Raw genomic sequence first — 115,343 nt, 5'->3', positions numbered from 1 at the left:
ACCATGCGAACCAGACCCTCATCACAGCGTGGGCATGGCTCCGGTCAGGGCGAAATCGCTCAGCTTAATGCGGCGAGACGGTCTGATGACGTTAGCGATAGTTCTGGTGGTAATGAAGAACTCAATGCTGAAGTAACAACGAATGATCGCACTCAGAATTATGGCCCGCTGGAAGGCGAGTGCTGTACTCAGCCGGGAGAACAAATCTCTGGTACATACTTCTTCCCCGGAGCGGGCATGGACGGGGCCTATGTCAGGCCGATGGTCAAGGCCATGAGGGAAGCGGGTATTAACAGTGCGATGTATGTTGACCGAGACAAATGGTCAGGCGGAACGGCAATGGATGCGGCTGTTGGGTCAGTTCTGGGCCGGGATTATGACCCGCGCTTTCCCATGTTACTGCGCGTTGCCACAAACCCGACAGCCAGTCAGTTCAATTTAATAGGGTACTCCTACGGCTCAGTGGTGGCAGCGCAACTTGCCGCCAAATACGCGAGGCAGGGCACTGTTGTTGATCACCTTGTCCTGATTGGCAGCCCGATTAGCCAGTCTTTCCTGGGAATGCTGAGAGATATCACGGACATTCGCAAAGTGGTTGTTATTGATCTCGATGAACATGGAGACCCAATTTACGCCGGAATGAGCGTAATCGAGCTTTTCATGGAATTGCCGTTACTTGCGAGCCAGATGCCGGATTCAGAAGGGCATTTCTATTATGCTGAACCCTCTGAAGCTGGAAATGAACGACGGCGCAAGCTTGCCGAGGAGCTCTACCGGGTGGGAGTGAGGTAATGAATGCATTGATGCTACGCAAAGCTCTATATCCGGCGGCGTTGCTGCTGATTACGGCCGTGCAAGCGTGGATCTTTTATATTTTCAGCCGGTTCATTGTTGCCGGAGAGGGTGTTGGGGTTTACGCAGTATTTTTGTACCTGATTGTTTTGGTTGTCAGTGCATTGTTATGGGCTGCGTCATACTACTACCAGCGGGGCAGGGCAAAGGCTGTGGTGTTTTGGGGCATCGCTTTGGCGCTGATGCCTATAATATTGGTTCAGCCAGTATGGTGGTCTGCGCCGGTTATTGGGAATTAGACGGATTTGCCAACTGGACAACTACGCTGACACATAGGGGGGAGCACCACATAAGAGAGCCCCTATATGTGTTTTCTGTAAGTGCCTGACAGCCCAGCGAGACTAACGAGGCAGGCGTTCTCGCTCATGGGTTTAAGTTGGCCGCTGGCGCGGCCAAAAAAATGACTATTGCCTATTGATTCCGAGAAGGCTCATATGTGTTAGGAAATTTCATCCTTCACACCAAATATTTTCTTTAAGAAAAAAGTATCGAGCTTCTCATTCGATGGGTCATCAATTGCCGACTGAAACTCCTCATCATTTAGATACTTTATAACTAATTCTCTTGCAACCTTATCACAGTGCCCAGCTATTTCTTGTAGATCGGGAATGTCTTTTTTGGATAAAAAAGCGCCGTGAACGACTTTAGAACGCACCGCATACGATCGCTTACATTTATTATAGAATTCCAATCTTTCTAGCGGATCATCACGCAGATAGAAGGCTGCACGCTCTGCCATTTGATGGGTTAACTCAACGTTTGTAGTGCTTAGTAAAACTTCAAATAGAGAACAATAGTTTGCGATTTTCAACCCAAGGTCAGGTGTAGAACGTGCTTGTTGTAAGAAATTAAGTCCCAAACCAATTCTACCGACTTCCTTCCGCTGCATTGTATAAGTTGGCTCATCGGAGACTGCTATTCCTTTAAATTGCTCCCCAAATTCATCGCAGATTTTCTTTAAACGTTCAGAGTCCGCTGTAAATTCTTGCTTTTCCCCTCCACATGTCCAGTAATGATATGAAAGAGAGTTGCTATGTACGTGACCATTTCTTGATGATATGGCAAAGCCCAATTCAAAATTTACACTATTGTCCTCAACCACCCATAGAGAGCACAAAAAAGCCAGGCAATCGCGCATAAATTTAACGATATCTGCATGTGACTCGTCGATTCCTTTCGTAGCTTTCCTAGAATAGATTACTGGATTGCCATTAAATAAATAGCCTGTTTCCAGCGTACCTATCGCTAGAGCCTGCTCTGGCCGGATTCCGTTAACGAAATGAGAAGAGTTATTCGTTAGATAAAGATCACTACCTATTCGGATAGGGTCTTTAATCTTTTCCGGAATATTCATCCCAAGTAGAGCTGTAACGTATAAGTAATTCATAGATTAATCTTTGCCTAACGCCCGCAGCATGGGCAATTTTGGAGCGCAGCGGAAATTTTGTCCCTATGCCTGCGCTTGTTAGATGTGGTCGGGGTAAGTGCCATTTTTCCAGTCAAACTCTATTATATGATCTTGATGAAAAGTACCATTATTAGCCCAGTGGTTCTTCTCACTATACAAATAGTCAATAACGTAGTTTTCCCAAAAATCTTCGATTGTTTCTACATTATCTACAAGAGCATTAACTGCAAGGCCTGAAACTCTAAAATTCAACGCTTTCGTTAGATGATAAAACCAATCTACTTTATTAGGCTCTATTTCATCGGAACTTAAGTCACTTGAGCCATCATGCAAGATAGAACACCTGTAATGATACATCTCCTTAATAGACTTAACCCATGCCTTTGAGTTTTTATTTTTGTGTTGCTCAAAGAAGCCTTTTTTGAGGTCATCACCCATAATAATCTTAGAATCAGCTCCTCTAGGAGCTCCTACAATTAGCGAATAACGTCTGACTAGCGCACTTTCTTGGCACTCTCCCTGTGGCATCATTGCTTCTAGACCAATCCAATTAAACGCGAACTTGTGTGTAATATGGGATGAGAATTGTGACTCCCTCTCCCACTCAATGCACTTGTAGAGTGCTTCTCCCAGCTCTGACAGCTCATTTCTCAAAGAAGCCGCTAAAAGCCAATCCCAAAAATCATACTCTACTGCTTGAACGATTGCTGGACCTGAATGAGAAAAATTGCTCATGATGGGTGTGATAACACCATCGGCATATGTAATGCCAATAGCTCGCCCTTCTTTCCTATCCCAATTTAAGAACCTAGCCTTTGCAGAAAAGTATTTCCTATTAAAAAATGCTAGCGCCATATCGGCAATAATTAGAGCATTCCTAATTGCTTCATCGGAAATTTCTGTAACTGGAACCAAAAGTAATTTTGGGTCGTTTAGAGTAATCCTTTCTGAAGCTTCAAAACCAAAATCTTCAAAGGACCCTTTTAAGGCTTCTTTTATCCCTAGTAGCTTTGCGTCGACAAGATGACTTTCCCGAAGGATGTACATATCAGGCCCGGCACCAAGAGGGATTATCGGTGCCGAGATAACACCAGTTATTACCAATGCAATCCAATTTTTATGTTTCGATAGGTTAATCTCTTGCAACTTCAACTCTCCATGCTTAATTGCGAACTCGAACATCTAACGCCAACAGCACGCTCGGCTGCGAAATGGAGGCGAAGCCGCAATGGAGTAGACGTCGCTGTGACTGTGATTGTTAGCTCATTTAATTGTATCCAGCATCTCCATATTCATGTGTGCCCAAAACGAACGGTCGGTCAACCAGAAATTGCTCCATCGCTCAACCCCGAGCCTCTTATGGCCAGACTTGACGGCTTCTCGAAGTTTATCCGCACTATCGAAACCGGTGATTTGGATTAATTTTTGGAAGTCTCGATGCCGAGATGCTCTAAGGAAAAAGGGAAATGCTGCGCCACGACTACAGTAGTGAAGTGTCTGCGGGTACCAGCGGGCATCATCGCTGACAAAAGCCATCATCAAAACAAGAAGCTCAGCTTCCATAACCGTCGCAAACGGTAAATCGGTCCGATCCGACTGCCGTTTGATAAGTTCGGCAGCAGGCGCATGGAGTTTTTTACCTTCTGGAGCGAGAACCTGGAGTGTTTCTGAGTAACCATAAAACGTGTCAAATTTTGAAAAGAGCTCTCCGCTATGAGATTCCGTCTCTGGCAAAAGGTAGTGGCTAGTAAGGATAATATGAAGAGCACTAAAGTTATCAGTTTTAATCAATGCAGCGACGATATACAAAAACGTCTCGTAGACGAACACTCTGTGAGCTTCGTACCAAGAGTCGCTCCAAGAGCTCACCTCTTGCGGTCGAGACTTGAACTCAAGCAGTCGCTCAAGAAATTTAATTAGTGCTTCGCTGAACTCGTTCGAACAGTCTGTTTCCGATTCAAACAATACCCAGTCAACAACATGATCACGCACTAGCTTAAGCTTGCCACAGTCCTCGAGAACCTTATCACCAGTGATTTCTACCTCTGGTCTCGTTCTAATCCGCAGTGCGTCGGCGAATGAATAGCATGCATCAAGAAAGTCCTCACGATAATGCTTTATTCCAGGCTTGTTGTGAATTAACGCCTGTTTCAGCGTGGCAAATTTCGATACCGCAGGACTGGCAGGAGCGGATGCGCTAGCAGACAAATAAGTCGGCGCTTTGCCTAAAGCTGGCTTTTGATGCGCCGGCTTGCCGTATATCACACGAATTAGCTGCTCCCAATTATCATTCGCAGCTTCCGGGCTAGAAAAATCTATGAAAATTCGGGACTTGAAAAACGTCGGCAGAAAAGGCTCGCCTTCTTCGCTGAATTCGCAGGCGATAGGGATGAATTTCGATTGTTGAACTTTCGAATATATTTCTCGCGAAATGATCTGAGACTCTGTCCCAACACCCGCCCTACGAGCATCAGCTCGGGAGGCATATTCAGAATCACAGAAAACAAGCACGTGGGTTACGGATTTGTCTACAACCATTCTTTCCATGAAAGCATACATGTCGTCGCCTTCATTTAAATCCCACACATCGAGAATAACGTCAATTCCGTCACTGACCATCTGTTCAGCCCACTGACGAATGCGAGCTTGATGCCCAGGGGATGACCAGCTGTATGAGATAAATACTCTTGGGCTCAAAAGAACCTCCGTTTAATTGAGCTAACGCTTGCAGCATGCGCGCCCACGGAATGGAGCCGAAGGCGCAATGTAGTGGACGTCGCCGTGCTAGCCATCATATGTTTTGAGTTTATCATATGAGTATATTTTTCCTTTGTTGATGTATAGACCACGGATTATATTGCAACCGTATCTTTCACCTAGTTTGTCGCAAACCGATTCCACGTGCTGTCCACCACCTCCAGAAAAAACTAAACATGGCGTAAGATGCTTTCTTCCAAAATCAATACCTAAAGCACTTGGATCAAGCAGAAATTCGGGCTTAATCTCGTAGATAATTCCGGAGAAGCTAAAAAGAACCTCTGGAAATGGGTTCATATTCTTTACTTCGAAAAAAGTAATTAATTTTCCGCTTGGAATGTAGCTATGTGACCTATTATTTTTCTGCTTTTCGGTTGAGGTGCCGTCTTTTTTCGTAATAGATACATCAGCTGAAAAATATATGTGTGGATCATGGCTGGATTGAACTTTAATATTATGATGAATCTCAACACAATCAATAGTATTTCCAGATTTTATTTTCTCAGCAAGAAAATAAGAAAAGTTTTCATTTAGGCCGGAAGTTGACAGTTTGTATTTGAAAGTACCATCTCGCATGATATTTTTTGCTCGGATTGTGTACTTTTTTCGCCGATAAAACTTTACTGCATCGTTGTATACCGACATTTCAAAAAGGTCACTCATTCGTTTGGCATTTTGCTTAAAAAAACCACCATTTCGAGTAGTAAAGGAAGAAATCTCCTTAAGCAGTAGCGTTCTGTCTTTATAGGGTGACTTAGCCATATTCTTTAGAGCGCTCTATCCAAAATTCAACAAACTCAGAGATATTTGAGATGTGCAAGTGTTCAACGTGGATCTGAAATTCCTGTGTTATTGCAAAGAATTGACGCGTAACTTTTGAAGCTATCGAAATAAATTCACGATCGAGGTGTTGAGTTCCCATGCGTATACGACTTATGCCTGACTTCTTCGAGTCAGTATAAAAATTTGTAGCGCCGTGATAGGGGAGAATTACTAGCTGGTGAAATATCGAAAGTGCCGCCACATCGAGGATTAACTGCTTGCGCCAAGCCGCGCACCGTTGGAATTTCTCGTTCTGCTTTATGAATCTCTCCTTCTCAAAGAACGACACTCTCACAGGCTTTCCGACCTCTGCTCCAATCCCTCTTGTTAGTGCTTCGAGCATTTCATTAGCCACGGAATTCTCCCATGATGCCTAGACATTATGACTCCCCACTAGGGGGCTGCCCCCACCTCGTGGGTTAGCCTCAGCCAGAGCCATAATTTACCTGTCACCAGCGTAAAATTTGGGGGGCAGCACCATGAAAAAACATAGCACACTGTTCATTGGCCTGGATACGCACAAAGACTCCATCGCTGTGGCCTACGCCACAGATTCACGAACAGAACCGGTCACTTACCTGGGTGCCATCGGTACCCAGCACTACGCCATCCGCAAAATGGTGAGGCAGTTTGAATCCCGCAATCCCAAGTGTCAGCTTCAGTTCGTTTATGAAGCCGGCCCTTGCGGTTACTGGCTCTATCGGCTGTTGTCCAACTGGGGTTATCCCTGCTTTGTGGTGGCACCGTCGCTGATTCCGAAAAAGCCCGGGCAGCAAGTCAAAACCGACAAACGCGACTGCATGCAGCTGGCTCAGTTGCTGCGCAACGGCGATATCGATCCCATCTATGTGCCAGAGCCGGAAGATGAGGCCATCCGCGATCTCTCCCGGGCCCGGGAGACCGCCATGTGGGATCTCAAGAATGCCAAGAGCCAGCTCAAGGCGTTCCTGTTGAGGCACGATATCCGGTACACCGGCACCGCCAACTGGTCGGCCGCGCACATCCGCTGGCTCTCGGAACTGGTGATGCCCACCCCGGCACAGAACACGGTGTTCCGGGAAATGCTCTACACCATTGTGGAACGCCACAAGCGCCTGGAACGGCTCGACAACGAACTCACCTACCAGGTGCGCCGATGGCGCTTCTATCCCCTGGTCAAAGCGGTGCAGGCGCTCCGGGGCGTCCAGTTGCTGGTCGCCACCAGTGTGGTGGCCGAACTGGGCGATCTCCAGCGTTTCGATAACCCCAGGAAGCTGATGGCCTATGTCGGTCTGACACCGAGTGAACGCTTCAGTGGTCCCCGGCGACGAATCGGGCCACTGACCTGTGCCGGCAACAAACGGGCAAGGCGCATGCTGATCGAGGCCGCTCATGCCTATCGATACCCGGCAAAGACCTCACGAATCCTTCAGCAGCGACAGGAAGATCTGCCCAAGGCCATCGTGGAAAAGGCCTGGGATGCGCAAGTTCGGCTTTGTCGGCGGTATCGAACGTTAATGCAGCGCGGCAAACATCGGAACGTGGTGGTGGCCGCCATTGCCAGAGAACTGGTCGGCCACATCTGGGCCATTGCCCGGGAAGTGGTGATCGCCAAACCCGATCCAAGGTTGATGCTATGACAACGGTTATGGGACAGGACAGGCGCCCCAGGCCGCGGAGTGTGAAGCAACCCTCGACGCGAGTTAGGAAGCCTGGCTGAAGCCTCAGGCCAGACGCTCGTTCCTAGACGGAGGACCGGCTTCACGACGGAAAAGTAAGGTGGTGAGAACCCACGGATATCAGCGTCAAAACCGTCGACGATTACTGGCCTCAGCGTCTGTCCGGACCCGCCCTTTAACAGCGGGATCGTAGCTCTGAAAAATGGGCTTGGATGAGCTCATGCCTCTTGACGTGGGGAGTCATATCAACGAATGAGGTCATCACTCACACGCATAATCATCCTGGCCCGGGCAAAAGCGCCCAAAAAGAGGCCGAATGTAGAGCTGCAGTCTCAAACCGCTTCGGATTCAAATGGCGTTGCTTGACCGCAGGGGGAGTCCATGTAGTTTTTGTTCAGCGGCGCCCTGCCAAGGTCGTCCAGTGGAGGCCCGTCGGGGACGTAACGAAATGCAACTACTGGTTATACGTCTGGCTTCTGCTCTAAAACGGGGTTATCAGTGCCACTGGGTAATTCTTCCGTCCGAGCCTGAGTTTTCCAAACAATTTCTGCAACTTCTCTTATTCTGTCTACAATTGGCTTGGCATCTTTACCTAGCTTTCCAAGAACTACCCCAGCGTCGCCTACCAACCCCCAGAATCTATCAAGATCCGAGACACGTTTGTGCAACTCAGCCTGTAAGTTCTCTAGTCTTTTTAGAAGGCGCTGCCTATGTCCCTGCTCTAGATCCCCTACCTGAGAGATATGTGTTCTAATTTCATTTATAAGAAATTGAACGCGCTCAAGATCACCTTGAGTAAACTCATAAGCAAATGATGACTTAAGTGCGGTGTCATACCGTTTTTTAAAGAAGTTGATTTTGAGTTTTGTTGCTTCTCCTCGAAGAGCTTTTTCAACTTCCTCAAGATATGCCCTAAGAGCATTGCAATTCTCATGAATATTTATCGAGGGCTCAGGAAGCTCTATATCTAAATCTAAGTCGTTAGCTTTTATTACTAAATCCACGAATGTCGATGCATCCCACAATAACTCATGTTCTTGGTCAGTCCAATCTTGCCCATTATCTAGTTCGTCTTGCGCAGAGATTGCCATCTTGCAGGCCTCAACCAGACCTTCGATAGGTTTCTCTTCCACCTTTGCGATAAATTCCGGGTCGAAGAACATTTAACTTCCTCTTTTTGTATAACGCCGCTCAGCACGCGCGGTTACGGAATGGAGGCGAAGCCGCAATGCAGTAACCGTCGCCGTGGCTGGCATGGTTATGTTTAGTTGCGGCTGAGCTTCACTTGCTGGGAAGTGCAATCAACTGTAGAAACAGTCCCCATGAAGGCATTTAGCTTTACCCCACACTTTTCGATGTTTAGTCCATTGTTGCCATCGCTTGAGATGTTCGTCACATACGGACCTGCCGTGGTGCAACCTGACATCGAGGCAACCAAAAACAGTGTTACTGCAAACTTCTTCATACCTTCTCCTTACTCTACTTCGTGGGTAACTCGGAAACATAACACCTAAGCATTTAATGGTCGTGCGCAGCATGACCTTTAAATGCTTAGGTGTTGAACTAAACCGCTTCGCGGTAGCGAGCGGTTTAGTTCAACGCCCCCGCTAAAACGCGCGATTTTCAGCGTCGTTTTTGAGCGGCTTGTTAGAGGTTTTTGCACTTATGCAGATAAAGATTATGTAGCGAAACATACACATTGATAAGCCCCCAGACATGATCCACACATGCTTTGCTAAGCTCTCTATTAATAGCCCATTTGCGACCGCTGTGTATGAATTCGTTTCTAATGTTAGCCGCGTGTTGTACGAATTCATCTATCGCAACATAGTCAAGCACGACCGCTGCACTAGCCTTTTGGACAGCCTCTTTCCATTTGTCGCCAGTCAACGCGCGAAATAGCTTATCTTGTTTTTGGATGTGGGATTTATTGTCCGCAAGAAGCCTCTCCTGAACACCATCTGGAAGGTGTTGATTACTCATCAAGCGAGATATCAGATTTTCAAGCAAAGCTTCCCTTAGTGTGCAAAAAAATATTACGACGGATATATCGTGGGGCCCATCGCCTTCATATAGCTGGTCGTATCCAGCGCCACCTGGTGGACTGTGGTAGGACTCTTGAATCAAGTCAATGAGGATGTGAATGTTTATATGGAAATGCATCCTACCACCTGAACTCTTGTAACCGCATGCGGGGCATTCAAATCCTTTTCTCATCCGCTCTTTGTTACGGTCCAGCACACTGCACTCCTGACACTCTAGCCAGTCGGCAGTTAACATACTTAAAGGTTGTCCTCGAATTTCAGATAGCTCCATGAACTCGTATACCTCTAACAACGTACTTAACAGAACGCTTCATTATTCCAAAACATGACTTCAATATTATTGCGCGTCGTTATTACGCAGAAATATAGAATATACGTCTAAAAGTAGCCTAGATTTCAAGATGTTGCGAGCCGGATGCCTAGCTCAGCCGTAATATCGCCACGTAATAACGAAACGGTCAAACGATTACGGCGGCCCAAACAAAAAAGGCCCGAAGCTTTCACTCCAGGCCTTCTTCATCAATCACCGGTCAATCACCTCAACCGCACTTACTATCGCCACAAGACAGGCAAGTCGCACACCCGTCCATCACGATCACCGCCTTGGTGCTGCACTTGCCGCACATGGTGGCGTTGGCGGGGTAGTCGCTGGCCTTTTCGTCGTTGGTGGCCGTGGAGTGGCCGGCTTCGAATTCGGCGCGCTTTTCGGCGAGGATGCGCTTGGTGGTTTCGCTCATTTCCTCGTTTTCCAGCAGGCCGATGGCCTTCAGGTGTTTCTCGATCACGGCGCCGATTTCAGCCACCAGGGACGGCATGAATACGCCGCCTTTCTTGAAGTAGCCGCCGTTGGGGTCGTACACGCTGCGCAGCTCTTCCACCAGGAAGGTCACGTCGCCACCCTTGCGGAAGACCGCAGAGATAACACGGGTGAGGGCGATTACCCACTGGAAGTGTTCCATCGACTTGGAGTTGATGAACACTTCGTACGGCTGCCGGCTTTCGTGGTCGGTGTCTTCGTTGAGCAGGATGTCGTTGATGGTGATGTACATCGCGTGCTCGGCGATCGGCGGCTTGATCTTGTAGGTGGTGCCCAGCAGGAAGTCCGGCCGTTCGATGTATTCGTTCATCTCAACGGGCTTGGTTTCCGCGTGCACCGGCGCCTGGTGTTCGGTGGCTTCGGGGTCGGCTTTCTTTACGCGGTAGCCGACGATTTTGTTGCTGATTTTAACTGTCATGTTCGTTGTCCTGTGTCGGGTTCCCGGATCAATATTTACCGTAGGTGCCTTCTTTGAGGGCGTCGAAGAGGTTGGCGGCGTTGTGGATCTCGCCGTCGTACTCCACCTGTTCGTTGCCCTTCAGGGTCACCTTGCTGCCGTCGTCCAGTGTGAATTCATACAGAGTGTTTTCCAGGTCTTTCTCTTTCACCAGTACACCCTGGAACGCCTCGGGGTTGAAGCGGAAGGTGGTGCAACCCTTCAGGCCCTTGTCGTAGGCGTACATGTAGATGCCCTTGAAGTCCGGGTAGGCGAAGTCCGTGGGCACGTTGGCGGTCTTGGAGATGGAAGAGTCCACCCACTTCTGGGCCGCGGCCTGGATATCCACGTGCTGCGTCGGCGTGACGTCATCGGAGGTGGTGAAGTAGCTTGGCAGCTTCTTGTCTTCGTCCTCGGAGAACGGCATGGCGCCCTGGTTGACCAGGTGGCGGTAGGCCAGCAGTTCGAAGGAGAATACGTCGACTTTTTCCTTGGTCTTGCGGCCTTCGCGGATGATGTTCCGGGCGTAGTGGTGCGAGAAGCTCGGCTCAATGCCGTTACTGGCGTTGTTGGCCAGTGACAGGCTGATGGTGCCGGTCGGCGCGATGGAGGTGTGGTGCGTGAAGCGACCACCTTTCTCGGCCAGTTTCTCGATCAGCTCCGGTTCCACGCCGGCAATCTGCTGCATGTAGCTGCTGTACTTGGCGTGCAGCAGCTTGCCCTTGAGCTTGTCGCCCAGTTTGTAGCCGTCTTCGCTCAGCTGCGGGCACTTGGACAGCATTTTGGGGGTAATCTCGAACTCGTCGTCCATGATCGGCGCCGGGCCTTTCTCTTCGGCCAGGGCCAGGGACTGGCGCCAGCCTTCCACGGCCATCTCGCGCACCACTTCTTCGGTGAACTGTACGGACTCTTCAGAACCGTAGGGCATGCGCAGCATGGCGAGGGTGGAACCCAGGCCGAGGATGCCCATGCCGTGGCGGCGCTTGTAGGTGATTTCGTGGCGCTGTTCTTCCAGCGGCAGGCCGTTGATTTCCACCACGTTGTCCAGCATGCGGGTGAAGATGCCCACCACCTTGCGGTATTTCTCATAGTTGAAGCTGGCCTTGTCGGTGAACGGGTAGTCCACGAACTTGGTCAGGTTCACCGAGCCCAGCAGGCAGCTGCCGTACGGGGGCAGGGGCTGCTCGCCACAGGGGTTGGTGGCGCGGATGTCTTCGCAGAACCAGTTGTTGTTCATCTGGTTGACCTTGTCGATCAGGATGAAGCCGGGCTCTGCGTAGTCGTAGGTGCTGGTCATGATGGTGTCCCAGATGAACTGGGCTTTCAGTGTGCGGTAGATGCGGCACGCAACCTTGCCTTCATCATTGACCACGTAGCCTTCCAGAATGGGGAAGTCGCGGTACACGAACTGTTCCGGATCGTTCAGGTCCAGGCCTTCTTCTTCCACTTCTTTCTCGGTGACCGGGAAGGACAGGTGCCAGTCGTCACCGTTGCGGACGGCTTCGATGAAGTCTTCGGTGATCAGCAGCGACAGGTTGAACTGGCGCAGGCGGCCGTCTTCACGCTTGGCCTGGATGAAGTCGATGATGTCCGGGTGGTGAACGTCGAAGGTGGCCATCTGTGCGCCACGGCGGCCACCGGCGGAAGACACGGTGAAGCACATGCGGTCGAAGATATCCATGAACGACAGCGGGCCAGACGTCGTTGCGCCGGCGCCGGCCACGTAGGCGCCACGGGGGCGCAGGGTGGAGAATTCGTAGCCGATGCCGCAGCCGGCTTTCAGGGTCAGGCCGGCTTCGTGGTTCTTTTCCAGGATGTCGTTCATGGAATCCTGAACAGAGCCAGACACGGTACAGTTAATGGTGGAGGTGGCCGGTTTGTGGGCCTCGGCGCCGGCGTTGGAGGTAATACGCCCCGCCGGGATCGCGCCGTGCTGAAGGGCCCAGATGAAGTCCTTCATGTGTTTGGCGCGGTTGGCCTTGGCTTCCACCTGGGAAAGGGCAGTCGCTACGCGTTCGTAGGTAGCGTTGATGTCCTTATCGACGGGTTCGCCGGTTTTGGTCTTGAGCTGATACTTGCTGCTCCAGATGTCGAGCGAAGCTTCCTGCATTGGAATTGTTGTTATCACTGCCTGTGCTTTAGCGTTCATTGCCACCCTCAATCTTCCAGTATGTCTTAATAAATGGCTGTCGGTGACCCCGAATACAACCATACCCCAGTTGGAACGTGCTGATTTTTACGGGCCAGGGTGTGTGTCCTGGCCGGATTGCGCTCTTTTTGAACAAAACCACTATATGTGGTGTTGACCTCGCCGGTCTTTTTGCCGTTTTCCGGGGAAGGGCCATGCCTGTAGCTGGCGGCCGTGGCGACCCTGGCGGCTTATTTGGGCGATGGTCAGAAAATATCCATGCGACCCTATATATGGGCGTCTTTCGAATGAGTATAACAGGATATAGTGGTCTGTGAATAAGAAGACAACTATCGCTTGTGGGTCTCAGGCAAAGAAAATCAATGGAAAAGGGCTTGAATCCGGGGAATTGCCCGGAAAATCGCCAGGTTGGACGTTTGGCCTACAAAGCACAACATGTTGTGGTTAAAAAATGGCCGAAAAAAAGGCGGGACCCTGTCCCGCCTTTTTGTGGTTCCGGGGTTGAGTCTGTCAGTCCAGCAACAGGCTGTCGTCGTCGATTTCCAGCCCCCGTTGCTTTTCGAACAGTCCCAGCAGGTCTTTGACCTCCAGACCTTTGCGCTTCTCACCTTCGATATCAAACACCACTTCGCCCTGGTGAAGCATCACGGTGCGGTCACCGACCTCCAGCGCCTGCTTCATGCTGTGGGTGACCATCAGGGCGGTGAGTTTCTGCTCCTCGATGATCTGGGTGGTGAGCTCCAGCACAAACGCGGCGGTTTTGGGGTCCAGCGCGGCGGTGTGCTCGTCCAGCAGCAGGATGGCGGAGGGCGTCAGGCTGGCCATCAGCAGGCTGACGGCCTGGCGCTGACCACCGGAAAGCAGGCCCATCTTGTCGCCCAGGCGGTTTTCCAGCCCGAGCTTGAGTGAAGACAGGCTGTTGCGGAACTGCTCCATGTACTCTTTCTTCACCGCGGCGGTCAGCCCACGGCGCTGGCCACGCTTGATGGCCAGGGCCAGGTTTTCCTCAATGCTCAGCCCTTCGCAGGTGCCGGCCAGCGGGTCCTGGAACACCCGGGCAACGCTGCCCGCGCGTTTGTGGGTGGGCAGTTTGGTGACGTCCTGGTTGTCGACAATGATCTTGCCGCTGTCCACCATCACTTCGCCGGCGAGGGCGTTGAGGAAGGTGGATTTGCCGGCGCCGTTACTGCCGATCACGGTGACAAACTCACCCTGGTTGACGGTCAGGCTCATGCCCCGCAGTGCGGGGTTTTCCAGGGGCGTGCCCTTGCCAAACGTCAGTCTGAGATCCGTTGCGCTAATCATGCTGTACCTCTCAGGCTTTTTTGCGGGTGAAGCGGGCGGCAACCGAGGTGCGCACACCGGGCAATACGATGGCCAGGGTGACCAGTACCGCCGTGATCAGGTTGAGATCCTGCGACTGCAAGCCGAGGAACTCCGCGTTCAGGGCGAAGGCGATGGCCAGCCGGTAGATGATGGCGCCCACCACACAGGCAATCAGAGCCTTGATCACTGTGTTGGGGGTAATCACCGCTTCGCCGCCAATCAGCGACGCCAGGCCGATCACAATCACGCCCACACCCATGGTGACGTCCGCTGCGCCCTGGCTCTGGGCGAAGAGCGCGCCCGCCAGGCCAACGAGGCCGTTGGACAGGGCAACACCGAGAATGATCATGCCGCCGGTGGCAATGCCCTGGGCCCGGGCCATGCGGGCGTTAGCGCCGGTGGCACGCATGGCCAGGCCGGTTTCGGATTTCATGAAACGCCACAGCAGGATCAGGGATACGAATACCACGATCACGAACAGCAGCACCGGCACCTGGTGGTAGGCCAGCCCCAGGTCGTACCAGGGCGTGAGCACGGTTTCCTCGGTCAACAGCGCCACGTTGGGGCGGCCCATGATGCGCAGGTTCACGGAATAGAGCGCAATCATGGTGAGGATGGACGCCAGCAGGTTAAGGATATTCAGCTTGACGTTGAGCAGGGCGGTGACCGCACCGGCGGCCATGCCGGCCAGTATGGCGGCGCCGGTGGCGATCCAGGGATTCCAGCCGGCAAGAATCAGCATGGCGGCGACGGCCGCCCCGAGGGGGAAACTGCCGTCGACGGTCAGGTCCGGAAAATCCAGGACCCGGAAAGAGAGGTAGATACCGAAGGCGACCAGACCGTAGATCAGACCGGTCTCGATAGCGCCGTATAGAGCAATGTCACTGAGCATGGGTAATATTCGCTGTAAAAGAATACGGGCGGGCCCTTGTGAGGCCCGCCCGTATTGAGTCAGGTGTTACTTATCGCTTTTGACGATTTCCTGGGCATCGTTCAGCACATCTTCGGACAGGGTAATGCCCATGCGCTCGGCTGCTGCGGGATTCACGAACAGGTTCAGCGTGTCAACGGATTCAACCGGCATTTCTCCCGGGTTGGCGCCGTTCAGCACCCGCGCGACCATGCTGCCGGCCTGGCGGCCGTGGTCGTAGTAGTCGAAGCCGAGGGCTGCAACGGCGCCACGGCTGACGGTGGCGGTGTCCGCTGCGAAAACCGGGATCTTGGCGCGCTCACCTACGGATACAACCGCTTCAGCGGCGCTGACTACGGTGTTGTCGGTGGTCAGGTAGATGGCATCGGCCTTGCCCACCAGGGAGCGGGCCGCGCCCAGCACTTCAGAGGTTTTGGTGGCGGCGGCCTTGGCCAGTGTCAGCCCGCGGGCTTCCAGGCGCTCTTCCAGCAGTTCCACCAGGGCGACGGCGTTGGCTTCACCGGGGTTATAAACGGTGCCGATGGTCTTGGCGTCTGGAACCAGGCGTTCCAGCAGGTCAATGTGGTGTTCAATCGGCAGCATGTCGGTAACGCCGCTGATGTTGGCGCCCGGGGCTTCCAGGCTCTTCACCAGTTTGGCGCCTACCGGATCGGTGACGGCGGCGAACACCACGGGGATGTTGCGGGCGGCAGCGGCCATGGTCTGCGCTGAAGGCGTGGCGATGGCAACGATGACATCGGGACCTTCGCCCACGAATTTGCGGGCAATCTGAGAGGCGATGGCGGCATTGCCCTGGGCGCTCTCATGCATGACCTCAAGGTTATCGCCTTCGGTGAATCCCTGTTCGGCCAGTTCATCCCTGACCCCCTGGTAAACCGCATCCAGGGCCGGATGTTCCACAATCTGGGTGACGGCAACCACCCGTGGTTCGTCGCCTTGTGCCAGTCCCGCTGCGGCCAGCAGGGTTGCACCAATCAGGGTTCGCAGAGTCTTCTTGGCCATAAGCCCTTTCTCCCGAGAGTGTTGAGCGGTGATTCATGGTTTTAAAGGTGCGGAAGTTTACCACACGGAAACAGATAGCGGGGTAGGGGAAGTTACCTGATTCGTATCAAAGCGTTGCAGAAAATCGGTAAAAACATGATAAATGCAATAACTTTATCGCCATCACGTTTTGACGAGAGGAGGTGTGTTGCAATACGCTACGAAAGTCTTATAAGCCCGCAAAGAGGCCGGCTCTCACGCGACACACGCAGTTCCCAATAACTCAAATAACTGTAAGCAAGGAAAGGTCCATGGACACAACAAACAAACTCCCCCTGGATATGGTGTATTACTGGGAAAAGGCCAAGGCCGATTCCCTGTACATGACACAGCCAATGGGCGATGGACAGGTGGTTGAATACACCTGGAAACGTGCCGTTGATGAAGCCCGCCGCATGGCGTCTTACCTGAAGTCCCTCAACCTGCCTGAGAAGAGCAGGGTGGGCATTATTTCCAAGAACTGCGCGCACTGGATCATGTCCGACTGGGCGATCTGGATGGCGGGCCACATTTCCGTACCGCTGTACCCGACCCTGAATGCCGACACCGTCAGTTATATCCTGGATCACAGTGAATGCGAGGTGGTGTTCATTGGCAAGCTGGATGACTGGGACATGATGAAGCCGGGCGTGCCCGAAAGCGTCCGTTGCGTGTCTTACCCGCTGAGCCCGCCCAACGATTTCGAAACCTGGGATGACCTGGTCGCCAAGTTCCCGCCGATGGAAGAAAACACCACCCGCGACGCGGACGAGCTGGCCACCATTGTTTACACCTCCGGCAGCACCGGTCGTCCGAAGGGCGTTATGCTGAGTTTCCGCAACATGGCCTATGCGGCTGCAGGCGGTACCGAAGTGTTGGGCGTGGGCCCGGACGAGCGCATGCTCTCCTACCTGCCGCTGGCTCACGTATTCGAGCGCACGTTTGTGGAGCTGGGGTCGCTGTATTCCGGTTTCCAGTTGTTCTTCGCAGAATCCCTGGACACGTTTGTGCAGGATCTGCAGCGCGCGCAGCCGACCCTGTTCCTGTCCGTGCCGCGCCTGTGGGTGAAGTTCCAGCACGGCGTGTTGCAGAAGCTGCCCAAGCAGAAGCTTGATAAACTGCTTAAGATTCCTCTTGTAAGCGGCTTGATTAAAAAGAAAGTTCTTAAGGGGCTTGGTCTGGACAAGGTGAAGCTGGCCGGCAGTGGTTCCGCGCCGCTGTCCCACGATGTGCTGGACTGGTACCGCAACCTGGGGCTTGAGTTGCTGGAAGGCTATGGCATGTCCGAGAACTTTGCCTATTCCCACATGAACAAGCCGGGACGCTCCCGCACCGGTTATGTGGGCGAGGCGCTGCCCGGGGTGGAAGTGAAGATCAGCGATCAGGGCGAGGTGCTGGTGAAGAGCCCGGCCACCATGATGGGGTACTACAAGGATGAGGAGAAAACCCGCGAAACCTTCACCGAAGACGGTTTCCTCAAGACCGGTGACAAGGGTGAGATCGATGAGATGGGCCGCCTCAAGCTGACTGGCCGCATCAAGGAAATCTTCAAGACCAGCAAGGGCAAGTACATTGCTCCGGCGCCGATTGAAAACCGCCTGATGTCCCACGATGCCATTGAGATGGTGTGTGTCTCCGGCGCCAACCAGACCCAGCCACACGCGCTGGTGATGCTGGGCGAGGAAACCCGCCCGAAACTGGCGGACGAGGCTTTCCGCAAGGAACTGGAAGACAGCTTCAAGGACCTGATTCAGGAAGTGAACAAGACCGTTGACCCCCACGAGCAACTGGCGTTCATTACCGTGGTCAGTGATGAGTGGTCCATCGAGAACAGCTTCCTGACGCCAACGCTGAAACTGAAGCGCAACGTGGTGGAAGATGCCTACGAGGAGAAAGTGGACAGCTGGTACGCTCAGCGCCAGCCGGTTATCTGGCAGTAATAGCTGCCGTTAACGTGCGGGGCAACCCGCCGATGGCCACAGGGAAGCCCGGATTCGTCCGGGCTTCTTTCATTCTGGTGACAAAAAGCCTACATAAGTCGCATAGGGCAAGCGTGGACAAGGGAATAAACTGAGGGTAATCAAGGAGGGGCTATGACTCAGTTAGAGCGTTTCCAGAAACGCATTCATGAATCCATTCCGCTGACCCGTGCGCTTGGCCTGGAAGTGCTTTCCTATGACGGCCATGCCCTGTTGGTGAGTGCGCCGCTGGAACCCAATCACAATCACCAGGGCACCGGTTTTGGTGGCAGCGTTTACTCGGTAGCGGTCACGGCCGCCTGGGGGCTGATCGAGCTGGCCATTGCCGATATGGGGCTGCGGGGCAACGTGATGGTCCAGAGCGGCAGCATGGATTATCTGACCCCGGTGGAGGGAGATTTCTACGCCCTGTGCCGGCTTCCCGCCGGAGAGATACCGGATCGCTTCAGGAAAAGCCTTGCCCGCCATGGCAAAGGGCGCCTGGCGTTGCACGCGGATGTGTACTGCGGTGAGCCGACGAACGATCCCAAGGGCGCACCGGTAGCTACCTTTCAGGGCCGTTTCGTGGTCCAGGATGCCGGTTCCAGGCCGATGCTCTGACCCTCTCTGATCCCGGGTCGGCGGCGCATCAGGCGATGCTGCGGCTGGCCGAGATGGATCGACTCATCAGGATGATCGGAATAATACCCGCCAGAACAATTATCAACGCCGGTAACGCGCTGTGGGCGAGCCGTTCATCGGAGGCAAACTGGTACACGTAGGTGGCCAGGGTGTCGAAGTTGAACGGTCGCAGGATCAGCGTTGCGGGCAACTCCTTCATGCAGTCCACGAACACCACCAGCGCGGCGGTAATCAGCGTGCCCCGAAGCATGGGCAGGTGGACGCGCACCAGGGTGCTGCCGGGGGTATGCCCCATGGAGCGGGATGCCATGTCCATGCTTGGGGTGATTTTCTGCAGGGCGCTTTCCACGCTGCCGGCTGACACCGCCAGGAAGCGCACCGTATAGGCGAACACCAGGGCAAAGGCCGAGCCGCTTAATAGCAGGCCGGTGCTGATGTCGAAGGTGTCCCGCATCACGCTGTCCAGCCAGTTGTCGAAGCCTGCCAGGGGGATGATCACACCGACCGCCAGTACCGCGCCGGGCATGGCATAGCCGAGGCTGGAGAGGCGCATCATGATCTGCATGCCCCGGGTGTCGTGCAGCCGCCGGCTGTAGGCGAGGGTAACGCCGATCAGCAGGGTGGTCAGCGCTGCGGTTCCGGACAGGAACAGGCTGTTCAGGGTGTTGCGGATAAATTCGGAGTTCCAGCTTTCGTCAAAGTATTCCCAGGCGTACTGGCCCAGGGTAATGGCCGGAATCGCAAAGCCCAGAATAACCGGCGCGGCGCACACAGCGATGCAGATCAGTTGCCGGGGCCGGGACAGGGTAAAGCGGCGGATCGGATCCCGGTTGTCGCGCGCCGCGAACTGTTGTTGCCGGCGGCGGGAGTAGCGTTCGAGGGTGACCAGGATCACCATGAAGATCAGCATGGTGCTGGCAATCTGCGCGGCGCCGCCGAGGTTGCCCAGGTTCATCCAGGTGTCGAACAGGCCGGCGGTCAGGGTCTGCACGGCGAAGAAATCAACGGTGCCGAAATCGTTGAGGGTTTCCATCAGCACCAGGGACAGGCCCACGGCGATGGCGGGGCGGGCGATGGGCAGAACCACCCGGAAAAACGTACTGATGGCCGAATGCCCCAGGCTGCGGCTGACGGCAAACAGTGAAGGCGACTGCTCCAGGAAGGCGGCGCGGGCCAGCAGATACACATAAGGGTACAGCACCAGCCCGATCATCAGGGTGGCGCCCTCCAGGCTGCGGATTTCCGGGAACCAGTAATCCCTGGCGCTCTCCCAGCCAAAGATCTCCCGTAATGCTTTCTGGACCGGCCCGGCGTAGTCAAGCAGGCTGGTGTACACATAGGCAATGACGTAGGCGGGAACCGCGAAGGGCAGCAGCATGGCCCACTCGAAGAAACGGCGGCCGGGAAATTCGCACATGGTGACAGCCCAGGCGGTTGCCAGTCCGATCACCAGTGTAATAATCGCCACTCCGGCCATCAGTTTGAAGGTGGTGACCAGGTAACGGGGCAGGGTGGTGTCCAGCAGGTGGGGCCAGATGTTTTCATCGGGGAACAGGGCCAGGAAAAGAACCGATACAACCGGGAGTGCGACGATCGCCGTGGTAAGGGCAGCGGATATGAGCCACCGCTTGGAGGTACGTTTCGCCAGCAGGGGTTGACCTAGCCCGGTTTCACCGCTGGTACCTGCCTCGGTCATGTCGTTCCTTTAGTGCTCCTGAAAAGAGCCACGATTCTAGTCACCTACGGCTGTGCCTGCAATGACTGGTGTGACCCGACCACGGGGTTTTTGGCCCTCGCAGACAAAAAAGGGTGGGCCAGGCCCACCCTTTTCAGACAGACATCGGCTTACAGGTTGTCGTAATCAACCCGATCAACCAGTTTGACGGCTGCATTGCGGTTGTTGGCAATTTCCTGCAGCGACAGCTGGTCAGGATTGATTTCACCCCATTCTGCCACCTGGCCGGAAGGGCTGACGTCCGGGTTTGCCGGGTATTCGGTGTTCGCTTCCGCGTAGATGCGCTGGGCTTCCTCGGTGGAGAGGAATTCCATCAACCGAACGGCGTTGTCGCGGTTGGGCGCGCTCTTGGTGAGCTGGATACCGCTGATGTTGACGTGGGTACCACGGCCGTCGGCATTGGGGAATACCAGGCGAACGGCTTCGGCAGCCGGGCGCTGGTTCTCGTCGTTCAGCATGTTGCCGTAGTAGTAGCTGTTACCAATGGCCAGGTCACATACGCCTTCGGCGATGGCCTTGATCTGGTCACGGTCGCCGCCCTGGGGCTTGCGGGCCAGGTTGTCTTTCACGCCTTCCAGCCACTTCTCGGTTTCTTCTTCACCGTGGTGGGCGATCATGGAGGAGATCAGCGCGATGTTGTACGGGTGCTTGCCGCTGCGGGTGCAGATGCGGTTGTCCCACTTGTCATCCGCCAGTTCTTCGTAGGTGGTGATTTCACCTTCTTCAACCCGGTCCTTTGAGGCAAAGATCAAGCGGCCGCGGGTGGTCAGGGCAAACCACTTGCCATCCGGGTGACGCAGGTTTTCCGGGATGTTGTTGGCCAGGGTTTCGTTTTCCAGGCTGGCGACCAGATCACGCTCGACCAGGTCGTTGATGCGTGAGATATCAACGGTCATCACCACGTCGGCCGGGCTGTTGCGGCCTTCACGCTCCAGGCGTTCGGCCAGGCCTTTCTTGGCGAAGATCACGTTGGACTTGATGCCGGTTTCTTCCTCGAATGCGTTGAGCAGGGGCTCCAGAAGGTAAGCCTGACGGTAGGAATAGATGTTCACTTCGCCTTCCGCGGAAGCGCTTAGGGGCATGACCGAGAGGGCCATGGTTGCAGCAGCAGCCAGTTTCATTCGCATGGTGTGACGTCCTTTCTCAAGCAGGTTTGAGCCGTCGTTAACTTGTTATGATGACGGCATTAAAAACAACAACCATTCTCATTTGTGTTAGCGGTTGTGTCAAGTTGACTATTGCAATTTTTATGATGAATGGTGATATGCTTCGGAGGAATAGAAAAAACCATGCAAAATCGGTGGATAAGCAGTCTATGGTTGACAAGGATCGGAGAGAGTTCGGGCGCACCGCGATGAGTGCAAAGGTGAAAGTACGCCATGAGTTGTTGGGGGAATTTGTGTTCTCCACCCGGGATATCTCCGACGGCGGCATTTTCATCGTGGTTGAGGGTGAGTCATTTGATGCTGCCATCGGCGACAAGGTGGAAGTGCAGGTGCAAGGCCTGCCGGTTCCCGCGCCGGTGCTGGAAATGGAAGTGGTTCGCCGGAGCAATGACGGTTTCGGTTTGCAATTTGCGGATCAATAAACGGTTTCCCCTGCCTGGCTGTGGATAATGGCGGTTTCTGAACACCCATTTCCAGCCGTGATTCCGACGCCATGAAAAACCATCGCTTTTGTCTGCTGCTTTCGTGCCTGCTGTGTTTGCCGCTCGTGCTTGGCGGTTGCGCTTCCTACTACAGCCATTACGGCCTGTTTCCCGCCGAAAACTCCGAAGGTGATCCGCGCCAGATCATGCTGAACTGGCAGACCGCTGACTATCCGGACTGGTGGTTCGTGGCGGACAAGTCCACGCCTATCACTGTGACGACCCAGTGCAGCACCCGCAGCTGGCGATTGGCGGATGACTCCCACGCAGAGGCCGGTGAATGCGCCGATGGTATCCGTGCCTGCGGTCAGGCCGGTCTTGATCGGGTGGCGGCAAGTGGCGAGCCGGCGGACGACGAAACCCTGTGCCTGTCGGTGAACGCCGGTGAGGCGGAGGCGAAGGTGGTGGATATTGGTGCTTCCCTGGAGCTGCTGGTGTCCTGCCGGCCGGCTGTCACCCGCCGCGGTGAAGGCGACGATCAGGAAGGCGTTGATTACCTGCGAGCGTCACCGGTGCCGTATATTGTCCACATCCGCACATCGCCACGGGGCGCGCTGAATGGGCGCCCGCCGGTCATGGATGATTCGGTTTGTGACGCAGATTGACACTTTTGTACCAGAAGTGTGAGTTCCGTCACGTTGCTACATTTTGTTTCTCCGTGATAGCAAGCGTTACCTCCTGTTGCTTTTGGGTTACTTTGGACTACAAAAATGTAATGGAATCTGGCGTTGGTGGCGTCAGAATAGTGAGTATCGATTATTTTGATTCAAGGGGTGCGCGTCGTGGGCGTTCGTCAAAGGAAAATCGCCGTACAAGACTTAGAAGTCGGCATGTTTGTGTCCGAACTGGACCGGCCGTGGCACCAGACACCGTTTCCGATCCAGGGCTTTCCTATCCGCTCCCAGGATGACATCCGGTCGGTAGGATCCCACTGCAAGTGGGTTGTCATCGACATCGCTGAACTGCGCGAAAAGGTGAATCTCGGAAAACCGGCGGGGCCGGTGTTTGGAAAGCGTGCAAGAAATCTTGGTGGCAACCGTGAAGTGATTCAGTTGCCGCCGTTGCAGATCAAGGAGCCGGTCGAGTACGAGACCACCGCTACCCTGAAGAAAGAGCTCAAGGTTTCAGGGAGGGTGCTCGCCGATGTCGAGACCGCACTGAGCCGGGTGTTTGGCTCGGTTCAGCGGGAGGAAACGCCGGATTTGAGAGAGGTGGCAGGCGTCACCCGCAAGATGGTCTCCAGTGTGGTTCGTAATCCGGATGCTCTGCTGTGGCTCAGCCGTACCCGTGAACACGATGACTATATCTACCGGCATGCCATGAACACAGCGGTATGGGCGCTGGTGTGTGGTCGCCATCTTGGCCTGAATGAAGGGCTGCTTAACCATCTGGGCCTGGGTTGCCTGTTGTCCCAGGTGGGCAAGACCGAACTGCCTGTGGAGCTGCTGAAGAAAGAGGGCCGGCTGGATGCCGATGAATTCGCCCGCTACCGGAGTTATGTCGGGCGCGGCGTCGCGATGCTGGATGGGACCGGCGTGTCCCGTGCGGTGGTCAGCGTAGTGCAGGGGCATCGGGAGCGCCACAATGGCTCGGGCTTCCCGGAAGGTGTCCGCGGGGATCGCATCCCGTTACTGGCGAAGATCGGTGGCCTTGCCGAGTTTTTTGAAACCCTGATTGGCCCCCGGGAAACCTCCGAACCGATGACGCCGGCCAAGGCGGTGAACCTGCTGTATGACATGCGCAACATCGAGTTTCAGGAAGATCTGGTTGAGAAATTTATCCAGGCGGTCGGAATCTATCCCACCGGAAGCCTGGTTCAGCTTAATAATGGCCAGCGTGGCATTGTGGTGTCCCATTCCGCGGAACGTCGCCTGTGGCCTCGTGTCATGGTGATGACGGACCAGAACCAGCAACCGTTGCAGTCCGCGAAGATCATCGATCTGGCGAGTTTCAACGAGGACAAGGGCCCCGGCGAGACCCTGTCCATTGCCGAGTGCCTGCCCCATGGCACGGAAGGGCTCAATCCGGAGCACTTTGATGTCACCGGTACGGAATCCCGCTGGAACCTGTCGCGACTGGTCGGTTCCTGATCCGATCTGAAGCCCCCGGGTGAGTCAGTCGATGATCACCCTGAGGCTTTTCCTGATCCAGCGATAGCTGTTTGCGGGGCGGAAATTGATGATGATTTCCGATTCGCCTCCGCTGTCTCCCGCGATAAAGTAATCCACCGTTGCCGATTGCCAGCTGAATGAATGAACCACCACATCCTGGTCACGGGTGCTCATGGCTTCGATGGCTGCCAGATCCGGTTCCCCGTTGATGCGGCGGATTCCCGCTTCCTTGATGTCGGTCTCACTGGCGGGGTGGTTGGCGGTTTCTCTGCCCAGGTAGTAGCGGTTACCGATGACGGTGGTGATGGCATCCAGTTCGCGGGTCAGGTAGTCCTGTGCGGCCTCGGCGTCAAAGTCCTCCAGGCTGCGGACGGATTCAAGAATGCGGTCACGCCTGCTTTTCAGGTCTTCCTGGTACTCCTGGTCGGGGTCCCGCAGGTCTTCATCCTCGGGGCGGGGCATGGCGTTATCAATCTCGGCCTGGGTGGGCGGGGCCTGACAGTGCTCGTCATCCGCCGGGTAGAAGCAGATGGCGGCCAGTAACTGGTTGGCTGGTGACGGGGTGGCGCCACGTTCGGTGAACTCGCTTTCGCTGACGGTGAAGTCAATGGGCGCGGTCAGGTCGGGCAGTGCCCGGTTCAGTTGCCTGACGACCCGGTCGCGGATTTCAATGCCTTCGCCTTCCCCAATGGTTTCATCCCAGTTCAGTGCCAGCAGGAAACGGGTGAGGTTGAGCAGTGTGGTGTCGGTCAGCAACTGTTGCTCGGTGATCTGGTGAGAGCGCAGGCCTTCATCGTCAAGGCCTGGGCTGTTGAGTCTCTCGCGGATGTCAGCGAGGAATTCCAGCGGGGTCGTGAATTCGGCGGCGGGCACTTCTTTGGCCAGGGTGAGGTCGCCAACGGCAAAGGTCAGGCGTTCCCCGGGGTAGTAACGGAACTGGCCGCTGTCATCGGTTGTCTCGCTGCGGCTGGCGCTGGTGTAGTGCAGGCCGCTGATGCCGTTGTAGGTGAGTGAGCCGGTCCGGGTGTCATCACCGCCGCCTCCGCTGTCGCCGCCGAGGCAGCCGGACAATGAGAGCACTGCCATCAGTGGCAGGGATAATCGAAGAAGCTGAACGGATCTCATGGTCTTGCGTACATTCCCTGGTCCTGGGGCCTGCGGTGCAAACGCGACGGGTTTTGCCGGGCCTTTTGTAAATTGTTGTAACCGGCATTATAGGGACGGGCGCGTGGGGATATCGGGAATCCTGTCGCAGTTTGGTGTTTTACCCGGGCGGTGGGTTTCCATGGCGGCGACTTGAAAATTCCGTTGGCGCCACAACTTAAAAGACTTCTGGTTTTACGCATCACACTCTTGGCCGGGCACGCTGACCCGACACGCCACTATTCTGGGTAGTTTATGACCAACGCACTGGAGATCGAGGGGCTGACCAAAACCTACGGTGATGGTTTTCATGCTCTCAAGGGGATCGACATGAACGTCAGGCAGGGGGATTTCTTCGCCCTGCTGGGCCCGAACGGGGCCGGGAAATCGACCACGCTGGGTATCGTGTGCTCCCTGGTGAACAAGACCGGGGGCAAGGTGAGGGTGTTTGGTTACGACATCGATACCCACCTGTCCGATGCCAAGCTGAACCTTGGGGTGGTGCCCCAGGAGTTCAACTTCAATCAGTTCGAAAAGGTGTTCGACATCGTCACTACCCAGGCGGGCTATTACGGCATCCCGCTGAAGAAGGCCAGGGTGTCGGCCGAGAAGTACCTGCGCCAACTGGGGCTTTGGGACAAGAAGGATACCCCGGCGCGGATGCTGTCCGGGGGCATGAAACGCCGGCTGATGATTGCCCGTGCGCTGGTGCACGAGCCCAAGTTGCTGATTCTGGACGAGCCGACAGCGGGCGTTGATATCGAACTGCGCCGGTCCATGTGGACCTTCCTGGAGGAAATGAACCGCCAGGGCACCACGATTATCCTGACCACCCATTACCTGGAAGAGGCCGAGGCGCTGTGCCGCAACATTGCGATCATCGATCATGGGCGGATTCTGAAGCACACCAGCAAGCGTGAGCTGCTGCAGCAGTTGCATGTGGAAACCTTCGTGCTGGATACCGAAACCGCACTTGAGGGCGCGCCAGCGCTGGACGGCTTTCCGTGCCGCCTGAGTGATGAGGGCGCGCTGGAAGTGGAGGTCCAGAAGGGCCAGGGCCTGAACCAGGTCTTTGTGCAACTGGAGCAGCGGGGGATCAAGGTGGTCAGCATGCGGACCAAGGCCAACCGCCTGGAGGAGCTGTTCATCCGGATGGTGGAAGAGAACGCCCGGGAAGTCGAGGGAGGTGACGCATGAAAATCCAGGCAATGGTTACGGCATTCAACACCATCGTGATCCGGGAGATTCGCCGTTTCACCAGGATCTGGCCCCAGACCCTGTTACCACCGGCGGTTACCATGACGCTGTACTTCATCATTTTCGGTAACCTGATTGGTTCCCGGATCGGTGATATGGGGGGCTTTGATTATATGTCCTTCATTGTGCCGGGGCTGATCATGATGGCGGTGATCACCAGTTCCTACGCCAATGTGGTGTCGTCGTTCTTTTCGATGAAGTTCCAGCGCAGCATCGAGGAACTGCTGGTTTCGCCGGTGCCCAACTGGATCATCCTCGCCGGCTATGTCTGCGGCGGTATGGCCCGGGGGCTGGGGATCGGGCTGATCGTGACGCTGCTGTCGCTGGCGTTTACACGGCTGGAGATCCATAGCCTGCCGATGGTGGTGATTACGGTGTTCCTGACTTCGGCGCTGTTTGCCCTGGGCGGGTTTATCAATGCCATGCTGGCCACCAAGTTTGATGATATTTCCATCGTGCCCACGTTCGTGCTCACGCCGCTGACCTATCTGGGCGGGGTGTTCTATAGCATCAGTATGCTGCCGGATTTCTGGCAGGCTGTGTCCATGGTGAATCCGATTCTGTACATGGTGAATGCTTTCCGGTTTGGTATTCTGGGCGTATCGGATGTGAATCCCTTTGTGGCACTGGGTATGATTCTGGTGTTTATTACACTGCTGACGGCTATCTCGCTGCGGATGCTCAAGCGTGGCAAAGGCATTCGCCACTAAGTTTCAGGACCGTTTTAACAGGACACACCATGGCCCTTAACGATGCCCCCCTGGGCAAATCCAGTGAATACCCGGACCGCTACAATCCGGATCTGCTTTTCCCCGTGCCGCGGGAGGAAAACCGGCGCCGCATTGGCTTGTCGGATGGCCGCTGGCCGTGGTTCGGGGAAGATCTCTGGCAGGCCTGGGAGGTGTCCTGGTTGCGTGCTGATGGTGTGCCGGCCGTGGCCTGGGCGGAAATCCGTTTCCCGGCTGCTTCGCCCAACATTATCGAATCCAAGTCTCTGAAGCTGTACCTGAACTCCCTGAACCAGGCGGTGTTTTCGTCGCCTGAACAGGTCGCGGATGTGATCACCCGGGATCTGTCCAGCGGCAGTGGCGCGGCGGTGCAGGTGACCATGCGCAGCGTGGATGAGGGCGCCATGGCGGAAGGCCGCCCGCAAGGCTATGAACTGATTGACGGCGGCACGGTTGACGATGTGACCTACGAATACGCGCCGGAATCCCTGTCGGCGTCTGGCGAGGTGGTATCGGAAAGCCTGTGCTCGCATCTGCTGAAAAGCAACTGCCCCGTGACTGGCCAGCCGGACTGGGGCACGGTGATGATCCGTTACACCGGGCCGAAACTGGATCGCCGGGGATTGCTTCGCTACATCGTCAGCTTTCGCCAGAAGCAGGATTTCCATGAGCACTGCGTGGAAACCCTGTTTACCGACATTATGGCGAGGTGCAAACCGGAAGCGTTGATGGTGTGTGCCCGTTATACCCGCAGGGGCGGGTTGGATATCAATCCCTGGCGCAGCACCGATCCGGACGACGGTCCCGGGGCCCGGCTGATTCGCCAGTAAAACTCAGAAGGGGGAGGGGGTCAGCGAATTTCCTCTTCCTGCCGCAAGCGGTCGGCGGCATCTTCCAGGGCGTTCAGGATGGCCTGACGTTCCCTTTCGGTGATCTTGTCGGAATCCAGGTACATGGCAAACCCGCTGTGTTCGTGTTCCAGGAAGCTGCGGTTCGGGCCCATGTCACGGCGGAAGTCCACCACTTCATAAATGGGTACCGGCTTGCCAAAGCCTTTCACCGTAATCTCACCCTTGTCCCGGCACATGATGCGGTCCTTGATCAGTGAGAAGGTTTCATAGGACACCAGTATTTCACCGGGATCGGCCAGGGATTCCAGCCGGCTGGCCAGGTTCACTTCCTTGCCGATGATGGTGTAATCCATGCGGTTTTCCGCGCCGAAGTTCCCGACCGTGGTATAGCCGGTGCTGATGCCCATGCGGATTTCCAGCGGAGTCTTGATGCCCTGGCTACGCCACTTCTGGCGCATGATCTTCATGTGCTTGCGCATCTCGATTGCCATGGACACACAGGCAAAGGCGTCTTCCCTCTGGCCCCGGCTGGTGGGGTCACCGAAGAACACCATAATGGAGTCACCAACGAACTTGTCGATGGTGCCGCCGTATTTCAGCGCCACTTCGGACATGCCGTTGAAGTAGTGGTTGAGCAGTTCAGTCAGTGCTTCCGGCTCCATTTCCTCGGACAGCTCGGTAAAGCCCTTGATGTCAGAGAAGAAAACGGCGAGTTTCTTGCGCTGGGTTTCCAGGCGCACGTCCCGCTCACCAGTGAAAATTGACTGCCAGACCTGGGGAGACAGGTACTTGGACAACTTATGGGAGAGGGCGATGGACTGTTCCCGCTGGTTCTGGATCTGGCTCTTGGCCATCATCAGCGCCCGGGCCTGCTGGTGGGAATAGAAAGCCGTGACGCAGATATACAGGCCGGTTGCGAGCAGCGACAGAATGCTGGTCAGCAGGGGCGCCTGAAGACTCTCCGCCGGCCCGAAAATGGCGAGCCCCACCGACAGGGATGCCGCCATGAACACGGAGCCGAACACCCACTGGCGGAAGCCGCCGACAATCAGGCAGCTGAACATCAGCATCATCATGACCGACACGGATGGTATGGCCGTTGCTCCGATAGCACCCACAAAGCCGCCGCCAATCACGCAATCGACCATCAGCATTTTCTGGCGGATACGAGAGGAATGTCTGAGGAAGGTGCGGCGGGTCAGAAGGTGCGCCAGGTGAGGCCAGATCAGCGCCCCGGCGATCATCCAGAGCATCCAGTCGGGAAATGCGCCCTGGAAAACACCCGCGGCGATAATGGCGGCCGCGGCGGTGAACCCAAGGATGCGCCCGTTGTAATCCGGCATCGGCGGAATGGCGATGGGATCAATCTGCGCGTCCACGGCAGTGGACTTGCTGGCGCTGGCGCTGGCATTGCGCAGATCCACGGGGGCGCTCATCATATCAGAAGCGTATCCGTCCGATGAGGATGTCGCGGAACATCACCCAGTCCCCCATCAGGCTGTACAATGGGTATTTGAAGGTCGCCGGGCGGTTTTTCTCGAAGAAGAAATGTCCGACCCAGGCAAATCCGTAACCGATCACGGGCAGCAACAGCAGCCAGACCAGTTTGGCGGTTACAATGGCGTAAAGGGCAACGATGATAACAAGAAGGCTGCCGACAAAATGGAGCCTGCGACAGGTCAAGTCGCTGTGCTCTTCCAGATAGTACGGATAGAACTCAGAAAAATTGCGAAAAGCGCTTTGCTCACTCATGGTTTCGCTACCGGCTCATTTATAGTTTTTCGAAAGTCGGACTACGACGAAAGGTTAACAGTTATACAGAAAAGCCACAATTCAGTTCGGGCCTTTCCGAATCTGTCCACAGGGGAAAGTCATTGCCGCTTCTCCTGCCATCTCGTCCGGCAAGACCTCCGAATTTGCCGCCTGACCCTCTCCAGCCCGCTGTATTCATAGCCTCCCGAAAACTGGCATCGACGTTGCTTTGTCTACTGCAAAGAGGTGAACCGGCAAACCAATGCAGGGCCGGGCACAAGGTTCTGGAGGCAATATGGCAATTTCCTTTGATAAAGCACTGGGTATTCACCAGCACGCCCTGGAAGCCAGGGTTCAGCGTGGTGAGGTATTGGCGAACAACCTCGCGAATGCCGATACCCCAGGCTACAAGGCCAGGGACGTTGATTTCCGCGCGATGATGGAAAAGGCACAGCAGAGTGTCAGCGGATTCAACATGGAGCGGACTCACGACGCCCACATGGATACGACGCCCGGTGGCCAGGACAACGAGCTGCTCTACCGCGTGCCGCACCAGCCTTCCGTGGATGGCAACACGGTGGATACCCAGCAGGAGCAGAGCCGGTTCATGAGAAATGCCATGGACTACCAGGCGAGCTTCCAGTTTCTGGACGGCAAATTCTCGGGGCTGAAGAAAGCCCTTTCAGGTCAGTAATCGGGCGCAGCCACTAGCTGAGGAGCATCAACATGTCCCTGGGTAACATATTTGATATCGCCGGTTCCGGCATGACTGCGCAGTCACTGCGGTTGAACACCACTGCATCCAATATTGCCAACGCGGAAACCGCCAGTTCCAGCACCGAAGGCACGTACAGGGCACGCAAGCCCGTGTTTGCCGCGATCCAGCAGTCCATGCTGAACCCGGACCAGAAAGATCTGGCGTTCGGGAGCGACGAAGGACCCGGCGCCGGGGTTCGTGTGGACGGCATTGTCGAGAGTGATGCGGAACTGCAGATGCGATACGAACCGAATCACCCCGCTGCCAATGAGGACGGCTACGTGTTCTACCCCAACGTCAACGTGGTTGAGGAAATGGCAGACATGATGTCCTCATCCCGCAGCTACCAGATGAACGTGGACATTATGAACACGGCGAAATCCATGATGCAGCGCATTCTTACACTTGGGCAGCAGTAACCGGGCGAGGACCGACCGATGAGCGCAATTAACCCGACGAATGTCTCTGATGTACTGGGCGATTTTCGTCATCAGCAGGGCGGTGCCGGCAACGGTACGAACGAACTCGGCAAAAACGAGTTCATGGAGCTGATGATTGCCCAGCTGAAGAACCAAAATCCGCTTGAACCCCAGGATAACGGCGAATTTATTTCCCAGCTTGCCCAGTTCAGTTCCCTTGAAGAAATGCAGGGCGTGTCCCGGAGTGTGGATGAACTGAGCAGCCAGTTCCGCTCCACCCAGGCGCTGCAGGCGTCGGCGATGGTGGGGCGGACCGTTCTGGCGCCATCGCAAATTGGCATACTTGGTAGCGAAGGCGAGATCACCGGCACCATCCAGGTTCCGGCATCCACCGGCGGGTTGCGTCTGTCCATTGAAAGTCAGAACGGTGAACGGGTACGGCAGATTGACCTGGGCGCCAGTGAGGCCGGCGTTGCTTCCTTCCAGTGGGATGGCAAGGACGGCAACGGCAATGCCTTGCCACCCGGCCCCTACCGCATTGTGGCTGAGGGTTCCTACCCCAGCGGAACCGAACAACTGGCCACCATGGTCAGCGCCAATGTGGACAGCGTTTCTCTCGGTCAGGGCGGTAAAGTCACACTGAATCTGGCCGGCATGGGCTCCATTGCCCTGTCGGACGTAGAACAAATCAATTGATACCGGTGCGAAACCACGAGGTGAATTATGGCTTTTAATACAGGGCTTAGCGGTTTGAGGGCAGCGTCCGTTGATCTGGACGTCACCGGTAATAACATTGCCAATGCCAGTACCGTTGGCTTCAAAAGCAGCAGCGCACAGTTTGGCGACCTTTATGCCAGCGGTTTCCTGAGTTCCGGCAACAACCCGGTGGGCGATGGTGTGCGGGTGCAGGACGTGAAGCAGTCTTTCGGTCAGGGCAACATCAGCTTTACCGACAACGGACTGGATATGGCGATCAACGGTGATGGCTTCTTTGTCCTGAATAACGGTGGAGAAGTTCGCTATTCCCGTGCGGGTCAGTTTGGCATCGACAAAGACGGATTTATTACCAATAACCAGAACATGCGTGTGCAGGGCTTCACCGCTGATGGCGACGGTAATCTGTCTGGCATTCGTGGGGATCTGCAGGTGGAGACGGACAACCTGGCGCCGAGGCGGACCACCAATCTGAGCACTGATCTCAATCTGGATTCCAGGGAAAGTGTGCTGGAAAACCGCATACGTGATCTGGGTGAAGACCTGAACGTGGCAGACCTGGATGGTGATGCTTTCCAGGTCGAGTATTCCGACGGTACCACGTCGCAGCTCATCTCCATTGGTACGGATCAGCCCGCAAATGAGGTGGCCGAGCTTCTGGGTTCACAAAAAGGCGTTAACGCCTCCGCTAGGACAAAGTTTGACCTGTCCGAACAGTTTGATATGACTCAGCTAGCCAGTGATTTGTCCGATCCGGACTTTGAGCTGACCATATCCCTGAACGGAAGCGACAACGTGACTTTCCGTGGCAGTGATGGCATTACCGATCTTGATTCGCTGGCTGCCGCCATCAATGACTCGGAGTTGAACACTCTGCAGGCGCAGGTTTCCGGCAGCGGTGATGATATTTCCATTACCGACAGTCGCGGGTTCACTGTCGATATGTCCTACACGACCGGCGCAGCAGGCAATCAGTCATTTGCCGCTCCCGAGCGTGGCAATCTGTTTGTGACCACTGAGCGCGAGGTGGCCGGCATACTGACTGATCCCGCCGGAACCGGCACGTTTGAGGCCGCGTATACAGCAGGCGAGACCCGGATCACCAATGAGTTCAATCCGCTGGACCAGCGCACATACAACCACGCTACATCCACCACGATCTACGACAGCCTGGGCAACTCCCACGAATTGACCCAGTTCTTCGTGAAGGAGCCTTCGCCGGGTGATGGAGTTGGTCAAAGTGAATGGTCGATCTACATGCAGATTGACGGTGAAATGGTTGCGGGTACCGATGAGACACCCTATACAGCCAGGTTCAACCAGGATGGTGATCTGCAATCGATCAATGGCGACCCGAATGGTGAAGTGGTTATTGATGACTGGGTGCCGAAAGACGCAAATGGCCTGCCCAATGGTGCGGATGGTCCTCCTGCTCCCGGGGAGGAAGTGGTCACACCGATTCCTGATCCGCCCACCACTTCTGCGTTTGTGGTGGACCTGAGCAACACCACCCAGTATGGCAGTGCCTTTGGGGTAAATGATCAGAATCAGAACGGTTATACCACGGGCCGTTTATCCGGTCTGGATGTGTCCGATCAGGGTGTGCTGTTTGCCCGATACACCAATGGCCAGTCTCAGGCGTTGGGGCAGGTAGCCCTGGCGGCGTTCAATAACACCGATGGGCTCTCGCCGGTAGGGGAGACAACCTGGGTGGAAACCTTCGAGTCCGGTCAGCCGATCATCGGCGCCCCGGATACCGGAACCCTGGGCTCCATCAAGGCCAGTTCGGTAGAGGATTCCAACGTGGACCTGTCTGCGGAACTGGTGAACCTGATCATTGCCCAGCGCAATTACCAGGCGAACGCGAAGACCATTGAAACCTCCGATGCGGTCACCCAGACCATCATCAACCTGAGATAATCCGCAAAACGCAATTCTGGCATAACTCCTGCAGGAAGACTGGTAACAGTCAAAATTCCGGCAGGAGTTTTCCCATGGATAAAGCCCTCTATATCGGGATGTCTGGCGCCAAGCAAAACATGCTGGCCCAGCGTGCCCACGCCAATAACCTGGCTAACGTCAGTACCACAGGGTTCAAGAAAGACTTCGCCCAGGCTCGTAGCATGCCGGTGTTTGGTGAGCATCACCCGACCCGCGCCTACGCCATGACCGAGCGGCCGGGGACGGATCTGTCCGCCGGGGCGCTGATGGAAACCGGCCGCAAGCTGGATGTTGCCGTTGAAGGCGACGGCTGGCTGGCGGTTCAGAACCAGCGCGGTGAGGAAGTTTTTACCCGGTCCGGCAGTCTGCAGATTGATGTCAACGGCCTGGTTCGTAACGCCAGCGGTGACATGGTTATGGGCAACGGTGGCCCGGTCGCTTTGCCGCCTTTCGATAACGTTCAGATCGGCGCCGACGGCACCGTTTCCATCGTTCCTGTTGGCGGTCCGCCGGATCAGCTGGTGGAAGTGGATCGCCTGAAGTTGGTCAACCCGCCGCCCGGCGCCCTGGAGAAAGGTGATGACGGTTACATGCGTCGCAAGCCGGACCAGGCTCTGGATGGCCCCGAGCCGCCGGATGGAAATATGCGCGTGGCCTCCGGATTTCTGGAAAGCTCCAACGTGAATGCCGTTGAGGAAATGATTGCCAACCTGCAGCTGTCGCGGCAGTACGAGATGCAGGTGAAGGTTATGACCACCGCGAATGAAAATTCCGAGGCTTCGGCACGCCTGTTGCAGAACCTCTGATAAACCTTGGGCACAGTCGTCGGATGGACAGAAAAGCGGCAAAACATAGCCGCCTGACAGAGTCCACCGGCAAGGAGAAAAAACATGCATCCAGCACTTTGGGTCAGTAAAACCGGGTTAAGCGCGATGGACACCAAGATGTCCACCATTTCCAACAACCTGGCTAACGTTAACACCACCGGTTTCAAGCGGGACCGCGCGGTGTTCCAAGACCTTCTGTATCAGGTGAACCGGCAGCCCGGCGGTATGAGCACCGAAAATTCCGAGCTGCCATCCGGCCTTCAGCTGGGCACCGGTGTGCGTGTTGTCGGCACGACCAAACAGTTTTCCCAGGGCAACCTTGAGGTGACCGAGCAACCGCTGGATATGGCGGTTAACGGTCGTGGTTTCATGCAGATTCTGCTCCCGGACGGGCAGGTTGCCTACACCCGTGACGGCCAGTTCCAGCTCAACTCGGACGGGGATATCGTGAACCCGGACGGCTATACGCTGGAGCCCAACATCAACGTGCCGGAGAACGCGACCAACATCACCATTGGCAAGGACGGCACCGTCACTGCCGTAGTGGATGACCAGGCAGCGCCGATCAACCTGGGGGAAATCACCCTGGTGGACTTCATTAACCCCCAGGGGTTGCAGGCTATTGGTAACAACCTATACAAGGCCACCAACGCCAGCGGTGACCCCGCTGAAGGCGAGCCAGGCATTGGCGGGCTCGGTACGGTCGAGCAGGGCATGATTGAATCTTCCAACGTGGAAGTGGTTGAAGAGCTGGTGAGCATGATCACGACCCAGCGTGCCTATGAGATGAATTCCAAGGTGGTGTCGGCCACCGACCAGATGCTGCAGTTTATTACGAACAATATCGGCTGATCCGATCGTGGTTCGTAGAGGGGACAGACAATGAAACGCATCGCGATAACAGATAGCACAACCTCCATCGGCACTCTGGCGCTGGTGGGCGTGTTGATCGTGTTGCAGGGATGCACCGCCATGAGTCGACAGAGGGCGGTTCCGGATGATCCGGCGTATGCACCGGTGCGGGCTGAGGCAATGATGCAGCGCGATCCGGAATCCGGAGCCATTTTCCAGACCCAGCGTAACCACAACCTATACGGTGATACGGTGGCGCTGAATGTGGGGGATGTCCTGACAGTGCAACTTGAGGAGTCCACCCGGGCCAGCAAGAATGCGGAAACCAGCATTACCAAGGACCAGGATATTTCCCTGCCGGAACCTGGAATTCTGGGGCTGAACAACCTGAATGTGGCGACCAATATCAATCAGGAGCGGGACTTTGAAGGCCAGGCCGAGGCGGACCAGAGCAATAGCCTGGCGGGTAGTATCACCGTGACGGTCACGGAAGTGTTGCCCAACGGTGTATTGCACATTCGCGGCGAGAAGTGGCTGTCCCTGACCAATGGCGATGAGTACATCCGCCTCACCGGTCTGGTTCGCCCCCAGGATATCGCGCCGGACAACACCGTTGCCTCCAACCGTATTGCCGATGCCCGCTTTGCCTATGGTGGCACGGGGGATTTTGACCAAGCGAATCAAATGGGCTGGCTGTCCCGCTTCTTTAACAGTGAGTGGTGGCCGTTATGAGGATGATCCGCTTCTGGATTGTTGTTCTGGCATTGTCTGTGGTGGCGTCACCTGTGCTGGCGGACCGCCTGAAGGATCTGGCCAGGATCAAGGGTGTACGTAACAACCAGCTGGTCGGGTACGGGCTGGTGGTTGGTCTGGATGGCACCGGTGACAAAGCGCCATTCACCAACCAGACGTTCCGCAACATGATGAACCAGTTTGGCATTACCTTGCCGGAAGGGGTTAACCCGAACCTGGCCAATGTGGCAGCGGTGACCGTCAGTGCCACTTTGCCGCCTTTTGCCAAGCCCGGGCAGGAGCTGGATATTACGGTGTCCTCTATCGGTAATGCGGACAGCCTCCGGGGCGGAACCCTGTTGATGACGCCACTGAAAGGCGCGGACGACCAGATCTACGCCATGGCCCAGGGCAGTCTTGTGGTAGGTGGTTTTGGCGCTCAGGGGCAGGATGGTTCCCGGATTACGGTGAACGTTCCGTCGGTTGGGCGGATTCCCAATGGCGCCACCATTGAGCGGGAAGTGCTTTCCCCCTTCAGCAAGGGTGACACGATTACTTTTAACCTGCTGCGCGCTGACTTCACAACAGCGCGCCGTGTGGTAGAGGCCATTAACAACACGCTCGGCCCGGACATGGCTTACGCCCACGACGCCACGTCAGTGTCAGTGAAGGCACCGAGGGATGCGGATCAGCGGGTGAGCTTCCTGTCGATTCTGGAGAACATCGAAGTGGATCCGGCTGAGGCTGCCGCCAAGGTGGTCATCAACAGCCGCACTGGCACCATCGTGGTGGGCCAGAACGTCAAGGTCAGTCCGGCAGCGGTCACCCATGGCAATCTCACGGTGACCATTGAAGAGAACCCGGAAGTGGTGCAACCAAATCCCTTTGCCGGTGGCGAAACCGCCGTCGAGCCCAATACCCAGATTGCCGTCACCGAGGACCCGGCCCGGATGTTCCAGTTCGGCCCGGCGGTGACTCTGAACGAGATCGTCCAGGCGGTGAACCAGGTCGGTGCGGCGCCCGGTGATGTAATGGCGGTTCTTGAAGCACTCAAACAGGCTGGCGCGCTGCGCGCCGAGCTGATTGTGATTTAGGTGGCGTGATGCAGGACTCCAGCATTCAACAGGCCCGGATCTACACCGATTTCAGCGGCCTCAATGAATTGAAATCCCAGGCCAGGACGGACAAGAAAGCCGCCCTGGAAGAGGTCGCCCGTCAGTTCGAGAGTCTGTTTATTGGCGAGATGATGAAGTCCATGCGCAAGGCCGGGGACGTGTTCTCCGAAGGCAATTACCTGAACAGCAACGAGTCCGAGCATTATCGTGACATGTTCGATAACCAGCTCAGTCTGTCCCTCGCGGGGCAGCGGGGCGGCACCGGCCTGGCCGAGGCGCTGGTTCGCCAGCTCAGTCGTCAGATTCCGGGCATGAGCGAGGAGGGGCAAAAGCTCTCCGGCCACAAGGCCACGCTTGCGGATTACGATCGCAGCGTTCCGGTTCCTTCCAGGGCATTGCCGGAGCAGGTGAGGGAAGTGAACCGGATCGCGCCGGCGGAGCCAGCGGAACAAGCCGCCGCCCCGGCCACCGACGATCTGGCGCCCTTGCCACGGAACTTCGGCAGCCCGGAGGAGTTTGTCCGTGAGCTGCTGCCGGTTGCGGAGCGCGTTGCCAGGGAAAGCGGTATTGACCCGCGCGTCATGATTGCGCAGGCGGCGCTGGAAACCGGGTGGGGCAAACACATGATTGAAGGTGAGGGCGCATCGCCCAGTCACAACCTGTTTGGTATCAAGGCGGACCATCGCTGGCAGGGAGATTCCGTCAACATTGCCACCACGGAATTCCGTGAGGGCGTACCCATGAGCGAGCGGGCGTCGTTCCGTGCATACCCGGATTATGAAGCGAGCTTCCGGGACTATGTCGAGTTTCTGGAATCCAACCCCCGTTACCGGGATGTTCTTGCTTCCGCTGATCAGCCAGAGGTATTCGCCCAGAAGCTGCAGGATGCCGGTTACGCCACCGATCCGGAATACGGCGCCAAGATCCGCCGGATAATGAACGGTGATTCCCTGATGACACTGTCCATGGATAACGCGGAGTCCATGGGCAACACAGAGGCTGAGGAGTAACGGTTATGGCGGGACTGATTAATATTGGTCTGACGGGCATCCTTGGCCATCAGGCGGCGCTGAACACCACGGGCAATAACATTACCAATGCCAACACGCCCGGTTACAGTCGCCAGGAAGTGCAGTTCGAGACCCAGCCGGGGCAGCGCACGGGCGCTGGAACCATTGGCAGTGGCGTCAGCATCTCGAATATCCGGCGGCTCGCCAATGAGTACCTGGTTCAACAGGTTCGCGAAGACACCACCCTCAACGGTGAGCAGCAAGCGTTGAACTCCGAGTTGTCGCGTCTCGATAACCTCCTCGGCGGAGAGACAACCGGGCTCAGTGATACCCTGAACAATTTCTTCGCGAGTCTGCAAAACGCGGCGGAAGATCCCGCCTCACTGCCGCAACGCCAGCTGGTGCTGAGTGAGGCGCAACAGTTGGTTAACCGCTTCCAGGCCCTGAACCAGGAGTTCATCCAGCAGCGGGAGTCGGTAAAGACGCAGATGCAGCAAGGGGTGAAAGACGCCAACACCCTGTTGAAAAGCATTGCCGAGCTGAATCTGGCCATTTCTGAATCACCCGGGCTGGCCGAGGGCAAGATGCCCAATGAACTCCTGGACAAGCGGGATGAAGCGCTCAGGAAATTGTCGGATCTTGTGGGCATCAAGGTGACGCAGGCTGAGGGCAGTCAGGTGAACGTATCCCTGAACAACGGCCTCGCTCTGGTTGTGGGCAGCAACGCTGCCGAGTTCGGCACCCGTGAGAGTGTTGAGGATCCAACATCGCTGGAGTTTACCCTCAGGAATGGCGGAAGAACCCTGGCAGTGGATGAACAGATCAATGGCGGTAAGCTTGGTGGTTTACGACGGTTCGAAGCGGAGGCGCTGAAGCCTGCCTTCGACGAGCTCGGGCGCGTTGCCATTGCGCTCTCTGACACCATGAATCATCAGCATGAAATCGGGCTGGATCTGGAAGGCGAGCTGGGAGGGCAGTTCTTTACCGACATTAACAACATTGCGGCCCAGCGCGGCCGGGTGGTTGCCAATGCCAACAACCAGGCCCCCAACGATGCCCAACTGGCGGTGGAGATTACTGATAGCTCAGTACTGGAATCGGGTAGCTGGTCTCTTCAGTTCAGTGGCGATGGCCGCAGCTATGAACTGATTGACAGTGCAACCGGTAAAACGGTGAACCAGGGCCGGTTGCCGGACCCGGCTAATTCCGAGATTTCCATGCCCGGATTCAATATCCGTATTGAGGGCGGCACCTTTAATGCCGGGGATAAGTACCTGATTCAGCCGACCCGGAACGCTGCAGCCAATATCGGTCTGGAAGTGGAGCGGGAAGAGGATCTGGCGTTTGCCAGCCCGGTCCGTGCAGAGTCGGACCTGGGCAACAGCGGGACTGCCCAGATCAACCAGGGCAAAATGCTGGATGTCCGCAACCCGTTTACCAATGCCCTGTTGCCGGGCTTCCGGACCGAGGGCGAGCTGACAAACGGCCCGTTGGAAGTCCAGTTTGATGACGATGGCGCCGGGAACCTGGTGTACAGCGTGTTCGACAACAACGGCGATGCGATCATTGCCGATAAGCCCTATCAGGACGGGATTTCCAACAAGCTGTTCAGTGAAGACCCCAGTGACGGCGCGGAGTACCAGGGCTTTCAGTTTGAGATTTCAGGGAATCCGGAGGTGGGTGACGTTTTCACCATCGGTTTCAACGAGAACGGCGTGTCCGATAACCGCAATGCCGAATTCCTGGCAGCACTGGGAACGGCCAATACCATGAACAATGGCACCCAGAACTTTACCGAAGGCTATGCCGGCGTCGTGGAGGCGGTTGGCGTAAAAACCCGTCAGAGCCAGTTGGACAAGGATGCCAGCCAGACGTTGCTGGAACAGTCCACCAATCAGCGGGAATCGGTATCGGGCGTCAACCTTGATGAGGAAGCCGGAAAGCTTATCCAGTATCAGGCAGCCTATAACGCCTCGGCCCAGGTCATGAGTGTGGCTCAGGATTTGTTTACGACACTGTTGCAGAGTTTCCGGTAACAGGGGGGAGGTGACATGATCAGAATTTCATCGCAACAGGTATTTTCGGGGGGCATCAATCGCCTCCAGGAGCTCAACGTTGGCCTGAACAAAACCTCTGAGCAGGTATCCACCGGCAAGCGTGTTAACCGTCCTTCTGATGACCCCGTGGCCGCTGCGCGCATTCTCAAGCTCAATCAGGAGCTGGCTCGTGTGGAAACCTATCAGCGCAATGCCACGCTGGCGGACAATCGCCTTAAGCAGGAAGAAAGCGCCCTCGAGAGCTCCATCGATGTCATCCAGCGAGTGAGGGAGCTGACGGTGCAGGCCGGTAACGGCTCGTTGAGCCAGAACGACCGTCAGTCCATTGCGTCGGAATTGAAGGAGCGCCTGGGGCAGCTGGCCAACATCACAAACACCAAGGATGCCTCTGGCGAGTATATTTTCAGTGGCTTTCAGGGGGATCAGGAGGCGTTCACAAAGAACGTGTCCGGTGACTGGGTCTATCGTGGTGATGAAGGCCAGCGTGTGCTGGAAATTGATGACGGGGTGACCGTCCCGATCAGCGACCACGGCAAGGGGATCTTTGTCGATGTGGCGGCGGCAGAACCCACCTTCTTTGCTGAGGCTTCGTCCACCAACGAATCCGGGGCGCGGATCAGCTCCGGCATGGTGGCGGATCGCGATGCATTTGACCTGGTGTATCCGGATGATATTTCCGTCTCGGTTGTTGATGACGGTGCGGGTGGACTGGAAGTACAAGCCTTCAACCGGCGTACCGACGCTCCACTGGCCGTTACGCCTCCGGCGTACGACAATGGCGGAAGCTTTGAGGTTGCCGGGGCCCGGGTAGAGATCTACGATGCCGCCGATGGCGACGAGTTCACCCTGAAAACAGCCCAGAAACAGTCCGTGTTCACTTCCGTTGAAAAGTTGATCTACGGCCTGGAAAACGTCGACAAGTCGGCTCCTGGTGGCCAGGACACCTATGATGACCTGATCGCCAATTCCCTGATCAATCTGGACAATGCCCAGGAAAGTATCATCAAGAAGCAGACCGAGCTGGGTGGGCGAATGAATGCGGTGGAATCCACCCAGTCGTTCCTTGAGGATTCTTCTGTATACAGCAATGAAATCCGCTCCCAGCTCCAGGACGTGGACTACGCGGAAGCGATCAGTAACCTGAGTTTCCAGAGCTTCGTACTGCAGGCCGCCCAGCAGTCGTTTGCCCAGGTTTCACAATTGTCACTGTTCGATCGTCTGTAAAAAAGCCCGCCGGAACCAAGGATTTACTCAGAGAATCCCAAAGTCCGGCACTTGTTATTGCTTTCAGATTCAACCTCAGTATAATCCCCAGCACTCTCCGATGGCGGCGTGGTGAAATTGGTAGACACGACGGATTCAAAATCCGTTGGGGTAAAACCCGTGGCGGTTCGAGTCCGCCCGCCGCTACCACTTACAAGCCGCACTATGCGGTGTCGTGAACAGTCCATCCAATGAACGTCTCCGATTTTCACTTTGATCTGCCGGATGAACTTATCGCCCGGTATCCGCTCAAAGAGCGAAGTGCGTCCCGGTTGCTCAGCCTTGATGGCTTGTCCGGCGAAACCAGGCATCTTCGTTTCACCGATTTGCCAGACTTGCTCCAGCCGGGTGACCTGCTGGTGTTCAACGATACGCGAGTGATTCCCGCACGCCTGTTTGGCCAGAAAGAAACTGGCGGTCAGGTGGAAGTGTTGGTTGAGCGTGTGCTCGGGGAGCGCGAGATCCTGGCTCACGTAAGGGCCTCCAAGGCGCTGAAGGAAGGCCAGAAGGTGCTGCTGGAAGACGGTACGGCGTTGCGGATGACCGGTCGGGATGAGGCTCTGTTTCATCTGTTCTGTGACAGCGACGAAGCCATTCTGGACGTGCTCGACCGCATTGGGCACATGCCATTGCCTCCCTATGTGGATCGCCCCGATGAGTCCTCGGACCGTGAGCGTTACCAGACCGTGTACGCACGGGAAGCGGGAGCTGTGGCGGCGCCAACGGCCGGCCTGCATTTCGATGAGCCGTTGCTGGCAACGCTGAAAGAGCGGGGCGTGGATGTGGCCTGGGTGACCCTTCATGTAGGGGCAGGTACCTTCCAGCCCGTGCGGGTGGAGCGAATCGAAGACCATATCATGCACAGCGAAGTGGCCCATGTTCCGGAAGCAACTGTCGATGCGGTGAAACGTACCCGCGCCCGCGGTGGCCGGGTGGTTGCGGTGGGGACCACGTCCGTGCGCTCGCTGGAATCCGCCACCCGTGGCGGTGTACTGCGGCCTTTCCGTGGTGAAACCGATATCTTCATTCATCCTGGTTATCGTTTCCAGGCGGTTGATGCCATGGTTACCAACTTCCATTTGCCGGAGTCCACGCTGATTATGCTGGTCAGTGCGTTTGCCGGGTATAACAATGTGATGTCTGCGTACGCCGACGCGGTACGGGAGAAGTACCGCTTCTTCAGCTATGGCGATGCCATGTTTATAACGGGCCAGGAGCCCAGCCTGGGTATGTTGAAAGGGCATGCCGGGGAAACCAGTCAGGAAAGCGGAGTGAAATCGTGAGCCAGTCCTGCTTCATGTCGTTTGAAAAACTCGGTGAAGACGGCCGTGCCCGCCGGGGCCGACTGACATTCCCACGCGGAACCGTTGAGACGCCGGCGTTCATGCCGGTGGGAACCTACGGTACCGTCAAGGGAATGTTGCCACGGGATATCAAGGAGATCGGGGCCGAGATTATTCTGGGCAATACCTTTCACCTGATGCACAGGCCGGGTACCGAGGTGGTTAAAGCCCATGGAGATCTCCATGACTTCACCCAGTGGCACGGCCCGATCCTGACCGATTCCGGCGGGTTCCAGGTCTTCAGTCTGGGTGAAATGCGCAAGATTACCGAAGAGGGCGTGACCTTCCGCTCGCCGGTTGATGGTTCACCGGTCAAGCTCAGCCCCGAGATTGCCATGCAGGTTCAGCGTGACCTGGGCTCGGATATCGTCATGATCTTCGACGAGTGCACGCCTTACCCCGCCACGGAAAAAGAGGCGAGGGAGTCCATGGAAATGTCACTGCGCTGGGCTGAGCGGAGCAAACAGGCCCACGAGGGCAATCCGGCCGCGCTGTTTGGCATTGTTCAGGGCGGTATGTACGAATCCCTGCGGGATCGTTCCCTGGACGGGCTGACGGGCATTGGTTTTGACGGCTATGCCATCGGCGGCCTGTCGGTAGGCGAGCCCAAAGAGGATATGATTCGCATACTGGATTACTTGCCGCCGCGTATGCCGGAGGACAAACCCCGCTATCTGATGGGGGTGGGGCGCCCGGAAGACATTGTTGAGGCTGTTCGCCGCGGTGTGGACATGTTTGACTGTGTCATGCCGACCCGGAACGCCCGTAATGGCTACCTGTTTACTTCCACCGGTATCGTTAAAATCCGTAACGCGAAGAACCGTCACGATACCGGGCCTCTGGACGAGCGGTGTGACTGTTACACCTGCCAGAATTTTTCGAGAAGTTATCTGCATCATCTCGATAAGTGTGGAGAAATGCTCGGATCCCAGCTGAACACAATCCACAACCTGCGGTTCTACCAGAACCTGATGGCTGGATTGCGTGGCGCAATTGAAGCAGGTACATTGTCGGACTTTATCAGCGACTTCTACGCCCGCCGGGGTGAGACTGTTCCGCCGCTGGCGGACTTACGACCCTCATTAAAGCAGGCCGAATTTACTTTGAACAATTATCTGAAACAACGGAGACATTGAATGAAATCGATCAAGCTGCTTATCGCCGCACTCATTGCCGTTATGCCTTCACTGGCGTTGGCACAGGATCCCGGCGCCCAGGGTATGGGAGTTATGGGGCAGGTTATCTTTTTTGCCGGCTTCATCCTGATTTTCTACTTCCTGATCTGGCGTCCGCAGTCCAAGCGTGCGAAAGAGCACAAGGCGCTGATGTCAGGCCTGAACAAGGGTGATGAAGTGGTTACCTCCGGCGGCGTTGCTGGTCGTATCACCAAGGTTACTGATGATTTCCTCGTCGTTGAAGTAGCTGACAACGTTGAAATCAAGGTTCAGAAAGTCGCGGTTGCCGCTGCTTTGCCCAAAGGTACCCTGAAAGACATCTGAACCGGCGCTTCGCCAGACTGAATTAGGGAGCCTCTGAGCACTCCTAAGCCAAGCTGACATTTCAGAGCCGGCCCCTGGGCCGGCTAAAAGGGAACCCATGCTTAACAAGTACCCGCTCTGGAAAAACCTGATTATCCTGATCGCCCTGGTGATCGGTTTTATCTACGCATTACCCAACCTGTTTCCTGATGATCACGCCGTTCAGATTACCGGTGCAAGGAGCAGTACCGAAGTCAATCAGAGTACGCTTGACCGTGCTGTTGATGCACTGGAATCCGAAGGCATTGAGATCAAAGGCAGCGATCTTCAGGATCGCAACGGGTTAATCCGGGTACTCAACGGGGATGACCAGCTCAAGGCGCGTCCGGTGGTACAGAATGCCCTTGGTGATGATTACCTGGTTGCGCTGAACATGGCGCCGTCCACCCCGGACTGGTTGCGCAGCCTGGGGGCAGGCCCGATGAAGCTCGGCCTGGACCTTCGCGGTGGCGTTCACTTCCTGCTGGAAGTGGATATGGAAACCGCGGTTGAGCAGCGCCTTGAAGCTTTGGCGGGGCAGATCAAGGGTGATCTCCGGGAAGAGCGTATTCGTTACCGTGGTGGCGACCTTGATGATCGGGAAATCGTCCTGAGCTTCCGTGACGAATCGTCCCGCACTGAAGCATTTGGACTGATTCGTGATCAGTACAACCAGTTCCTGCTGGACGAACAGAGAGAAGGCGATGAATTCCGGATCGTCCTGTCTCTGTCCGAGCAGGAAGTGAAGTCGATTCAGGATTATGCACTGGAGCAGAACCTGACGACCATCCGTAACCGTGTGAACGAGTTGGGTGTGGCCGAGCCTCTGGTACAGCGCCAGGGCGCTGATCGCATTATTGTTGAGTTACCCGGGGTTCAGGATACGGCCCAGGCCAAGCGTGTTCTCGGGGCAACCGCCAATCTGGAATTCCGCCTGGAAGCGAGGCCGGATGCGCCGCGCTCAGCAACCGAAACCTTCGGGTTCCGGGATGAACCGCAACGCAGCGCCCGGCTTGAACGGGACATCATCGTCACTGGCGAAAACGTTTCCAATGCCCAGCAGGCCTTCGATGAGAATGGTCAGCCACAGGTCAACATCACCATGGATTCGGTGGGCGGTGACCTGATGAACCGCGCCACCCGCAATGCGATCCAGCGTCGCATGGCGGTGCTGTTCATTGAATACCGCACCGAGACCGAACAGAAGGTGGTTGACGGTGAAATCCAGACCGAAGAAAACCGCGTTGTTGAACGGGGCATCATCAGTCTGGCGACGATCCAGTCCGCCCTGGGCAGCAGCTTCCGGATTACCGGCCTGGATTCCATTCCCGAGGCATCGGAGCTGGCCCTGTTGCTGCGTGCCGGCTCCCTTGCCGCGCCGATGTATTTTGTTCAGGAACGGACCATCGGCCCCAGTCTCGGTCAGAAGAATATCGATGCTGGCATGATGTCGGTCGCTCTGGGCTTTGCCCTGGTGCTGATCTACATGGCGTTCTATTACCGCGGATTTGGCATGATCGCCAATGTGGCGCTGACGCTGAACCTGATGATGCTGATTGCCTGCATGTCCATCCTCTCGGCCACACTGACCCTGCCGGGTATCGCCGGTATCGTGCTGACGGTCGGCATGGCGGTTGATGCCAATGTGCTGATCTTCGAGCGAATACGGGAAGAGCTTAAAACCGGCGTGCCGCCGCAATCCGCGATCAATGCCGGCTACTCGCGGGCGTTTGTTTCGATTGTGGATGCCAACATCACCACATTGCTGGTGGCCGTTATCCTGTTCGCCATGGGTTCCGGCCCGGTGAAAGGGTTCGCGGTAACTCTGTGCCTGGGCATTCTCACGTCGATGTTCTCGGGGCTTATGGTTAGCCGCAGCATCGTGAATTTCGTATACGGTGGTCGCAAGATTCAGAAGCTGTCGATCGGGGGGAAGCTGGCTAATGTCTGATACACAGAAGCAGCCAATTGATTTCATGGGGATACGGAAGATAGCCTCCGTATTCTCCATTGCACTGATTATTATCTCCGTCGCTCTGCTGGCCACCCGCGGACTGAACCTGGGAATGGACTTCACCGGCGGCACGTCGGTGGAGCTGGAATATCAGCAAGCGCCGGTGTTGTCCGATATCCGGGGTGAGTTGGAGCAGGCCGGGTACAGCAACTTTGTGGTGCAGAACTTTGGCTCCGACACCACGGTTCTGATCCGCATGCGCGAATCCGGCAACGATGAGCTGGCACGGCAAGTGATGGGGGCTCTGACCAGCGGTGGCGCTGAACTGGAGCTGGTGAGCTCCGAGTTCGTGGGCTCCCAGGTGGGTGAGGAACTGAAGGAAGACAGCGGCCTGGGGCTGTTGATTGCCTTGGCCGTGGTGCTGATCTACGTCGGCATGCGCTTCCAGTTCAAGTTTGGGATCGCCTCCGTGCTGCCTCTGGCGCACGATGTAATCATAGTGCTGGGGGTGTTTGCCCTGTTCCAGTGGACGTTTGACCTGTCGGTGCTGGCTGCGTTGCTGGCGGTGATTGGTTACTCGCTGAACGATACCATTGTGGTAGCGGACCGTATCCGGGAAAACTTCCGCAAGCTGAGGGAGGGGGATTCGTGGTTCATTATTAACGAGTCCATTCACCAGACCATCAGCCGTACCATCAATACGTCCGGTACCACGTTGGTGGTGTTGCTGGCCCTGTACTTCTTTGGTGGCGAAGCCATCAATAACTTTGCCATCGCGCTGATGATTGGTGTGGTGGTCGGTACCTATTCCTCGATTTACGTGTCTGCCAACATGCTGATGGTGTTGAACGTATCCCGCGAGGATCTGATGGTGCCGGCGAAGGAAGGTCTTGTCAGTGAAGAAGAGGAAGAGCAGCCGCCGGAGTGGCTCAACCGGATGTAACGGCCTGTCGGATTACGGCTCCTCCCACAAAAAAGCCGCAGCCCTTACGGGTTGCGGCTTTTTTGTTGCAGCTGAAACTCCGCCGGAGATTAGCGGGGCAGGCGTCCACGAAATGGGTGGAGAACTTTCAGCACTTCCCGGAACAGCTTGGGGTTGGCGACAACCAGTTGGCGGGCGTTGCCGGTGGACGGGTTGCCGGAGAAGTCGCCGGTGAGGGCGCCGGACTCCATGGCGAGGGTGACGCCGATGTCGAGATCCGCCGCTTCAGGCTTGAAGATAATGGCTGCATCCAGGTAACCGGCGGACACCCGTGCAATGTCCAGGGCAACGCACCCGGAAGTGCGGAACATACCGGATTCCCTGGCGATGACGGAGGCCATTTCACCCCAGAGCAGGGGATCATCACCTGTACGCGCCTGGTCCAGCAGGTTGCTGCTAATGGCAGACTGCTGGGTATGTTTGATCTCGCTCGTGCGGACGCGACGGCTGTTCAGTGCGGCGCCGTGGCCCCGGCTGGCGGAGTACTCTTCGCCGGTGATCGGGTTGACCAGCAGCAGGTTTTCCGCCCGGTTGTTCTTCTTCTGGATCAGCGCCAGGGCGAAGTCCGGAATGCCGCGCAGGAAATTGTCACGGCCAAGGAGCGGGAAAATGTGCCAGCTCTTGTCGCTGCCATTGGCGTCGGATTCGCCCATGGGTGCAATGGTGTGGTCTTTATAGGCTTTTTCGAGCTGTTCCGTGAAATTGTCGTAGATGGACGTTTCAACACGGTCCAGTTGGCCCAGGCGGTCGGATTCGTCCTTGCCGTTGGGTTCCTGGCGCTCGAAATGTGCTTTCAGATAGTCAGACCCCTGACGCGCTACGCGCAGGGCCATTTTAATTGCTGGTTGCATCTGAGTGTTCATTATCCGGGTGTGTGAAGGTCGCGTATGATAGCAAAAGAAAGGGCTGCTTGTATGTTTTTTGCCTCAGCAATGTCACGGATCACGCTCTGTTTCGGGATGTTCGGAGAGGCAAGGTCGGGTAGGAATCTGCTATGATTATCGCCCCTAAATCATTGACAGAGACTATGGCCCATGCATAAACCGGCGCTTCCCCTGGAAGGCACTGATACGTTTCAGGACCAGATCCGCATTGTCCTGGTGGAAACTTCCCATTCGGGGAATATCGGGGCAGTGGCGCGTGCCATGAAAAATATGGGGCTGGGTAATCTGTGTCTGGTTAATCCGGCATCGTTTCCCGACGAGACATCTTACGCCCGATCATCCGGCGCATCGGATGTGCTGGATAACGCCATGGTGGTGTCTTCACTGGACGAGGCGATATCCGATTGTGTGCTGGTGATGGGCACCAGTGCCAGGGGACGCAAGGTGCCCTGGCCGGTCATTGCTCCGCCTGACGCGGCGGTCAAGGCTGCGGAGCATACGTCCGCCGGGCCGGTGGCCCTGGTGTTTGGTCGCGAGAATCACGGGCTCAGCAACGATGAGTTGCAGCGTTGTCACTACCATATTCATATTCCCTCCAATCCGGAATACAGCTCTCTGAACCTGGCCATGGCCGTTCAGGTTGTCTGCTATGAAATGCGCATGCATTACCTGCGTGGACTTGAAGGAGGCGAGGGCAGCCCATACCTTAAACCCATGACCGCTCCCGGTGATGCGGGCTGGGATGTCCCTCCCGCACCGGTGAATGATGTGGAGGGCTTTTTCGGGCACCTTGAGCAGGTGCTTGTGGATATTGATTTCCACCGCCGGGAAAATCCGCGTCAATTGATGACCCGTTTGCGCCGCCTGTTCCAGAGAGCAAGAATGGATCAGATGGAAATCAATATCCTCAGGGGGGTTCTGACTGCAGTGCAGAAATCGGCAGTCAAAGAGTCCCCGGAAATGGCTTCAGAGGCCGATAAAGCCGCCACTGGGCAGGAAGAAGATCATGTTTGAACGATTAAGGGAAGATATTGCCAGCGTGTTCCACCGCGATCCCGCTGCCAGAAATACTTTCGAGGTGCTGACCAATTATCCGGGCTTGCATGCTTTGCTGTTGCACCGGTTTTGCCATTGGTTATGGAATTTGGGCCTGAAATGGCTGGCTCGCACCATCTCTACCATTGCCCGCTGGCTGACCGGTATTGAAATACACCCGGGAGCGACCATTGGCCGCCGCTTTTTTATCGATCACGGCATGGGCGTGGTAATCGGCGAAACGACCATTATCGGTGACGACGTCACCCTGTATCAGGGCGTGACCCTGGGCGGAACCAGCTGGAATAAGGGCAAACGTCACCCCACCATCGGTAATGGCGTGGTGGTGGGCGCTGGCGCCAAGATTCTGGGGCCATTCGAAGTCGGGGAAGGGGCCAAGGTAGGGTCCAATTCCGTGGTTACCAAGGCCGTTCCGGCTGGGGCGACCGTTGTCGGCATTCCTGGTCGGGTTATTGTGAAGCGTAAGCCCGCCGAAGATGACGATGTGCGCCGCAAGGAGATGGAAGAGCGCATGGGCTTCGATGCCTATGGTGTGACTGAAGAGATGCCGGACCCCGTGGCGCGGGCAGTGCGCAGTCTGCTGGATCACATGCATGTCGTTGATGACCGCATCGAGAACATGTGCAAGGCGCTTAAGAAGGTGAACAGCGAGTACCAGAATGGTGAATTGCCGCCACTGCAGGACGAGGATTTTGACTGTGTCCGGGACGATCAGCCCCAGGACAAGTGAATACTTGACTGTTTTGGTAGGTCAATTCATACTCGGCGCTGTGAATTCTGATTCATTCCCTTGTCGGGGCTGAGACTATGAAACTGACCACCAAAGGCCGCTATGCCGTTACGGCGATGCTGGATCTGGCTCTTCATGGGGGTCAGGGGCCGGTCAGTCTTGCGGACATTTCAGCCCGGCAGGAAATCTCCCTCTCCTATCTGGAGCAGCTGTTTTCCCGTCTGCGCAGGCACCAGTTGGTGGTCAGCATCCGTGGTCCGGGTGGCGGCTACCGCCTGAGCCGTGATGCCGCTACTGTATTCATCGCCGAAGTGGTGGATGCGGTCAATGAATCCCTGGATACCACGCGCTGTGGTAACAAGGGTGACTGCCAGAACGGCGAAAAATGCCTGACTCACCACCTGTGGTCGGATCTGAGTGATCAGATCCATCAGTTTCTCAGTGAGATCAGTCTTGCCGATCTGATGAAAAAGCGGGAAATCCAGATGGTGGCGGACCGACAGGATCGCCGCCAGTCGGATGCTGACTCCCAGACGATCAACACCGAGCGCCTGACTGAGCAGACGCCGGCCTGAACCAAGTAACTCTCGATACCATTATGAAAAAGCCCGTCTATCTGGATTACGCGGCGACGACGCCCGTTGATCCCCTTGTTGCTGAAGAAATGGTCAGGTACCTGACCCTGGATGGCGTCTTCGGAAATCCGGCGTCACGCTCACACGCCTATGGCTGGCAGGCAGAAGCGGCAGTCGAGAGCGCGCGCAAGAATGTGGCGGGCCTGATCCACGCCGACCCGAGGGAGATTGTGTGGACTTCCGGGGCGACCGAATCCGACAATTTGGCGATCAAGGGCGCGGTGGCCGGGAAATCCGGCGCCCATGTGATCACCTCGATGATTGAACACAAGGCCGTCCTCGACACCTGCAAATGGCTTGAGAGTCAGGGTGTGGATGTGACGTGGCTGAAGCCGCAACCGGATGGTCGCATTGCGCCGGACCAGGTGGAGGAAGCTCTCAGGCCGGAGACGGTGCTGGTCAGCCTGATGATGGTGAACAATGAGCTTGGCTGCATCACCGATATCGGCGCCATCGGTGGCCTTTTGCGTGAGCGGGGCGTTCTGTTTCACGTGGATGCTGCTCAGGCGGCCGGAAAGATGCCGGTGGATGTAACGGCGACGCCGGTGGATCTGTTGTCGCTGTCCGGTCATAAGGTCTACGGTCCGAAAGGTGTGGGTGCCCTGTACGTCCGCCGTTCGCCGGATGTGAAAATCGAGGCTCAGATTCATGGCGGCGGCCATGAAAGGGGGATGCGTTCCGGTACCTTGCCGACCCATCAGATTGTTGGGATGGGCAGTGCGTTTGCCCGGGCGCAAGAGTTGCTTGATGACGATATGGCCCGGCTGGAAGCGTTGCGTACCCGGTTTCTGGATGGCCTGTCTTCGCTGGATGGGGTGTCATTCAACGGCAGCGCCGAGGCAAGGGTGCCGGGCATTATCAATCTGTCGTTCGCCGGCGTTGACGCAGAATCCCTGATGCTGGGCTTGCGGGAACTGGCGGTTTCGTCCGGCTCGGCCTGTGCATCGGCGACCATCGAGCCGTCGTTTGTGCTCCGTGGTATCGGTCTTGGCGATGAGGAGGCCCACCGGGCCCTGCGATTCTCACTCGGGCGGTTTACCTCCGAAGAGGAGGTGGACTTTGCGACGTCACAAATCATTGAAGTTGTTGGGCGTCTCCGCTCCGTGCGGTAGGCAGTAGCCTCCGGACTGCGTATAATCCCAACCCTGAATTTTTAACCTGAACCATACTGGAGAAATGACATGGCAAACGAGCGCACGCTCTCGATTATCAAGCCCGACGCAGTTGCAAAGAATGTGATCGGTGAAATCTACACCCGTTTTGAGAAAGCCGGTCTCAACATCGTTGCCGCCAAAATGATGCACCTGACCCAGGAGCAGGCGGAAGGCTTCTACGCCGAGCACAAAGAACGTCCTTTCTTCAACGACCTGGTTGCTTTCATGACTTCCGGTCCGGCTGTGGTTCAGGTTCTGGAAGGCGAAGGGGCCATCCTGAAGAATCGTGACCTGATGGGCGCGACCAACCCGAAAGAAGCTGAAGCCGGCACTATCCGCGCCGATTTCGCGTCTTCTATCGACGCTAATGCCGTACACGGTTCCGACTCTGCCGCTTCCGCAGAGCGTGAGATCGCGTACTTTTTCAATGACAGTGAAATCTGCCCGCGCGGTTGATTTTGCTGCCGAAGCGGGAGACGTTCTCCCGCTTCGGATTGGTTATTTGATCGAGGTTATGAAATGACAGCGGCCGCTGAGAAAACCAACCTGCTGGGGATGCCGAAAGCCAAGATGGAGGCTTTCTTTGAGACCCTGGGAGAGAAGCGTTTCCGCGCCACCCAGGTGTTGCAGTGGATTCACCAGCGTGGCGCTGATGACTTCGATCAAATGACCAATATGAGCAAGGTCCTGCGGGAAAAGCTCAAGGAAGTCGCCGAAATTCGCGGGCCTGAGGTGGTTTACGACGAAACCTCCAAAGACGGTACCCGCAAATGGGTCATGCGCATGGACAACGGCAACAGCGTTGAAACGGTGCTGATTCCCGATGGCGAGCGTGGCACTCTGTGCGTCTCTTCCCAGATTGGTTGCAGCCTGGACTGTACCTTTTGCTCGACTGGCAAGCGTGGCTTCAACCGCAATCTGACGGCTGCCGAAATCATCGGCCAGGTATGGGTGGCCCGGAAAGCCTTCATGCCATTCGAGCCGGGCCCGGATCGCCCCATCACCAACGTGGTGATGATGGGCATGGGGGAGCCTCTGCTGAACTTCGACAACGTTGTCGACGCCATGAACCTGATGATGGAAGACCTGGCTTACGGCATATCAAAGCGTCGGGTGACCGTCAGCACCTCCGGTGTGGTGCCTGCCATTGATCGTCTTGGCGAAGTTACAGATGTTTCACTGGCCATTTCGCTCCATGCCCCTAATGATGAGCTGCGTAACCAATTGGTGCCATTAAATAAAAAGTACCCGATCGCGGAATTACTGGCAGCGACAAAGCGGTATCTGGCCCGGTTACCGGACAAGCGCAAAGCCACCATCGAGTACACGGTGATCGAAGGAGTGAATGATCAGCCTGAGCACGCCCGTGAACTTGCGAAGATTCTTCGCGGTCTGCCCTGCAAGATCAACCTCATTCCTTTCAACCCGTTTCCGGAGAGTGACTTCCGTCGCCCGAAAATATCGGCGACCCGGCGCTTTCAGAACATCCTGAACGAGGCGGGCTATATCTCGACCGTGCGTACCACCCGGGGAGATGATATTGACGCTGCGTGCGGGCAGCTTGTGGGGCAGGTTGAAGACCGTACCAAGCGCAGTCAGCGGTACATTGCGGTTCAACAGGTCAATCCCTGAATCCTGCAGGCACTGAAACCTATTAATAACGTGAGGAATTGATAACCGTGGCATTTAGTCCAGTGAACCGTGTCCGAACCCTGTTGACCGTTATGCTGGTGATGTTTTTTGTCTCAGGTTGCGTCACCGTTTCCGACAGCCGCTTTGCCCGGGAAGAGGATCGCGATAAAGCGGTTCGCAACTATGTTCAGCTTGCCACGGCGTATATTGGCCAGGGCAATCTGGACCGTGCACGGAAACATCTCGAGCGGGCCCTCGAACTTTCTCCCGATAATGCCGGCGCACTGTCTGCGATGGGGTTGCTGCACAACACCGATGGTGAGCCCCGACTGGCTGAGGAATCCTTCCGCAAGGCGCTGTCCAGTGACAGCGACTACACCCGTGGGCGCGTTTACTATGGTGCGTTTCTGTATGGTGAGCGGCGTTTCGACGAAGCTCGGGACCAGTTCCTCGCTGCGTCAAAGGATACCAAGTACGATGATCGCGCCTCGGTATTCTTTAATCTGGGTATGAGTGAGGAGCGCCTGGATAACAACGAGGCTGCGATCAATGCTTACAACCGCTCCGTGGAGCTGTCCAGGGGCGATGCGAAATCCCTGCTGGCATTGTCTCGTACCCTGGTCAAGGACGGGAACTACCCGGCTGCGTCCCGTTATTACGACCGCCTGAGCAGGCTTATGCAGCAGAACCCCAGGTATCGGCATTCTCCGGAGAGTCTGATTACCGGTATCCGGATTGCCCGCCATTTTAATGAGCAGAACCGGGCATCCAGTCTTGCTCTTCAGTTGAAGAATAATTTTCCGGAGTCAGTCGAATACCAACAATACAAGGTGCTGATTTCTAATGAGTAATGAAGAAAGCGCTCAACAGCCTGTTGGTGAATCCGCAGGCAGCCTGCTAAGGCAGGGCAGGGAAAAGAAAGGGCTGAGTGTATCGGATGTTGCCGACGCGCAACATCTACGCCCCGCCGTTATCCAGGCCATAGAGGACGGCGATTACCAGCAGATTGACAGCGAATTGTTTCTCAAGGGCTACGTCAGGGCCTATGCGAAACAGGTCGGCCTTGAAGCGGACTCAGTGGTTGCCGTTCTTGACAGGGAACTGGAACCTCTGCGCCTGAAAAAGGCAGAAGCCCTGGAAGCCAATCCCCTGGTGGATATTGAGCGCCGCAGGCGGCAGAAGCGGCGATTTGCAAAGGTACTTATTCTTTTGGTGGCTGTTCTGGTGGCCGCCTATCTGGTACTGCGCTTTATTGATGATGGCACCAGCGAGACCGAAGCGCCCCCGGAGCAGGAACAGCAACAGGATTCGGAGCAGGACGCGGGTTCGCTTCAGGAACCTGAACCGGAACCCGCTGTCGATGACAGTGAAGCCCGGGTCAGGACGGAGGACGATGTGGCTGCAGAGGATACGGTGGCAACACCGGCGTCCACGGTCGGAGAAACCACCGACGAAGCATTCGTTACCGCCGATGAGCCAGAGGCCGCCGAGACGGAAATTCCGGTTGCGGGCCCCGCCGGGGGTGATTCAGGTGAGGACCTGGATGAATCCCGTATTCCTGTGGTCACCAGCACCACGGAGCCTGCATTGACCGAAAGTGCGCCGGCAGAGGATGCCTCTGATACGGGGCGTCTTCAGATTTCGTTTTCCAGCGATTGCTGGATTGAAGTGACCGATTCCGCCGGGGCAAGGCTGGTAAGCTCCCTTCAGCGGGAAGGTGATCGTGTCGACGTCACCGGTCAGATGCCACTGAATGTGGTCATCGGTGCAGTGGATGCAGTGGCTGACATCAGCTTTCAGGGCGAACCGGTGGATATGTCTGAATACCGGGTTGTGAACAACCGTGCCCAGTTCACCCTGGAAATCTGATCATTCTGAACACACTTATTTTGGTTAGCATGAGATGAAACAGGAATCTCCGATTAAAAGACGGCAATCCCGCCAGATCATGGTGGGTAATGTGCCGGTTGGCGGTGATGCTCCCATTGCGGTTCAGAGCATGACTAACACCAACACTTGTGACGTGGATGCCACCGTCGGGCAGATCCAGGCATTACAGGATGCCGGCGCGGATATTGTCCGGGTTTCCGTGCCCAGCATGGAGGCGGCTGAAGCGTTCGGTCAGATTCGCTCGCGGGTGTCCCTGCCGCTGGTGGCGGATATTCACTTTGATCACAAAATTGCCCTCCGGGTGGCCGAACTCGGGGTTGATTGCCTACGGATAAATCCCGGCAATATCGGTCGTGAGGACCGTGTGAGTGCGGTTATCAGTGCGGCAAAGGACCGGAATATCCCGATTCGTATCGGCGTCAATGCCGGTTCCCTGGAAAAGGAACTGCAGCGCAAGTACGGCGAACCGACGCCGGATGCGCTGGTGGAATCCGCCATGCGTCATATCGACATCCTGGACCGCCACGATTTTCAGGATTTCAAGGTAAGCCTCAAGGCATCCGAAGTGTTCATGACGGTGGCGGCGTATCGCAAGATCGCTTCCCAGATTGAGCAGCCATTGCACCTGGGTATTACGGAAGCCGGCGGCTTCCGCTCCGGCACGGTAAAATCATCCATCGGCCTGGGCATGCTGTTGATGGACGGCATTGGCGATACCATTCGTGTATCCCTGGCAGCGGATCCTGTTCAGGAAATCAAGGTGGGCTTTGATATTCTCAAAAGTCTGCGACTGCGCAGCCGTGGTATTAACTTCATTGCGTGCCCGAGCTGTTCCCGCCAGAATTTCGACGTCATCCAGACCATGAATGATCTGGAAGTGCGGCTGGAGGATGTGAACACTTCCATGGACGTGGCCATCATCGGTTGCATCGTGAATGGACCCGGTGAAGCAAAAGTGGCGGACATCGGATTGACGGGCGGCAGCCCCAAGAACCTGTTCTACATGGATGGCAAGCCAAACCAGAAGCTGGATAACTCGACCCTGACGGAAGACCTTGAGCGGCTGATCCGTGAAGAGGTGGCTCGTCGCAAGGAACAGGAAGACGCAATTATTGCCCGGTCCGGTGAGTAACCGGCGATCGCCCCATTAAATGATTCAGGATTAAGGGTTTAACTTGGCTAAGATTCAGGCAATTCGCGGGATGAACGATATCCTGCCGGATCAGACCCCCGTTTGGCAGTTTGTTGAAGGCAAGGTTCGTGAGGTTCTTTCCGGGTATGGCTACCAGGAAATCCGTATGCCCATCGTTGAGCAGACGGACCTTTTCAAACGCTCCATCGGAGAAGTGACCGACATCGTTGAAAAGGAAATGTACACCTTCGATGATCGCAATGGCGACAGCCTGACCCTTCGCCCCGAGGGCACGGCGGGTTGCGTGCGGGCGGCGGAAGAGCACGGCCTGCTGTTCAACCAGACCCGCCGGCTCTGGTACACCGGTCCGATGTTTCGCCATGAGCGCCCCCAGAAAGGCCGTTACCGCCAGTTCCACCAGATTGGCGTGGAATGCTTCGGCATGAGCGGGCCGGATATTGATGCCGAGCTGCTGATACTGACGGCGCGTCTGTGGAAGGAGCTGGGACTGGATGCCCACACCCGCCTGGAGATCAATTCCATTGGTACCTCCGAAGCCCGCCGGGCGTATCGTGAGGCACTGGTTGGCTATCTCTCGGGATACCATGACCGGCTCGATGCTGACAGCCAGCGTCGTCTTGAAAGCAATCCGTTGCGGATTCTGGACAGTAAGAGCCAGGAGACCCAACAGATCCTGCAGGATGCCCCGAAGCTTGATGACTATCTCGATGAGGATTCCCTGGAGCACTTCCGTCGCCTGCGTGAACTGCTTGACGCCGCGGGCATCGATTACACCGTAAACCCGCGCCTGGTTCGTGGCCTGGATTACTACGGCAAGACGGTCTTCGAATGGATTACCGATAGCCTGGGCGCCCAGGGTACGGTGTGTGCCGGTGGCCGCTACGATGGCCTGGTTGAGCAACTGGGTGGCAAGCCAACGGTTGCCGTCGGTTTTGCGATGGGGCTGGAGCGTCTGATCCTGCTGCTGGAAACCCTGGAGCTGATCCCGGATTACGTGAATGCCAATGCCGATGTCTATGTGACCGCGATGGGGGATCAGGCTGTCCCCGCAGCGCTGGGGTTGTCTGAAACCCTGAGGGCGGCTCTGCCCGGCAGGGTTGTCGTGACCCACTGCGGCGGCGGCAGCTTCAAAAGCCAGATGAAGAAAGCCGACCGTAGCGGCGCACGTTACGCGGTTATTCTCGGTGACAATGAAATTGAAAGCGGTACCGTTGGCCTGAAGCCTCTTCGCTCCGATGAGGAGCAACAGACGCTGGGGCAAAGCGAACTTGCCGATACACTGGATAAATTGCTGGGTGCCTGATTGGCACACCCGGACAAACTGATAAAAAGCTGACTACAGGAGTCATCATGGCCGAAATGCGTACCGAGGAAGAACAGGTTCAGGCGATCAAGGACTGGTGGAAGAAGAACGGCAGTTCGCTTCTGATCGGTATCGGTGCAGCGCTGGCGATCGTATTCGGCTGGCAGACCTGGCAGAACCATCAGATGCAGCAGCGAACCGAAGCAGCTAACCAGTTTGCCAACCTGCTGAATGCATACAGCGACCAGTCTGATGAGCAAAGTGATGAAACGGTAGCCTTTGTTGCCAATAACCTTCAGGAAGAGTTTTCCGACAGTGCCTACGCTATTTACGGCATGCTCATTCTCGCTCGTCAGCAGTTGATGGACGAAGGGGATGTCGCCGCTGCGATTGAGTCCCTGGAATGGGCCAAGGGGCAGGTGGAAGAAGACAGCGCGCTGTCATTCGTTATTCGCAACCGTCTGGCGCGGGCTCAGTTTTCAGCAGAGCAGTATGACGAAGCGTTGAGCACACTCGACGGCGCCGGCGACAACGAGACCTTTGCCGCGATTTTTTCCGAGCTCCGTGGCGATATCCTGCTGGCCCAGGGCGACCGTGAAGGTGCCCGTGAAGCCTACCTGGCGGCCAGGGAGCAATCCCGGCAGGGCCGCAGTGGCATTCTGGAACTGAAGCTGTCGGATCTTGGCGTACAGGAGGGTGCCTGATGCCCTGGTTGTCTGACGGGCCATCATTCGTTCGTTTTAGCGCTATTGCTCTGATAGCGGCACTGTTTGTCGGGTGCAGCACCAAAGAGCCTTTTGAGGAACCCGCGCCGGTGCCCGACATTGAAGGCACTGTGGAGTTGGACCGTGTGTGGACCATGCAGGTGGGTGATGGTCATGATGACCAGTTCCTTTACCTGACGCCGCTGAATACCGGTGATCTTCTGTACGCCGCCTCTGCGGATGGCGAGATGTACGCCGTTGAGGCCGAAAACGGCAAGGTTGCCTGGTACAAGGATCTGGAAGAACAGATCTTTGCCGGCGTTGGTGGTGACCGCGAACAGCTTTACCTGGTGACCCGCGATGCCAGTCTGATGGCTCTCTCCCGGGAAGACGGGGAGGTACTCTGGGAATCCGCGCTTCCGAATGAGATCCTGGCCACGCCACAATCCAATGGTAATATCGTGGTTGTGCAGACCACGGATGGCAAGGTGCTGGCGTTTGATGCCTCTTCCGGGGAGAAGCGCTGGCAGTACGACAGCGTGGTTCCGGTATTGTCCATGCGGGCGGCCGCTCCGCCGCTTGTGGGGGGAGAACTGGTGCTGGCCGGCTTTGCCAATGGCAAACTGATGGCGCTGTCTGCGGATAACGGGCAGCCAACCTGGCAATACGAGGTTGGCCAACCCCAGGGCCGTACCGAACTGGAGCGCCTGGTGGATGTAACCAGCCAACCGCTGATCCTGGAAAATGCTGCTCTGGTTGTTGGCTATCAGGGTAAACTGGCGCTGGTGAACCTGCGCAACGGTGACGAAATCTGGAGTCGGGAGGCATCAAGCCTGCATTCCCCCATGGTCGGTGCCGGCAATATCTACGTGTCTTCGGCAAACGGGGATATCATTGCCTATCGAGGGTCAGACCGTCGCGAACTGTGGACCCAGGACCGGTTGTCCTGGCGCCAGACCACGCAGCCGGTTGTGTACGACGATTACCTGCTTGTTGGCGACTTTGAGGGGTACATCCATATGATGTCCCTGGAAGACGGTTCCCTGCAGGGCCAGCTGGAATTCGACAGTGACGGACTGCGTGTACCGGCACAACGGCTTCGTAACGGTAACCTGCTGGTGTTTGGAAACAGCGGCAAGATGACCGTTTTTGAACTCAAGGAACGTGATTAAGCGCGTCCTTCCCCGGGCCTATAAGGGCCCGGTCAATCTTTTGTAGCGAAACTATATGATCCCTGTAATTGCCCTTGTCGGCCGCCCCAACGTCGGAAAATCGACTCTATTCAACCAGATGACGCGGTCTCGGGATGCACTGGTTGCGGATTTCCCCGGGCTGACCCGTGATCGGAAATACGGTGAGGGCACTTATGAAGACCAGCGCTTCATCGTTATCGATACGGGTGGTCTGACGGGTGATGAGGAAGGCCTTGATGCGGAAATGGCGCGTCAGTCCCTTCAGGCGGTCGAAGAGGCGGACATTGTACTGTTCCTGGTGGATGGTCGTTCCGGCCTGACCAGTGGCGATGAACTGATTGCCAATCAGCTCCGAAAGTCCGGGAAACAGGCTCATCTGGTCGTCAATAAAACCGACGGTCAGGATCCGGACATCGCCGCCGCTGATTTCTACAGTCTCGGGTTCGAGTCCACGTTTCTGATCGCCGCGTCCCACAATCGTGGTATTCGATCCTTACTGGAATGCCTGCTTCCGTCGGAAGATGAGCGCGAAGAGCAGGATCGTGCCGAGCGTTATCCCGGCATTCGTATTGGTGTGGTCGGTCGTCCGAACGTAGGGAAGTCGACCCTGGTCAACCGCATGCTGGGGGAGGACCGTGTCGTGGTGTTCGACATGCCGGGCACCACGCGGGACAGTGTCTATGTACCCTATGAGCGTCAGGGCAGTCAGTACACGCTGATCGACACGGCGGGGGTTCGCCGTCGTAAGAATGTCCGTGAAGTGGTCGAGAAGTTTTCCATCATCAAGACCCTGCAGGCCATTGATGACGCCCATGTGGTGATTCTGGTGATTGATGCCCGGGAAGGTCTGGTGGATCAGGACCTTCATCTGATCGGCTTTGTGCTGGATGCGGGGCGATCACTGGTGATCGCAGTCAACAAATGGGATGGCATGGACCCGGAAGAGCGCGCACGCGTGAAGGAACAGGTTCGTCGCCGTCTGGATTTCCTGGATTACGCGGATAAGCATTATATCTCGGCGCTGCACGGTTCCGGTGTTGGTGTGATGTACGAGTCCGTGCAGGCCTGCTACGAATCGGCGATGGCCAAGTGGCCCACCAACCGGCTTACCGCCATCCTTCAGGATGCCGTTGCACAGCATCAGCCGCCGATGGTGCAGGGCCGGCGCATCAAATTGCGATACGCACACCAGGGCGGCTCAAACCCGCCGGTCATCGTGGTACACGGTAACCAGACGGATGCGCTTCCTGGCTCCTACAAGCGGTACCTGGAAAATACCTTCCGCAAGGTTCTGAATGTAACCGGCTCTCCGATCCGCTTTGAGTTCCGCTCCAGTGAGAACCCGTTCGCCGGCAAGGTCGATCGGCTGACGCCGCGCCAGCGGGTCAAGAAAGATAATGACCTCAAGGCTGGCCGGCGTCCGAAGAAACAGCGGATGAAGAGCAAGAAGCGATAAACACTTGCGGGGCGGTCAGACCAGCCCCGCGTTTTCGACTTGCTTCGCCTGAACCGCGGTGATGGCGATGGTAAAGACGATATCCTCCACCAGCGCGCCCCGCGACAGGTCGTTGACCGGCTTTCTCAGACCCTGGAGCATGGGTCCGATACTCACCACGTTTGCACTGCGCTGCACCGCCTTGTAGGTGGTATTGCCAGTATTGAGATCCGGAAAGATAAAGACCGTGGCACGTCCTGCCACTTCGCTGTCCGGCGCCTTGCTTTTACCCACGCTTTCAATGGCGGCGGCATCATATTGCAGAGGGCCGTCGATCAGCAGGTCCGGGCGACGTTCCCGGGCGATACGCGTGGCTTCCCGCACCTTCTCCACATCCTGACCGCTGCCGGACTCGCCGGTGCTGTAACTGATCATCGCTACTACCGGCTCTATGCCGAACGCTTCCGCCGACTGGGCGCTCTGGATGGCGATATCCGCAAGTTCCTCGGCGTTCGGATCGGGGTTGATGGCACAGTCTCCGTAGACCACCACCTGCTGGGGCAGCAGCATGAAGAAGACGGACGACACGACCTTGGCTGCGTCGTGGGTCTTGATCAGCTGAAGGGCAGGGCGCACGGTGTTGGCGGTGGTATGAACCGCGCCTGACACCAGTCCGTCGGCTTCGTCCATGGCCACCATCATGGTGCCGAGCACCACGTTGTCTTCCAGCATGGCTTCGGCCATATCGGGCGCCAGGCCCTTGTGTTTCCGCAGGCTTACCATGGGTTGAATGTAGTCGCCCCGCACTTTGGCGGGATCGATGATCTCCATGTCGTCCGGCAGGTCCAGCCCCTGGGATTTCGCGACGTTCCCGATTTCGGCAGGGTCGCCAATCAGGGCGCAGTGCGCCAGGCCCCGCTGGTGACAGATGATGGCAGCCTGGACCGTACGGGGTTCATTGCCTTCCGGCAGGACAATGCGTTTTGCCGCGGCTCTTGCTCGCTCGGACAGCAGGTAGCGGAAGGCCGGCGGTGAGAGTCGGCTTTGGCGCTGGACTTTCAGGTGTTGCTGAAGCCAGTCGGTATCCACCTGGGTCGCGACGGCTTCCATGGCGTTTTCGACCCGCTCGGGGTCGTCAATCGGAATGGCTCCCGACAGGTTGGCCAGGCGATGGGCGGTTTCATAGGTGTTGGTTTCTGCGCGCAGTACTGGCAGCCCCGTGTCCAGCGCTCTCCGGCACAGGTCGACCACCCGCTCGTCGGGCATCAGGTCACCGGTCAGCATCAGGCCGGCCAGGGGAACACCGTTAAGCGCCGCCACCGCTGTGGCTACAATGATGTCCTCCCGGTCCCCGGGGGTGACCATCAGGGTGCCGGGCCTCAGGGTGTCCACCATGTTTCTGATGGTGCGTGCACAAACCGAGACCTTCTGAACCCTGCGAGCGTGCATGTGACCCTCGTGCAGCACGGTTACCTGCATTTCCCTGGCGATATCCGACACCCGAACGGCCAGCAGTTCCGGTTGCCAGGGTATACTTGCCAGCAGCCGGAAACGGCCCTCTGCGAATACCTTGCAGTCGGTCTGGAAATTGATGTGGGCATTGGATGTCGCGGAGTTGACCCGTGGCGTAAACTCCGACTTTTCGGGTTCGCCCACCTTGTTCAGTACGATGCCAATCACGTCGGGATCGGAAGGGCTGGCAAACAACCGTGATGAGAAATCCAGCTCTTCGTCCAGTTCTTTGGCCGTGGCATTCTTCGGTGTGCTGACCAGTACGACTTCCGATCCGAGGTTTCGCGCCAACTCCACGTTGAGGCGGGCGATGTAGGCTTCGCTGCGGTCCGGCACCAGGCCTTCAATGATGACCACATCAACGGTTTTCGCCACTTTCTGGTACTCGCCAACGATGGTTTCCATCAGCAGGTCGGATTTGCCCTTGTTCAGCAATTGCTGCGCTTCCTTCAGGCTCATCGGGGGCGGTGGCTCGAGTGCGCTGCGGGCGCGAACGAAGGCGACGGAGGCGTCCTTGCCATCATTATGCTGGGATTCGCCCTGGTGAACCGACTGGCTGAAAGGCTTGTAGAATCCGACACTGACTCCGACCCGCTCCAGAGCCCTGAGCAGCCCCAGGCAGACGGACGTCAGGCCGGAATCCATAGACGTTGGTGCGATAAACAGGTTTTTGGCCATAGAAGTATCCTTACAGGTGTTGCATGTTCAGCTTTGGCGTTAAGGGTGACTGGCGTCCAGGGCTTCCCGGGCAATGACCAGCTCTTCGTTGGTGGGGATGACCATCACCCGGAATCGACTGTCGGCCTGGTCAATTCGGCCGCCGGTATGCTTTCCGTGCTGCCGGTTGGATGACGGGTCAAGGGAGAAGCCAGTCAACCGGAGGTGACCGAGGGTCTTTTCCCGGACAAGCGCGCTGTTTTCGCCAATGCCGCCAGTGAACACCAGGGCATCAAGCTGAGTCAGGGATGCCATCATGGCGCCGATATAGCGGGCCAGACGGAAACAGAATACCTCAATGGCCAGGGCTGAAGGCTCGTGACCGTCTTCGGCCTGCTCGCTGAGGGATCTCATGTCGTTGGTTTTCCCGGACAGTCCGAGCAACCCGCTGTCGTTGTTGAGAATCCGGTGTACTTCTTCCGCGTTGATTCCCTTGCCCTTGAGGAAATCGAACAGCCCGGGATCAATATCGCCGCTGCGGGTGCCCATCACCAGGCCTTCCAGGGGCGTAAGGCCCATGCTGGTATCCACGCTGACCCCGTCACGGATGGCCGTTATGCTGCAGCCGTTGCCGAGGTGGGCGGAGATGACAGATATCTGGTCAGGAGCCTTCTCCAGCAGGCGGGCCGTCTCGTTCGCCATGAACTGGTGGCTGGTGCCATGGAAGCCGTAGCGGCGAACGCCCCAATCCTGGTAAAACCGATAGGGTAACGCATAGAGATAGGCGTGCTTCGGTAGCGTCTGATGGAAGGCAGTGTCAAAGACCGCTACCTGAGGTACCTCCGGGAACAGATCCCTGGTCGCTTCTATGCCGGTGAGATTGACCGGATTGTGCAGCGGTGCGAGGCTGGCGCAGTCCTCAATGGCCTGAAGGACATCGTCGGTTATCAGCGCCGCCTGGCGAAAGGTTTCTCCCCCGTGGACCACCCGATGGCCAATGGCCACCGGCGCGGCGGTGAGCAGGCCCTGATCTCTGAATGCCGTTACCACCGCACGTAGGGCGTCACGGTGGTTGCAGCCGCTTTGTAGCGGGATGTCCATTGACGGCGAAGGCATGCTGGCGAAAGCATCTTCTTTCCCGAGCCTCTCGGCGAGCGCGGAGGCGAGCTTGTTGAAGCTGGTGTCAAACAGGGCCGCTTTCAGGGACGAGCTGCCACAATTGATAACGAGTAGGGTGTCTTCCATGGATGAATCCGTTCAGTTGAATGTCAGGGCTGGACACGATGATTGGTACGTAACCACTTTTCAAATTCTTCCTCTGGCATCGGCCGGCTGTAGAAGTACCCCTGGGAGTAGTCGCATCCTTCCTGTTGCAGGAAGTGGGTCTGTGCTTCGTCTTCAACGCCTTCGGCAATGACTGTCAGGCCCAGGCTGTGGGCCATGTTGATAATGGCTTTGACCAGCGAGGCGTCGTCCTGTTCGGTCATGACATCCTGAACGAACGACTTGTCGATTTTAAGGGTATCGAACGGGTAACTCTTCAGGTAACTCAACGCCGAATAGCCGGTGCCAAAATCGTCCACGGAAAGCCGTATGCCTGCGGTGTCGAGCTGTCTCAGGATATCCGCGGTTTCGATGGTGTTATCGAGAATCAGTCGCTCGGTGATTTCAAGTTCCAGTGTACTGGCTTCCAGGCCGCTGGTCTCCAACGCCTTCATGACGGCGGCGGTGAAGCCCTGGTCCCGGAACTGGCGGGGGGACACGTTCACCGAGACACCCACTTTGGTGCCAGTGATTTCACGCCATTTCATTGCCTGTTGGCAAGCCTCCTGAAGCACCCACTCACCGATGGGGGTGATCAAGCCAGTCTCTTCCGCCAGGGGGATGAAGCGGTCCGGCATGACCATGCCCATACTGGGATTGTTCCAGCGAATCAGCGCCTCGGCGGAGCACAGTGCGCCGGTGTCGGTACGGACAATAGGCTGGAAATAGAGTTCGAATTCGTTCTGCTCCAGCGCCCGGCGCATTCTCGATTCCATTTGCAGCCGTTCATGGGAGACTTCCTTCATTTCCGGTGCAAAGTGGGCATAGGAGCTCTTGCCCATGTGTTTGGCCTGGTACATGGCGGCATCGGCATGCTGCAGCAGGGTTCCGCTGTTGTCGGAGTCGGTCGGGAAGATGGCGATGCCGATGCTGGTGGTGACGAACACTTCCTGATTGTTGAGCAAGTACGGCGGCTTGAAAGTTTTCAGGATTCGTTCGGCGACCTGGGAGGTTGCCTTGGCGCCGGTTAGCCCCGGCAGGATCACCAGGAACTCATCACCACCAAGGCGTGCAACGGTGCTGGTGCCACGAAGACAGCTTGATACCCTGCGTGCTGCTTCGATCAGCAGGTTATCACCGGCATCGTGCCCCAGGGTGTCATTGATGTGCTTGAAGTTGTCCAGGTCGAGGAACATCACGCCGACCAGGGAGTTTTCCCGCCTGGCTTGTGCCAGGGCGAGTTTCAGGCGATCCAGCGCCAGCATCCGGTTTGGCAGTCCGGTGAGAATGTCATAGTTGGCCTGCCGGAGCAGTTGTTGCTCGTACCGTTTGCGAATGCTGATATCTTCGCCGAGGATCAGGTAACCGGTTGCCTGGCCGTCGGAATTCTTGATGGGGGTGACAATCAATTGCTCCCAGAATCGCTCCCCGTTACGGCGTACGCTGTTGACCTCGCCCTGCCAGACGCCCACCCGCTGGACTTGCAGGCGAATGGATTGCCACAGGTGCTTGGTTTCACGGTGCTCCATGGCGTTTTCGGACAGTGCGCCCGGGTGTTTGCCAATAATCGCGTTGGCGCTGTAGCCGGTTAGTTGGGTGAACTTCTGGTTGGCGAATTCTATCCGCCATTGGCGGTCGCAGATCAGGACCGAAGACGGGCTCTGTTCAATGGCTTTGGAAAATTTCCGAATTTCCGCCGCATCCCGTTCCTGGCGGGCGACATCGTCATTCAGCCGGTCCCGCATCTGGTTGATGGCATCGGTGACCTGGGCCAGCTCATCCTGTCGGTTCAATGGGGAGTCTGGTCGGTCCAGCTTCAGCGGTTTGGCCAGGTTGGTCAGGGAGATCTGCCGGGCATAGTTGGCCATGGTGGATAAGTGGCGGGCCACGAAGTGCTGAAAAATCAAAATGATCAGAATGGATACCAGGAATGTCTTGAAAAACTCGGTGACCAGGATCATGCCCGCTTTTCGCTTCATTTCCTCGTAAACCCGGTCCAGGTCTGCCGTAACGGTCAGTTCGCCGAGCTTGAATATCTCGTCGCCATGGTGAATGAGATCGAAGCTGTGGGATTTGGTCTGTGCGTCACGGGCGACCTGGCCCATCACCAGTTCCGAGTCGGGCTCGATGCGAAGCCGCAGGTGCGCGATGTCGGGAAGGCTGAGTATTCCTTCCATCTGGGTCTGGAGTAGCTTCTGGTCCAGTGCCCACAGGCTTCGGGCAAGGCTGGAGGCGTAACCGGTTTCCACCACACGCATGCGGTTGTCAATCTGGCGAAGGTCTTTGTGGTAATCGGAATAAAGCTGTATGGCGGATGCGATAAGGGTGAAAACGGAACTGAACAGCAGTATCCAGGCAAGTAACCGGAAAGACAGGGGAGATCCCGTTCGGAAGCGTCGCACACGCGTCGACAGTTTTTGCATGTCGTTACTTCAGCCACCCTGACCAGTTATTCGTGAAATGGACAGTTCGTTACCTTCAGGACTATAGCAGCAGTTTCTTTCAAGTGCTTCGCAAATAAAGAAAAAACGGAAGAATTGTGGTTGGGTTCCGGCTTTCGGAATGAATAAAGGGAGTTCGCTGTTTGATGCAGGTCAATACCGCTGCCGGGCGTTCGGCGTAATCTGGGACTGGTTAAATGAAATCGCCGATGGAGGTCGGATTATGTATGTGGACGCGGTAGTGATGGCTGGAATTGTGACCGTCTTTCTGATGGTGCTGTTTTTTGTCGGTGTTGGGATCTTCGTGATGAAGGATTCCAGGGACCATAAGGAAAGGAGGCACGGGGAAGAATCTCACCAGCCTGGGAAGGTGGTGTAGTGTCAGAAAAAATGGCGTCCCCTAGGGGGTTCGAACCCCTGTTGCCGCCGTGAAAGGGCGGAGTCCTAGGCCACTAGACGAAGGGGACGCATCGTTCTTACTGACTTGCCTCGTCGAGGTGGCGCGTATATTAAGTAAGGCTTTATTCGCTGTCAAACAGTTTTTTGAAAAAAATTCGATTGTTAGCGAACGCAGCTTTCCAGTGCCGATGTCAGGTCTGGGTAGGTAAACCGGAAATCCTGCTGTAACAGGCGTTGCGGAACGGCCTGCTGGCCTGTCAGTAAAAGTCGTGACATTTCGCCGAGTGCGACCTTTAACACTGGCGCCGGCGCCGGAAAGATCGCGGGCCTGTTGAGAACGCTGGCCAGGCAGCGGGTGAACTCACGGTTAGTGACCGGGTTTGGACTGACCACATTGTAGGGGCCAGTGGCATTCTCGGATTCCAGCATGAAGATCAGCGCTGAAACGACATCGTCGCGGTGAACCCAGGGCATGTACTGGTTGCCACTGCCCAGGCGTCCGCCAAGGCCAAGGCGGAAGGGTAACAGCATGCGCTGGAGGAACCCGCCATCCGGGCCGGCGACAACGCCGGTTCGTGACAGGCACACCCGAATCCCATCACTCTTGAGCTGGTTTGCTTCCGCTTCCCAGTCCCTGCAGAGTCGATGGGTGAATTCGTCGTTGGGGGCTGTGTCTTCAGTGACCCGGGCGGAGTCCTGATTACCGTAGAACCCAACTGCAGATCCCGATACCAGCACCTTTGGCCGGGCACTCCAGGTTCTGATCACCGACACCAGTTGGCGGGTGAGGGCAATACGGCTGTCCCTGAGCTGCTGTTTGCGCTGGTTGTTCCAGCGTTTGTCGGCAATGCCTTCCCCGGCGAGATTAATCACGCCGTCGAATCCCGGGTGGTCCACCAGCAGGTCAAGATCCGACACCGCCTCGACCCGGCCACAGGCTGCAAGGACGTCCGCTTCACTCTGGCGGCTGAGCACTGTCAGGCTGTAGCCTTTGGCAATCAGTTTCGGGCATAGCACCTGGCCGATGAATCCGGTGCCTCCGGTTATTAGAATCCGATGGTTCATTTGAACGTCCCCTCTGGCCAGTCCGTGCTTTCCGGGTGATGCTATTGTGCCAGTTCCTGCTCAACAACGTCGCGAATGGCTGCGCCAAGCAGGGGATTCTCCCCGATGGGCGGTGCAAGGTCGATGGAGATGCCATGAGCTTCCTCAAGCGAGCGGATCATGGCTGGTACATCCTTGCGAAGATGTCTTCCGGCAGCCAGGAACAGCGGCACCACGGTAAAGGTTCGGACGCCTTCTTCGACACCTTGCTCGACGATAAGCTCCAGGGATGGCGTGGCCAGTTCCATATAGGCGATCCGCGAGCCCGCTACCGAGTTGACGGTGGGCGCGGCCAGTTGTTCGAATGTCTCGCACCAACGCTTGTCGCTGCTGCCGTGGGCGAGAAGAATAATACGGTGTCCTTCGGGCATGATCTCTCCTGTTAAGAATGCTGGCCTGCATCTTATGAATTGTAGCAGGATAGGTGATGTTCCGACCCTTTGGCCTGACCATAACTGACGGTGTAGCCCTTTATGTTCGATTGGAAAGACATTCTGGATTTCTGGTTTGGTGAACTTGATGAAGACGGGCTGCCGGACAGCTTTCATCGCAACCGCTGGTTTCGCTCGGACCGCAGGTTTGACCAGGAAATTCGTTACCGATTTTTATCCCTTGTGCTGTTCGCATCCGAGAGCGGCCTTGTCCACTGGCGTAAGCAGGCGGGCGGTGCGTTGGCGGAGATTGTGTTGCTGGACCAGTTTTCGCGGAACATCTACCGGGGAAACGCCCTGGCATTCGAGCATGACAAGGTGGCCAGAGCACTGACCCGTCAGGCCATGGATCATGGTCAGGACATGATGCTGCCCGCCGTGCAGCGGGCTTTCCTGTACATGCCCCTGCAGCATTCCGAGCGCCTGGAAGACCAGAACCTGTCGGTGGAATGCTATGAGCAGCTGGCGGCCTCCGCCGATGGCATTCTGGGGGATTTCATGGGGAGCTTTGTTGAGGCAGCCCATGATCATCGCGATATTATCTGTAAATTCGGCCGCTTTCCCCACCGCAATGCAGTACTGAAACGCTCCTCCACGCCCGAAGAAGTAACCTACCTGGAGCAGGGGCGCCGCTTCGGTCAGTAACCGCAGATACTGTCGTCAATGGGGGCGGAGTGTAAAAGTGCCGATTCCGTCAACGTTTGTCCCGCCTGTTTTCGTCATGATTTACAAAAAGTAACAATAACTCCGGGTGATGCCCGGCCATGCGACCGGTTCCTCGCCGGCCGTCAGGATGACGAAGCAGGATGGCAACCATGGGACGCGCGCAGGCATTGAATCTATGGCATTCAAAGGAGCTTCCCGAGGATCGCTCCTTCCGGGAATCCATTCACTACAGCGGCCGCAAAACCGTCAGGGCCAAAAGCGAAAATCGACGTGTACAGATTCTCGAGGCCACGTTGCGTATCGCTGCCAGGGACGGCCTGCGGGGAATCAAGCATCGCGCTGTTGCACGCGAAGCGAAAGTGCCCCTGGCCGCAACAACCTACTACTTCCGCGACATCAATGAGCTGATCAGCGATTCGTTCATGCTGTTTGCGGAAAAAGCCCGGGAAGACCTCGGCAGATTCTATGACACCATTAACCTGGTGCTGGACAATGTTCCGCCAGACAGTCTCCATCGCGGAGGTAGCGGGCGTCGTGAATTGGCGTCAAGGTTGACCGCTATTACCGCAGCTTACCTTACCGAACAGTTTTCCGATCGTCGTGAGCAGGTGCTGGCCGAGCAGGTGTTCCTGATGGAATCGTTGCGGGATGAGCGGCTTGCGGATCTGGCGCGCAGTTACCGCAGCGCCTGGGTGGCGGGCCTGGAGCAGATTCTTCAAAGGCTGGATTCACCGACTCCGGCAAGGGACGCATCGCTACTGGTTAATGTGGTGCTTGGCCTTGGCTACGATACCCTGTTGAACCGGAGAGTGGCTGAACAGGAAGTGCTTGAGGCGTCGGTGCATAGGGTCGTGTGCCTGATATTGGCGGTCCATTAGCTGATAGTGCTTCTCTGTGGTGTTTTGTATAAATATTGTACATTATGACGGACATCCCGATTTTCCCTGTTAGAATGCCCGACACTTGGGCTCAGGCGCGGGTTTTTACCCGCTTTGCTATTTGTTGAGCTGATCTGACAGGGTTTATCGAATGCTGAAAAATCGAAGGGCGGGCCGTTTCGGTCTGGTGCTGGCTACGGTGCTGTTTCTCCCCGCGCAGGGTGCTGCGGCATCTTTTGACAATTCCCTCCTGACACGACTCTCCAGTGTTGCTCCGAAACTGAGTGCGGAGGTTTTGCAGCGGGCATTGCAGGCTTCTTCATGCGCGGTGTCGAACGGTGTTGAAATGCCGGAGCGGCTTGCGGTGATCGATTTCTCACTGCCGTCGAGTGAAGAGCGCCTCTGGATTTTTGATCTGGCCAGCGGAGAACTCCTGCTCAAGGATCTGGTTGCCCATGGCAAGAATTCGGGAAGTCTGGAGTCCACGGCTTTCTCCAATATTGAAGGGAGTCACCAGTCCAGTATTGGCCTGTTCAAGGCCAGTGAATCCTATCGCGGAAAGCATGGATACTCCTTGCGGCTGGACGGGCTGGAGCCCGGCATCAATGATCTGGCGCGACAGCGCGCCATCGTGATCCATGGCGCGGACTATGTGAATGACAACTGGGTCCGTGATTACGGCCGGATCGGGCGTAGCCATGGTTGTCCCGCCGTGGATCAGCAGGTGATTCAGAAGGTAGTGGACAACCTGAAGGGCGGGCAACTGGTATTCAAGTATTACCCGGATCAGAACTGGCTGCAGTCGTCGGGGTATCTGAATTGCGAAAGCGGCCAGATTGCGAGCACTTCAGGGCAGGGGCAGGATAATACCTGATCAGTCCGCGCGGGCAGGGCCAAAAAACTTGCCAAAAAGTGGTTGACGCCCGCGAACGAATCCGTAGAATACGCCTCCGTTGTCGGCATCAAGCCAGCAACTACAAGCGGGAATAGCTCAGTTGGTAGAGCACAACCTTGCCAAGGTTGGGGTCGCGAGTTCGAATCTCGTTTCCCGCTCCAGATTCCGGAAACCCGGCCCTTAAAACGGCCGGGTTTCTTCGTTTTCAGGCACTGCGTTTCAACGTTTCCCGGCTTAACTCGGTTATACTCTTCGCCCAATCTTTCAGTATTTATGGCTGCGGGAGGCATTGTGCGAATCCATTCCCTGTATATCTATCCGGTCAAGTCCCTTGCCGGTATTCCGGTCAGTTCTTTTGATATGGACGACTTCGGCCCAGCGAACGATCGTCGCTGGATGATTGTTGATTCCGAACGGCGATTCGTGACACAGCGTGACTACCCGATGCTGGCGCGGATACATACATCGCTTGAAGGGGATTGTGTTAGGGTGAGCATCCCGGGTGAGGGCGAGTACCTGCTGCAGGCTGGTGAGGACGAGGCCCGGGTGCTGGTGTGGCGCGACTGGGTGAAGGCGGTTTACGGGGCGCCAGAAGTCTCAGATGCGTTAAGCCGTTTCTGTGGCGAGGATTTCCGTTTTGTCTACATGCCGGATGCCTCTTTTCGCAGGGTTGATGCCGGGCGAGTAACCGAGGAGCGAAGAGTAAGCTTCGCCGATGGTTTTCCGTTCCTGATCACTAATCTCGCTTCGCTGAGTGAGCTGAACGGCCGGCTCGACAAACCGGTGGAGATGCGTCGGTTCCGACCTAATATCGTGGTCGAGGGGGGAGAGCCCTGGAGCGAGGACGATTGGCGTCAGTTGCTGATCGGCGAGCAGGCATTCAGTGTGGTCAAGCCCTGTTCCCGGTGTGTCATGACGACCGTCGACCCGGATGCCGGCACGAAAGCAGCGGACCTTCAGCCTTTGCGAACCCTCGGGCGATATCGCCGCACCGCCGACGGCGTCATTTTCGGCATGAATGCAATTCACGAGTCGCCTGGCACCATCCGTGTCGGCGACCCGGTCATCAACAGAAATACGGAGTAATAACACGGTGCCATTGTTAACGCTGGACGCCATTTCCCTGGCTTTTGGTATGCAGCCGCTGCTGGATCATGCCTCGCTGAACATCGAAGCGGGGGAGCGGGTGTGTCTGCTTGGCCGCAACGGTGAAGGCAAATCCACGCTGCTGAGGATCGTCAGCGGTGAGATAACCCCCGAAAGCGGCGTTCTGCGGCTGGATGAAGGGGCGACGCTGGCAGTGTTGCCCCAGAATCTGCCCGCCGAGGATAGCCGCACAGCCTACGAGGTGGTTGCCAGCGCGTTTCCGGAGACCGGTGAGCTGCTGGCTCGTTTCCATACCCTTTCGCAATTGGCGGATGAGGCGAGCCTGGATCAAATGATGAAGGTTCAGGAGCGACTGGAAGCCCTGGACGGGTGGCGCCTGGATCAGAAGGTCAACGCGATTCTTGAGCAGTACAGCATTGACCCTGAGCAGACTCTGAACACCCTCTCCGGGGGCTGGCAGCGGCGGGTGCTGTTGGCGAAAGCGCTGGTGGCCGAACCGGATATCCTGTTGCTGGATGAGCCGACCAACCATCTGGATGTGCCGGCCATCGCCTGGCTTGAGGATGCTCTGACGCAGTTTCGGGGCGCCATCCTGTTCGTCAGCCACGACCGGGCATTCATTCGCAAGATGGCGACCCGGATCGTCGAGCTGGATCGAGGGAAACTGATCAGTTTCGCGGCGACGTATGACAAGTACCTGGAGCTGAAAGAGAAAGCGCTGGAAGATGAGGAGCGGCAAAATGCTCTGTTCGACAAGCGCCTGAAGCAGGAAGAAGCCTGGATCAGGCAGGGGATCAAAGCCCGGCGAACCCGCAACATGGGGCGGGTCAGGGCTCTGAAGGCCATGCGTGAGGAGCACCGTCAGCGTCGCGTTCGTGGCGGCACGGCCAGCTTTGTGGTGGAAGACGCGGCCCGATCAGGCAAGCTGGTTGTGGAAGCGAAGGAGGCCGGATTCCATTACCCGGACGGCAGCCCGGTGATCAACGGCATGGATCTGACAGTGCTCCGTGGCGACAAGATTGGTCTGGTGGGCGAAAACGGTACCGGCAAAACCACCCTGGTGAGGCTCATGCTTGGAGACCTGAAGCCGACGGAGGGCTCAATCCGGCTGGGGACGAATCTGGAAGTGGCGTACTTTGACCAGCTCCGGGGGGAGCTGGATCTGGAGCGCAACGCCCTCGACAATCTTTCGGAAGGGCGGGAGTTCATTGAGATCAATGGTCAGAGCAAGCACGTTCTGGGCTACCTGCAGGAGTTCCTGTTCAGTCCTCAGCGGGCCCGCTCACCAGTCAGCGTATTTTCCGGCGGAGAGCGGGCGCGTCTGTTACTCGCCAAGCTGTTTAGTAAGCCGGCCAACATCCTGGTGCTCGATGAGCCCACCAACGACCTGGATGTAGAAACCCTGGAGCTGCTCGAGGCCCAGTTGGTGGAGTTCAAGGGTACTGTGCTGGTTATCAGCCACGACCGGGAGTTTCTGGACAACGTGGTCACGGATACCATTTTCCTGGATGGCTCTGGCGCTGTACGGGAATACGTGGGTGGTTACAGTGACTGGCGCCGGCAGGGTGGTTTTTTCCCGGCAGAGCGCAAGAGCGCTCCGGAAAAGCCGGTTAAGCCAACGGAGCCGTCCCGACAAAATGTCACAGATGTGGCGGAATCCACAAAATCAAAACCCGCTAAATTAAGTTACAAGCTTAAGCTTGAGCTTGAGGAATTACCGGGCAAAATTGAATCATTGGAGGCAGATGTTGCTGCACTCCGAAAGCAAATCTCGGATCCGGAATTTTATTCAGGCCCACCGACCGAAGTCTCGGCTACGCTGGCGGAGTTGTCGGACAAGGAAGCCCGGCTGGAACAGGTAATCGAGCGGTGGATGGAGTTGGAAGAACAGGCCAGTCAATGAACGTTAATTATAATTTCAGGTTTCAGGATGGGCGGCAGGTTGAGTTCAAGGTGACCAGCCAGCCTGCGGAGGTCGTTTCACCTTTGCCATCCTGGGCTCGCCTTGAGCATTGCCAATGCTCAAACTGTCCGCTGAAACCGGCGGAGTCCCCCCATTGTCCCGCAGCGACGGAGATCCTTCCGGTCGTCAACGCCTTCCAGGCAGAAGAGGCGTACCAGAAGGTCGAGGTGACGGTCACCGATGAGCGTCGTACCTACTCCAAGTCCACCTCCCTGGAGGAAGCCCTGCGCTCCCTGCTCGGACTGAAGATGGCGACCAGCGGTTGCCCGGTACTCGGAGAGCTCAAAACCATGGCGGTCCACCACCTGCCGTTCGCCAACACCGATGAATTCATCATGAGAAGCGTGTCCCATTACCTGCTTCAGCAATACTTTGCCAAGCGCAACCATCAGGAGCCCGATTGGGAGCTGAAAGGTCTGGTGGAGCGGAACCAGCGGCTACAACTGGTTAACCAGGCGTTGTGGCAAAGGATTCATTCAGTGTGTAAGGGTGACAGCAACCTGAAAGCGCTGTTGAATTTCTTCTCTATGGCCTCAAGTGTCAGCTTCTCCCTCGAGAGCCAGTTGCGTAAGCTGGAGAGCAAAATGGAAGGCGGGGCCTGAGTCCGGCGGATGTGCCGGGCGGCCTGGCTTGAACCAGCGCCTGCCCGGTAAAGGTAAGGAAGGGGATCAGCGAATCCTGACAGCCAGGACGTCACACTCCGTGCCATGAAGCACACCATTGGCGGTTGAGCCCAGTAACAGCTGAAAACCCTTGCGACCGTGGCTGCCAACAATGACGAGGTCCACATCCTGCTCCTTGGCCAGTCGGTGTATTTCCGACTCCGGTCTGCCTACAGTAATCACCTGGTTGTCGGTCGTTACGCCGTATTGATTGCCATAGGCTGCCAGTTGCTCCCTGGCTGCTTTGTCCAGTTGATCCTGCAATTCCGTCAAATCCATCGGGATATCGCCCCCATAGGCGTAGCCCACGGGTTCCACCACATGTACCAATAACAGTTCGGCGCCATGTGCCTTGCTGATTTCCTGGGCCTTATTGAGGACCTGGGGAGCTTCCTCGGTGAGATCGATGGCGACCAGCATTTTCTGATAGGTTGACATTATATTACTCCTTGACGAACCGAGACTCTTAAAGCCTTGTCATGCATTGAGGATAGTCGAAAAAGTCCTTTCCGGAACTGACAGGCATCAAAAAAAAGCAGGGAATGGCGGACCCGGATAGCGGCAAGCACAGGGCCCGATGTGGCGTCAGGCGTTTTGCTGAAGCAGTTCGATGGTGGTATCCAGGCCGCGAAGAATGCCCTTGGAGTAACGATCAATTACGAATGAGACGTTGTTGTCGTTGTAGTTGATGTAGGAGCCGCGAATGAACTGCCATTTCGAGGACACATCGTCCAGGGCGGCTTTCAGTTCGCCCTGACTGTTTCCCTGATTGATTTTCTCCAGCAGGGTATCGAATCTGCGGGCTTGCTCATCAAGGGTCAATTCAGTCGATGACCCCTGGAATGTCTGCGCCACCGTGGAATGGGTCCTGGCTGAGTACTTGGCCATCATCTGCGCGAGGGTGATGGCTGCGGATCGTGCGGCTTCGACGCGGTTATCGGTGGACGTCTGGCTGCTTTCGCTGGAGACCTTATAGAGCTCGGTGGCCATCTTGCTCATGGTCAGGGCCTGGTTGGCCATGTCAGACACCAGTCGCAGATCGGGGTAGCCGGTGTTGCGCACGTCGTTAATGTTGTCGCGCATAAGGCTCTTGAACGTATCGAATTCCTGGTTGAGGTTCTCGACTTCCTCACTGCTTAGCACGCCCGCGTTACTTTCAGCGAGATTGTTCATGGAAGAATTGGCGCTGTTGATACTGCCGACAATCTCGTTGAGGGTGTCGGTATTGCCGTCGGTGCTGAAGCGGTAGTAAGCATCCAGGGCGAGGTAGTTGCTTACCCGGAATGTGTGCAGGTCGGAAAGAAACCCCTCTGCGGTTTCCGCTCGTGCGGTGAAAGAGGTAAGGGCAAGCAGGATAAGAGCTGCAACGAGTGAGCGTACCCGAAGGCGAGCGTCGGTCATCGGATAGTTCTCCGTACGTGTGTTTTATTATTGTGGACTAAAGTCTCGGTCCGAAGGTAAAGTAACTCAGCCAGCCGATCAAGCGGTTTTGCAGCCTGTAACGCGGGTAAATGTAAAGAACTGCCAAATTTGTGTGACGAAGTTCCGGTTTCTTGTTCAGGCCTGGATGTACCGCACAGAAAACAATAAATCCGCATTATCAATTTCCCGGTGCCTTCGCCGATTTTGAAGACTTTTGCACCGATTCTTCCAGAAACAAATTGACAAACGAGCTGTTTTTTTTCATCGTGTGCCCTCACGATTCAAACGACTGTATGAATTTTGGATCGGTTTATCGGGCAGTGACCGAAATCTCGCTGCATCCGCAGGCGCTTGCCAGCTTCTGATGACTTGGCCCGACGCCTGCAAGCAGTTCCAAACACAGACTGGAGATCAGTTGATGATTTACGAAGGTAAAGCCATCACGGTTAAAGAGATCGAAGGCGGGATCGCTCAGTTGAACTTTGACTTGCAGGGCGAGTCTGTCAACAAGTTCAACCGTCTCACCATCGAAGAACTGGGCGCCGCAACTGAAGCACTCAAATCCCAGAAGAACCTGAAGGGTCTGGTCGTAACCAGCTCCAAGGACAGTTTTATTGTCGGTGCTGATATCACCGAATTTACCGAGCTGTTTGCCGGTACAGAAGAAGACCTCATCGCCAACAACCTGAAGGCCAATGAAGTTTTCAACGCTATTGAAGACCTGCCGTTCCCGACGGTTACCGCCATCAACGGTATTGCACTGGGCGGTGGTTTCGAGATGTGTCTGGCGACCGACTACCGTGTTATGGCTCCGAAGGCCAAGGTAGGTCTGCCAGAGGTCAAGCTGGGCATCTTCCCGGGCTTTGGCGGCACCGTACGCCTGTCCCGTCTGGTGGGCGTGGATAACGCCATCGAATGGATCAGCGGTGGCACCGAAAATCGCGCTGATGCCGCTATGAAAGTAGGCGCTGTTGATGCGGTTGTTGAAGCCGACAAGCTGGTAGACGCGGCTGTTGCCATTATCGAGCAGTGCAACGAAGGCAAGCTGGACAACGAAGCGCGTCGCGAAGAGAAGAAGGGCAAGATCAAGCTCAACGCCATGGAAAGCATGATGGCGTTCGAGATTTCCAAGGCGTTCGTGGCTGGCAAGGCTGGCAAGAACTACCCGGCGCCGGTTGAAGCCATCAAGGTGATGCAGAAGCACGCTGGTATGACCCGCGATAAGGCCATCGAAGTGGAAGCCAAAGGCTTTGCCAAGATGGCCAAGACCAACGTTGCGGCTTGTCTGGTTGGGCTGTTCCTGAACGATCAGGCGCTCAAGAAGAAATCCAGTGCCTGGGAGAAAGAAGCCAACGATGTGAAGCTGGCGGCTGTGCTTGGCGCCGGTATCATGGGTGGTGGTGTGGCTTACCAGTCTGCACTGAAGGGCACACCGATCATCATGAAGGACATTGCTCAGGAGGGTATCTCCCTGGGGCTGAAGGAAGCCAAGAAGCTTCTGTCCAAGCGTGTTGATAAGGGCAAAATGGACGCCGGCAAAATGGCCGACGTGCTCAACAGCATTACTCCGACCCTGAACTACGGTGATTTCAAGAACGTAGACCTGGTTGTTGAAGCCGTTGTTGAAAACCCGAAGGTGAAAGACGCAGTGCTGCGTGAGACCGAGGAGATGGTTCGTGACGACGCCATCCTGACCTCCAACACCTCTACGATTTCCATCGACCTTCTGGCCAAGAACCTGAAGCGTCCGGAGAACTTCTGTGGCATGCACTTCTTCAACCCGGTGCATATGATGCCGCTGGTTGAGGTTATCCGTGGCTCGAAGACCAGCGACCGCGCTATCGCGACCACCGTTGCTTACGCCAAGGCGATGGGCAAGACCCCGATTGTGGTCAACGATTGCCCGGGCTTCCTGGTTAACCGTGTACTGTTCCCGTATTTCGGCGGCTTCGCTGGTCTGCTGCGTGACGGCGCGGACTTCCAGAAAGTCGACAAAGTGATGGAAAAGTTCGGCTGGCCGATGGGCCCCGCATACCTGCTGGACGTTGTTGGCATGGACACTGCCAAGCACGCCGACGAGGTGATGGCGGAAGGCTTCCCGGATCGCATGAAGTCTGACTTCAAGTCCGGCGTGGAAGTGATGTTCGAGAACAACCGTTACGGACAGAAGAACGACAAAGGCTTCTACAAGTACGAACTGGACCGCAAGGGCAAGCAGAAGAAAATTGTCGACGAAGACGTCTACAAACTGCTTGAGCCGGTTGTTCAGGGTAAGAACGAGTTCAGCGACGAAGACATCATCGCCCGTATGATGATTCCTCTGTGCCTTGAAACCGTTCGCTGTCTGGAAGATGGCATTGTCGAGGATCCGGCAGATGCTGATATGGGTCTTATCTTCGGTATCGGCTTCCCGCCGTTCCGCGGTGGCGCCCTGCGCTATATCGACGACATGGGTGTAGACAAGTTCGTCGAACTGGCAGACAAGTTTGCAGATCTTGGTCCCCTGTACCATCCGACCGAGAAGCTGCGTGAAATGGCCAAGACTGGCGAAAAGTTCTTTGGCTAACCCTGAACGAGATTTCCGAACGGAGAAAGATCTATGAGCCTTAATCCGAGAGACGTTGTCGTCGTCGATTGCGTGCGGACTCCGATGGGGCGTGCCAAAAACGGCTGCTTCCGTAACGTGCGTGCCGAGACCTTGTCTGCCGCGCTGATCGAAGCACTGTTTGAGCGCAACCCGAAGCTCGACGCAAAAGAAGTTGAAGACGTGATTTGGGGCTGTGTTAACCAGACCAAAGAACAGGGCTTCAACGTGGCGCGTCAGATTTCACTGCTGACCCGCATCCCGCACGAATCCGCGGCACAGACCGTCAACCGTCTGTGCGGGTCCGCCATGAGCGCGATCCACACCGCCGCCCAGGCGATCCAGACCGGCAACGGTGATGTATTCGTGGTTGGTGGTGTTGAGCACATGGGGCACGTACCCATGACCGCCGGTTTTGATCATAACCCGGCTGCTTCCAAGTATTCCGCCAAGGCGTCCAACATGATGGGCCTGACCGCGGAAATGCTGGCGAAGATGCACGGCATTACCCGTGAGCAACAGGATGAGTTTGGCGCGCGTTCTCACCGCCTGGCCCACGAAGCGACTCTGGAAGGCCGCTTCAAGAACGAAATCGTGCCCATTGAAGGTCACGATGAGAACGGCTTCAAGGTACTGATCGAGAACGACGAAACCATTCGTCCCGAGACCACTGCTGAGTCGCTGGGCCAGCTGAAGCCGGCGTTCGATCCGAAGAACGGTACTGTGACAGCGGGTACCTCTTCACAGCTGACCGACGGCGCGGCAGCCATGGTGATGATGTCTGCGGAGCGTGCTGAAGCTCTGGGCCTGAAGCCAATTGCCAGGGTTCGCGGCATGGCGGTTGCCGGCTGTGATCCCGCAATTATGGGTTACGGACCGGTTCCGGCCACCAAGAAGGCTCTGAAGCGTGCAGGCCTGAAAGTCGAGGATATCGACTTCTGGGAACTGAACGAAGCCTTTGCGGGTCAGTCCCTGCCGGTTCTGAAAGACCTGAAGCTGCTGGGCGTGATGGAAGAGAAAGTGAACCTGAACGGCGGCGCGATTGCCCTGGGCCATCCGCTGGGCTGCTCCGGTGCACGTATCTCCACAACCCTGCTGAACGTTATGCAGGCCAAGGGCGGTAAGCTTGGTGTATCCACCATGTGTATCGGCCTGGGTCAGGGCATTGCGACAGTATGGGAGCGTCTCTGATTCGATAGGCCGAATCGGTAGCGCTGTCCTGAAGGCCCGGCAATTGCCGGGCCTTCCTGATTGTGCTTCCTTTAAAAAAGCAGGGCGGAAACTAAAGAATGGGTTGTCTAGCTTTTCTTGACCCTGTAAAACAATGCACCTATACAATGTGGCGGCTATTGAGTGTTTTCTAGCCGACTGATTTTACAGCGAGTTTACGGTTTGCTGATTTTTTAACCGATTATCGCCAAGGATACAGATCTCCGATATGGGTAAAAGTCTCGTTATTGTCGAGTCGCCAGCGAAAGCGAAGACCATCAACAAATATCTGGGCTCCGACTTCATCGTGAAGTCGAGCGTCGGGCATATTCGTGATCTTCCGGTCAGCGGCAGTGGCTCTCAGTCAGATCCCAAAGAACGTGCGAAACAGGCGGCAGCGACTCGGAAGATGAATCCGGAAGAGAAAGCCGCGCACAAGAAACGCAAGGCCCGCGAGCAGCTGGTTGCCCGTATGGGCGTGGATCCGGATCATGACTGGAGCGCGCGGTACGAGATCCTGCCCGGTAAGGAAAAGGTCGTCAGTGAGCTCAAGCGCCTGGCGAAATCCGCTGATCACATATATCTGGCAACGGATTTGGACCGTGAAGGGGAGGCGATCGCCTGGCACCTTCAGCAAACCATTGGCGGCGAGTCCGACAAGTACCGCCGTGTTGTCTTCAACGAGATTACCAAACGCGCTATTCAGGCGGCCTTTGAAGATCCGGGCAATCTGGATAATAACCGTGTGAATGCCCAGCAGGCGCGGCGCTTCCTCGACCGGGTGGTGGGTTACATGGTGTCGCCGCTGCTGTGGGCCAAGATTGCCCGGGGTTTGTCGGCAGGTCGTGTCCAGTCTGTGGCGGTGCGCCTGATCGTTGAGCGTGAGCGCGAGATCCGCAAGTTCATTCCTGAGGAATTCTGGCAACTGCACGCGGATCTTGGTGCCAGGCAGGCGAAAGAGCCAGTGCGCTTCGAGGTGACCCGTTACCAGGACAAGCCTTACCGTCCTGAGAACGAGCAGCAAAGCAAAGAGCATGTCGATCGCCTGAAAGGGGGCTCGTTCCGCGTAGCCAAGCGGGAAGACAAGCCGACAAAATCACGGCCGTCGGCACCTTTTATCACGTCCACGCTGCAGCAGGCCGCCAGTAACCGCATGGGCTTCAGCGTCAAGAAAACCATGATGCTGGCGCAGCGGCTCTATGAAGCCGGCTATATCACCTACATGCGGACGGATTCCACCAACCTGAGCCAGGACGCCGTTGGTAGCTGTCGGGACTTTATCAAGAAGCAGTTCGGCGATCGCTACCTGCCGGAGAACCCCAGGGTCTATGGCAGCAAGGAGGGCGCTCAGGAAGCCCACGAGGCGATTCGCCCGACGGAAGTGAGCCGCAGGGCGGCTGACATCAGCGGCCTGGAGAAGGACGCTGAGAAGCTCTATGACCTGATCTGGCGACAGTTCCTTGCGTGTCAGATGGCGGACGCCGAGTTCCTGAGTACCTCGATCGTGGTGGCCAACGGGGATTACGAGCTGCGTACCCGTGGCCGCATCATCAAGTTTGACGGCTTCCTCAAGGCGGCGCCCCAGTCTGCGAAGAAAGACGAGGATGTGGCGCTGCCGGATATCAAGGTTGATGAGTCCCTGGATCTGGCCAAGCTCGACCCGAGCCAGCACTTTACCAAGCCTGCGCCCCGCTATACGGAGGCGAGCCTGGTCAAGGAGCTGGAGAAGCAGGGGATTGGTCGTCCATCCACCTACGCTTCCATTATTTCCACCATTCAGGATCGCGGTTACGTCAGGCTGCAGAATCGTCGCTTTTACGCTGAGAAAATGGGCGAGATTGTCACTGAGCGTCTGTCCGAGTCCTTCCCGAACCTGATGGACTTTGATTTCACCGCGAAGATGGAAGACGAACTGGATGACATCGCCGAAGGTGAGGTGGACTGGAAAAAGGTACTGAACGACTTCTACGGCCGTTTCCGCAAACAACTGGAGACCGCTGAAGGTAGCGAAGAAGGGGGGATGCGCGCCAATACCCCCACAGAGACAGATATCCCGTGCCCGACCTGTAGCCGTCCGATGCAGATTCGCGTTGCCAGCACCGGTGTGTTCCTGGGGTGCTCCGGTTACTCGCTGCCACCGAAGGAGCGCTGCAAGACCACCATTAACCTGGTGTCAGGGGATGAAGTCGTCAGCGCCGATGATGACGTGGAAGGTGAGGGCGAAACCCGCCTGCTGCGCAAGAAGCGCCGTTGTTCCAAGTGCGGAACCGCCATGGACAGCTACCTGGTGGATGAAGGTCGCAAACTGCATGTGTGTGGTAACAACCCTGACTGTTCCGGTTTCGAGGTGGAGAAGGGCACCTTCCGCATCAAGGGTTATGAAGGTCCGACGCTGGACTGTGACAAGTGCGGCTCCGAGATGCAGCTGAAAACCGGCCGTTTCGGCAAGTATTTTGGCTGTACCAACACCGAGTGCAAGAACACCCGCAAACTGCTCAAAAGTGGCGAGCCGGCCCCGCCCAAGATGGATCCGGTGCCAATGCCGGAACTGCAGTGCCAGAAGGTGGACGATACCTACGTACTGCGGGACGGCGCTTCCGGTCTGTTCCTGGCGGCCAGCAAGTTCCCGAAGAACCGGGAAACCCGGCCACCCCTGGTGATGGAGATCAAGCCGCACCGGAAGGAAATCGACCCTAAGTACGATTTCCTGATGGATGCGCCCGAGCGTGATCCGGAAGGCAATCCGACGGTGATCCGCTACAGCCGCAAGAGCAAGGAGCAGTACGTCATGTCCGAGAAAGAGGGCAAGGCGACAGGGTGGTCGGCGTGGTACGTCAACGGGAAGTGGCAGCCGAAGGAGAAGAAGTAGGGGAGAGGTTTACCCCCTCTCCCGCTTGGAGAGAGGGGGTGGCCCCTACCGCAACTTCCGTAAACGCTGAATCAGCGAGGAGGTATCCCAGCGGCGCCCTCCCATATCCTGGACATCCCCATAGAACTGGTCCACCAAGGCCGTTACAGGCAGCTTGGCACCGTTCTGGCGGGCCTCTTCAAGACACATCCCCAGATCCTTGCGCATCCAGTCAACGGCAAAGCCGTAGTCGAACTTGCCGTCGATCATGGTGCCGGAGCGGTTGTCCATCTGCCAGGATTGGGCCGCCCCCTTGGAAATCACATCCACTACCTTGCGTACATCAAGCTCGGCCTGCTCAGCGAAATGCAGGGCCTCAGAAAGGCCTTGTACCAGTCCCGCAATGGCAATCTGGTTGACCATCTTTGTTTTCTGTCCGCTGCCAGCCGGCCCCATCAGGTTAAGGGCCTTGGAATACTGTTCCAGAACGGGCTTTGCCCGTTCGAAGATCTCCGGTTCGCCACCACACATGATGGTTAGCTGACCGTTCTCCGCACCTTGCTGACCGCCGGACACCGGCGCATCGATAAAACCCTGATGCTTTGCTTTCGCTGATTGTGCGAGCTGTTCTGCGATGCCCGCGGATGCGGTGGTGTGGTCCACCAGGATGGCGCCTTCGGGGGCATTTGAAATAATGCCCTCGTTGCCCTCATAGATTGCGTCCAGATCCTTATCCGCCCCCACGCATGTCAGCACGATGTCGGCATTCTGGACGGCTTCGGCAATGGACTGGCAGGCGGTTCCTGAATAGTCCCTTGCCCAGGCTTCAGCCTTGGAAAAGGTCCGGTTCCAGACCCTGACGTTATATCCGGCGTTTGCCAGATGGCCTGCCATGGGGTAGCCCATGACGCCCAGTCCGATAAAGACGGCTGTGGTGGTCATTCATCCTCTCCTGAACGTTGTTCTGTTCCGGTTAACTTATCACAGGCCCCATACCCACACACAAAAAAAGGCCGCTGAGTCAGCGGCCTTTTCGGGGTTCCGGTTTCCCGGGTGATTACTTTTTGTCGTAATCGCGGCTTTCGGGGCCGGTATACAGCTGGCGAGGGCGACCAATGCGGTAATCGCCGGACACCATTTCGTTCCAGTGGGAGAACCAGCCGATGGTGCGTGACATGGCAAAGATCACCGTGAACATGGAGGTCGGGATACCGATAGCCTTCAGAATCAGGCCGGAGTAGAAGTCCACGTTCGGGTACAGCTTGCGCTTGACGAAGTACTCGTCTTCCAGCGCGATTTTTTCCAGGCGCTGGGCGATTTTCAGCAGCGGATCGTTTTCCAGGCCCAGCTCGGTCAGTACTTCGTGAGCTGTTTCTGCCATCACCTTGGCGCGCGGGTCGAAGTTTTTGTAGACCCGGTGGCCGAAGCCCATCAGGCGGAACGGGTCGTCCTTATCCTTGGCCTTGGCGATGAATTTCTCGATGTTTTTCTCGTCACCGATTTCGGCCAGCATGTCCAGAACAGCTTCGTTGGCGCCGCCGTGAGCCGGGCCCCAGAGGGCAGCAATGCCGGAAGCGATGCAGGCGTACGGGTTGGCACCGGTGGAGCCGGCCAGACGCACGGTAGAGGTTGACGCGTTCTGCTCGTGATCGGCGTGCAGGATGAAGATCTTGTCCATGGCTTTCGCCAGGATCGGGTTCGGCTTGTACTCTTCGCAGGGCACGCCAAACATCATCTGCAGGAAGTTCTCGGAGTAGGAGAGGTCGTTGCGCGGGTACATGAACGGCTGGCCGATGCTGTACTTGTAGCACCAGGCGGCGATCGTCGGCATTTTGGCGATCAGGCGGTGCGCAGTGATCTCACGCTGGTGGACGTCAGTGACATCCATCTGGTCGTGATAGAACGCAGACAGGGCACCCACGACGCCACACATGATCGCCATCGGATGCGCATCCCGGCGGAAGCCCTGGAAGAAATTGCGCATCTGGTCGTGCAGCATGGTGTGGTTTTTGATGGTGTCGTGGAATTTCCTGTTTTCTTCTGCGGTCGGCAGTTCGCCGTTCAGCAGGAGGTAGCAGACTTCCAGGTAGTCGGAATTTTCCGCCAGTTGTTCGATGGGGTAGCCGCGGTGAAGCAGAACGCCGTTTGCGCCATCAATGTAGGTGATCTTGGATTCGCAGGCTGCTGTGGATACAAAACCCGGATCGTAGGTAAATACGCCTTCCTGGACCAGACTCCGTACGTCGATAACGTCGGGGCCGACGGTGCCTGAGTAAACCGGTAGCTCAATGGACTTGTCACCCACCGAGAGCGTGGCTTTCCTGTCGGTCATGGTGCTCTCCTATATATCAGCTTTGACAGCTTTTCAGTATTTGGATGCGCTAGAAGGCGCGTATTATCGCAAAACTGGCGGCAAAATATAGGGCGTTGGCTTTTTTTGTCAATGGAAGAGGCCGGAAAAACCATTATTTGACATTCCGTGTAAATGAGGGAATTCACGAATAAGGCTGTTTTCAGAGCAAAATTAATTTTGTCAATAATTCTTGTGGCCGGTGCAAGGCCGCTGATTACAGGCGCTTGGGCGAGTTGCGCGTTTGTAATTAATAGGGGTACTCCTTATAATCCGTAGCCCGGAATCGGGGATAGACTTTGTCTGGGCGCCTTCCAATGTCGGTAGCGCCGGGCGGGCATGGTGTATTCTCCCTCCTGAGCCAATCGTGTGCCGGTTTCGTATCAGCACACCGATCCTTACATACCAACTATCCGCACCGGTCGCTTCGACCGATTGTGGAACCAAGAGAGAGTGTGAGAGCGCTGTGAATAGCAAACGACCAGTTAATCTCGATCTCGGCAAGTTTCATTTTCCGCTGCCAGCCATTACGTCCATATTGCATCGTATCAGCGGCATCATCATTTTTGTTGGTGTTGCGTTCCTGCTTTACGGGCTTCAGCTTTCCCTGTCCGGGGAAGAGGGCTTCAGTCGCGTTAGTGAATTGCTGAACAGCTTCCTTGCAAAGCTGATCATCTGGGGCATTTTGTCTGCTCTGCTTTACCACCTGGTGGCAGGTATCAAACACCTGTTGATGGATATGGGTATTGGTGAAGAACTCGAAAGTGGCCGCCTCGCCGCGAAAATCACCATTGTGGTTTCCGTTATTCTCATTGTTCTGGCTGGAGTTTGGGTATGGGCAGCGTAAATAGCGTAACGAATCTTGGTCGTAGCGGTGTTTTTGATTGGCTGATTCAGCGTGTCACTGCCTATGTTCTGGCACTCTACACACTGTTCCTGCTGGGCTTCATGGTGTTCAGCGACGTGAACTACGAGACCTGGTCGGCATTGTTCGGGCAGACCTGGTTCCGCATCTTCACCCTGCTGGCGCTTCTGTCTCTTGGCGCTCACGCCTGGGTAGGGCTCTGGACGGTCACTACGGATTACATCAAGGCCATGGCACCGCGTTTCCTGGTTCAGGCTGCGTGTGGTCTGGTCATGTTCGTCTATGTGGTCTGGGGCATTCAGATTCTTTGGGGGCTTTAATCAATGGCTAATATCAAGACCATGTCTTACGACGCGATTGTTATCGGTGGTGGCGGTGCCGGTATGCGAGCCGCCCTGCAGCTGACTGAGTCAGGCGTCAACACTGCGTGTATCACAAAAGTATTTCCGACCCGTTCCCACACGGTATCCGCCCAGGGCGGGATCACCTGTGCCATCGCAAGCGCGGATCCCAATGATGACTGGCGCTGGCATATGTACGACACCGTTAAGGGGTCTGATTACATCGGTGACCAGGATGCCATCGAGTATATGTGTTCTGTCGGCCCCCAGGCGGTGTTCGAGCTTGAGCACATGGGCCTGCCTTTCTCCCGGACCGAGCAGGGGCGTATCTACCAGCGTCCGTTCGGTGGTCAGTCCAAGGATTATGGCAAGGGTGGTCAGGCTGCCCGTACCTGTGCCGCTGCCGACCGTACCGGTCATGCTCTGCTGCACACCCTTTATCAGGCCAACCTGAAAGGCGGCACCACGTTCCTTAACGAGTGGTACGCGGTTGATCTGGTCAAGAACAGCAAAGACGAAGTCGTTGGTGTTGTTGCCATTGAAATCGAAACCGGTGAAGTGGCCTACATCAAGTGTAAGGCAACGGTTCTTGCCACTGGCGGTGCCGGTCGTATCTATGCATCCACCACCAACGCCCTGATCAACACCGGCGACGGTATTGGCATGGCGCTGCGCGCTGGCTACCCGGTGCAGGACATGGAAATGTGGCAGTTCCACCCAACGGGCATCCACGGTGCCGGTACGCTGGTGACGGAAGGTTGCCGGGGTGAGGGCGGTTACCTGATCAATGCCGAGGGTGAGCGTTTCATGGAGCGTTACGCCCCGAACGCGAAGGATCTGGCTGGCCGTGATGTTGTCGCCCGCTCCATGGTTATCGAAATCCTCGAAGGCCGTGGTTGTGGTCCCGACAAGGATCACGTGCTGCTGAAGCTGGATCACCTGGGTGAAGAGACCCTGAACCTGCGTCTGCCAGGTATCTGTGAGTTGTCCCGCACCTTCGCCCACGTGGATCCGGTTAAAGAGCCGATTCCGGTTGTTCCGACCTGTCACTACATGATGGGTGGTATTCCGACCAACGTCGGCGGTCAGGCCCTGACCCAGGACGAGAATGGCAAAGACAAGCCGATTCCCGGTCTGTTTGCCTGCGGTGAGGCGGCCTGTGTATCCGTGCATGGCGCCAACCGTCTGGGTGGTAACTCCCTGCTGGATCTGGTGGTCTTTGGTCGTGCGGCGGGTCTGCACATTGAAGAGCAGCTGCGTGGTGGCTTTGAAGTTGATGGTGCCAGCGAGGATGACATCAAGCGCGCCATGGCTCGCCTTGATCGCCTGAACGGTGCCTCCGAGGGTGAGAGTGTTGCCGAGGTTCGCAAGGACCTGCAGAACTGCATGCAGCTGTATTTCGGTGTGTTCCGTGACGGTAGCAGTATGGAAGAGGGTCTGAAGAAGCTCGAGGCCATTGGTGAGCGTGTTCGCAAGACCAAGCTGGCTGATACCAGCAACGCGTTTAACACTGCGCGGATTGAAGCGCTGGAGCTGGACAACCTGTACGAAGTTGCCCTGGCGACGGCCATCTCTGCCTTTGAGCGTAAGGAGAGCCGAGGTGCCCATGCCCGCAACGACTTCACCGAGCGTGATGACGAGAACTGGCTGAAGCACTCTGTGTACTTCCCGCTCGAGAAGCGTGTTGGCAAGCGTGACGTGAACTTCGCACCGAAGACCGTCGACACCTTCCAGCCGAAGATCCGGACTTACTAAGGGGGACGCACAAAATGTTGGTAAGCCTTTACCGTTATAACCCGGAAACGGACAACGCGCCCTACATGCAGGACGTGGAGCTGGAGCTTCCGGAAGGCAAGGACCTGATGGTTCTGGATGTCCTGAACCTGCTGAAGGAAAAGGATCCGTCTGTCGCTTATCGTCGTTCCTGTCGCGAGGGTGTTTGCGGCTCTGACGGCATGAACATGAATGGCAAGAATGGTCTGGCGTGCATCACGCCCATGTCCCAGGTGCTGAAGAACAACAAGCTTGTTCTTCGCCCGCTGCCGGGGCTTCCGGTTATCCGGGATCTGGTGGTGGACATGAGTCTGTTCTACAAGCAGTACGAAAAAGTCATGCCGTACCTTGTGAACGACCAGCCGGCACCTGCCATTGAGCGTCTGCAGTCTCCCGAGGATCGGGAGAAGCTGGACGGCCTGTACGAGTGCATTCTCTGTGCCTGCTGCTCCACTGCCTGCCCGTCGTTCTGGTGGAACCCGGACAAGTTTGTTGGTCCGGCGGGTCTGCTGCAGGCCTACCGCTTCCTGGCGGACAGTCGTGATACTGCCCAGGCAGAGCGTCTTGCCAATCTGGATGATCCGTTCAGCGTTTTCCGCTGCCGGGGCATCATGAACTGTGTCAGCGTTTGTCCGAAAGGTCTGAACCCCACAAGGGCAATCGGCCATATCCGGAATCTTCTGCTTCAACGGGCGACTTAAAAGCAGAAAATAAAACAAACGCTATACTGTTCTGATCAGTTAGCATCCGGAAGGCCCTGCAACGGCGCGGGGCCTTCAACCAAAGGCTTATAGTCAAAAGTCTTAACAGGATGCACACTACGGCGAGCCGTGACGGGAACTTATAAGGTTGTCTCGCGGTTTCGCTGAGTACAAAACCACCGGGGAACGGAAAACATCCTTGCTGGGTGTGGTGGCCAAAGTCGATCCCGTAAAAACCCGTATTGACTGAGATTTACCCCTGGCCGACCATACTGAGCTCCCCCGCACCAGCCCAAGGTGAGCTATTCAAAATGCACGAAAGCATAATGGAGCAGTTATGGCAGACTTCCCACTTGCAGGGTGGAAATCTGGCCTATGTTGAACAGCTTTTTGAAACCTACCTGACAGACCCCAATGCCGTTCCCGAAGAGTGGCGTAACTACTTCGACAAGCTACCCAGCGTCGACGGCTACAAAGGCCGTGATATTGTCCACTCTTCCATTCGCGAACAGTTTGAACACATCTCCCGTAATCAGCGTTTCCTTGCCAGCAACGGCGTTCCTGCCAGTGCAACTTCTGACGCTGACAGGAAACAGATCCGTGTTCTGCAGTTGATCAATGCCTTTCGATTCCGTGGTCACCAGGAATCGAAGCTGGATCCGCTTGGTGTATGGCAGCGTCCCACGGTAGAAGATCTTGATCCATCCTTCCACGAACTGTCGGAAGCGGATAATGACCTGGAATTCCAGACCGGGTCACTGAGCTTTGGTTCCGAAACCATGAAGCTCGGCGATATTATCAGCGGCCTTCGCCAGACTTATTGCGAAAGCATCGGTGCCGAGTACATGCACGTAGTCGACACCCGCATCAAGCGTTGGTTTCAACAGCGCATGGAGCCGGTGCGTTCACGGCCACAGTACGAAGCGAAAACCCGTAAACATATTCTTGAGCGCTTGTCAGCCGCGGAAGGCCTGGAAAAATATCTGGGATCCCGTTACCCCGGCGTCAAGCGTTTCGGCCTCGAAGGCGCTGAAAGCCTGATTCCCTGTCTTGACGAGTTGATCCAGCGTGCCGGTTCCTATGGCGCCAAAGAGATTGTTCTCGGGATGGCTCACCGTGGCCGTCTGAATGTCCTGGTGAATACCCTCGGCAAGAACCCGAAAGAACTTTTCGACGAGTTCGAAGGCAAGAAACTGGCTGATTCCGGCTCGGGTGACGTGAAATACCACCAGGGGTTCTCGTCCAACGTGATGACGCCCGGTGGCGAAGTTCACCTGGCGATGGCATTCAACCCGTCCCACCTGGAGATCGTTGCTCCGGTTGTTGAGGGGTCGGTTCGCGCACGCCAGACCCGTCGTGATGACAATGACGGCACCCAGGTTGTGCCGATCATCATGCACGGTGATGCGGCCTTTGCCGGCCAGGGCGTGGTGATGGAAACCTTCCAGATGTCCCAGACCCGGGGCTATGGTATTGGCGGTACGATTCACATCGTCATCAACAACCAGGTCGGCTTCACCACCAGCAAGCAGGAAGACGCCCGCTCGACCGAGTACTGTACCGACGTGGCCAAGATGGTCCAGGCGCCGATTCTGCATGTGAACGCGGATGATCCGGAAGCGGTCATGTTCGTTACCCAGATGGCGATGGATTACCGCAACGAGTTCAAGCGTGATGTGGTCATCGATCTGGTCTGCTACCGTCGCCGTGGGCACAACGAGGCGGATGAGCCGGCCGCTACCCAACCGCTCATGTATGAAAAGATTCGCAAGCTGAAGACCACCCGTGGGCTTTATGCCGATTTGCTGATTGCCGATGGCGTGATTTCTGAGGACGAAGCCAAGGAGATAGATCTTGACTACCGGGACGCTCTGGATAAGGGCGACCATGTGGTCAAGTCTCTGGTCAAGGAGCCGAACAAAGAGCTCTACGTTGACTGGACGCCCTACCTTGGCCACGAGTGGACAGCCAAGTGTAAGTCCAGCGTTTCGCTCAAGGCTATCCAGTCGCTGGGCAAGAAGCTGACCCAGGTACCGGAAGGGTTCAGTATTCAGCGTCAGGTTTCCAAGATTGTTTCCGACCGTGAAAAGATGACTGCCGGTGCGTTGCCCATTAACTGGGGCTACGGCGAAGTCATGGCCTATGCCACATTGCTGGAGGAAGGCCATCCGATCCGGATCACCGGTCAGGACGTGGGTCGTGGCACTTTCTCTCACCGCCATGCGGTCCTGCATAACCAGAAAGATGGGTCTACCTATACTGCTCTGGAGCACCTGTCGGAAAATCAGCCGCAATTTGAAATCTACGACTCACTGCTGTCTGAAGAAGCCGTGATGGCGTTCGAATACGGCTATTCCACGACGGCTCCCAGTGGTCTGGTCGTCTGGGAAGCCCAGTTTGGTGATTTTGCCAACGGCGCCCAGGTGGTTATCGACCAGTTCCTCACCAGTGGGGAGCACAAGTGGGGGCGGCTCTGCGGTCTGACGCTGCTGTTGCCGCACGGTTATGAAGGGCAGGGGCCGGAGCACAGTTCCGCGCGTCTGGAGCGCTTCCTGCAGCTGTGTGCAGAGCACAACATTCAGGTATGCGTGCCGACCACACCTTCCCAGGTTTTCCATATGCTTCGCCGTCAGGTGAAGCGTCCGCTACGCAAGCCGCTGGTAGCGATTACTCCGAAGAGTCTGTTGCGTCACAAGGAGGCCACTTCCGATCTGGACGACCTGACCTCCGGAACGTTCCAGACCGTGCTGCAAGAGAAAGAGCCGTCTGATCCGAAGAAGATCACCCGCCTGATTCTGTGCAGCGGCAAGGTTTATTTTGACCTGCTGGAGCGCAAGAAGGCGGACGAGCGGGAAGATGTTGCGATTGTTCGTATCGAGCAGCTGTATCCCTTCCCGGGTGATGACCTGGACGAGGTTCTGGCCCTGTATCCCAAGCTCAAAAACGTGGTTTGGTGTCAGGAAGAGCCGATGAACCAGGGCGCCTGGTACTGCAGTCAGCACCATATGCGTAATGCACTGCACCGCAAGAACCCGAAGCTGTATCTGGAGTATGCCGGTCGTGATGCTTCTGCTGCTCCTGCGTGTGGACACATGTCCGTGCACATTGAAGAGCAGAAGAAACTGGTTAACGACGCGTTTGAAATCTGACGAGCTACCGAACTAAGGATCCGAGATGTCAACTGAGATTAAAGCCCCCGTTTTCCCAGAGTCGGTCGCAGAGGGCACCGTCGCGACCTGGCACAAGCAGCCGGGTGAAGCCTGTTCCCGCGATGAACTGATTGTCGATATCGAAACCGACAAGGTCGTTCTGGAAGTGGTTGCACCGGCTGACGGCGCGATTGAAGAGATTGTCAAAGGCGAAGGCGACACCGTGGAAAGCGGCGAAGTCATCGGTAAGTTCAAGGAAGGCGCCGCTGGTGAATCCAAGCCGGCGGAAGGCAAGAAGGAAGAGGCTCCCAAGGAAGAGTCCAAGAGCCAGGCTGCATCCGGCGATGCCATTCTCAGCCCGGCAGCCCGTAAGCTGGCCGAAGAGAACGACGTCGATCCGAATGCCGTCAAGGGCACCGGTAAAGACGGCCGCGTCACCAAAGAAGATGTCCAGAATCATGTAGATAGCGGCAAGTCTTCAGCGCCTGCTTCAACCGCCAAGCCGGCGGGCGACATGCCCAAGGTTGAACTGGCAAGCGGCGAGCGCGCGGAGAAACGCGTACCGATGACGCGCCTCCGGGCCAGCATCGCCAAGCGCCTGGTCAGTGCGCAGCAGAATGCCGCCATGCTCACCACGTTCAACGAAGTGAACATGGCGCCGATCATGGAGCTGCGCAAGCAGTATCAGGACAGCTTCGTGAAGCGTCATGGCATCAAGCTTGGCTTCATGTCTTTCTTTACCAAGGCTGCTACTGAGGCTTTGAAGCGTTTCCCGGCCGTGAATGCCTCCATTGATGGCAATGACATGGTGTATCACGGTTACCAGGACATCGGTGTGGCTGTTTCCACCGACCGTGGTCTGGTGGTGCCGGTGGTTCGTGACGTTGACGCCCTGGGCCTGGCGGATATCGAGAAGAAAATCGTCGAGTACGGCACCAAGGCCAAGGACGGTAAGCTGGGTATTGAAGAAATGACCGGCGGTACCTTCACCATCACCAACGGCGGCATTTTCGGCTCGCTGATTTCCACGCCGATCCTGAATCCGCCGCAAACTGCGATTCTGGGCATGCACAAAATCCAGGAACGCCCGATGGCGGTCAATGGCAAAGTTGAAATCCAGCCCATGATGTACCTGGCGCTGTCCTATGACCATCGCATGATTGATGGCAAGGAAGCGGTGCAGTTCCTGGTGGCTATCAAGGAAATGCTTGAGGATCCGGCGCGTATTCTGCTGGACGTCTGAGCTGACACTTAACGAATTGGAAAACGGGATCAAATATGTCTGATAAGTACGACGTCATTGTCATTGGTGCAGGCCCTGGTGGTTACGTAGCTGCTATCAAAGCCGCCCAGCTCGGTCTGAAGACTGCGTGTGTGGAATCCTGGACCTCTGAAGACGGCAAAGCGCAAGTGCTTGGTGGCACCTGCCTGAACGTGGGCTGTATTCCTTCCAAGGCCCTGCTGGAGATTTCCCACAAGTTTGAGGAAGCCAGCCACGATTACGAAACCCAGGGCATCATCGCCAAGGATGTCAAAATCGACATCGCGAAGATGATGGAGCGCAAGAGCGGTATCGTGAAGCAGCTGACCGGCGGTATCGCCGGTCTGTTCAAGGCTAACGGCGTAACCTCTATTCATGGTCACGGCAAGTTGCTGGCCAATCGTCAGGTTGAAGTTACCGACAAGGATGGCAAGGCCACCACTTACGAGGCGGACAACGTCATCCTGGCGACCGGTTCCAAGCCGATCGAAATTCCACCGGCACCGTTTGACGGTGACTACATCGTGGATTCCGAAGGTGCACTGGAGTTTACCGAAGTGCCCAAGCGTCTTGGCGTTATTGGTGCCGGCGTTATCGGCCTTGAGCTGGGCAGTGTGTGGTCCCGTCTGGGATCGGAAGTGACGGTGATCGAAGCCCAGGATACGTTCCTGCCGGTGGTTGATCAGCAGGTTGCCAAGGACGCGCAGAAGCAGTTCAAGAAACAGGGACTGGATATTGTTATGGGCGCGCGTATGACCGGTGCTGAAGTCAAGCGCAAGCTGGTTAACGTGACCTATGAAGATTCGAACGGCAAGCAAGAGAAGAAATTCGATAAGCTGATCGTGGCTGTAGGCCGTCGTCCGTACACCGACAATCTTCTGGCCGAGGATTCCGGCGTACAGATGGATGAGCGCGGTTTCATCTTCGTGGACGATAACTGCAAGACCGAGGCGCCGGGTGTCTGGGCGATTGGTGATGTGGTTCGCGGCCCGATGCTGGCACACAAAGCATCCGAAGAGGGTGTCATGGTTGCCGAGCGAATTGCTGGCCATAAACCGCAGGTCAACTACGAGTGCATTCCAAACGTCATCTATACAGCGCCGGAAGTGGCCTGGGTTGGCAAGTCCGAGGAAGAGCTGAAGGCAGAAGGCGAGGCTTATAAGGTGGGTACTTTCCCATTTGCGGCCAACGGTCGAGCCATGGCAGCCAACGCAGCGTCCGGTCTGGTGAAGATCATTGCCGATGAAAAGACCGACCGCATCCTCGGTTTCCACGTGGTTGGACCGCAGGCATCCGAGATCGTGGCGCAGGGCGTGATTGCCATGGAGTTCGGCTCCAGTGCAGAAGATCTGGCCCTGACCTGTTTTGCGCACCCGACTCTGTCCGAGTCAGTGCATGAGGCAGCCCTGGCTGTCGATGGCGGCGCGATTCACATCGCCAACCGTCGCAAAAAGAAGTAACGCAGAGCAGGGAACAGGGGCGCCAAAGAGGGCGCCCCGCTGCCATAAAACGGCAGGTTTCCGACTGCGTCAGTGGTGTGCTGAGGTGATCCCCGGCACGCCTAACCGAATTCGCACCAGATTGTTGTCGGATTTATGGCCTAAATCCGACAGGATCCGGCGGGTTCAACTCCGTACGTGGTTATCCTCCATCAAAAAGCGGGACATTAACTATGAATTTGCATGAATATCAGGGCAAGCAGCTGTTCGCTGAATATGGCCTGCCAGTATCCAAGGGCATTGCCTGCGATACTCCGAAAGAAGCAGTGGACGCAGCCGGTGAAATCGGCGGAGACGCATGGGTCGTCAAGGCACAGGTTCACGCTGGTGGCCGTGGTAAGGCCGGCGGTGTAAAGCTGGTCAAGAGCAAAGACGAGATTCGCGAGTTCGCTGAGCATTGGCTGGGCAAGAACCTGGTGACCTACCAGACCGACGAAAACGGTCAGCCGGTCAGCAAGATTCTGGTTGAATCCCTCACTGATATCGATCAGGAACTGTATCTGGGCGCCGTGGTAGACCGTGGTACCCGTCGGATCGTGTTCATGGCCTCCACCGAAGGTGGTGTTGAGATCGAGCAGGTTGCCGAAGAAACTCCGGAAAAAATCCTGAAAGCGGAAGTTGATCCGCTGGTCGGTGCACAGCCTTACCAGGGCCGCGAGCTGGCTTTCAAGCTGGGCCTGGAAGGCAAGCAGATCGGTCAGTTCACCAAGATTTTCCTGGGCCTGGCCAAGCTGTTTGAAGACCGTGACCTGGCGCTGCTGGAAATTAACCCGCTGGTGATCACTCCGGCTGGTGACCTGCACTGCCTGGACGCCAAGATCGGCGTTGATGGCAACGCGCTGTACCGTCAGAAGAAAATCCATGAGATGCACGATCCCTCCCAGGAAGATTCCCGGGAAGCGGAAGCGGCCAAGTGGGAACTCAACTACGTCGCGCTGGAAGGCAACATCGGCTGCATGGTTAACGGCGCTGGTCTGGCCATGGGTACCATGGACATCATCAAGCTGTCCGGCGGCCAGCCTGCCAACTTCCTGGACGTAGGCGGCGGCGCGACCAAAGAGCGCGTTTCCGAGGCGTTCAAGATCATCCTGTCCGATGACAATGTACAGGCGGTTCTGGTTAACATCTTCGGTGGTATCGTTCGCTGCGACATGATCGCAGAGGGCATCATCGGTGCGGTTAAGGAAGTGGGCGTTAAGGTTCCCGTGGTCGTTCGTCTTGAAGGCAACAACGCCGAAGTCGGCACCAAGGTACTCGCTGAGAGTGGCCTGAACATCATTGCCGCCACCAGTCTGGCGGATGCCGCAGAGCAAGTCGTTAAAGCCGCAGGGGGTAAATAATGAGCATCCTGATCAACAAAGACACCAAGGTTATCTGCCAGGGCTTTACCGGCGCACAGGGTACCTTCCACTCTGAGCAGGCGATTGAGTACGGCACCAAGATGGTTGGTGGCGTAAGCCCGGGTAAGGGCGGCACGGAGCACCTTGGCCTGCCGGTGTTCAACACTGTACGTGAAGCGGTCGAGAAAACCGGTGCGGAAGCGACGGTGATCTACGTACCCGCTCCGTTCTGTAAGGACGCCATCATTGAAGCCGCAGATGCTGGTATTCAGCTGATTGTGTGCATCACCGAGGGTATCCCGACCATCGACATGCTCTACGCCAAAGAGTACGTGGATCGCAAGGGTGTACGCATGATCGGTCCGAACTGTCCGGGCGTGATTACGCCGGGCGAGTGCAAGATCGGCATCATGCCAGGTCATATCCACAAGCCGGGCAAGGTGGGTATTGTATCCCGTTCAGGTACCCTGACTTACGAAGCGGTCAAGCAGACCACTGACTTCGGCTACGGTCAGTCCACCTGTATCGGTATCGGTGGTGACCCGATTCCGGGCTCCAACTTCATCGATATCCTGAAGTTGCTGCAGGAAGATCCGCAGACCGAAGCCATCGTTATGATTGGTGAAATCGGCGGTACCGCTGAAGAAGAAGCGGCGGCGTTCATCAAGGAAAACGTCACCAAGCCGGTGGTTTCCTACATCGCCGGTGTGACTGCGCCTCCTGGTAAGCGTATGGGCCATGCCGGTGCGATTATCTCCGGCGGCAAGGGCACCGCAGACGAGAAGTTTGCCGCCCTGAATGACGCCGGTGTCAAAACCGTGCGCAGCCTGGCCGAAATCGGCAAGGCACTGAAGGAAGCAACTGGCTGGTAAATCTTTACCGCCAGTTATAAAAGCCCCCGGGTCTGCCGCAAGGCGCCGGGGGCTTTTTCGTTCTGTGATGATGGCCTGGCGCCGGTTTTTCAAAGGCTTCTTAACGCCGGCGTCACATAAGACTATAATGCCCGGTCAGCCTGCACTAAGATGGGCTGGTCTAAAACCACCAGAAGGAGTTCATGCTTTGAGTTCTGTAGATTCCCAGCAACGGGTTTTGTCCGGGATGCGTCCGACCGGCAAACTTCACCTTGGCCACTACCATGGTGTTCTGAAAAACTGGGTGAAACTCCAGCATGAGTATGAGTGCTTCTTCTTTGTCGCTGACTGGCATGCGTTAACCACCGACTACGAAGATACCTCGGGCGTCGAGCAGAGTGTCTGGGACATGGTCATCGACTGGCTGGCAGCGGGTGTGAACCCCGGCTCTTCCACCATGTTTATTCAGTCCCGGGTGCCGGAGCACGCTGAGCTGCATCTGCTGCTGTCCATGATTACCCCGCTGGGGTGGCTGGAGCGCATCCCCACCTATAAGGACCAGCAGGAAAAGCTGCGGGAGAAGGACCTGGCCACCTACGGCTTCCTGGGTTATCCGCTGCTGCAAAGTGCGGACATCCTGATGTACCGTGCCGGCAAGGTTCCGGTCGGAGCCGATCAGGTATCCCACGTGGAGATTACCCGGGAAATCGCCCGTCGCTTCAATCACATCTATGGTCGTGAGCCCGGTTTTGAAGAACAGGCCGAGGGCGCCATCGTGAAGATGGGCAAGAAAAACGCCAAACTGTATCGCAATCTGAAGAAGCGGTATCAGGAAGAGGGCGATATGGAAGCCCTGGAGACCGCCAGGGCGTTGCTGAAAGAGCAGCAGAATATATCCCTCGGCGACCGTGAGCGTCTGTACGGTTACATCGAGGGCGGCGGCAAGGTGATTCTGCCGGAGCCCCAGCCACTGTTGACTCCGGAATCGAAAATGCCGGGGCTGGACGGACAGAAGATGTCCAAGTCGTACAACAACTACATCGGTTTGCGGGAAGATCAGGACTCGGTCGCCCAGAAGATTCGCACCATGCAAACCGATCCCCAGCGCGTACGCCGGACCGATCCGGGCGAACCGGAGAAGTGCCCGGTGTGGGGGATGCACAAGATCTATTCCGATGCGGAAACCCAGGAATGGGTGCAGACCGGTTGCCGCAGCGCCGGGATTGGCTGCCTGGACTGCAAGAAGCCCCTGATCGACGCCATCATTGAGGAGCAGCGTCCGCTTCATGAGCGTGCCCGTGAGTATGAAGGGAATCCCGACCTTGTACACTCGATTATCGAGGAAGGGTGCGAGCAGGCCCGGGATGCTGCCAGGGGCACCCTGGAAGAGGTTCGCAGCGCCATGGGCCTGAACTACCGTTAACGACGGAGTGCACGCCATCATCTGCCGGATACCGGAGAAAGTATGACCGATGACACTGTGAGTACATCGCAGCCCGAGGCGGGAGATGACACTGCATCACCCGCTCCCGAGCAGGCGCCTCTGGCTCTGGTGTCCGGAAAGCCGGTGGTGGACCTGCCGCGGGATCTTTACATTCCTCCCGATGCGCTGGCGGTGTTCCTGGAGGCCTTCGAGGGTCCCCTGGATCTGTTGCTGTACCTGATCCGCCGCCAGAACATGGATATCCTGAATATCGATGTCAGCGAAATCACCCGCCAGTACATGGACTACATTGGCGCCGTCGAGGCCATGCGGTTTGAGCTGGCTGCGGAATATCTGGTGATGGCAGCGACTCTGGCGGAGATCAAATCCCGCATGTTGCTGCCCAGGCAGGAAAGTGACGACGAGGAAGAGGTTGACCCCCGTGCTGAACTGATCCGGCGACTGCAGCAATACGAGCGTTTCAAGCAGGCTGCGGAAGACATTGATGAACTGCCACGGATGGAGCGGGATACCTTTGCCGGTTCCGCAGCCTTGCCGAAGCTGCCTTCCAGCCAGCCACATCCTGATGTGGACCTGAAGGAACTGTTGTTTGCCCTGCAGGGCGTCCTCAAGCGAGCGGATCTGTTCACCAGTCACCATGTTGAGCGTGAAAAACTGTCCACGCGAGAGCGTATGTCTGCGATCCTCTCGGTGCTGCAGGATGATCGTTTTGTGAACTTTGAAAGCCTGTTTACGCCCGAAGAGGGACGGTTGGGGGTGGTGGTGTCATTCCTCGCGACCCTGGAGTTAGTGAAGGAACAGCTGATCGAGGTTGTCCAGGGGGAAGTCCTTGGTCCCATTCATGTCAGGGCCAGAGCGGCCAGTTAAGTAAAAGCACGGGTGTCATGAGCGAAGAGAACCTGAAGAAAATCCAGGCGATTATCGAGGCCGCGCTGTTGGCAGCGGGAAGACCGCTGTCATTTGACCAGTTGAGGGAACTGTTCCCGGAGGATGAGCGGCCTGCCCGGCAGGTTATGGAGCATGTGCTGGTGTTGCTGGAGAGCGCCTGCGAAGGTCGTGGGTTTGAGTTGAAAAAGGTGGCCAGCGGCTATCGGTTTCAGGTGCGCGAAGAATTTGCTCCCTGGGTCGGGCGGTTGTTTGAAGAAAAGCCGCAGCGTTACTCGCGGGCCTTGTTGGAAACTCTGGCGTTGATTGCGTATCGCCAGCCGATTACCCGGGGTGAAATCGAAGATATTCGCGGGGTGACCGTCAGCAGTAATATCGTGCGAACCCTGCTGGAGCGCGAGTGGGTCAGGGTGGTCGGTCATCGGGATGTGCCTGGCAGGCCCGCCATGTACGCGACGACGCGCCAATTCTTGGACTACTTCAACCTGCAGGGGCTGGACCAGTTGCCGCCCTTGTCGGAAGTGCGGGACCTGGAAGAGATCGGACGGGAAATTGAAAAAAACATACAGGCGGAGATCAAGTTCGAATCTTCGGCCGATGAAGGGGAGGATGGCTCCGATCAGCCGGACCAGGACGCCCCGTCAAGTCAGACACTTCACTGATGCCCGTCGGGATACCGGGGTATCAGCCCATATGAAAGGATGAATTCATGGCGTCAGAGCGCCCGGGTAAGCCAGGAGGAAAGTCCTCCGCTACCAGTAAAACATCGCCGACCACTGCCGGTGGTCCGGAGAGAATCCAGAAATTGCTGTCCCGTGCGGGGGTTGGTTCCCGGCGTGAGGTTGAGAGCTGGGTGGAGGCTGGCCGTTTAACGGTGAATGGCGAGCTTCCTGAGCCCGGACAGAAGGTGACCCTCAGTGACCGTATCGAGCTGGATGGCAAGCGTCTTGATCTGGCATCGGGGTCTGAAGTGGTGCGCCGAGTGCTGATTTATAACAAGCCGGAGGGCGAAGTCACCACCCGCCGTGACCCGGAAGGCCGGCCCACGGTATTTGACAGTCTGCCGCGGCTGAAAGATCACCGATGGATTTCCATTGGTCGCCTGGACATCAACACCACGGGGCTGGTGCTGTTCACCACGGATGGCGAGCTGGCAAACCGGCTCATGCATCCGTCCAGCGAGATCGACCGGGAGTATGCCGTCCGGGTATTTGGCGAAGTGGATGACGCGATGTTGCAGCGGCTGATGGACGGCGTGTTGCTGGAAGACGGCATGGCGAAGTTCTCGGATATCTCCCCGGCCGGCGGCAGCGGTATCAACCGGTGGTTCCATGTCACTCTGCTGGAAGGGCGTAACCGGGAAGTCCGTCGCCTTTGGGAATCCCAGGGTGTCCGGGTGAGCCGGTTGAAGCGTGTTCGCTACGGCCCGATATTCCTGCCGAGCCGGTTGAGCGTTGGAAAGTGGGAAGAGCTCGACCAAAAGGCCGTTGATACGCTGAGCCGCTCAGTCGGGCTGGATTCGGTGGCCATTCCTGCCAAGACGCCCAACGAACAGGCGGCGCTTGAGCGCAAGCGTAACAAGCAGCCGGGCCGCCCCGCCGCCCGCAAAGCCGGCAGCCGGAAATGGGATGTCAGCTCGAAAAAGCCGGCAGCTCAGGGCAGGAAACCGCCCCGTAAGTCGGTGCGCAGCATCAAGAAGAGTTAGCCGATACAGGCGAAGACCCGGGTGCAATTGCGGCCCTGGTCTTTCGCCCGATACAGCGCTTCATCGGCGCGGGCCAGCCACTGGTCCGCCACTTCGCCCACCAGGTGCATGGCGACGCCACAGCTTGCGGTGACCGAAACGTTAATGTCACCACAGTTGACGACGATGGTCGTAATATTCTCACGGATCCGGTCTGCCACATCGCGCGCTTCCTGATCAGTGGTGTGGGGCAGCAGGATTGCGAACTCTTCACCACCGAACCGGTACACCGAATCGGAACTCCGCACTGCTTTTTCCAGCTCACGAGCGGCCAGTTTCAGAAGGTGGTCTCCCACCACATGGCCATGGTTGTCATTCACCGCCTTGAAATGATCCAGGTCGCAAAGAATCAGTGAGTATATGTCGCCGTGGCGGTCCGAAAGCTGACGTGCCCGCTGCATAGCCTCATCCATGGCGCGTTTGTTGGGGACGCCGGTCAGTGAATCCGTTAGCGCGGCCTGCTCGATGGCGATAAATTGGCAGGCATTCCTGATCGGGCAGATGGCTGCACCCAATACCAACTCAATCCCTTCAAGTTCCTGTTCCGTGAACTTCTGCCGGCGCCGCAGAGAGAGCGTGCCATAGAACTCGCCTTCCAGGTTGAGGCGATAGTCGCAACGGTGGGGGCCGCCCACTCCGGATGCGTAGACAAAATCCGTTCCGCCGATCTGATGCCGATACTGCAGCGCATCAAAAGGTATAACCGCGCCAATCTCCTCTGCCAGGATTGCCATCTGGTTGTCGAGGGAGAGAGTGGTGGACAGCCTTCTGGTCAGACGCGTCAGGATGTCGGGTGATTCGTTCCATTCCTGATGGGCCTGTCGCAGGGCTGCGAGTTTTTGGGGCTGCGGTCCATTCTTGGCAATAGAAGGGATGTGTTTCACGGAAGAGTCGCCATGTGTCAGAATTCTTTACTCTATAAGCACAAAGCGTGCCGAGTGAATAATTAATATATTAAACAGTCGGATATCGGGCATATGCTATCGTAATTGTCGACCACGCTACAGAATGATGACAAAGCGTCAGAATGTCGGCAGTTCCTTGCCGCTAACGGGTATGGTCGAAATGTCAGACAAGGGGATGGGGTCAGCCAATCCCTGTGGTAAACTTTTGCGCTTATTATCGTGCCGTCTGCAGCAAGTGAGCGACTAACTTTATGAGGTTTCAGGCCCCCGAAAGTCTATCCGAGCAAATCGCCCAGCATCTGGGACAGCGCATCATGACCGGTGAGCTCAAACCTGGCGAGCGAATCCAGGAGCTCAAGGTCGCGGGTGATTTGAACGTCAGTCGCGGCTCCGTCCGCGAGGCGCTGCTGATTCTCCAGCGCCGCCACCTGATCGAGATTTTCCCCCGCCGGGGGGCGATGGTATCAAGACTGACGCCGGAGCTTGTGAACAGCCTTTACGATATCTATATCGATCTCCTGTGTATGCTGGGTCGCAAGGTCATGGAGCGCTGGTCGTCCCAGGAGCTGGCGGGTATTGTCGGCCAGGCCCGGGAGCTTCAGGCGGTTACCGATGCTTTGAATTCGTCCGGAAGCGATGCCGCCGAGCAGGTGATCGAGGCCGGCTTCGGCGTCATGCGCTATGCCTACACCCTGGTGGATAATCCGTTTCTCGAGGAAACCCTGGAAAACTTCCGGCCTGCCATCAGCCGTACCTACTTTGTTGCCCTGGAGAACTTTCGTGAGGAACTGACGGAAACCGGTCGCTTCTTTACCGAAGTTGCCGATGCTTCTGCCAGCGGCGATGCTGCCAGGGTTGAGGCGGCGATCATCAGGTTTGGTGAGCATCAGCGTAAACAGGTGTTAAGAATACTCAGGGAGGAGGCAAGCGCCTGATATGCGCCTGAAGTCCATCAAACTGTCCGGTTTCAAATCCTTTGTTGATCCGACCACGGTGCCCTTTCCCTCCAATATGACGGCGGTGGTCGGTCCTAACGGATGCGGGAAGTCCAATATAATTGATGCGGTGCGCTGGGTTATGGGGGAAAGTTCCGCCAAATATCTGCGTGGCGAGTCCATGACCGACGTTATCTTCAATGGGTCCAGCGCCCGCAAACCGGTTGGGCAGGCGTCGATTGAGCTGGTGTTTGATAACAGCGACGGCTCTGCGCCCGGAGAGTTTGTCAAATTCAATGAGATTTCCGTTCGCCGGCGGGTGTCCCGCGAAGGCCAGTCTGAATACTTCCTCAACGGCTCGAAGTGCCGTCGTCGCGATATCACCGATCTGTTCCTGGGCACCGGCCTGGGTCCGCGAAGCTATGCCATCATCGAGCAGGGCATGATCTCCCGCCTGATTGAGGCAAAACCCGAAGAGCTGCGGATCTATATCGAAGAAGCGGCAGGCATTTCCAAGTACAAGGAGCGGCGCCGTGAAACCGAGAATCGCATTCGTCGCACCCAGGAAAACCTTGAGCGCCTGACCGACCTGCGGGAAGAACTCGGCCGCCAGCTGCAACACCTGGAGCGTCAGGCTGCTGCTGCGGAAAAGTACAAGGCCTACAAGCAGGAAGAACGCCAGAAGAAGGCTGAACTGACGGTCCTGCGCTGGAAGTCCCTGGACAATGACCTGCAGACCTGGCGTTCGAAAATCCGTGATACTGAACTGGAGCTTGAGAAATACCTGACCGATCGGGTGAGCCTGGAAACATCCCTGGAGTCCCTGCGGGACAGCCATCAGGAACGTACCGAGCACTTTAACCGGGCGCAGGCGCGGTTCTATGAAGCGGGTGCCGATATTGCCCGGATTGAGCAAAGCCTTGAGCACCAGCGGGAACGGGGCCGTCAGATTGCCACCGAACTGGATCAGGCCATGGCAAACCAGCGAGAGCTGGCCAGGGAGCTGGAACAGGACGAAGAGAAGCTGTCCGGTATCCAGGAAGAGCTGGACATGATCGAGCCGGAACAGGAAGCGCTGTCGATCCGCGCCGAGGAGTCCGGGGAAAAACTGCAGCAGGCGGAAGACGCCATGAGCGAATGGCAGCAGAGCTGGGAAGAGTTCAGTTCCCGTTCCGCGGATGCCCGACGCCAGGCTGAGCTGGCCCAGTCCAGAATACGGTCCCTGGAAGATGCGATTACCCAGTTGAAGACCCGCCAGCAGAGGCTGGCAGACGAACAGGAGCTGCTTGAAGGCCAGTTGGATCGCGCAGAGCTGGAGGATTTGCTGGAGCAGCAGGAAACGCTGGAGCTTCAGCGTGAAGAAGCGGCAGAACGAATCACAGCGGTTCAGGACGAATTGTACGAGGCTCGCCAGCAACAGAAGGACGCCGAACAGAAGGCGTCCGATTATCGCCAGAAGGTGCAAAGTCTCCGGGCGTCCCTGGAATCCCAGCAGGCACTGCTGGATGAGCAGATGGGTGCTCAGGACGATGCACTGCAATCCTGGTTACGGGAGTTTGGCCTGGAGTCAGCCCCCCGGATTGCCCAGCAGCTGACGATCGATAATGGCTGGGAGTTTGCCGTAGAGCAGGTGATCAGCCGCTTCAGCCAGGGGGTGAGCGTTGCCGGCATGGAATCGCTTCATCACGCACTGTCTGGCGCTCCCAGGGGGTTGGCTCTGGTTACTGACGGTGCTCAGGATGTAGCTGGTGTGGGCGGCTTGGCTTCGAGGGTTTCCGGCGCATCGGGAATTGGCGGATTGCTGGCGGGCATAGACACCGCCGAGTCCCTGGACGACGCGCTGGCCCGTCAGGATGCCCTGAACAATGGTGACAGTGTGATCACCCGGGAAGGTGTCTGGGTGTCCCGGGACTGGATTCTGATGCCGGACTCCGACGCCGGGCAGGTCGGGGTTATCGAGCGCCAGAAAAAAGTCAGTCAGTTGGCGGAAGAGCTCGACGAAGCTGAGGCATTGCTGCAGGAGGCCAACGAACAACTGGACGATCTGCAGGAGAAATCCGAACGGGCGGAAGCCAACCGGGATGAAGCCCAGGGGCGTCTCAGCGACGCCGAGCGCGAGCTTGGCGGGTTGTCCTCGAAAATCAGCGGCCTGAAAGCCCGGGCGGAACAGATCGATGACCGTCTTCAGCGTATCCGGGATGATGCTGAAGATGTGGCGCTCAGCCTTGAGGAACAACAGGAGCAGTTGCAGGAAGCGCGGGAAGAGTGGCAGGAGGCGCTGGCGTCCACGGAAGACAGTGACGAGGAAAAAGAGCAGCTGCTCGAACGGCGGGATTCGCTTCGGGAGAACCTGGATCATCTGCGCCAGGAAGCCCGGCACGACCGCGATCACGCCCACCAACTGCAATTGCAGTTACAGTCCCTGAACAGCCAGCGGGACGGGTTGCGCCAGACCATTGAGCGGATGCAGATGCAGAAGGAACGGTTGGAAGAGCGCCTGGAAATCCTTCGAGAGTCCCGCGAAAGTGCCGAAGAGCCGATTGAAGATCTCCAGATGCAGCTCGAGGGGCTGTTGGACCGGCGCCTCGCCGAGGAAGAGAAACTCGGTGTCGCCAGGGATGCCCTGGAGGAAATTGACCGGGAAGTCCGGGAGAAGGAGCAGGGCAGAAGTCGCACCGAACATGAAGTGCAGGATATTCGCGCCCGGCTTGAGAAGCTGAAAATGGAATCCCAGGCACTGGAGATTCGTTCCGGCAACCACATTGAACAGCTCCAGGAGCTCGATGTGAAGTTGCAGGACATTCTCGAACAACTTCCGGAAGAGGCCACGGAACAGGCGTGGGCCGATGAGCTGGAAAAAATTGGCAACCGGATCCAGCGGTTGGGCGCCATTAACCTGGCGGCGATTGAGGAATACCAGGTCCAGAGCGAGCGCAAGACCTACCTGGACAGTCAGCATGAAGATCTGATGGAAGCGCTTGAAACCCTGGACAATGCGATCCGGCGGATTGACCGGGAGACCCGCCAGCGTTTCAAGGAAACCTTTGACCAGGTCAATGGCGGACTGCAGGCGTTGTTCCCCAAAGTGTTCGGTGGCGGTAACGCCTACCTCGAGCTGACCGGGGAAGACCTGCTGGAAACCGGGGTGACCATCATGGCGCGCCCGCCGGGTAAGAAGAACAGTACCATTCACCTGTTATCCGGTGGTGAAAAGGCACTGACAGCCATTGCGCTGGTATTTTCCATTTTCCAGCTCAATCCGGCTCCGTTCTGTATGCTGGACGAGGTCGACGCGCCGCTGGACGACGCCAACGTTGGCCGTTATGCCAACATGGTGAAGGAGATGTCAAAGCAGGTTCAGTTCATCTACATTACCCATAACAAGATCGCCATGGAAATGGCGGACCAGTTGATGGGGGTTACCATGCATGAGCCCGGGTGTTCACGACTGGTATCGGTGGATGTGGACGAGGCGGCCGCCCTGGCGGAAGCGTAGGGCCCCGGGGTCAGGGGGCCTGGAATACCGCCAAAGATGACAAAACGGCCATCTGGCCCACCTGTGCGTTGTATTCATTACAGGCTTTTCTTAGAGTAGCAACGATATCCGATCTGCAAACAGGACAGCATCACTATGTCACTAAGGGAATGGTTAATTGCCATAGGTACCCTGGTTATCATCGGCATTGTCATCGACGGCCTCCGTCGAATGCGCCGGGCTCGCAAGGAATCCATCGCGATTTCATCCGGTATGGGCGCCAATGACCTGGATGAGTCACCACTGGACGACGAATACAACCCGGAGTTGCCCAATGGTGGCGCCCGCACGATATCCAGGGATACCCTGGAAGAGCGGGGCTATCTGAAGCGCGAGCGCTCCAGTCGCTTCGGCAATCCGGTGCAAAAGCCGACGCGCCCGATAGTCAGCGATGCAGAGAAAAAGGCCTTGGCTGAAGAGCAACAACCCGATGTTGCACAACCGGACGCAGGAGTAAGCGACGAGGCCTTCCAGGCTGATGATCGTGACGATTACGAAACCGCTGATACCGGTTGGGGCGCAAGAGACGATGACCCGGAACCGGATGAAGGCATTGTCGACGAGCCCTGGCAGGAAGCGCGTCCGGAAACGGTTCCCGAGCCGGAAAGTGAACCTGCGGCCCGTAAGCCGGACACCGCAACGACACCACCCCCGGTGGTGACCAGCGAAGTGCAGGAGGACACCGCCCGGCGTGACCAGACGCCAAAACGGTCCGGGCAGCCGCTGGCCGGCGCAAACCGCCCGGAGGCGCGGGAGGTTGTGGTGATTAACGTTCTGGCGCGCAAGGGCGAGGATTTCAAAGGCAGCGTCCTGAAGGAGCTGTTTGAAGCCTGTGGCCTGGAGTACGGTGACATGGACATCTACCATCGCCACGAGGAATCGGATACTACCAGCCCGGTGCAGTTCAGTGTGGCAAGCGCGGTGGAGCCGGGCACCTTCCGCCCTCAGGACATGCCTGCCATGTCGACCCCCGGTATCAGCTTTTTCATGAGCATGCCTGGCCCGTCCAACGCGTTGCAGGCCTTTGAATTTATGCTCGAAACTGCCCAGTGCGTGGTCCGCAACATGGGCGGGGAGCTGAAAGATGAGCGGCGCAGCGTAATGACACCGCAGACCATCGAACACTGTCGCCAGCGGATACGAGAGTTTGAACGTAAACAGCGGTCGCCACGCCACTGAGCGTTGCAGCGATCGTCAAGAGTAAAATACCCGGTAAAATCCGGGTATTTTTTTGTAGCGCCAAGGGATAACAGGTATGAGTACAGCGACACCCGAGACGGCAAACCGGGTACAGGAACTGCGGCAAACCATAGACGAGCACAATTATCGCTATTACGTGCTTGACGATCCGCAGGTACCGGATGCCGAGTATGATCGCCTGTTCCGAGAGTTGCAGGATCTGGAGGCGAACCACCCCGAGCTGGTTACGGATGACTCTCCCACGCGGCGTGTCGGCGCCAATGCGGAAACCAGCTTTGAAGAGGTGGTGCATCGGGTCCCCATGCTGTCGCTCGACAATGCGTTCAACGATGAGGAACTGCGGGACTTTGACCGCCGGGTGAAAGACCGCCTGAAAACCGATGAAAACATCGAATACGTTTGTGAACCCAAGCTGGATGGTCTGGCGGTCAGCCTGCATTACGAACAGGGGGTTCTTACCCGGGCAGCCACCCGGGGCGATGGCTACGCCGGCGAGGATATCACCGCCAATATCCGCACCATCCCTTCCGTTCCCCTGAGGCTCCGGGGTAGAGACGTGCCAGAAATGGTGGAGGTGAGGGGCGAGGTGTATATGCCCAAAGCCGGTTTCGAGAAGCTGAACCAGACCCTGGCGAATCAGGGCGAGAAGACATTTGTGAATCCTCGCAACGCGGCAGCCGGCAGTCTCAGGCAGAAAAAACCGTCAGTCACCGCACGTCGGCCACTGGAGCTCTGCGCCTACAGTGTTGCCGTTGCCGATGATTCCATTCTGCCCGGTACCCACTGGGACTGCCTGCAGCAGGTTCGTGAATGGGGGTTCCGGATCAACCCGGAAATGCGTAAGGCGACCGGAGCCGATGAATGCCTCGCCGCCTACGAGGCTTTAATGGAAAAGCGCGCTGAGCTTCCGTACGAAATCGACGGGATCGTATTCAAGGTTAACAGCCTGGAACAGCAGCAGGCCCTGGGTTTTGTATCGCGCGCGCCGCGCTGGGCGATCGCCCACAAGTTTCCGGCCCAGGAAGAGCTCACCGTCATCGAGGACGTGGAGTTCCAGGTCGGCCGCACCGGCGCGGTCACACCGGTGGCGCGGCTCAAGCCGGTGTTTGTGGGCGGTGTGACGGTCAGTAACGCCACCCTGCACAACATGGATGAGATTCGTCGTCTGGATGTCCGTATCGGCGATACCGTGTTTATCCGCCGTGCCGGTGATGTGATCCCCCAGGTGGTCAAAGTGGTGCTGGAAAAGCGGCCTGGTGATGCCCGCGAGGTTGAGCTGCCCGACACCTGTCCGGTTTGCGATTCGGACGTTATCCAGATTGAAGGCGAGGCGGTGGCGCGGTGCTCCGGTGGTTTGTACTGCCCGGCGCAGCGAAAGGAAGCGATCCGGCACTATGCCTCCCGCAAGGCGCTCGACATCGAGGGGCTGGGGGATAAATGGATCGATATCCTGGTGGACAAGGGCCTGGTGGAGACCGTGGCGGATATTTACGGTTTGACCAAAGACAATCTAACCGGTCTGGAGCGCATGGGCGACAAGTCCGCAACGAACCTTCTGGCGGCAATTGATAAGTCCCGGAATCCGGTGCTTTGGCGGTTTGTCTACGCCCTGGGAATCCGCGAGGTAGGTGAGGCAACTGCCAAGTCCCTGGCCAGTCACTTTGGGTCCCTGGAGGCGATTGGCGAAGCGGATGAAGACGCGCTTCAGCAGGTGCAGGATGTTGGGCCCATTGTCGCCGGCCACATCCGCAGTTTCTTCGACCAGCCCCACAATCAGGAAACCATTGCTGCCCTGAGAAACGCAGGCGTTCAGTGGCAGACGGAAGAAATCACTGCTGAGCCAAAGCCGTTGCTTGGAGAAACCTGGGTATTGACGGGAACGCTGACGGAAATGACTCGGGACGAGGCAAAAGAACGCCTGGAAAAGCTGGGTGCCAAGGTTGCCGGCAGTGTTTCCAAAAAAACATCGTGTGTCGTCGCCGGAGAGGCCGCCGGTTCCAAGCTGACCAAAGCCGAGTCCCTTGGGGTCAAGGTACTGGATGAAGACGGTTTCCGCTCTCTCCTGGAGTCCCACGGCGTATAGCCAATCAGGCCGGGGTTTCACGGCAGGGATCCCGGCCTGCGAATCTGAGAACTCGCGCAGATCCCCCCGGATATAAATTGATTACCATGGCGTTGTTCTGTAACGGTGTGTAACGCAGGCCGCTGTCCTGCGTGCGCGCCCATAATAACAACGCTTCAAAATGGATTTTCCATGCGCGCCGACTTGCTACCACGCATTGCCTTTCTGGCCAGATGCCATGGCCTGCTGATTGTTCTGGCCCTGATTTCCACCGGATGCAAGACCGACAAAGGTTCCGATGATCCGACCGTTCTCGGCGTACCGCCGGGGGAAGCCTACCTTGGCGTGGAGTATTACTACAATTTCGGGGCCTATGGCGGCGAGCGGTTACTGGATTTTTCCCTGACCAACGCACCGTCCTGGCTGGCGTTGGAAGACACCAGCAACAAGGCGCGCCCGGGTATTATCGTACGGGGAGTTCCGGGGCTCAGTGGCGGTAACCGTGGTGACGCCGATCTGGGCAAGATCGAGAATATCAACCTGATTACCACCGATGGTGAGCGCGCGGGTGTCCAGCCGTTCGATATCGAGGTCAAGCGCAACCCGCTATCACTCGACGCCGATACCTTTACCGAAGGTCAGTCAGCGCAAACGCCTGAAGCCGGAGAAACCCGCTGCGAGGCGCCGGAGCTCGATGAGACGGGCTCACACCGTTACCACATCAACCTGTACGACGATGAGGGTGCGGTGACCGGTACCGAGCTCCGTACAACCGACACCAACCCGGTGCTGGTCCGGGTGTTACTGGAACAGCCATCGGTGACGCGGGTAGCGGTAGCCTTCGAATTGTCTTCGGATTTCGACCCGAATTCCTGCGACGAGGGTTTTGATCCGGAGCACCAGCGCTGCGAGGAGGGCGACGCCAACCGCGATGATGCCATTATCGGCAAGGATATCGTGGCCCTGGGCAGTGACAGCGAGGGCGAATTACCGGTTCCGGACTACCTGGATTATCAGCAGGATGAAAACGGTGTCTATTCGAAGGGCGTGGTGACCCTGGAGCCGGGAATTACCGAATGCTATATCCGCCTGGAGGTGGTTGACGAAACGGTGCCTGAGCCCTCGGAGTCCCTGCAGATTGCCCTCACGGAAGTACGAAACGGCCTGGCGGCCCTTGGGCCATCCGACAGCGGCGTACGGACCACCCTGGTGGTTGATGACAACGAACCCCGGGTACGCCTTGAAACGGTCAGTGGTCGTCAGCGCGATGCGCTCACGGTGGGGACGAAACGGCAGTTCGAGGCCGTCCTCAGTGGCGAAAGGGAAGGGAGTATTCGCGCCCGGCTGGGAGAAAGTGAGGATTCCGTTGCCAAGGCCGGTGACTATTACATCCAGGTCCTTAACGATGCGGGTGAGTGGGAAGATAACGACATAATCGAATTCCCAGCGGAGACAGACCGGGTTCGCTTCCGCGTGAGAATTCCCGATGCCGATGAATACAGCAATATCGGGATGGACGACCGTTTCCTGTTACTCGGAGTTGATCAGACGTACCAGGCGGGCCGCGAGGGGTTTGCGGGGTTCGCGGAAGACGGGGAGTTGCGCATCAACATCAACGAGTTATCGGCCCCGCTGGTCCTGAACGAGACGGATGACTTTGTGCCAACCGATATTGCCCTTGGGCACGAGGGCAGGCTGTACGTAACCGGGTACAACGACGCTGCTAATGATCAGGTTCTGGTCCGCATATTTGATCAGAAGGGGGAACTGCTGCAGGAGGTGACAGTTAGCGATGGCGCGACAGTGCTGAACGAGCCGCAACCGGTGATCCACTATACCCGGCGCCAGGTGACCCAGGGCAGTACCCGGGTGGATCGTTTTGAAATTGTTGTTGCCTACGCCGCCGAAGCCGATATGCCCGGGCAGCCTGCCCACGGTGGACTGGATGTGGTCACCAGCCTGTACTGGTTTGATTCGGCTGCCGCAGAGGGCAGCGAGTATTCACCGGTCTGGACACTTCGTACCGGCACATCGGCGGACGACATCCCTCGCTGGGTTGGTATCAACGACGACAGCGGGTTTGTGGCGGTTGCCGGGGAAACCAACGGTCGCTGGGCTGGCGAATCCCGGGCCGGCGGAATCGACAGCTTTCTGCAGCGAATAGACACCGACACGGATGGTGACGATCTGGTACCCAAGTTGGCCTGGACGCGGCAGGTGGGCTCTGGCCAGGATGAGACCGTGGTGGCCGGCAGTGCGGTTAATGCCAGTCCATACCTGTTCGGCGCTTCGAGTGGCGCTGTCGCGGGCCAGAGCAGCGCCGGCGCCACAGATGCGTTCTTTTATAATGCGTCCGCCGCGGACAGCAATATCACGGTATACCAGCGTGGAACCGATGGTGGGGAAGTGTTGACGGATGGGCTCTATGGTCTCAGCAATATATGGTTGTTGGGAAACAGCAACCGGCGCTACTCCATCGATGAATCGGGTGATGATGACAATGTCCTGCTCGGTGAGCCCGTGGCCGGAAATAACGGTTTCGTTCTTGGGTATTCCGTATCGGGCCATGTGAATTATGCATTCTCCTATGCAGATCCTTCGCGGACCGGCAAGGACAACCTGTTGACGCTGCAGGCGTTCGATAATGACCTTGTTGTTGCCGGGGCGACAACGGGGGCCTTTGCCGAAGACGCGGTGGACGGCGGCATTCAGCAACCGGTTATTGCGCGTATTTCCCCGGGCGAGACGGTGACCAGCGAAGCGGATAATCCGGATGCCTGGGATCTCTGGAGAGTGCAGCCGAAAATTGATGGTGCCCGCATCGAAGCGCTGGCCAATTACCGTGATGACGAGATTGTTACCCTGCTGCGTGAGAGCGTCGGAGGGAGCATTGAATGGAAGATCGTACTGTTCTCAGCGGAGGGCAAGCGGCTGAACTAAACGTTACCCTGCTGACGACCTGCGGCGGCGTACAGCTTCAGATAATCGGTACTGGTGACGATGCCGGCGGGCGCTCCCTGTTTGTCGATGACCAGCGCGGCATTCAGTTGATGGGCCAGCATCAGCCTTGCCAACTGGTGGGCGTCGGTTTCCGGCGATGCTGTCAGGAATGCCGGCAACTCGATATGTGCCAGGCTATAACTCATGGCGTTAGCCTGGTTCTCGTGCAACCAGGCGAGAAGCCAGCGCAGGTCGATCAGCCCGGCGACATTGTCCCCTGCGGTGACCACCAGGTGGTGTACGCCATGGTCATCCATGGTGGTCAGGGCTTCCGACAAGGTTGCGGTGGCCGGCAGTGAGTGGATAACCGGTGTACAGATGGTCGATACCGGAAGGTAACTGCGTTGTTCCCTGGGCTCGTCATAGGCCGCGGAGCCATATTCTTCCATCGCCCGGTGATGGGCAGGAGAATGGCTGGCCCGCTGAAATTCCGCATCCGTCACTTCGCTGTGGCCAGTGTTAATGGCGTGGGATTCCGTCATTTCCGTCACGTCACCCACGCGGCGTCCCCGAAAGATTTCCGGTAGGCGAGTTCCGACAGGTCTGCCGGGTTCACTGACAAATATGGCCATGGGTATCTCCGGGGTTTGAGTGCCCTTTCATTGGTTATCGGCCGTGTTGCGGAAACCTTCAGTCCGATCACCCACTGGATCTGGAAATTTTCATCCTATAACACCTGTGCGGGTCCACCCGTTTTGATAGCGAACGGGGCAGGCATGGCGGTTGCCCCGTGAGCTTATCCGCAAGGAATTCCGCGAGCAACGGGGCATAGGTGAGGCCCTTGCTGCCGAGCCCGGTGAATACGAACAGGCCATCAAGGGTACTGCCTTCCAGATTGGCCAGCTCGCCCGCAGCCGGTTGATAGTCATGGGTCGTGCACCGGAACCCGACCCGTCCCTGAAGCCGGGCTATCTTTGACTCTGCCGGCGGCTTGTCTGGCCAAAGGTCGGGAAGCATGGCCGTCAGTTCGTTGAGATTTTCCCGATGGCTGTCCAGGCTTTGCTGTGGTGACAGGTCATGAAGGTCAAAGGTGGCGCCGGTCACGCAGAGTCCGTTGCGGGCAGGGTTGATGTACCTGGGGCCGCAAATCACAGCACTTGGTGCGCGGACGCTGTCTTCGGGCAAGTGGCTGACCTGGCCGCGTATTGCTTTAAACCGGAATGCGCCCGTGCCACCCGCCATGGGGATCAGTTCCGGTGTCTGGTGACCGGCGCAGAGGACGACCTTGTCGGCGCTGATGTCGGTTCCAGCACCCGGGATCAGCCACCGATCTTCCAACTGCGTTAGGCGGCGGACATCCATGGAAAAATGGCGGCGGATGTTGGGATGATCCGTCAGTGTCCGGCAGAGGGATGCTGGTTCCAGCCAGCCACTGTGGGGAAACCACAGCCCGCCTGTGCCAACGGGTATACCGGTCAGCTTGCCGGCGGTTGCCGAATCCACCGGTGTCACTATGTCCGACGGGTAGTGGTTACGATTCAGGAATCGCTCCTGGCGCTGTTGCTCCTGATCACTCCAGGCTGTTTGCAGCAGCCCGGTAGGGTGCCAGCCGTTGCCCGTTAACGGTGTGTAATAGCGTTGGCTGAACAGCAGGGAGGTCAATGCCAGTTGGGTCTGGGCGTTGAATTCCACGCCCAGCTTGACGTAAAGCGCGCCCTGCAGGTTGCCGGATGCGGCTGCGCCAGCATCATCGGCTTTGTCTATCAGGGTGACTTCAACCCCTCTATCGGCGAGGTTTCTGGCTAACAGGCTGCCTGCGATACCGGCGCCGATAACCGCGACGGAGCCCGGTTTGCTGGCCTCTGGTTCCAACGTGGCGGACGCGGGAAGCGGGATTTCACCTGTAATCATTTCCCGTTTACGACCAAACCCGGCGGTTTTGATCATCGTAAAACCGGTGTCCGCGAGGGCGCGCCGGATGCGGCCAACGGCCGTGAAGGTGGCCAGAGTGGTGCCCGGTTTGCTGTGTTGGCGGACCTGACTGATGGCATCGTCCAGCCACATACCCGGATTCAGAGAGGGGGCGAAGCCGTCCAGGAACCATGCATCGGCGGTGAATTCCAGTTCCCGCCAGGCATCCAGAACGTCCCCGAAATACAGCGTCAGACGAACCCGCCCCCCATCCAGCAATATTCGGTGGACTCCCGCCACCAGTGGTGGGTAT

The 115,343-nt window shown here is 56.8% G+C and carries 99 protein-coding genes, 3 tRNA genes and 1 pseudogene (1 of these 103 only partly in view); 71 read left to right on the top strand and 32 right to left on the bottom strand.

The window, feature by feature from the left end; genetic code table 11:
• Nucleotides 1-3: 3 nt before the first annotated feature.
• The gene (locus tag ACQUWM_RS04935) at nt 4-792 is read left to right on the top strand and encodes a thioesterase domain-containing protein (RefSeq protein ID WP_428921366.1); all 789 of its coding nucleotides are present in this window, start codon (nt 4-6) and stop codon (nt 790-792) included.
• Nucleotides 792-1,091, top strand: a complete 300-nt coding sequence (locus ACQUWM_RS04930; RefSeq protein ID WP_428921365.1) for a hypothetical protein — start codon at nt 792-794, stop codon at nt 1,089-1,091. The genes ACQUWM_RS04935 and ACQUWM_RS04930 overlap by 1 nt, the downstream gene beginning before the upstream one ends.
• Nucleotides 1,092-1,291: 200 nt before the next feature.
• On the opposite strand, the gene ACQUWM_RS04925 is transcribed toward ACQUWM_RS04930, so the two are convergent.
• Both ACQUWM_RS04925 and ACQUWM_RS04920 read right to left on the bottom strand, forming a co-directional pair.
• Complete coding sequence (locus tag ACQUWM_RS04925; protein WP_428921364.1) at nt 1,292-2,239, bottom strand: hypothetical protein; 948 nt, start codon at nt 2,237-2,239, stop codon at nt 1,292-1,294.
• 78 nt (nt 2,240-2,317) lie between these two features.
• Nucleotides 2,318-3,406 (bottom strand): hypothetical protein, encoded by a 1,089-nt coding sequence (locus ACQUWM_RS04920; protein WP_428921363.1) that lies wholly within the window; start codon nt 3,404-3,406, stop codon nt 2,318-2,320.
• Nucleotides 3,407-3,418: 12 nt separating this feature from the next.
• Between ACQUWM_RS04920 and ACQUWM_RS04915 the strand changes: the two are divergent.
• Nucleotides 3,419-3,514 (top strand): annotated as a pseudogene (locus ACQUWM_RS04915) (hypothetical protein); the annotation flags it as partial.
• 9 nt (nt 3,515-3,523) lie between these two features.
• Here the strand turns inward: ACQUWM_RS04915 and ACQUWM_RS04910 are convergent.
• From ACQUWM_RS04910 to ACQUWM_RS04900, 3 genes are all read right to left on the bottom strand, one after another.
• The gene (locus ACQUWM_RS04910) at nt 3,524-4,957 is read right to left on the bottom strand and encodes a TIR domain-containing protein (RefSeq protein WP_428921362.1); all 1,434 of its coding nucleotides are present in this window, start codon (nt 4,955-4,957) and stop codon (nt 3,524-3,526) included.
• A gap of 87 nt (nt 4,958-5,044) precedes the next feature.
• Nucleotides 5,045-5,779, bottom strand: coding sequence for a hypothetical protein (locus ACQUWM_RS04905; RefSeq protein WP_428921361.1), 735 nt, complete (start codon nt 5,777-5,779; stop codon nt 5,045-5,047).
• Complete coding sequence (locus ACQUWM_RS04900; RefSeq protein WP_428921360.1) at nt 5,772-6,194, bottom strand: hypothetical protein; 423 nt, start codon at nt 6,192-6,194, stop codon at nt 5,772-5,774. The genes ACQUWM_RS04905 and ACQUWM_RS04900 overlap by 8 nt, the downstream gene beginning before the upstream one ends.
• 124 nt (nt 6,195-6,318) lie before the next feature.
• Here ACQUWM_RS04900 and ACQUWM_RS04895 point away from each other — a divergent pair, with 124 nt between their 5' ends.
• Complete coding sequence (locus tag ACQUWM_RS04895; RefSeq protein WP_428921359.1) at nt 6,319-7,458, top strand: IS110 family transposase; 1,140 nt, start codon at nt 6,319-6,321, stop codon at nt 7,456-7,458.
• A gap of 500 nt (nt 7,459-7,958) precedes the next feature.
• Here the strand turns inward: ACQUWM_RS04895 and ACQUWM_RS04890 are convergent, their stop codons facing one another.
• From ACQUWM_RS04890 to ACQUWM_RS04855, 8 genes are all read right to left on the bottom strand, one after another.
• Nucleotides 7,959-8,660, bottom strand: coding sequence for a hypothetical protein (locus ACQUWM_RS04890; protein ID WP_428921358.1), 702 nt, complete (start codon nt 8,658-8,660; stop codon nt 7,959-7,961).
• A 101-nt stretch (nt 8,661-8,761) separates the two neighbouring features.
• Nucleotides 8,762-8,962, bottom strand: coding sequence for a hypothetical protein (locus tag ACQUWM_RS04885; RefSeq protein ID WP_428921357.1), 201 nt, complete (start codon nt 8,960-8,962; stop codon nt 8,762-8,764).
• Nucleotides 8,963-9,144: 182 nt separating this feature from the next.
• On the bottom strand, nt 9,145-9,738 hold the full coding sequence (locus ACQUWM_RS04880) for a hypothetical protein (protein WP_428921356.1): 594 nt from the start codon (nt 9,736-9,738) through the stop codon (nt 9,145-9,147).
• Between the two features lie 343 nt (nt 9,739-10,081).
• Nucleotides 10,082-10,777 (bottom strand): NrdJb, encoded by a 696-nt coding sequence (locus ACQUWM_RS04875; protein WP_407000798.1) that lies wholly within the window; start codon nt 10,775-10,777, stop codon nt 10,082-10,084.
• Between the two features lie 28 nt (nt 10,778-10,805).
• Complete coding sequence (locus ACQUWM_RS04870; RefSeq protein ID WP_428921355.1) at nt 10,806-12,944, bottom strand: adenosylcobalamin-dependent ribonucleoside-diphosphate reductase; 2,139 nt, start codon at nt 12,942-12,944, stop codon at nt 10,806-10,808.
• Nucleotides 12,945-13,454: 510 nt separating this feature from the next.
• Nucleotides 13,455-14,249: an ABC transporter ATP-binding protein gene (locus ACQUWM_RS04865; protein ID WP_406984212.1), complete on the bottom strand. Its 795-nt coding sequence runs from the start codon at nt 14,247-14,249 to the stop codon at nt 13,455-13,457.
• Nucleotides 14,250-14,259: 10 nt separating this feature from the next.
• The gene (locus ACQUWM_RS04860) at nt 14,260-15,162 is read right to left on the bottom strand and encodes an ABC transporter permease (RefSeq protein WP_428921354.1); all 903 of its coding nucleotides are present in this window, start codon (nt 15,160-15,162) and stop codon (nt 14,260-14,262) included.
• Nucleotides 15,163-15,228: 66 nt separating this feature from the next.
• Nucleotides 15,229-16,203 (bottom strand): ABC transporter substrate-binding protein, encoded by a 975-nt coding sequence (locus tag ACQUWM_RS04855; protein WP_428921353.1) that lies wholly within the window; start codon nt 16,201-16,203, stop codon nt 15,229-15,231.
• 290 nt (nt 16,204-16,493) lie between these two features.
• On the opposite strand from ACQUWM_RS04855, the gene ACQUWM_RS04850 reads away from it, so the two are divergent.
• Complete coding sequence (locus ACQUWM_RS04850) at nt 16,494-18,161, top strand: AMP-binding protein (protein WP_428921352.1); 1,668 nt, start codon at nt 16,494-16,496, stop codon at nt 18,159-18,161.
• Nucleotides 18,162-18,314: 153 nt separating this feature from the next.
• Entirely contained in the window at nt 18,315-18,800 is a 486-nt protein-coding gene (locus ACQUWM_RS04845; protein WP_428921351.1) for a thioesterase domain-containing protein, read from the top strand.
• A 28-nt stretch (nt 18,801-18,828) separates the two neighbouring features.
• Here ACQUWM_RS04845 and ACQUWM_RS04840 read toward each other — a convergent pair whose 3' ends face one another.
• Nucleotides 18,829-20,517, bottom strand: a complete 1,689-nt coding sequence (locus ACQUWM_RS04840; protein WP_428921350.1) for an ABC transporter permease — start codon at nt 20,515-20,517, stop codon at nt 18,829-18,831.
• Between the two features lie 149 nt (nt 20,518-20,666).
• Nucleotides 20,667-21,683 carry a Fe(3+) ABC transporter substrate-binding protein gene (locus ACQUWM_RS04835; protein ID WP_428921349.1) on the bottom strand — a complete coding sequence of 339 codons (1,017 nt, stop codon included), beginning with the start codon at nt 21,681-21,683 and terminating at the stop codon, nt 20,667-20,669.
• A 188-nt stretch (nt 21,684-21,871) separates the two neighbouring features.
• Between ACQUWM_RS04835 and ACQUWM_RS04830 the strand changes: the two genes are divergently transcribed.
• The 3 genes from ACQUWM_RS04830 to ACQUWM_RS04820 all read left to right on the top strand — a co-directional run bounded on the left by ACQUWM_RS04830 (nt 21,872) and on the right by ACQUWM_RS04820 (nt 24,294).
• Nucleotides 21,872-22,144 (top strand): PilZ domain-containing protein, encoded by a 273-nt coding sequence (locus tag ACQUWM_RS04830; protein ID WP_407000790.1) that lies wholly within the window; start codon nt 21,872-21,874, stop codon nt 22,142-22,144.
• Between the two features lie 71 nt (nt 22,145-22,215).
• Nucleotides 22,216-22,809 carry a hypothetical protein gene (locus tag ACQUWM_RS04825; RefSeq protein ID WP_428921348.1) on the top strand — a complete coding sequence of 198 codons (594 nt, stop codon included), beginning with the start codon at nt 22,216-22,218 and terminating at the stop codon, nt 22,807-22,809.
• 168 nt (nt 22,810-22,977) lie between these two features.
• Complete coding sequence (locus ACQUWM_RS04820; protein WP_428921436.1) at nt 22,978-24,294, top strand: HD-GYP domain-containing protein; 1,317 nt, start codon at nt 22,978-22,980, stop codon at nt 24,292-24,294.
• 24 nt (nt 24,295-24,318) lie between these two features.
• Here the strand turns inward: ACQUWM_RS04820 and ACQUWM_RS04815 are convergent, their stop codons facing one another.
• Nucleotides 24,319-25,440 (bottom strand): organic solvent ABC transporter permease, encoded by a 1,122-nt coding sequence (locus tag ACQUWM_RS04815; RefSeq protein ID WP_428921347.1) that lies wholly within the window; start codon nt 25,438-25,440, stop codon nt 24,319-24,321.
• A 273-nt stretch (nt 25,441-25,713) separates the two neighbouring features.
• Here ACQUWM_RS04815 and ACQUWM_RS04810 point away from each other — a divergent pair, with 273 nt between their 5' ends.
• Genes ACQUWM_RS04810 through queF form a run of 3 tightly spaced genes read left to right on the top strand, consistent with a single transcriptional unit; the run spans nt 25,714 to nt 28,273 of the window.
• The gene (locus ACQUWM_RS04810) at nt 25,714-26,655 is read left to right on the top strand and encodes an ABC transporter ATP-binding protein (RefSeq protein WP_428921346.1); all 942 of its coding nucleotides are present in this window, start codon (nt 25,714-25,716) and stop codon (nt 26,653-26,655) included.
• A complete protein-coding gene (locus tag ACQUWM_RS04805) occupies nt 26,652-27,425 on the top strand; it encodes an ABC transporter permease (protein WP_428921345.1) in 774 nt (257 codons plus the stop codon). Before ACQUWM_RS04810 ends, ACQUWM_RS04805 begins: the two co-directional genes overlap by 4 nt.
• A gap of 29 nt (nt 27,426-27,454) precedes the next feature.
• On the top strand, nt 27,455-28,273 hold the full coding sequence (gene queF, locus ACQUWM_RS04800; protein WP_428921344.1) for an NADPH-dependent 7-cyano-7-deazaguanine reductase QueF: 819 nt from the start codon (nt 27,455-27,457) through the stop codon (nt 28,271-28,273).
• A gap of 20 nt (nt 28,274-28,293) precedes the next feature.
• Here the strand turns inward: queF and ACQUWM_RS04795 are convergent, their stop codons facing one another.
• Nucleotides 28,294-29,733 carry an adenylate/guanylate cyclase domain-containing protein gene (locus ACQUWM_RS04795; RefSeq protein WP_428921343.1) on the bottom strand — a complete coding sequence of 480 codons (1,440 nt, stop codon included), beginning with the start codon at nt 29,731-29,733 and terminating at the stop codon, nt 28,294-28,296.
• A 1-nt stretch (nt 29,734) separates the two neighbouring features.
• The gene (locus tag ACQUWM_RS04790; protein ID WP_407000783.1) at nt 29,735-30,046 is read right to left on the bottom strand and encodes an Mpo1-like protein; all 312 of its coding nucleotides are present in this window, start codon (nt 30,044-30,046) and stop codon (nt 29,735-29,737) included.
• Nucleotides 30,047-30,341: 295 nt separating this feature from the next.
• On the opposite strand from ACQUWM_RS04790, the gene flgB reads away from it, so the two are divergent.
• The 17 genes from flgB (at nt 30,342) to secF (ending at nt 47,490) form a co-directional block, all read left to right on the top strand.
• Nucleotides 30,342-30,740 (top strand): flagellar basal body rod protein FlgB, encoded by a 399-nt coding sequence (gene flgB, locus ACQUWM_RS04785; protein WP_407000782.1) that lies wholly within the window; start codon nt 30,342-30,344, stop codon nt 30,738-30,740.
• Nucleotides 30,741-30,772: 32 nt separating this feature from the next.
• Nucleotides 30,773-31,222: a flagellar basal body rod protein FlgC gene (gene flgC, locus ACQUWM_RS04780; protein ID WP_428921342.1), complete on the top strand. Its 450-nt coding sequence runs from the start codon at nt 30,773-30,775 to the stop codon at nt 31,220-31,222.
• Nucleotides 31,223-31,240: 18 nt separating this feature from the next.
• Nucleotides 31,241-31,918: a flagellar hook assembly protein FlgD gene (locus ACQUWM_RS04775; RefSeq protein ID WP_428921341.1), complete on the top strand. Its 678-nt coding sequence runs from the start codon at nt 31,241-31,243 to the stop codon at nt 31,916-31,918.
• Between the two features lie 27 nt (nt 31,919-31,945).
• Entirely contained in the window at nt 31,946-33,856 is a 1,911-nt protein-coding gene (locus tag ACQUWM_RS04770; RefSeq protein ID WP_428921340.1) for a flagellar hook protein FlgE, read from the top strand.
• Nucleotides 33,857-33,930: 74 nt separating this feature from the next.
• Nucleotides 33,931-34,683 carry a flagellar basal body rod protein FlgF gene (locus ACQUWM_RS04765; RefSeq protein WP_407000776.1) on the top strand — a complete coding sequence of 251 codons (753 nt, stop codon included), beginning with the start codon at nt 33,931-33,933 and terminating at the stop codon, nt 34,681-34,683.
• 84 nt (nt 34,684-34,767) lie between these two features.
• Nucleotides 34,768-35,556 carry a flagellar basal-body rod protein FlgG gene (gene flgG, locus ACQUWM_RS04760; protein ID WP_428921339.1) on the top strand — a complete coding sequence of 263 codons (789 nt, stop codon included), beginning with the start codon at nt 34,768-34,770 and terminating at the stop codon, nt 35,554-35,556.
• Between the two features lie 30 nt (nt 35,557-35,586).
• Complete coding sequence (gene flgH / locus ACQUWM_RS04755; protein WP_428921338.1) at nt 35,587-36,288, top strand: flagellar basal body L-ring protein FlgH; 702 nt, start codon at nt 35,587-35,589, stop codon at nt 36,286-36,288.
• Nucleotides 36,285-37,382, top strand: a complete 1,098-nt coding sequence (locus ACQUWM_RS04750; protein ID WP_428921337.1) for a flagellar basal body P-ring protein FlgI — start codon at nt 36,285-36,287, stop codon at nt 37,380-37,382. Before flgH ends, ACQUWM_RS04750 begins: the two co-directional genes overlap by 4 nt.
• 8 nt (nt 37,383-37,390) lie before the next feature.
• Entirely contained in the window at nt 37,391-38,413 is a 1,023-nt protein-coding gene (gene flgJ, locus ACQUWM_RS04745) for a flagellar assembly peptidoglycan hydrolase FlgJ (protein WP_428921336.1), read from the top strand.
• 5 nt (nt 38,414-38,418) lie between these two features.
• Nucleotides 38,419-40,449 carry a flagellar hook-associated protein FlgK gene (gene flgK / locus ACQUWM_RS04740; RefSeq protein WP_428921335.1) on the top strand — a complete coding sequence of 677 codons (2,031 nt, stop codon included), beginning with the start codon at nt 38,419-38,421 and terminating at the stop codon, nt 40,447-40,449.
• Between the two features lie 15 nt (nt 40,450-40,464).
• The gene (gene flgL, locus ACQUWM_RS04735) at nt 40,465-41,694 is read left to right on the top strand and encodes a flagellar hook-associated protein FlgL (protein ID WP_428921334.1); all 1,230 of its coding nucleotides are present in this window, start codon (nt 40,465-40,467) and stop codon (nt 41,692-41,694) included.
• A gap of 102 nt (nt 41,695-41,796) precedes the next feature.
• Nucleotides 41,797-41,883 (top strand) — tRNA-Leu (locus ACQUWM_RS04730).
• Nucleotides 41,884-41,924: 41 nt separating this feature from the next.
• Nucleotides 41,925-43,016, top strand: a complete 1,092-nt coding sequence (queA, locus tag ACQUWM_RS04725; protein WP_407000769.1) for a tRNA preQ1(34) S-adenosylmethionine ribosyltransferase-isomerase QueA — start codon at nt 41,925-41,927, stop codon at nt 43,014-43,016.
• Nucleotides 43,017-43,030: 14 nt separating this feature from the next.
• Complete coding sequence (tgt, locus tag ACQUWM_RS04720) at nt 43,031-44,212, top strand: tRNA guanosine(34) transglycosylase Tgt (RefSeq protein WP_428921435.1); 1,182 nt, start codon at nt 43,031-43,033, stop codon at nt 44,210-44,212.
• Nucleotides 44,213-44,575 (top strand): preprotein translocase subunit YajC, encoded by a 363-nt coding sequence (yajC, locus tag ACQUWM_RS04715; protein WP_407000768.1) that lies wholly within the window; start codon nt 44,213-44,215, stop codon nt 44,573-44,575.
• A gap of 97 nt (nt 44,576-44,672) precedes the next feature.
• Nucleotides 44,673-46,544: a protein translocase subunit SecD gene (secD, locus tag ACQUWM_RS04710; protein WP_428921333.1), complete on the top strand. Its 1,872-nt coding sequence runs from the start codon at nt 44,673-44,675 to the stop codon at nt 46,542-46,544.
• Entirely contained in the window at nt 46,537-47,490 is a 954-nt protein-coding gene (gene secF / locus ACQUWM_RS04705) for a protein translocase subunit SecF (RefSeq protein ID WP_428921332.1), read from the top strand. Before secD ends, secF begins: the two co-directional genes overlap by 8 nt.
• Nucleotides 47,491-47,579: 89 nt before the next feature.
• Here secF and ACQUWM_RS04700 read toward each other — a convergent pair whose 3' ends face one another.
• A complete protein-coding gene (locus tag ACQUWM_RS04700) occupies nt 47,580-48,380 on the bottom strand; it encodes an inositol monophosphatase family protein (RefSeq protein ID WP_428921331.1) in 801 nt (266 codons plus the stop codon).
• Between the two features lie 183 nt (nt 48,381-48,563).
• Here ACQUWM_RS04700 and trmJ point away from each other — a divergent pair, with 183 nt between their 5' ends.
• From trmJ to der, 13 genes are all read left to right on the top strand, one after another.
• Nucleotides 48,564-49,427, top strand: a complete 864-nt coding sequence (trmJ, locus tag ACQUWM_RS04695; RefSeq protein WP_428921330.1) for a tRNA (cytosine(32)/uridine(32)-2'-O)-methyltransferase TrmJ — start codon at nt 48,564-48,566, stop codon at nt 49,425-49,427.
• Nucleotides 49,417-50,199 carry a serine O-acetyltransferase gene (gene cysE, locus ACQUWM_RS04690; RefSeq protein WP_428921434.1) on the top strand — a complete coding sequence of 261 codons (783 nt, stop codon included), beginning with the start codon at nt 49,417-49,419 and terminating at the stop codon, nt 50,197-50,199. The genes trmJ and cysE overlap by 11 nt, the downstream gene beginning before the upstream one ends.
• A 77-nt stretch (nt 50,200-50,276) precedes the next feature.
• Nucleotides 50,277-50,774 carry a Fe-S cluster assembly transcriptional regulator IscR gene (gene iscR / locus ACQUWM_RS04685; protein ID WP_428921329.1) on the top strand — a complete coding sequence of 166 codons (498 nt, stop codon included), beginning with the start codon at nt 50,277-50,279 and terminating at the stop codon, nt 50,772-50,774.
• Nucleotides 50,775-50,797: 23 nt separating this feature from the next.
• Nucleotides 50,798-51,946, top strand: a complete 1,149-nt coding sequence (locus ACQUWM_RS04680; RefSeq protein WP_428921328.1) for an IscS subfamily cysteine desulfurase — start codon at nt 50,798-50,800, stop codon at nt 51,944-51,946.
• Between the two features lie 69 nt (nt 51,947-52,015).
• Complete coding sequence (gene ndk, locus ACQUWM_RS04675) at nt 52,016-52,444, top strand: nucleoside-diphosphate kinase (protein WP_406984248.1); 429 nt, start codon at nt 52,016-52,018, stop codon at nt 52,442-52,444.
• Between the two features lie 63 nt (nt 52,445-52,507).
• Nucleotides 52,508-53,620: a 23S rRNA (adenine(2503)-C(2))-methyltransferase RlmN gene (gene rlmN, locus ACQUWM_RS04670; RefSeq protein WP_428921327.1), complete on the top strand. Its 1,113-nt coding sequence runs from the start codon at nt 52,508-52,510 to the stop codon at nt 53,618-53,620.
• A gap of 92 nt (nt 53,621-53,712) precedes the next feature.
• The gene (pilW, locus tag ACQUWM_RS04665; RefSeq protein WP_428921433.1) at nt 53,713-54,471 is read left to right on the top strand and encodes a type IV pilus biogenesis/stability protein PilW; all 759 of its coding nucleotides are present in this window, start codon (nt 53,713-53,715) and stop codon (nt 54,469-54,471) included.
• Nucleotides 54,464-55,489, top strand: coding sequence for a RodZ domain-containing protein (locus ACQUWM_RS04660; protein WP_428921326.1), 1,026 nt, complete (start codon nt 54,464-54,466; stop codon nt 55,487-55,489). The genes pilW and ACQUWM_RS04660 overlap by 8 nt, the downstream gene beginning before the upstream one ends.
• Nucleotides 55,490-55,523: 34 nt before the next feature.
• Nucleotides 55,524-56,642 carry a flavodoxin-dependent (E)-4-hydroxy-3-methylbut-2-enyl-diphosphate synthase gene (gene ispG / locus ACQUWM_RS04655; protein WP_428921325.1) on the top strand — a complete coding sequence of 373 codons (1,119 nt, stop codon included), beginning with the start codon at nt 55,524-55,526 and terminating at the stop codon, nt 56,640-56,642.
• A gap of 70 nt (nt 56,643-56,712) precedes the next feature.
• Nucleotides 56,713-57,966, top strand: coding sequence for a histidine--tRNA ligase (gene hisS / locus ACQUWM_RS04650; protein ID WP_428921432.1), 1,254 nt, complete (start codon nt 56,713-56,715; stop codon nt 57,964-57,966).
• Nucleotides 57,967-58,013: 47 nt separating this feature from the next.
• On the top strand, nt 58,014-58,670 hold the full coding sequence (locus ACQUWM_RS04645; RefSeq protein WP_407000756.1) for a YfgM family protein: 657 nt from the start codon (nt 58,014-58,016) through the stop codon (nt 58,668-58,670).
• Nucleotides 58,670-59,842 (top strand): outer membrane protein assembly factor BamB, encoded by a 1,173-nt coding sequence (gene bamB, locus ACQUWM_RS04640; RefSeq protein WP_428921324.1) that lies wholly within the window; start codon nt 58,670-58,672, stop codon nt 59,840-59,842. The genes ACQUWM_RS04645 and bamB overlap by 1 nt, the downstream gene beginning before the upstream one ends.
• A gap of 55 nt (nt 59,843-59,897) precedes the next feature.
• Entirely contained in the window at nt 59,898-61,319 is a 1,422-nt protein-coding gene (gene der / locus ACQUWM_RS04635; protein ID WP_428921323.1) for a ribosome biogenesis GTPase Der, read from the top strand.
• Nucleotides 61,320-61,334: 15 nt separating this feature from the next.
• Here der and pta read toward each other — a convergent pair whose 3' ends face one another.
• Genes pta through ACQUWM_RS04620 form a run of 3 tightly spaced genes read right to left on the bottom strand, consistent with a single transcriptional unit; the run spans nt 61,335 to nt 67,153 of the window.
• Nucleotides 61,335-63,488, bottom strand: coding sequence for a phosphate acetyltransferase (gene pta, locus ACQUWM_RS04630; protein ID WP_428921322.1), 2,154 nt, complete (start codon nt 63,486-63,488; stop codon nt 61,335-61,337).
• Nucleotides 63,489-63,527: 39 nt separating this feature from the next.
• Nucleotides 63,528-64,712, bottom strand: a complete 1,185-nt coding sequence (locus ACQUWM_RS04625; protein ID WP_428921321.1) for an acetate/propionate family kinase — start codon at nt 64,710-64,712, stop codon at nt 63,528-63,530.
• Between the two features lie 23 nt (nt 64,713-64,735).
• Complete coding sequence (locus tag ACQUWM_RS04620; protein WP_407000749.1) at nt 64,736-67,153, bottom strand: bifunctional diguanylate cyclase/phosphodiesterase; 2,418 nt, start codon at nt 67,151-67,153, stop codon at nt 64,736-64,738.
• Nucleotides 67,154-67,292: 139 nt separating this feature from the next.
• Between ACQUWM_RS04620 and ccoM the strand changes: the two genes are divergently transcribed.
• Nucleotides 67,293-67,550, top strand: coding sequence for a cytochrome c oxidase subunit CcoM (gene ccoM, locus ACQUWM_RS04615; RefSeq protein WP_407000747.1), 258 nt, complete (start codon nt 67,293-67,295; stop codon nt 67,548-67,550).
• Between the two features lie 12 nt (nt 67,551-67,562).
• Here ccoM and ACQUWM_RS04610 read toward each other — a convergent pair.
• The 3 genes from ACQUWM_RS04610 to ACQUWM_RS04600 form a co-directional block, all read right to left on the bottom strand.
• Nucleotides 67,563-67,638: transfer RNA gene (locus ACQUWM_RS04610), tRNA-Glu, on the bottom strand.
• 94 nt (nt 67,639-67,732) lie between these two features.
• On the bottom strand, nt 67,733-68,635 hold the full coding sequence (locus ACQUWM_RS04605; RefSeq protein ID WP_428921320.1) for a TIGR01777 family oxidoreductase: 903 nt from the start codon (nt 68,633-68,635) through the stop codon (nt 67,733-67,735).
• Nucleotides 68,636-68,676: 41 nt separating this feature from the next.
• Nucleotides 68,677-69,045, bottom strand: coding sequence for a sirohydrochlorin chelatase (locus ACQUWM_RS04600; protein ID WP_407000745.1), 369 nt, complete (start codon nt 69,043-69,045; stop codon nt 68,677-68,679).
• Between the two features lie 102 nt (nt 69,046-69,147).
• Between ACQUWM_RS04600 and ACQUWM_RS04595 the strand changes: the two genes are divergently transcribed.
• The 7 genes from ACQUWM_RS04595 to ACQUWM_RS04565 all read left to right on the top strand — a co-directional run bounded on the left by ACQUWM_RS04595 (nt 69,148) and on the right by ACQUWM_RS04565 (nt 75,216).
• A complete protein-coding gene (locus tag ACQUWM_RS04595; protein ID WP_407000744.1) occupies nt 69,148-69,750 on the top strand; it encodes a DUF924 family protein in 603 nt (200 codons plus the stop codon).
• Between the two features lie 170 nt (nt 69,751-69,920).
• Nucleotides 69,921-70,649, top strand: a complete 729-nt coding sequence (locus ACQUWM_RS04590; protein ID WP_428921319.1) for a TetR/AcrR family transcriptional regulator — start codon at nt 69,921-69,923, stop codon at nt 70,647-70,649.
• A 151-nt stretch (nt 70,650-70,800) separates the two neighbouring features.
• Nucleotides 70,801-71,523, top strand: coding sequence for a murein L,D-transpeptidase catalytic domain family protein (locus ACQUWM_RS04585; RefSeq protein WP_428921318.1), 723 nt, complete (start codon nt 70,801-70,803; stop codon nt 71,521-71,523).
• 106 nt (nt 71,524-71,629) lie between these two features.
• Nucleotides 71,630-71,705 (top strand) — tRNA-Gly (locus ACQUWM_RS04580).
• Nucleotides 71,706-71,835: 130 nt separating this feature from the next.
• Complete coding sequence (locus ACQUWM_RS04575; protein WP_428921317.1) at nt 71,836-72,630, top strand: MOSC domain-containing protein; 795 nt, start codon at nt 71,836-71,838, stop codon at nt 72,628-72,630.
• A gap of 7 nt (nt 72,631-72,637) precedes the next feature.
• On the top strand, nt 72,638-74,554 hold the full coding sequence (locus ACQUWM_RS04570; RefSeq protein ID WP_428921316.1) for an ATP-binding cassette domain-containing protein: 1,917 nt from the start codon (nt 72,638-72,640) through the stop codon (nt 74,552-74,554).
• Nucleotides 74,551-75,216 carry a DUF6901 family protein gene (locus ACQUWM_RS04565; RefSeq protein WP_428921315.1) on the top strand — a complete coding sequence of 222 codons (666 nt, stop codon included), beginning with the start codon at nt 74,551-74,553 and terminating at the stop codon, nt 75,214-75,216. The genes ACQUWM_RS04570 and ACQUWM_RS04565 overlap by 4 nt, the downstream gene beginning before the upstream one ends.
• A 66-nt stretch (nt 75,217-75,282) precedes the next feature.
• Here the strand turns inward: ACQUWM_RS04565 and ACQUWM_RS04560 are convergent, their stop codons facing one another.
• Both ACQUWM_RS04560 and ACQUWM_RS04555 read right to left on the bottom strand, forming a co-directional pair.
• On the bottom strand, nt 75,283-75,714 hold the full coding sequence (locus ACQUWM_RS04560; protein ID WP_407000738.1) for a universal stress protein: 432 nt from the start codon (nt 75,712-75,714) through the stop codon (nt 75,283-75,285).
• 147 nt (nt 75,715-75,861) lie between these two features.
• Nucleotides 75,862-76,677, bottom strand: a complete 816-nt coding sequence (locus ACQUWM_RS04555) for a hypothetical protein (protein ID WP_428921314.1) — start codon at nt 76,675-76,677, stop codon at nt 75,862-75,864.
• 439 nt (nt 76,678-77,116) lie between these two features.
• On the opposite strand from ACQUWM_RS04555, the gene fadB reads away from it, so the two are divergent.
• The 3 genes from fadB (at nt 77,117) to topA (ending at nt 83,360) form a co-directional block, all read left to right on the top strand.
• Nucleotides 77,117-79,264, top strand: coding sequence for a fatty acid oxidation complex subunit alpha FadB (fadB, locus tag ACQUWM_RS04550; protein WP_407000736.1), 2,148 nt, complete (start codon nt 77,117-77,119; stop codon nt 79,262-79,264).
• A 33-nt stretch (nt 79,265-79,297) separates the two neighbouring features.
• Nucleotides 79,298-80,473 carry an acetyl-CoA C-acyltransferase FadA gene (fadA, locus tag ACQUWM_RS04545; RefSeq protein ID WP_407000735.1) on the top strand — a complete coding sequence of 392 codons (1,176 nt, stop codon included), beginning with the start codon at nt 79,298-79,300 and terminating at the stop codon, nt 80,471-80,473.
• A 247-nt stretch (nt 80,474-80,720) separates the two neighbouring features.
• On the top strand, nt 80,721-83,360 hold the full coding sequence (gene topA / locus ACQUWM_RS04540; RefSeq protein ID WP_407000734.1) for a type I DNA topoisomerase: 2,640 nt from the start codon (nt 80,721-80,723) through the stop codon (nt 83,358-83,360).
• A 45-nt stretch (nt 83,361-83,405) separates the two neighbouring features.
• Here topA and ACQUWM_RS04535 read toward each other — a convergent pair whose 3' ends face one another.
• A complete protein-coding gene (locus tag ACQUWM_RS04535; protein ID WP_407000733.1) occupies nt 83,406-84,281 on the bottom strand; it encodes an NAD(P)-dependent oxidoreductase in 876 nt (291 codons plus the stop codon).
• A 115-nt stretch (nt 84,282-84,396) separates the two neighbouring features.
• A complete protein-coding gene (gene gltA / locus ACQUWM_RS04530) occupies nt 84,397-85,671 on the bottom strand; it encodes a citrate synthase (RefSeq protein WP_407000732.1) in 1,275 nt (424 codons plus the stop codon).
• A gap of 484 nt (nt 85,672-86,155) precedes the next feature.
• On the opposite strand from gltA, the gene sdhC reads away from it, so the two are divergent.
• The 13 genes from sdhC to rluB all read left to right on the top strand — a co-directional run bounded on the left by sdhC (nt 86,156) and on the right by rluB (nt 101,503).
• Nucleotides 86,156-86,536 carry a succinate dehydrogenase, cytochrome b556 subunit gene (sdhC, locus tag ACQUWM_RS04525; protein WP_407000731.1) on the top strand — a complete coding sequence of 127 codons (381 nt, stop codon included), beginning with the start codon at nt 86,156-86,158 and terminating at the stop codon, nt 86,534-86,536.
• The gene (gene sdhD, locus ACQUWM_RS04520; protein WP_406984275.1) at nt 86,524-86,874 is read left to right on the top strand and encodes a succinate dehydrogenase, hydrophobic membrane anchor protein; all 351 of its coding nucleotides are present in this window, start codon (nt 86,524-86,526) and stop codon (nt 86,872-86,874) included. Before sdhC ends, sdhD begins: the two co-directional genes overlap by 13 nt.
• Nucleotides 86,875-86,877: 3 nt before the next feature.
• A complete protein-coding gene (sdhA, locus tag ACQUWM_RS04515; RefSeq protein ID WP_407000730.1) occupies nt 86,878-88,650 on the top strand; it encodes a succinate dehydrogenase flavoprotein subunit in 1,773 nt (590 codons plus the stop codon).
• Nucleotides 88,651-88,664: 14 nt separating this feature from the next.
• Complete coding sequence (locus tag ACQUWM_RS04510; protein WP_406984277.1) at nt 88,665-89,369, top strand: succinate dehydrogenase iron-sulfur subunit; 705 nt, start codon at nt 88,665-88,667, stop codon at nt 89,367-89,369.
• Between the two features lie 311 nt (nt 89,370-89,680).
• Nucleotides 89,681-92,518 carry a 2-oxoglutarate dehydrogenase E1 component gene (locus tag ACQUWM_RS04505; protein ID WP_407000729.1) on the top strand — a complete coding sequence of 946 codons (2,838 nt, stop codon included), beginning with the start codon at nt 89,681-89,683 and terminating at the stop codon, nt 92,516-92,518.
• Between the two features lie 25 nt (nt 92,519-92,543).
• The gene (odhB, locus tag ACQUWM_RS04500) at nt 92,544-93,761 is read left to right on the top strand and encodes a 2-oxoglutarate dehydrogenase complex dihydrolipoyllysine-residue succinyltransferase (RefSeq protein WP_428921313.1); all 1,218 of its coding nucleotides are present in this window, start codon (nt 92,544-92,546) and stop codon (nt 93,759-93,761) included.
• A 35-nt stretch (nt 93,762-93,796) separates the two neighbouring features.
• Nucleotides 93,797-95,239 carry a dihydrolipoyl dehydrogenase gene (lpdA, locus tag ACQUWM_RS04495; RefSeq protein ID WP_407000727.1) on the top strand — a complete coding sequence of 481 codons (1,443 nt, stop codon included), beginning with the start codon at nt 93,797-93,799 and terminating at the stop codon, nt 95,237-95,239.
• A 212-nt stretch (nt 95,240-95,451) separates the two neighbouring features.
• The gene (gene sucC / locus ACQUWM_RS04490; RefSeq protein WP_407000726.1) at nt 95,452-96,618 is read left to right on the top strand and encodes an ADP-forming succinate--CoA ligase subunit beta; all 1,167 of its coding nucleotides are present in this window, start codon (nt 95,452-95,454) and stop codon (nt 96,616-96,618) included.
• On the top strand, nt 96,618-97,490 hold the full coding sequence (gene sucD, locus ACQUWM_RS04485) for a succinate--CoA ligase subunit alpha (RefSeq protein WP_219478033.1): 873 nt from the start codon (nt 96,618-96,620) through the stop codon (nt 97,488-97,490). Before sucC ends, sucD begins: the two co-directional genes overlap by 1 nt.
• Nucleotides 97,491-97,677: 187 nt before the next feature.
• Entirely contained in the window at nt 97,678-98,892 is a 1,215-nt protein-coding gene (locus ACQUWM_RS04480; protein ID WP_406984285.1) for a tryptophan--tRNA ligase, read from the top strand.
• 42 nt (nt 98,893-98,934) lie between these two features.
• A complete protein-coding gene (locus ACQUWM_RS04475; protein ID WP_407000724.1) occupies nt 98,935-99,780 on the top strand; it encodes a segregation and condensation protein A in 846 nt (281 codons plus the stop codon).
• Between the two features lie 17 nt (nt 99,781-99,797).
• On the top strand, nt 99,798-100,460 hold the full coding sequence (gene scpB / locus ACQUWM_RS04470; RefSeq protein ID WP_407000723.1) for an SMC-Scp complex subunit ScpB: 663 nt from the start codon (nt 99,798-99,800) through the stop codon (nt 100,458-100,460).
• Nucleotides 100,461-100,507: 47 nt separating this feature from the next.
• Nucleotides 100,508-101,503 carry a 23S rRNA pseudouridine(2605) synthase RluB gene (gene rluB / locus ACQUWM_RS04465; protein WP_428921312.1) on the top strand — a complete coding sequence of 332 codons (996 nt, stop codon included), beginning with the start codon at nt 100,508-100,510 and terminating at the stop codon, nt 101,501-101,503.
• Here the strand turns inward: rluB and ACQUWM_RS04460 are convergent.
• Nucleotides 101,500-102,426, bottom strand: a complete 927-nt coding sequence (locus ACQUWM_RS04460; protein WP_407000721.1) for a GGDEF domain-containing protein — start codon at nt 102,424-102,426, stop codon at nt 101,500-101,502. The genes rluB and ACQUWM_RS04460 overlap by 4 nt on opposite strands.
• A gap of 272 nt (nt 102,427-102,698) precedes the next feature.
• Between ACQUWM_RS04460 and ACQUWM_RS04455 the strand changes: the two genes are divergently transcribed.
• The 5 genes from ACQUWM_RS04455 (at nt 102,699) to ACQUWM_RS04435 (ending at nt 113,119) form a co-directional block, all read left to right on the top strand.
• A complete protein-coding gene (locus ACQUWM_RS04455; protein WP_407000720.1) occupies nt 102,699-103,382 on the top strand; it encodes a GntR family transcriptional regulator in 684 nt (227 codons plus the stop codon).
• A 1-nt stretch (nt 103,383) separates the two neighbouring features.
• Nucleotides 103,384-106,878, top strand: coding sequence for a chromosome segregation protein SMC (smc, locus tag ACQUWM_RS04450; protein ID WP_428921311.1), 3,495 nt, complete (start codon nt 103,384-103,386; stop codon nt 106,876-106,878).
• A 135-nt stretch (nt 106,879-107,013) separates the two neighbouring features.
• Complete coding sequence (zipA, locus tag ACQUWM_RS04445; protein WP_428921310.1) at nt 107,014-108,096, top strand: cell division protein ZipA; 1,083 nt, start codon at nt 107,014-107,016, stop codon at nt 108,094-108,096.
• Between the two features lie 76 nt (nt 108,097-108,172).
• Nucleotides 108,173-110,200: an NAD-dependent DNA ligase LigA gene (gene ligA / locus ACQUWM_RS04440; RefSeq protein ID WP_428921309.1), complete on the top strand. Its 2,028-nt coding sequence runs from the start codon at nt 108,173-108,175 to the stop codon at nt 110,198-110,200.
• A 171-nt stretch (nt 110,201-110,371) separates the two neighbouring features.
• Nucleotides 110,372-113,119 (top strand): hypothetical protein, encoded by a 2,748-nt coding sequence (locus tag ACQUWM_RS04435; protein ID WP_428921308.1) that lies wholly within the window; start codon nt 110,372-110,374, stop codon nt 113,117-113,119.
• On the opposite strand, the gene ACQUWM_RS04430 is transcribed toward ACQUWM_RS04435, so the two are convergent.
• Together ACQUWM_RS04430 and mnmC are read right to left on the bottom strand one after the other, a co-directional pair.
• The gene (locus ACQUWM_RS04430) at nt 113,116-113,751 is read right to left on the bottom strand and encodes a CBS domain-containing protein (protein ID WP_407000715.1); all 636 of its coding nucleotides are present in this window, start codon (nt 113,749-113,751) and stop codon (nt 113,116-113,118) included. The two genes, ACQUWM_RS04435 and ACQUWM_RS04430, sit on opposite strands and share 4 nt — an antisense overlap.
• A 67-nt stretch (nt 113,752-113,818) precedes the next feature.
• A protein-coding gene (mnmC, locus tag ACQUWM_RS04425) for a bifunctional tRNA (5-methylaminomethyl-2-thiouridine)(34)-methyltransferase MnmD/FAD-dependent 5-carboxymethylaminomethyl-2-thiouridine(34) oxidoreductase MnmC (RefSeq protein WP_428921431.1) crosses the window boundary here: on the bottom strand, nt 113,819-115,343 show its 3' portion. Its footprint extends 389 nt past the window's final position; 1,525 of the gene's 1,914 nt are visible here — the last part of the coding sequence; the start codon falls outside the window, past its right edge — the gene reads right to left on this strand; it ends in the stop codon at nt 113,819-113,821.

Source organism: Marinobacter sp. DUT-3 (assembly GCF_050379435.1).
Taxonomy (GTDB): Bacteria; Pseudomonadota; Gammaproteobacteria; order Pseudomonadales; family Oleiphilaceae; genus Marinobacter.
The sequence above is the reverse complement of the archived record's forward strand: the minus strand, read 5'-3'. Positions and strand labels throughout refer to the sequence as shown.

Bases quoted from the DNA above. Each gene is read 5' to 3' on its own strand.
- ACQUWM_RS04535 (WP_407000733.1), bottom strand. From the start codon at position 84,281: ATGACCACCACAGCCGTCTTTATCGGACTGGGCGTCATGGGCTACCCC.
- sucD (WP_219478033.1), top strand. From the start codon at position 96,618: ATGAGCATCCTGATCAACAAAGACACCAAGGTTATCTGCCAGGGCTTT.
- topA (WP_407000734.1), top strand. From the start codon at position 80,721: ATGGGTAAAAGTCTCGTTATTGTCGAGTCGCCAGCGAAAGCGAAGACC.
- bamB (WP_428921324.1), top strand. From the start codon at position 58,670: ATGCCCTGGTTGTCTGACGGGCCATCATTCGTTCGTTTTAGCGCTATT.
- ACQUWM_RS04605 (WP_428921320.1), bottom strand. From the start codon at position 68,635: ATGAACCATCGGATTCTAATAACCGGAGGCACCGGATTCATCGGCCAG.
- ACQUWM_RS04595 (WP_407000744.1), top strand. From the start codon at position 69,148: ATGTTCGATTGGAAAGACATTCTGGATTTCTGGTTTGGTGAACTTGAT.
- ACQUWM_RS04890 (WP_428921358.1), bottom strand. From the start codon at position 8,660: ATGTTCTTCGACCCGGAATTTATCGCAAAGGTGGAAGAGAAACCTATC.
- ACQUWM_RS04815 (WP_428921347.1), bottom strand. From the start codon at position 25,440: ATGAGATCCGTTCAGCTTCTTCGATTATCCCTGCCACTGATGGCAGTG.
- ACQUWM_RS04565 (WP_428921315.1), top strand. From the start codon at position 74,551: ATGAACGTTAATTATAATTTCAGGTTTCAGGATGGGCGGCAGGTTGAG.
- ACQUWM_RS04875 (WP_407000798.1), bottom strand. From the start codon at position 10,777: ATGACAGTTAAAATCAGCAACAAAATCGTCGGCTACCGCGTAAAGAAA.
- ACQUWM_RS04510 (WP_406984277.1), top strand. From the start codon at position 88,665: ATGTTGGTAAGCCTTTACCGTTATAACCCGGAAACGGACAACGCGCCC.
- ndk (WP_406984248.1), top strand. From the start codon at position 52,016: ATGGCAAACGAGCGCACGCTCTCGATTATCAAGCCCGACGCAGTTGCA.
- rlmN (WP_428921327.1), top strand. From the start codon at position 52,508: ATGACAGCGGCCGCTGAGAAAACCAACCTGCTGGGGATGCCGAAAGCC.
- zipA (WP_428921310.1), top strand. From the start codon at position 107,014: ATGTCACTAAGGGAATGGTTAATTGCCATAGGTACCCTGGTTATCATC.
- sucC (WP_407000726.1), top strand. From the start codon at position 95,452: ATGAATTTGCATGAATATCAGGGCAAGCAGCTGTTCGCTGAATATGGC.
- yajC (WP_407000768.1), top strand. From the start codon at position 44,213: ATGAAATCGATCAAGCTGCTTATCGCCGCACTCATTGCCGTTATGCCT.
- ACQUWM_RS04625 (WP_428921321.1), bottom strand. From the start codon at position 64,712: ATGGAAGACACCCTACTCGTTATCAATTGTGGCAGCTCGTCCCTGAAA.
- fadB (WP_407000736.1), top strand. From the start codon at position 77,117: ATGATTTACGAAGGTAAAGCCATCACGGTTAAAGAGATCGAAGGCGGG.
- ACQUWM_RS04835 (WP_428921349.1), bottom strand. From the start codon at position 21,683: ATGCGAATGAAACTGGCTGCTGCTGCAACCATGGCCCTCTCGGTCATG.
- tgt (WP_428921435.1), top strand. From the start codon at position 43,031: ATGTCGTTTGAAAAACTCGGTGAAGACGGCCGTGCCCGCCGGGGCCGA.
- ACQUWM_RS04590 (WP_428921319.1), top strand. From the start codon at position 69,921: ATGGGACGCGCGCAGGCATTGAATCTATGGCATTCAAAGGAGCTTCCC.
- ACQUWM_RS04840 (WP_428921350.1), bottom strand. From the start codon at position 20,517: ATGACCGAGGCAGGTACCAGCGGTGAAACCGGGCTAGGTCAACCCCTG.
- ACQUWM_RS04680 (WP_428921328.1), top strand. From the start codon at position 50,798: ATGAAAAAGCCCGTCTATCTGGATTACGCGGCGACGACGCCCGTTGAT.
- ACQUWM_RS04555 (WP_428921314.1), bottom strand. From the start codon at position 76,677: ATGACCGACGCTCGCCTTCGGGTACGCTCACTCGTTGCAGCTCTTATC.
- ACQUWM_RS04430 (WP_407000715.1), bottom strand. From the start codon at position 113,751: ATGGCCATATTTGTCAGTGAACCCGGCAGACCTGTCGGAACTCGCCTA.
- ACQUWM_RS04805 (WP_428921345.1), top strand. From the start codon at position 26,652: ATGAAAATCCAGGCAATGGTTACGGCATTCAACACCATCGTGATCCGG.
- sdhA (WP_407000730.1), top strand. From the start codon at position 86,878: ATGGCTAATATCAAGACCATGTCTTACGACGCGATTGTTATCGGTGGT.
- flgH (WP_428921338.1), top strand. From the start codon at position 35,587: ATGAAACGCATCGCGATAACAGATAGCACAACCTCCATCGGCACTCTG.
- ACQUWM_RS04600 (WP_407000745.1), bottom strand. From the start codon at position 69,045: ATGCCCGAAGGACACCGTATTATTCTTCTCGCCCACGGCAGCAGCGAC.
- ACQUWM_RS04850 (WP_428921352.1), top strand. From the start codon at position 16,494: ATGGACACAACAAACAAACTCCCCCTGGATATGGTGTATTACTGGGAA.
- ACQUWM_RS04790 (WP_407000783.1), bottom strand. From the start codon at position 30,046: ATGAGTGAGCAAAGCGCTTTTCGCAATTTTTCTGAGTTCTATCCGTAC.
- iscR (WP_428921329.1), top strand. From the start codon at position 50,277: ATGAAACTGACCACCAAAGGCCGCTATGCCGTTACGGCGATGCTGGAT.
- ACQUWM_RS04930 (WP_428921365.1), top strand. From the start codon at position 792: ATGAATGCATTGATGCTACGCAAAGCTCTATATCCGGCGGCGTTGCTG.
- fadA (WP_407000735.1), top strand. From the start codon at position 79,298: ATGAGCCTTAATCCGAGAGACGTTGTCGTCGTCGATTGCGTGCGGACT.
- lpdA (WP_407000727.1), top strand. From the start codon at position 93,797: ATGTCTGATAAGTACGACGTCATTGTCATTGGTGCAGGCCCTGGTGGT.
- ccoM (WP_407000747.1), top strand. From the start codon at position 67,293: ATGAATAAAGGGAGTTCGCTGTTTGATGCAGGTCAATACCGCTGCCGG.
- ACQUWM_RS04795 (WP_428921343.1), bottom strand. From the start codon at position 29,733: ATGATGAGCGCCCCCGTGGATCTGCGCAATGCCAGCGCCAGCGCCAGC.
- ACQUWM_RS04645 (WP_407000756.1), top strand. From the start codon at position 58,014: ATGGCCGAAATGCGTACCGAGGAAGAACAGGTTCAGGCGATCAAGGAC.
- ligA (WP_428921309.1), top strand. From the start codon at position 108,173: ATGAGTACAGCGACACCCGAGACGGCAAACCGGGTACAGGAACTGCGG.
- queF (WP_428921344.1), top strand. From the start codon at position 27,455: ATGGCCCTTAACGATGCCCCCCTGGGCAAATCCAGTGAATACCCGGAC.
- trmJ (WP_428921330.1), top strand. From the start codon at position 48,564: ATGCATAAACCGGCGCTTCCCCTGGAAGGCACTGATACGTTTCAGGAC.
- smc (WP_428921311.1), top strand. From the start codon at position 103,384: ATGCGCCTGAAGTCCATCAAACTGTCCGGTTTCAAATCCTTTGTTGAT.
- ACQUWM_RS04845 (WP_428921351.1), top strand. From the start codon at position 18,315: ATGACTCAGTTAGAGCGTTTCCAGAAACGCATTCATGAATCCATTCCG.
- ACQUWM_RS04455 (WP_407000720.1), top strand. From the start codon at position 102,699: ATGAGGTTTCAGGCCCCCGAAAGTCTATCCGAGCAAATCGCCCAGCAT.
- ACQUWM_RS04505 (WP_407000729.1), top strand. From the start codon at position 89,681: ATGCACGAAAGCATAATGGAGCAGTTATGGCAGACTTCCCACTTGCAG.
- ACQUWM_RS04935 (WP_428921366.1), top strand. From the start codon at position 4: ATGCGAACCAGACCCTCATCACAGCGTGGGCATGGCTCCGGTCAGGGC.
- flgG (WP_428921339.1), top strand. From the start codon at position 34,768: ATGCATCCAGCACTTTGGGTCAGTAAAACCGGGTTAAGCGCGATGGAC.
- der (WP_428921323.1), top strand. From the start codon at position 59,898: ATGATCCCTGTAATTGCCCTTGTCGGCCGCCCCAACGTCGGAAAATCG.
- queA (WP_407000769.1), top strand. From the start codon at position 41,925: ATGAACGTCTCCGATTTTCACTTTGATCTGCCGGATGAACTTATCGCC.
- flgC (WP_428921342.1), top strand. From the start codon at position 30,773: ATGTCCCTGGGTAACATATTTGATATCGCCGGTTCCGGCATGACTGCG.
- hisS (WP_428921432.1), top strand. From the start codon at position 56,713: ATGAACGATATCCTGCCGGATCAGACCCCCGTTTGGCAGTTTGTTGAA.
- ACQUWM_RS04870 (WP_428921355.1), bottom strand. From the start codon at position 12,944: ATGAACGCTAAAGCACAGGCAGTGATAACAACAATTCCAATGCAGGAA.
- ACQUWM_RS04885 (WP_428921357.1), bottom strand. From the start codon at position 8,962: ATGAAGAAGTTTGCAGTAACACTGTTTTTGGTTGCCTCGATGTCAGGT.
- scpB (WP_407000723.1), top strand. From the start codon at position 99,798: ATGAGCGAAGAGAACCTGAAGAAAATCCAGGCGATTATCGAGGCCGCG.
- ACQUWM_RS04585 (WP_428921318.1), top strand. From the start codon at position 70,801: ATGCTGAAAAATCGAAGGGCGGGCCGTTTCGGTCTGGTGCTGGCTACG.
- ACQUWM_RS04700 (WP_428921331.1), bottom strand. From the start codon at position 48,380: ATGCAACCAGCAATTAAAATGGCCCTGCGCGTAGCGCGTCAGGGGTCT.
- flgJ (WP_428921336.1), top strand. From the start codon at position 37,391: ATGCAGGACTCCAGCATTCAACAGGCCCGGATCTACACCGATTTCAGC.
- rluB (WP_428921312.1), top strand. From the start codon at position 100,508: ATGGCGTCAGAGCGCCCGGGTAAGCCAGGAGGAAAGTCCTCCGCTACC.
- ACQUWM_RS04825 (WP_428921348.1), top strand. From the start codon at position 22,216: ATGAAAAACCATCGCTTTTGTCTGCTGCTTTCGTGCCTGCTGTGTTTG.
- pta (WP_428921322.1), bottom strand. From the start codon at position 63,488: ATGGCCAAAAACCTGTTTATCGCACCAACGTCTATGGATTCCGGCCTG.
- ACQUWM_RS04770 (WP_428921340.1), top strand. From the start codon at position 31,946: ATGGCTTTTAATACAGGGCTTAGCGGTTTGAGGGCAGCGTCCGTTGAT.
- ACQUWM_RS04905 (WP_428921361.1), bottom strand. From the start codon at position 5,779: ATGGCTAAGTCACCCTATAAAGACAGAACGCTACTGCTTAAGGAGATT.
- secD (WP_428921333.1), top strand. From the start codon at position 44,673: ATGCTTAACAAGTACCCGCTCTGGAAAAACCTGATTATCCTGATCGCC.
- ACQUWM_RS04925 (WP_428921364.1), bottom strand. From the start codon at position 2,239: ATGAATTACTTATACGTTACAGCTCTACTTGGGATGAATATTCCGGAA.
- ACQUWM_RS04830 (WP_407000790.1), top strand. From the start codon at position 21,872: ATGGTTGACAAGGATCGGAGAGAGTTCGGGCGCACCGCGATGAGTGCA.
- odhB (WP_428921313.1), top strand. From the start codon at position 92,544: ATGTCAACTGAGATTAAAGCCCCCGTTTTCCCAGAGTCGGTCGCAGAG.
- ACQUWM_RS04750 (WP_428921337.1), top strand. From the start codon at position 36,285: ATGAGGATGATCCGCTTCTGGATTGTTGTTCTGGCATTGTCTGTGGTG.
- ACQUWM_RS04475 (WP_407000724.1), top strand. From the start codon at position 98,935: ATGACCGATGACACTGTGAGTACATCGCAGCCCGAGGCGGGAGATGAC.
- ACQUWM_RS04660 (WP_428921326.1), top strand. From the start codon at position 54,464: ATGAGTAATGAAGAAAGCGCTCAACAGCCTGTTGGTGAATCCGCAGGC.
- pilW (WP_428921433.1), top strand. From the start codon at position 53,713: ATGCTGGTGATGTTTTTTGTCTCAGGTTGCGTCACCGTTTCCGACAGC.
- ACQUWM_RS04775 (WP_428921341.1), top strand. From the start codon at position 31,241: ATGAGCGCAATTAACCCGACGAATGTCTCTGATGTACTGGGCGATTTT.
- flgK (WP_428921335.1), top strand. From the start codon at position 38,419: ATGGCGGGACTGATTAATATTGGTCTGACGGGCATCCTTGGCCATCAG.
- ACQUWM_RS04435 (WP_428921308.1), top strand. From the start codon at position 110,372: ATGCGCGCCGACTTGCTACCACGCATTGCCTTTCTGGCCAGATGCCAT.
- flgL (WP_428921334.1), top strand. From the start codon at position 40,465: ATGATCAGAATTTCATCGCAACAGGTATTTTCGGGGGGCATCAATCGC.
- gltA (WP_407000732.1), bottom strand. From the start codon at position 85,671: ATGACCGACAGGAAAGCCACGCTCTCGGTGGGTGACAAGTCCATTGAG.
- sdhD (WP_406984275.1), top strand. From the start codon at position 86,524: ATGGGCAGCGTAAATAGCGTAACGAATCTTGGTCGTAGCGGTGTTTTT.
- ACQUWM_RS04560 (WP_407000738.1), bottom strand. From the start codon at position 75,714: ATGTCAACCTATCAGAAAATGCTGGTCGCCATCGATCTCACCGAGGAA.
- ACQUWM_RS04620 (WP_407000749.1), bottom strand. From the start codon at position 67,153: ATGCAAAAACTGTCGACGCGTGTGCGACGCTTCCGAACGGGATCTCCC.
- ACQUWM_RS04860 (WP_428921354.1), bottom strand. From the start codon at position 15,162: ATGCTCAGTGACATTGCTCTATACGGCGCTATCGAGACCGGTCTGATC.
- ispG (WP_428921325.1), top strand. From the start codon at position 55,524: ATGAAACAGGAATCTCCGATTAAAAGACGGCAATCCCGCCAGATCATG.
- ACQUWM_RS04865 (WP_406984212.1), bottom strand. From the start codon at position 14,249: ATGATTAGCGCAACGGATCTCAGACTGACGTTTGGCAAGGGCACGCCC.
- ACQUWM_RS04810 (WP_428921346.1), top strand. From the start codon at position 25,714: ATGACCAACGCACTGGAGATCGAGGGGCTGACCAAAACCTACGGTGAT.
- secF (WP_428921332.1), top strand. From the start codon at position 46,537: ATGTCTGATACACAGAAGCAGCCAATTGATTTCATGGGGATACGGAAG.
- ACQUWM_RS04895 (WP_428921359.1), top strand. From the start codon at position 6,319: ATGAAAAAACATAGCACACTGTTCATTGGCCTGGATACGCACAAAGAC.
- ACQUWM_RS04855 (WP_428921353.1), bottom strand. From the start codon at position 16,203: ATGGCCAAGAAGACTCTGCGAACCCTGATTGGTGCAACCCTGCTGGCC.
- ACQUWM_RS04765 (WP_407000776.1), top strand. From the start codon at position 33,931: ATGGATAAAGCCCTCTATATCGGGATGTCTGGCGCCAAGCAAAACATG.
- flgB (WP_407000782.1), top strand. From the start codon at position 30,342: ATGGCAATTTCCTTTGATAAAGCACTGGGTATTCACCAGCACGCCCTG.